This window comes from Mycobacteroides salmoniphilum, from assembly GCF_004924335.1.
In the GTDB taxonomy this organism is placed as follows: Bacteria; Actinomycetota; Actinomycetes; order Mycobacteriales; family Mycobacteriaceae; genus Mycobacterium; species Mycobacterium salmoniphilum.
Genome location: NZ_CP024633.1, coordinates 2502922 through 2618264 on the forward strand (window position 1 = coordinate 2502922; position 115343 = coordinate 2618264).

The following is a 115343-nucleotide window of genomic DNA, read 5'->3' on the forward strand; positions in this document are numbered from 1 at the left end:
CACCGGCCCGCTCGGCCAGGGCCTGGCCTCGGCGGTCGGCATGGCGATGGCCTCCCGCTATGAGCGTGGCCTCTTCGACCCCGACGCCGCGCCCGGCACCAGCCCGTTCGACCACTTCATCTACGTCATCGCCTCCGACGGCGACATCGAGGAGGGTGTGACCTCTGAGGCGTCCTCGCTGGCGGGCACCCAGCAGCTTGGGAACCTCATCGTCATCTGGGACGACAACGAGATCTCCATCGAGCACGACACCAAGATCGCGCTCAGCGAGGACACCGCGGCCCGTTACGAGGCATACGGCTGGCACGTGCAGACCGTTGTCGGCGGCGAAAACGTTGCCGGTATCGAAGAGGCCCTGGCCAACGCACGCGCGGTCACTGACCGTCCGTCGTTCATCGCCCTGCGCACCATCATTGGCTTCCCGGCCCCCACCAAGATGAACACCGGCGGTGTGCACGGCTCAGCCCTGGGCGCCGACGAGGTGGCCGCCACCAAGAAGATCCTGGGATTCGACCCGGACAAGTCGTTCGATGTCGCTCCCGAGGTGATCGAGCACACCCGCGCCCTGGTGCAGCGCGGCAAGCAGGAACATGCCGAGTGGGACAAGGACTTTGACGCCTGGGCCGCCCGCGACCCCGAACGCAAGGCGCTGCTGGACCGGCTGCTGGCCGGGGCCCTGCCCGAGGGCTGGGACACAGACCTTCCGTCCTGGGAGCCTGGATCCAAGGGCGTCGCTACCCGTGCAGCCTCCGGCGACACCCTGTCGGCGCTCGGTGCCACGTTGCCCGAGCTGTGGGGCGGCTCGGCCGACCTGGCGGGCAGCAACAACACCACCATCAAGGGCGCCGACTCGTTCGGCCCCACGTCCATCGCGACCTCCGATTGGAACGCCCAACCCTACGGGCGCACACTGCATTTCGGCATCCGCGAGCATGCCATGGGCTCGATCCTGTCCGGCATCGTGCTACACGGTCCCACCCGCGCCTACGGTGGCACATTCCTGCAGTTCGCCGACTACATGCGCCCCGCGGTGCGCCTGGCCGCGTTGATGAACATCGACCCGATCTACGTGTGGACACACGATTCGATCGGCCTCGGCGAGGACGGCCCCACCCACCAGCCGGTGGAGCACCTGGCCGCCCTGCGCGCCATCCCCAATCTGTCGGTGGTGCGTCCCGGTGACGCCAACGAAACTGCCTATGCCTGGGCCACCGTTCTGGAGCGTCAATCCAGTACCGGCCCAGTCGGTTTGGCGCTGACCCGCCAGGGTGTGCCGATCCTCGAGGGCACCAGCCGCGAGGGTGTGGCCAAGGGCGCCTATGTGCTGGAAGCAGCCGGTGACAATCCAGCGGACACGCCCGACGTGATCCTCATCGGCACCGGCTCGGAGCTGCAGCTTGCCGTCGAAGCCAAGAAGATTCTTGCCGCCAAGGGAATTGCGGCCTCTGTGGTGTCGTTCCCGTGTGTGGAATGGTTCGAGTCCCAGCCCCGGGAATACCGCGACAGCGTGCTGCCGCCATCGGTGCGTGCCCGAGTGGTCGTGGAGGCCGGAATCGCCCAAGGCTGGTACAAGTTCACCGGCGACGCCGGTCAGATCGTCTCGCTGGAGCACTTCGGAGCTTCCGCCGACGACAAGACCTTGTTCCGTGAGTTCGGCTTCACCCCGGATGCAGTGGCTGCGGCCGCCGAAAGGTCCATCGCAGCAGCTCAATAACCCCGAATCTGAAGGGATAGATCGATGACTGATCAGAACGCTAATCTCGCCGAACTGAGCGAAGCCGGAGTTGCCGTCTGGCTCGACGATCTCTCCCGGGACCGACTCACCTCGGGCAATCTCGCCGAGCTGATCGCCACCAGGAGCATCGTCGGGGTCACGACCAACCCGGCGATCTTCCAGGCCGCCCTGTCCAAGGGGCACGCGTACGACGCACAGATCGCCGAACTGGCCGAGCGCGGCGCCGACGTGGACTCGGCAATCCGCACCGCCACCACCGACGACGTGCGCGCTGCGTGCGACGTGTTGGCTCCCCAGTACGAAGCCTCCGAGGGCGTGGACGGTCGAGTCTCCATCGAAGTGGACCCGCGCCTGGCCCACGACACCGACAAAACCATCCTGCAGGCCATCGAGCTGTGGAAAATCGTCGACCGGCCGAACCTGCTGATCAAGATCCCGGCTACCAAGGCCGGTCTGCCCGCGATCACGGCGGTCATCGCCGAGGGCATCTCGGTGAACGTCACCCTGATCTTCTCGGTCCAGCGCCACCGGGAAGTGATGGACGCCTACCTGACCGGCCTGGAGGCCGCCAAGGAAGCGGGCCGCGACCTTTCCAAGATTCATTCGGTGGCATCGTTCTTCGTCTCCAGGGTGGATACCGAAATCGACAAACGCCTCGAGGACATCGGCAATGGTCAGGCGCTGTCCCTGCGCGGCCGGGCCGGGGTGGCCAACGCCCGTCTCGCCTACCAGGCCTACGAGAAGGTTTTCGATCACGGTCACCAGTTCGCCGAGCTCAAGAAGGCCGGCGCACGGGTGCAGCGTCCACTGTGGGCCTCGACCGGAGTCAAGAACCCCGACTACGACGACACGATGTACGTCGTGGACCTGGTGGCTCCACACACCGTCAACACCATGCCCGAGAAGACGCTGGAGGCTGTTGCCGACCACGGTGTGGTCACCGGCAACACCATCCATGGGACCTACGACGGCGCCCACGCGGTCTTCCATGAACTGACCCGCGCCGGGATCGATCTGGATGATGTATTCGAGGTTCTCGAAACCGAAGGCGTCGACAAGTTCGAGGTCGCCTGGAATGAGCTCATCGACGCCACCCAAGCCCAACTCGACGCGGTATCCACCAAGGAGTGAGCGTGGATGACGGTCTTCACACGAAAGGCTCATCCATGACAAACCCGTTGCGAGACAAGCGTGACAAGCGTCTTCCGCGCATCGCGGGACCCTGTTCGCTGGTGATTTTCGGGGTCACCGGCGATCTGGCCCGCAAGAAGTTGATGCCGGCAATCTATGACCTCGCCAACCGCGGCCTGCTACCTCCGTCCTTCGCCTTGGTCGGATTTGCCCGCCGGGACTGGGCCAACGAGGATTTTGGACAGATCGTGCTCGACGCCGTCAAGGAGCACTCGCGCACCCCGTTCCGCCAGCATGTATGGGACCGCCTTGCCGAGGGAATCCGGTTTGTACAGGGCAGTTTCGACGATGACGCGGCCTTCGAGCAGCTTAAGAAGACGCTGCGCACGCTCGATGAAGAACGTGGCACCGGCGGCAATCACGCCTTCTACCTATCGATCCCGCCGAAGGCCTTCCCGGACGTGTGCGAGCAGCTGTCCAAGTCCAGCCTCGCGCAACCGGTGGACGGCGCGTGGCGCCGGGTGGTGATCGAGAAGCCCTTCGGCCACGACCTGCAGAGTGCCCGTGAGCTCAATGCCGTGGTGAACAAGGTATTCCCCGAGGAGTCGGTGTTCCGCATCGACCACTACCTCGGCAAGGAGACGGTGCAGAACATCCTGGCGCTGCGTTTCGCCAATCAGTTGTTTGACCCAATCTGGAACGCCCACTTCGTCGACCATGTCCAGATCACGATGGCCGAGGACATCGGATTGGGCGGCCGTGCAGGGTATTACGACGGCATCGGCGCGGCCCGCGATGTCATCCAGAACCACCTGCTGCAGCTGCTGGCATTCACCGCAATGGAGGAGCCCATCAACTTCTCCCCCGCCGAGCTGCAGGCCGAGAAGATCAAGGTGCTCTCGGCCACCCGGCTCGCCGAGCCGCTTGCCGAGACCACCGCACGCGGCCAATACGGTCCGGGGTGGCAGGGCAGCCAGCAGGTACCCGGCCTGCTGGAGGAGGAGGGCTTCTCCAAGACCTCGGCCACCGAGACATTCGCCGCGATCACCCTGGAGGTCGACAGCCGACGGTGGGCCGGAGTGCCGTTCTACCTACGCACCGGAAAACGCTTGGGCCGCAGAGTTACTGAAATCGCCTTGGTGTTCAAGCGAGCACCGCACCTGCCCTTCGACTCCACGATGACCGAGGAACTAGGCGCCAACGCGCTGGTGATTCGGGTGCAGCCCGACGAAGGCGTCACGCTGCGGTTCGGCTCGAAGGTCCCCGGCAACGCCATGGAGGTACGGGACGTGAATATGGACTTCTCGTACGAGCAGGCGTTCACCGAGGAATCACCGGAGGCCTATGAGCGGTTGATCCTGGATGTGTTGTTGGGAGAACCCTCGCTATTCCCGGTAAACGCCGAAGTCGAATTGTCCTGGCAGATCCTGGATCCGGCGTTGGACTTCTGGGCCTCGGGCGGCAAGCCCGAGACCTACGAGTCCGGGACCTGGGGCCCGCAGTCGGCGTTCGACATGCTGTCCCGTACGGGACGCGATTGGAGGCGGCCGTGATTGTCGATCTGCCCGATACCACCACCAACGACGTCAATAAGAAGCTGGTGGAGCTGCGCGAAACCGGCGGTGCCGTCACGATGGCGCGCGTACTGACCCTGGTTGTCATCACCGATGCCGGCGATGATGTCGAAGAGGTCATCGAGGCCGCCAACGGCGCCAGCCACGAGCATCCTTGCCGCATCATCGTGCTGGAACGCAACCCGCTGGCACCCAAGACCGGTCTGAATGCCCAGATCCGGGTCGGCGGCGATGCCGGGGCCGGCGAGGTTGTCGTGTTGCGGCTGCGCGGTCCGCTCGCCGCGCACGAGCACAGCGTTGTCATCCCGTTCCTGCTGCCCGATACCCCGGTGGTGGCCTGGTGGCCCAACCAGGCTCCGCCCGTCCCCGCTAAAGATCCGCTGGGACGCTTGGCAATTCGGCGGATCACCGATGCGACGACGGCACCAGACCCCCTCAACGCCATCAAGAACCGGCTCGCCGGGTACACCCCGGGCGATACCGACCTGTCGTGGAGCCGGATCACCTACTGGCGGGCTCTGCTGGCCTCGGCGCTGGATCAGCCACCGTACGAGGGCATCAACTCGGCAGTGGTGTCCGGGCTGGCCACCGAGCCCGCACTGGATGTCATCGCGGGTTGGCTCGCCTCACGTATCGAGGGTCCAGTCACCCGGCTGGTCGGCGAGCTCAAGGTGGAACTGCACCGCGACAGCGAGGTCGTCACCCTGAGCCGGCCGCAGACCGGGGCCATCGCAACATTGGCCCGCACCGGACGCCCGTCGGCGTCGCTTCCGTTGCCGCGCAGAGAAACACGAGATTGCCTGGCCGAGGATTTGCGCCGCCTCGACCCCGACGAGATCTATCGCACGGCGCTTGAGGGAATCGCGAAGGTGCAGTACCTATGAGTGAAACAATCATCGAAAAGTACACGGACACCGATGCTTTGGTGACCGCGGCGGGTGACCGGCTGGCGCTCGCGATCGCCGGTGCCCTCACCGAACGCGGTAAGGCCATGATCGTGCTCACCGGTGGCGGCACCGGTATCGCCCTGCTCAAACATCTGCGCGATGTCGCCAGTGATCTCGACTGGGCCAACGTTCACGTGTTCTGGGGCGACGACCGGTATGTTCCGAAAACCGATCCGGAACGCAATGCCTGGCAGGCTTGGGAGGCACTGCTTGAGCATGTCGACTTCCCCATGCGCAACATGCACGCCATGCCCAACAGCGAAAGTGAATACGGCACCGATCTGGATGCGGCCGCGCTCGCTTACGAACAGCTGCTGGCCGCCAACGCCGAGCCCGGCCAGGACTGCCCCGCATTCGACGTTCACCTACTGGGCATGGGCGGCGAGGGTCATATCAACTCGCTGTTCCCGCACACCGAAGCGGTCAAGGAGACGCAGCGGCTGGTCGTGGCGGTGCCCGATTCCCCCAAGCCGCCGCCGCAGCGAATCACGTTGACATTGCCTGCCATTCAGCGTTCACGCGAGGTGTGGCTGATCGTTTCGGGCGAGGGCAAGGCCGAAGCGGTTGCCGCGGCCATCGGCGGAGCCGACCCGATCGACGTACCCGCGGCGGGCGCCATCGGGACCGAGCGCACGGTGTGGCTGCTCGACGAAGCCGCTGCGAGCCAGCTGGACTAGTTCGTCCTCGCGCGGCGTCCCGATCGGTGCGCGTAGTCCCGACGTACACCCTGTGCGCGGCGGTCTACGTCTCGTTGCCCTGTCCCGCGGCGAAGAGCGCGTCCGGATCCACAGATAGTCCGTGCTCTGCCGGTGTCGGTGCCGAGGCCGGCTGTGACTGCCGGACGGCCGGTGCCGGAGCGACGGCAGGTCCGGGCGCAGGCGTCCGCAGGCGATCCACGTTCATCGAGAACTCGGCCACCCCGTCCCTGATCGCGCCCGCATGTTCATCAAGACGGTCGAGGAGCTGAGACAGCGTGCGCCCCATCTTGTTTCCAAGCTCGGAGGCGTCTGCCACAGCAGAGGCGATGGTGGTCGCCACGCTGCCGCCCTGGGTGATGGGTGAGGCGGCTCGAGCTGCCGTGAACTCGGTGATGATGTCATCCACGTACCCTTCCACCCATTGCCCCAGCATGCTTCGGGTGTGTGTGACCAGATCCGCAGCTACATTGATGCGCTGATTGACGTTCGCCGCGACCACGCGCAACTCCTGGAGGGCATCATCGATGAGACCCGTCGCCTCGTTGAATCCTGTTGCCGCCGCACCGCTGTGACCGTCACCGAGCGCACTGAGCACAGCCGACAGCTCCTGCTGCACATTGGTGACGTCGGCAATGCAGTACCGCCAGAAGGTGGCCTCCGCGGAGGCTGCGACCGGGTTACCCCGAAGCGCATCGAGTGGTTCTTCGAGGAACTGCACATGCTCGACCATGAAGCCCAATCCGGCGTCGTGGAGGCGAGTGAGCGGTTTCAGCTCGGCATCAAGGGTGTCCACCGAACCCTTCACCAATCTTCGTCATCGCGGCGACGGTCTGATCCTCCGCTTCGGCAATCTGCCGAGCCTGATCGTGCAGACGCTGTCCCGTCTCCACCATGACGTCACCCAGGGTCCGGACCGCGTCAGACAGCTGGTCGATACTCCCCCGCACCGACATCACGAAATCTGACGACACCGCCCCCAAGTCCTGCTCGCCCAGCCCCTCGCCATGATGATCGAGCAAGAATCGCACCGAGCCCCCGGCGCTCTCCAGGTTCGCCGCCTCGTGCAGCACCACATCGCAATCAAAGTGGAAGGTCCCGCCCGTCTCACTGCTCATGACGACGATCCCAGATGCTCACCCTCCCCAAGGTGCCCCCCGTCCAGGTAGCCCTTGACGTAGTCCATCGCCGGTCCGTCGCCGGTGAGGTCATGCAATGTGCTGTGGATCTGGCTGGCCGCATTGACCTGCGCCGCGGCGATAGTCCTGGTGATGACTGCCGACAGATCCCTCGCATCCATCGACAGCGTCGACTCATCCAGATCCAGGGCCTCGATGCGACCGCCCGACCCGACGGTCGCCGCTACCCCCACATCATCCTTGGCATGGCCCCGGACCAGACCGACGGTCTGTTGCACATACTGGGCGCGCTGCCCAAGCAGCTCCAGGCGATCCTGGTACTCACGAATCCATTGGCGGGGGTCACCACGGCACTCCGACATGACGAGGGGCTCCTTTCCTGGGGTACGGGCGGTGGAACGGGAACGTCCCCTCCGCGTCCCCGGTCCACCGACCGCCGATGGCACTTGTCGACTTCTGTGCCATACATAGAGATAGATGTGCCGAGGGCATGAATCGGTTCCATGATTTTTGAAGAAATTTCTCGGCAAATAAGTAAAATAGCAACCACCTGCGAGAATGTCTCCTGCAGAGACAAAACAGCGGACTACCTGTGTAGTAGTCCGCTGTCTGTGAATCGTTATTAGGCTAGCCGCCGAGCTTGATCTCCAGCCCGACGCCGATGATCGAGATCACCCAAATGGCCGTGACGAAGTACGTGAGCCGGTCCAGGTTCTTCTCCACCACGGTCGAACCGGAGAGGCTTGACTGAACGCCACCACCGAACAGCGTGGACAGACCGCCGCCCTTCGCCCGGTGCAACAGCACCAGCAGGACCACCAACAAGCTCGTGATCACCAGGATGATCTGTAGCGCCAATTCCATGGGGGTAAGCCTACCGGCTCCGTTCTGGCCACCCGCGCAGGGATGACTTGCTACAGCAGGGGCCCACCCGCGGCGATCGCCGACATCTGGGCGAACTGCTCACCATCCAGGGAGGCGCCGCCCACTAGGGCACCGTCGACATCGTCCTGCGCGATGAGTTCGCCGACGTTCTTGGCATTGGCCGAGCCGCCGTACAGGACGCGCACCGAGGTGGCCACCTCCGCGCTAGCGATCTGGGCTAGTTCGGCACGGATAGCGGCACACACCTCCTGCGCGTCTGCCGCGCTGGCCACCCGGCCGGTGCCGATGGCCCACACCGGCTCGTAGGCAATGACAACCTTCTCGACCTGTTCCGCACTGAGCCCGGCCAGCGACCCGCGCAGGGAGTCCACGTTGTACTGAACGTGGTCCCCCGCTTCGCGGATGTCGAGCGCTTCTCCGATGCACACGATCGGCGTCAGGCCGTGCTTGAGCGCCGCGGCCGCCTTGGCGGCGACCAGTGCGTCGTCCTCGGCGTGGTACTGCCGACGCTCGGAGTGCCCGACAACGACGTAGGTCACTCCCAGCTTGGCCAGGAAGGCACCGCTGATCTCACCGGTATAGGCACCCGAGTCATGCACCGACAAGTCCTGGGCACCGTAGGTAAGACGCAGCTTGTCCCCGTCGACCAGGGTCTGCACACTCCGGATATCCGTGAACGGCGGTATGACCGTCACGTCCACCTTGTCGAAGTACTTGTCCGGCAATGAGAAGGCAATCTTCTGTACCAGAGCGATGGCCTCGAAGTGATTGAGGTTCATCTTCCAGTTGCCGGCGATCAACGGCTTACGCGACATTGCGATGAGCCTCTCGGGCGAAGAGCGTCATAATGAGTCTCCTAGTCGTCTAATACGTCGATACCCGGAAGCGCCTTGCCCTCAAGGTATTCCAGGGATGCACCGCCACCGGTGGAGATGTGAGAGAAGCCGTCGTCCGGCAGGTCCAGCGCACGCACCGCGGCCGCCGAATCACCTCCGCCGACGACGCTGAACGCGCCCTTCTCGGTGGCCGCGATGATCGCCTCGGCGACTCCCCGAGTGCCCGCGGCGAAAGCCGGGAACTCGAAGACACCCATGGGACCGTTCCAGAAGATGGTCTTGGCATTCGACAGCACGGCCGTGAATCGCTTCACCGACTCCGGCCCGATATCCAGGCCCATCTTGCCTTCCGGAATGGCATCCGCGGCAACGATTTCCGAGGGCGAATCAGCGGCGAACTCGTCGGCCGCCACGATGTCCATCGGCAGGTGGATCACATCGGCATAGGTATCCAGAAGCCGCTTGCAGGTGTCCACCATCTCCGGCTGCACCAGCGACTTGCCGACCGGCAGCCCCTGCGCGGCCAGGAAGGTGAAGCACATCCCGCCGCCGATCACCAGGCTGTCTGCCTTGGTGGCCAGCGATTCGATGACTGCCAGCTTGTCCGAGACCTTCGACCCGCCGAGCACCACCGCGTACGGACGTTCGGTGGATTCGGACAGCCGCTTGAGCACCTCGACCTCGGCAGCCACCAGACCACCGGCGTAATGCGGCAGCAGGGTCGCCACGTCATAGACGGAGGCCTGCTTGCGGTGCACCACACCGAACCCGTCGGAGACAAACGCACCGTCGGTACCTGTTGGGCCACCTACCAATTCGGCCAGCTCCTGGGCAAGCGCCAGCCGCTGTGCGTCATCCTTGCTGGTCTCACGCGGATCGAACCGGATGTTCTCCAACAGCAGCACGTCGCCGTCGGTGAGGCCTTCGGCACGTGCCAGCGCATCGGTGCCGACGACATCTCCGGCAACCTGCACGTGCTGACCCAGCAGTTCGCTGAGCGCAGCGCCTACCGGAGCCAGAGACAACCCGGGGTCCGGCTTACCGTCCGGGCGGCCCAGGTGTGCGGTGACGATGACCTTGGCCCCGGCACCCGCAAGCGCACGGATGGTCGGGACCGAGGCCACGATCCGGCCGGGGTCTGTGATGTTGAGATTGTCGTCGAGCGGGACGTTCAGGTCCGATCGGACCAGCACGCCCTTGCCCGAAACTCCCTCTGCCAGCAGGTCGTTGAGGGACTTGATCGCCATCGTTACAGCGACTTGCCGACCAAGCCGACCAGGTCGACCAGGCGGTTCGAGTAACCCCACTCGTTGTCGTACCAGGAGACCACCTTGGCCTGGTTGTCGATCACCTTGGTCAGCCCTGCGTCGAAGATCGAGCTGTGCGGGTCGGTGACGATGTCCGAGGACACGATCGGCGCGTCGTAGTACTTCAGGATGCCCTTGAGCTTGCCCTCCGCGGCGGCCTTCATGGCAGCGTTGATATCGGCAGCGCTGGCGGCCTTCGCGAGCTCCACGGTGAGGTCGGTCGCCGAACCCGTGGGGATCGGCACGCGCAGGGCGTAACCGTCGAGCTTGCCCTTGAGCTCGGGCAACACCAGACCGATGGCCTTGGCGGCGCCGGTCGAGGTCGGCACGATGTTCAGCGCGGCGGCGCGGGCGCGACGCAGATCGCTGTGCGGGCCGTCCTGCAGGTTCTGGTCCTGGGTGTAGGCGTGGATGGTTGTCATCAGGCCCTTGACGATGCCGAACTCATCGTTGAGAACCTTGGCCAGCGGTCCGAGGCAGTTCGTGGTGCACGAGGCGTTGGAGATGATGTTCTGGCTGCCGTCGTACTTGTCATCGTTGACGCCCAGCACGATGGTGATGTCCTCGTCGCTGGCGGGCGCGGAGATGATGACCTTCTTGGCGCCGGCGTCCAGGTGGCCCTGCGCCTTCTCACGCTTGGTGAAGATGCCGGTCGATTCGACGACGACATCGACACCCAGGTCACCCCACGGCAGTGCCGCCGGACCTTCGCGGACCTCGAGGGCCTTGATCTTGTGGTCGCCGACAACGATCGTGTCGTCGCCTTCCAGGCTGACGTCATAAGGAAGCCGGCCCAGGATGGAGTCGAATTTCAGCAGGTGGGCCAGGGTGGCGTTATCGGTCAGGTCGTTGACCGCGACAATCTCGATGTCGGTGTTGATCCCTTGAGCCTTCTGCGCGTCCAGTGCCCGAAAGAAGTTCCGGCCGATCCGGCCAAACCCGTTTACGCCTACCCGGACAGTCACGTAGCGCTCCCTCTTGTCTGTTTGATATGTGGTGTACCCGTTATCGGGACTCACATTAGCCCAGGGGGTGCGCCACTTCGTCCCGGCCCAGTCGCGCCAACACGTGGGCGGCGACCGCCAGAACCAGCGGCGCTATTCCCGCGATGATGAACACTGCGGTATTGCCGATCACATGAGCCACCGGCACGACCAACGCAAAGGAAGCCGGCAACCCCACCAGCGAGACGAAGAAGTCCATGCTGGCGGCACGGCCCAGCATCTCCTCGGGCACCCGGCGCTGCATGAGGGTGCCCCAGATGACATTGGCCGCCTGCATGGTTCCGCCGACGATGATCATCGCCACGATGATGGTCCAGAGGTGCCCGGTGAATCCGATGAGCACCAGCGGCAGCGACCCGGCCCCCCACATCAGGATCATCACGGTCAGATACCGGCGCGCCAGGGGCAGTGAGGACACCACGAATGACCCCACCGCACCCGCGATACCGAACAGCGCCAATACCGTGGCATGCGAACCCGGGTCACCGCCGTGATCACGAATGACGAAGGGCAACAGGATTTCAATGGGGCCGACCACCACCAGCACATAGCCGATCGCGAAGAGAAGCGTCGCGAAGAACCAGCCGGTGTGCACCATGTACGTGAAACCGTCGAGGAGATCGGTGGCCGCGCGCCGCAGCGGATGCTCGTCGACGTCCGTCTGCACCGGCTCATGCCGATGCCGAATGAGCGCCAGGCAGCCGACGGCGATCGTGATGAGGACACCCTCGGTCAAGAACACCCCACCGGGCGCCCAGGCGTTGACGATCGTCGCGCCGATCGCGGGCCCCAACGCCAGTTGCACCGTGGGTCGCAGCACCCCCTCGATACCGTTGGCGGCGAGCAATTCGTCATGTGGCAGGAGGCTCGGCAGCAATGCGGTGTACGAGGGGATGTAGAGGCCTTCGGAGATCCCGAACAGCAGCGACGTCACGCCGAGATGCCAGATCTGCAGGCTTCCGGTCAGGGCCAGCAGCGCCGTGACGAACATGATCAAGGCCTGCACGATCAGCGAGCAGCGCATCACCCACAGCTTGGGCAGCCGGTCCGCGGCCACGCCTGCGGGTAACACACTGACCAGCAGACCGATGCTGAACATGGTGCCCGCCACGGCCACCTGTCCCGGACCCATGCCCATCCGGATGACCTGCCACACCAGCGCCACGGTCCACATGCCGTTGCCCAGCAGGGTCACTGCCAGGCCGAGCGTCAGCAGACGGTAATCGCGATGACGGAGGGGGCGCAGCGCACGTGGGAGTCTGGTGATCTGATGGTGTGGCTCCTCGCCCGAAGAGTCCTCGGGGGTTTTTCCAAGGACCCCTTCGGTTTTCAACTGCTTAGCGAAGTCCACTGACCCAGAGTACGAAAGCACTCCGACAATTCGCCATCGGTTTTCGCCCGCCGCGAGGCAACCGGCTAGGCGTCTTCGAGCAGCTCCGGGGTCACCGCGGACTCGGTATCGGGGATGCCGTCGGTCTTGGCCTTGCGGTCGGCCATCGACAGTAGTCGCCGAATACGGCCTGCTACAGCATCTTTGGTCATCACCGGATCGGCGAGGCGGCCCAGTTCTTCAAGCGATGCCTGACGGTGCTCGACACGTAACTTTCCGGCCGCCGCGAGATGGTCCGGCACCGTGTCACCCAGGATTTGCAGCGCACGCTCCACCCGGGCAGCGGCCGCGACCGCCGCGCGCGCGGACCTGCGCAGATTCGCGTCATCGAAATTGGCGAGCCGGTTCGCCGTTGCCCGCACCTCGCGGCGCATCCGACGTTCTTCCCAGGTCAGCCGGGTGTCCTGGGCGCCCATCCGGGTGAGCAGGGCACCGATGGCCTCGCCGTCACGCACCACCACACGATCGCTGCCCCGCACCTCGCGTGCTTTGGCACTCACACCAAGTCGTCGAGCCGCGCCCACCAGCGCCAGCGCCGCCTCGGGACCCGGACAGCTGACCTCCAGCGCCGAAGACCTGCCGGGTTCGGTCAGCGAGCCATGTGCCAGGAAGGCCCCACGCCACGCGGCCTCCGCATCGGCCACGCTGCCGCCGACCACCTGTGCGGGCAACCCGCGCACCGGGCGGCCCCGCAGATCGAGCAGACCTGTTTGTCTCGCCAACGCTTCTCCGTCTTTGGCGACACGGACCACATAGCGCGTTGTCTTGCGGATACCCCCCGCGGACAGCACGTGCACCACGGCGCTGTATCCGTACAGATCGAAGATGTCCTTGCGCAGGCGCCGCGCAATGCTGCCCTGGTCGACCTCCGCCTCGACGACAACTCGCCCGCTGACGATATGCAGTCCGCCGGCAAACCGCAGCAGCGACGCGACCTCAGCGCGGCGGCTACTGACCTGAGTCACCACCAGGCGGCTCAGTTCGTCTTTGACCTCGGCGGTCATCGCCACGGGGCGTCCCCTCTCTGGATTCCATGCTGTGTGCTCCCGCCCCCCGCTGCCAGGCGCACCGTGGATTCGGCATCTGTTCCTGCGGCTGCGGCCGCACTACCCGTCCGTACTCGATCCAAGACCGCCGACAGTTTCGCGGGGTCATGTAAATGTGTACCAGGACGCGAGACATCAGCGAATTGAACCTGCGCATTGAACAGGGCGGCCGCCCTGGTCAAGTGGTCGCGTTCGGTGTCATCTGCAGACGCAGATTCGACGACGATGTCATGCACACCGAACTCGGGAGCGTGTTGCGAGAGTACGTGCAAATGACGCTCCGCGGAAAAGCCGGCCGTCTCCCCCGGCTCCGGGGCAAGGTTCAAGATCAGGGCCTTGCGGGCCCGAGTCTGCTGCAAGGCCGCGAAAAGGTCGGGTACCAGCACATGTGGGATAACGCTCGTGAACCACGACCCGGGCCCCAAAACCACCAGGTCGGCGGCCATTATGGCCTCCACTGCCTGCCGGGTGGCGGGCGGATTGCCCGGGTTCATACGCACCCGACGCACCTTGCCCGGCGTGGTCGCCAGTGCCACCTGTCCCCGGATCACCCGGCTCATCCGCGGGTCGGTCTCCAGGCCGGATACGTCGGCCTCGATCTCCAGCGGAATCGGGCACATCGGCAACACCCGCCCGGTGATGCCGAGCATGCGCCCCATCTCATCCAGCGCGGTGACCGGATCGGCGAGCATGTCGGTAAGCCCGGCCAGAATCAAGTTGCCGATCGGATGCCCAGCCAGCCCACCGCTGCCGCCGAGCCGGTGCTGAATGGCCGTAGCCCACATTCGCCCGCGCGGGCTGTCGGAGGCGAGCGCCGCCAATGCCATGCGCAGATCACCGGGTGGCACAATCCCCAGCTCGGAGCGGATTCGTCCCGACGACCCGCCGTCATCAGAGACCGTGACCACGGCGGTGATGTCGTGGGTAAGCCGTCGCGCCGCCGAAAGCGTCGCGTACAGACCGTGCCCTCCGCCGAGAGCAACGATGCGGGGTTCGCGTCGCGCGAAATGGGAACCCTCCCCCGCACCCGGGAGGTGCACCCACCCGCTCGCCGAAGGCTGATCGGTGCCGGGATTCATTCGCGCCCCAGGTCGCGGTGCAACACGCGCACTGACAGACCTTCATCGGGGGACATAGCTGCGGCCAGCGCCTCGGCTATCGCGACACTGCGATGCTTACCGCCTGTACAGCCGACCGCGATTGTCATGTAGCGCTTTCCCTCTCGCCGGTAACCGTCGATGACGAGGTTCAGCAGCCGATGGTAGGTGTCCAAGAACTCGTCCGCACCAGGTTGGCTTAACACGTACTGACTGACCGCCGGGTGCTGACCGGTGTGCGGTCGCAGTTCATCCACCCAGTGCGGATTCGGTAGAAACCTGACGTCAACGACCATATCGGCATCCATCGGCAGTCCATATTTGAATCCGAAAGATTCCACGGTGACGCTCAGATGCGCCACCGTTTCAGTGCTGAAGGCACGTTCGATCGCAGCACGCAGCGCAGGCACAGGCAGTGACGAGGTGTCGATGACCAGATCCGCCGAGGCCCGGATGGGTGAGAGCAAGATGCGTTCGGCGGTGATGCCCTCGGCGAGCGTCTGACCGCCCTGCAGCGGGTGGCTACGCCGGTTCTGTTCGTAGCGGCGTACCAGGCTTTCGTCGGATGCCTCCAGGAATAGCACGCGTGGGCTGATGCCCCGGGTGGCCAGGTCGGCACGCACCGACTCCAGATCGCCGGTAAAGCCCCGAGACCGCACATCCATCACCACGGCGAGCTGCGTGATGCGTGAACCGGCGGCAAGGCCCAGGTCGACCATGCGCGTGATCAGTTCGGGCGGCAGGTTGTCCGCGACGTACCACCCCAGGTCCTCGAGCACCTTGGCGGTCGTGCCGCGTCCCGCGCCCGATAGGCCCGTGACCAGGACGACGTCGATATCGGCGTTCGCGGTCTCATGAGGGGGGTGAAGTGTCATCGACTCCATTTTCGACCATGACGGGCAACGGCGCGTCGGTTGCCCCGGAAGTCGCACCTGAAGAGTCAGAACCAAGGAGGGCCTCACGTACCGCGAGCGCGGTGGCCGCACCGATACCCGGAACCGCGGTGATCTCCTCGACGCTGGCCTTCTTGAGCTGCGCCACCGAACCGAAATGCGAGACGAGGGCGGCCCGGCGCGCCTCCCCCAGCCCCGGTATGCCGTCGAGCACCGAGGCGGTCATCCGCCGGGACCGCTTGCTGCGATGAAACGTGATGGCGAATCGGTGCGCCTCATCGCGCACGCGCTGCAGTAGGTACAGCGCCTGACTTGTTCGCGGCAGGATTACCGGATCCGCCTCACCCGGCACCCACACCTCTTCGAGCCGCTTGGCCAAACCGATCACCGCGACATCGGTGACACCCAGCTCGCTCAACTCAGCGGCAGCCGCGTTGACCTGGGGCGCACCACCATCGACTACGAAAAGATTGGGCGGATACGCGAATTTCCGTGACCTGCCTTCCGGAGCCGCGACACCGGCGACATCCAACGCCGGAGCCGCGCCCTGGTGAATCTGGGCGTCTTGCACCTGCCGCGCGAATCGTCGACGGGTGATCTCCGCGATGGAGGCGACGTCATCGGAGCGACCGTCGCCGGCGGCCTCTCTGATGCTGTAGTGGCGATAGTCCGACCGACGGGACAGACCGTCCTCGAAAACCACCAGCGAGGCCACTACATCGGTGCCCTGGACATGGCTGATATCGATGCACTCGATACGCAATGGCGCCTGCTCCAGACCGAGCGCGTCCTGAAGCTCCTGCAATGCCGCCGATCTCGTGGTGAGATCCCCTGCGCGCTTGAGCTTGTGTTGCGTTAGCGCCTCTTTCGCGTTGCGCTCCACTGTCTCGGCGAGAGCCTTTTTGTCGCCGCGCTGCGGTACCCGCAACGAGACCCGAGAACCGCGTAGACCGGTTAACCAGGAGGTCATCCCCTCGGCGTCGCGGGGCAGAACGGGCACCAGGACCTCGCGCGGCACCGGCGCCACATCGGCATCCGTATCGGCGACATGGGCGAGGTCGGCCTGATCGCCGTAGAACTGGGTGAGGAACTGCTCGACCAGCCCCTCAAGGTCGGAATCGCCTGGGTCGCCGGTTTTTTCGACAATCCACCCGCGTTGTCCGCGAACCCGTCCGCCGCGCACATGGAAGACCTGCACGGCAGCCTCCAGCTCGTCATCGGCAAACGCCACCACATCGGCGTCGGTGCCGTCGCCGAACACCACGGTCTGCCGCTCCAGCGCACGCTGCAGCGCCGAGATGTTGTCCCGCAGCCGTGCCGCCCGTTCAAAATTCAGTTCCTGGGATGCCTGGTTCATTTCACGTTCCATGTCGCGAGCCAGACGATCCGTCTTACCCGATAAGAAGTCGCAGAAATCAAGAACGATCTCGCGGTGCTCCTCGGCACTTACCCGCCCAACACAGGGCGCCGAACACTTTTCGATGTATCCGAGCAGGCAGGGCCGATCAATCTGTTTGTGCCGCTTGAACACTCCATTGGAGCAGGTGCGCGCGGGGAACACCCGGGTGAGCAGATCGAGGGTTTCCCTGATGGCCCACGCATGCGAGTACGGGCCGAAGTAGCGCACGCCCTTGCGGCGGGGCCCGCGGTAGACGAATAGCCGCGGGTACTCCTCATTGAGGGTGACGGCCAGCACCGGATACGACTTGTCGTCGCGGTAGCGGACGTTGAAGCGCGGATCGAATTCCTTGATCCAGTTGTATTCGAGTTGCAGGGCTTCGACCTCGGTGCCCACCACCGTCCATTCCACGCTGCCCGCGGTGGTGACCATCTGTCGGGTGCGCGGATGCAGACTCGCGATATCGGCGAAGTACGAGGTGAGCCGGCTACGAAGACTCTTGGCCTTGCCCACGTAGATGACCCGTCCGTGCGGATCACGGAATCGGTAGACCCCCGGCTCGACGGGTATCGAGCCGGGAGCCGGTCGATAAGTCGAGGGATCGGGCACATATCCAGGCTAGTCGGGGACTCCGACGCTCGAACTCATCGATAGACGCCCGTCGCTGTTCGACAATCCGCTACCCTCAGGGGGTACCTCAACGTGGGGACGAAGGAGGGACAACCGTGCGTAGATTGCCCGCGGGATTGATACCCGTGTTCGTCGCCGCGGCGACAGGCCTGTCTCTCATCACCGCGATACAGGCCCTAGCCCGTCCGTCGAACGACGCCGATGCCGTGATCAACAGCTTGCAGGCCAGCGGCTATCGCGTAACCGTGACGAGAATCGGCTCGGCGCATCCCGACAACTGCGTCGTCCAGTCCGTCAATCAACAGTCGCCGGTCTCCAATGTGGCCAGCGCGCGCGATATGCGTAACAGGCCGACTTCGGTTCCCGTGTCTACCAAGGTCGCTCACGTCACTCTGGCGTGCTGACAGATAGGACGATGGATGAGAAACAGCGTTGGCTCCCTGGCCATTGCCATGGTGACCATGACCGGAATCGCCCTGTCGCCCGCGATCGCCGCAGCTGATCCCGATACCCCAGTGCCCGCGCCGAACTCTGAAACCGCTTCTCGGACAGCGATACTCCCCGTCTTTGCGCAGGAGGGCATCAAGGTCAGAACCGGAAAACCCGGCGAGCTACTGACGATCACCTTGCCTGATGACGCTCCCCTGCTGCCCGCGGAATGGGGCCCCGACGGCGAGGCTACCTACCACTCCGCCGACACCGATTTCACCGTGACACCTCTTGTCGACGGTGGCGAGTACTTCACCATCGTGAAGAAGAACCCGTCCGAATCGTTCGACTACAACCTGCGCCTTGGACTGCCCGCGGGCACGCATTGGGTGCGGCACGGCACCACACTGCTCATCGAATCCGATGGCGCCGGCCCCGATCAGCCCGCGCTGTTGGTCGGAATGTTCGCATCGCCGAGAGTGACCACCGTCAAGGGCACTGATATCCCGTTGACCGTCCAGCTCGATCCCAACGGCGACGCCGTGCTGTCGGCCCGGAGTCCAGAGCTCGTCAACACGCCGGTCGAAATCGGCTTCTCCTACCACCCGGTGGACATCTCCCCCTAACCGCTAACGTGATGGAACTGTGAGGACTCTGTCGAGACTGCTGGCCTTCCCCTCCATTGCCCTCCTCGCCGCCGCAGGTTGCTCGACCGACCACGCGATGCGTACGGGTGCCGGATCCGAACCATGCAGCATCGTCACCAATGGCATTCCAGTTGCCAAAACCGTGGTCGCGGGCACCACAACCCCACGCGATATCTCGACCAATCCCGAGGTCGCCACTGGTTACCGCACGGGCATGTCGGCGGTCCGCACCGCGAGCTATGCCGTCGCGACTGCTAACCCGCTGGCCACCCAGGCGGCCTGTCGGGTGCTACGCGATGGCGGATCAGCGGCGGACGCGTTGGTTACCGCACAAACCGTGCTCGGACTCGTCGAACCGCAATCCTCCGGAATCGGCGGCGGCGGCTTCCTGGTCTACTACGACGCCCAGACGGGAGCGGTGCAGGCATACGACGGCCGAGAGGTCGCGCCCGCGGCGGCCACGGAGAACTACCTGCGCTGGATCGACGATGCCGACAGAGGCCAGCCCAGGCCCGACGCACGCTCATCGGGCCGTTCGATCGGGGTACCCGGCATCCTGCGCATGCTCCACGACGCCCAATCCGCGCACGGCACCGTTCCATGGCGCGACTTATTCACTCCGGCAGTCCAATTGGCCGACGAGGGCTTCGAGATCAGTCCCCGGCTCGCCGCCGCGATCAGCGACTCGGCGACCAGCCTTGCCCTCGACCAGGAGGCGGGTACGTACTTTCTCAACCCCGATGGATCAGCGAAACCCTCCGGGACGAAGCTCACCAACCCGGCCTATGCCAAAACCCTTGGCGCCGTCGCCACCGACGGGCCGGACGCCTTCTACCGAGGCGCGATCGCCGAAGACATCGTCGCCGCAGCGGCAGACACCTCATCGGGACGCACCCCGAGCCTCATGACGACGGCCGATCTCTCCGGGTACACGGCGAAGAACCGCGAATCCCTCTGCACCACATACCGCGATCACGAAATCTGCGGCATGCCGGCACCGTCCTCGGGTGGCATCGCCGTTGCCGCCACCCTGGGCATGCTCCAAAACTTTCCGATGGCCTCCTACCGACCTACAGGGATCGACCTCGACGGGGGCAGGCCCACAGTCGACGGCGTGCACTACATCGCCGAGGCCGAGCGGCTGGCCTACGCAGATCGCGACAAGTACGTCGCTGACACCGATTTCGTCGCGCTCCCGGGTAACTCACCGAGCACCCTGCTCAACCCGACCTACCTGACCGGGCGTGCCAAACTGATCTCCGGCGAGAAGACGATGGGCACCGCCAAACCCGGCGAATTCAACGTTCCCGCGTCAGCGGCCGTGTCCACTCCCGAACATGGCACCAGCCAGGTGACCGTCGTTGACGCGCACGGCAACGCCGCATCGCTCACCACCACAGTCGAATCTGCGTTCGGCTCCTATCACATGGTCGACGGCTTCATCCTCAACAACCAGCTCACTGACTTCTCTGCCGAGCCCGTGGGTAAGGACGGGCTTCCCATTGCCAACCGGTTACAGCCGGGCAAGCGGCCGCGTAGCTCCATGGCCCCCACCCTCGTTTTTGAACGCACGGAGTCCGGTAAGCGCGGTGCACTGCTGCTCGCGGTCGGGTCGCCGGGCGGCGCGGTCATCATCCAATTTGTGGTGAAAACCCTTGTGGGCATTTTGGACTGGGGCCTGGATCCACAGCAGTCGGTGTCCATGGTGGACTTCGGCGCCAACAACTCACGCAAGACCAATGTCGGTGGCGAGCACCCCAACATCGATGCCCGCGACAACGGTGCCAACGATCTGTTGGTCCAAGGGCTGCGTAGCCGCGGCCACATCGTCGATGTTGCCGACCAGTCCAGTGGCCTGTCGGCGCTGGTGCGGCGAGGGCCGGGGTGGATCGGCGGAGCGGATCCGCGCCGCGAAGGCCTCGTCATGGGCGATACGGGCTAAAGGCCCCAGTCAGCACAGCTCGCTCTGGCCGGCATCGTCGATCGCGCCGGCCCGGGAAGTGTCTTTGAGCGACACGCCGGAACGGCCCAACCGGCGCGCACCGCTGACCAAGCTCGTGGCGATATGCGCGGCCTCCCGGTAACTGAGCCCGTCGGGCGGGTGGATGTTGGAGATGCAATTGCGATCGGCGTCAGTGCAACCCGGCCGCGGTAGGTGCGTGAGGTAGATGCCGAGACTGTCGACGACACTGAGCCCGGGCCGCTCACCGATGATGACAATCAGCGTGCGGTACCGTCCCTGCGCCGCGATGTGGTCGCCCAGCGCCACCCGGGCCTGCGTGGCGATCACGGGGGCGGCCAGTGTGTATGAGCCGCCGAGCTGCAGGGCCAGCTCGCGAACTAGCGCGACACCGTGGCGCATGAGGGCCGTGGGTGACAGGCCATCGGCGAGGACAAATCCGATATCCGTCGCTTCACGCGGCACCCCAGATAAATCGGAGGGCAACCTTCCGAGGTCAGGTCTACGCAAATACTCTGCGCGAGAGCTCACTTGACTGGTGACCACCGTGGGCGTGCCCAGCCCGATTCCGCCGACGTCGGCGGTAAGGCGCTCGGTGTCCAACGGCACGTGGACAGCATCGCGGGCGGCGGCGTGGGCGGCGGCCAAGTCCAGCACATCCCGGGTGTGCAGCGCATTGCCTGTCCGGTCCAGACCGATCCGGGCTTGGGTGTTCACCCGCAGTTCTTTCCAAAACTTTTGGCGGGCAACATCACCGGTTGTCATCGGGCACCCGAGCTGGTCAGTGCGCGCAGCGGCGAGCTCGTCACGTCAAAGGGCGTGAGACGGCCGCCTTCGTCGATCATTCCGATGGCCTGCAACCACTGCTCGAACTCGGGTGCCGGCCGCAAGCCCAGCGTCCGGCGCGCCTGCAGCACATCGTGAAACGACAGACTCTGATAGCCGAGCATGACATCGTCGGCACCGGGAACGGTGATGACAAACGCCACCCCCGCAGCCGCAAGCAGGATCAACAGCGTGTCCATATCATTCTGGTCGGCCTCGGCGTGGTTGGTGTAGCAGACGTCAACGCCCATCGGCAGGCCAAGCAGCTTGCCGCAGAAGTGATCCTCCAATCCAGCGCGGACGATCTGCTTCCCGTCGTAGAGGTACTCCGGCCCGATGAATCCGACGACCGTGTTGACCAGGAACGGTTCCAGGTCGCGGGCCACCGCGTAGGCGCGCGCCTCCAGCGTCTGCTGATCAACAGGTTTGCCGCCGGTGCCCAGATGCGCGCGGGAGCTCAACGCCGACCCCTGCCCGGTTTCGAGGTACATGACGTTGTCCCCGACCGTCCCCCGCCGCAGGGCCCGGGTCGCATCGCGACCTTCGCGCAGCAGCGCGATGTTCACTCCGAAAGCGGAGTTGGCGCCCTCGGTGCCCGCGATCGATTGGAACGTCAAATCCACCGGCGCTCCGCGTTCGATCAATCCGATCGTCGTAGTGATGTGGGAGAGAACGCAGGACTGGGTGGGGATGTCGTAGCGCGATCTGATGGAGTCGAGGAGGTGAAGCAGATCGGCGGTGGCGTGCGGCGAATCGGTCGCCGGGTTGATGCCGATCACGGCGTCACCACATCCCAGAAGTAACCCGTCAAGGACGGCGGCGGCCACACCGCGAGGATCGTCGGTGGGGTGATTCGGCTGTAACCGGGTGGCCAGCGTCCCCTTTCCGCCGACGGTCGTGCGGAAGGCGGCACTCACCTGCATGGCGGCACCGGCCGCCACCAGATCTTGGTTGCGCATGATCTTGCTCACCGCAGCCGCCATCTCGGCGGTTATCCCGGCGCTGACAGCGGCGATCCGCTGGGCACCGTCGTCGCGGGAAGCGCTCTCCAGCAACCAGTCCCGAAAGCCACCGACGGTCAGATGTGCGATGGCAGAGTAGGCCCGGCGATCGTGGCTGTCGATGATCAGCCTCGTGACCTCGTCGGTTTCATAGGGCACCATCGCCTCGTTGAGGAATATATCGAGCGGCAGGTCGGCGAGAACCCATGCCGCAGCGGCCCGTTCGGCATCAGAGTCCGCCGCGCAGCGGGCGAGCTGATCACCCGACCGTAATGGTGTTGCCTTGGCCATCACCTCCACAAGTCCGTCGAAGGTGTAGCTCACCCCCGCGACCTGTTGCCGGTACTTCACGTGAGCTCGCTTTCGGCCTCCGCAAGCATCGCGAACTCCTCATCGGGCGAATTCGCCACCAGGCGATGGCGGCTGTAGAGCGCGAAATACACCATGAACGCCGCGAACACGGCCAGACACAGGCCCGCCGCCACCGGGTTGACCAGGAATGTCGCGATGACCGCCAGCACCGCGACGACCAGGGCGAAGCCGGTGGTGACGACGCCGCCGGGGGTGCGGTACGGGCGCGGCATGTTCGGCTCACGCACCCGCAGCACGATGTGGCTGACCATCATCAACACGTAGCTCAGGGCAGCACCGAAGACCGCCATATTGAGCAGCAGGTCACCGTGCCCCGTCAGCGACAGTGCGAATCCGATGATGCCCGGGACGATGAGTGCCAGCGTCGGGGCCTTGCGGGAGTTGGTCACCGACAGAACCGTCGGCAGATAGCCCGCACGGGAAAGCGCGAACAGCTGACGTGAATACGCGTAGATGATCGAGAAGAAGCTGGCTATGAGCCCCGCCAAACCGATGTAGTTGACCGACTTGGCGGCGGTACCGTGGCCGAGCGCCTCGACGAGCGGATTACCTGAATCCGACATCTGTTCCGCACCGCCGGCGCCGGTGGTCAGCACCAGCGCTATCGCACAGGTCACCAGCAGCACACCGATGGCCGCGATGATCCCGCGCGGCACATTGCGTTCCGGGTTGGCCGTCTCCTCGGCCGCGAGCGGAACGCCCTCGACAGCGAGGAAGAACCAGATCGCGAACGGAATGGCGGCCCAGATTCCCAGGTAGCCATGCGGCAGGACGCTCGAAGCCCCCGCGGCACCTGCGTCCACCGCGATATTGGTCAGATTGTGGATGTCGAAATGGCCTGCCGCGGCGACCGCGAAGATCAGCAGGCCCACCAATGCAATCGCGGTGATGACGAACATCACCTTCAGCGCCTCACCGACGCCCGACAGATGAATGCCGATGAACACGGCATAGGCGACCAGATAGACCCACCATCCGTTGGTGATGCCGAACAGACCCAGCGACTGGACGTATGCGCCGATAAAGGTGGCGATGGCCGCCGGGGCGATCGAGTACTCGATGAGAATTGCTGTGCCCGTGGCAAATCCACCCCACGGGCCGAGTGCGCGGCGCGCGAAGGTGTAGCCGCCGCCCGCCGTCGGCAGTGCCGAAGACAGCTCCGCCATACCCAGCACCAGCGCCAGGTACATGCCGGCGATCACCACGGTGGCGATCGCCAGTCCACCGAACCCGCCTTGGCCCAGACCGAAGTTCCAGCCCGAATAGTCGCCGGACACCACATAACTCACCCCGAGGCCGGCCAGCAGCACCCAGCCCGCGCTCCCCGATCTGAGTTGGCGCTTACGCAGATAATCCGCGCTCTCGATGTGCTCCTCGACGAGGCCATGCTTGGTGGTCGCCATATGTCGTTTCCTTGCTCTCCGCAGATCAATTCAGTGGGATGACGTCGCTTTCAGGTGATATTGCCGACGGCGACGGTCAGAAGAATCCCTGCGCCGTGGAGCTGTAGGACACCAGCAGGTTCTTGGTCTGCTGGTAGTGGTCGAGCATCATCTTGTGGTTCTCGCGGCCGATGCCGGACCGCTTGTATCCGCCGAAGGCGGCGTGCGCGGGATACTGGTGGTAGCAGTTGGTCCACACGCGGCCCGCCTTGATGTCTCGCCCGGCGCGGTAGGCGATGTTGCCGTTGCGGCTCCACACTCCCGCACCCAGGCCGTAGGGGGTGTCGTTGGCGATGGCGATGGCGTCGTCGTAGTCGGCGAACGAAGTCACGGCCAGCACCGGCCCGAAGATCTCCTCCTGGAATATCCGCATCGAGTTGGTCCCGGCGAAGACGGTCGGGGTGACGTAGTAGCCACCCGACAGGTCACCACCGAGTTCCGCGCGCTCGCCGCCGGTAACCAGCCGTGCCCCTTCGGATTTGCCGATGTCGATATAGGACAAGATCTTCTCGAGCTGCTCATGAGAGGCCTGCGCCCCCATCATTGTCTCGGTGTCCAGCGGGTCGCCCTGGCGGATGGCCTTGGTGCGGATGGCGGCCAGTTCCAGGAACTCATCGAAGATGTCGGCCTGTATCACGCTGCGCGAAGGACAGGTGCACACCTCGCCCTGGTTGAACGCGAACATCGTGAACCCTTCCAGGGCCTTGTCCTGGAAGTCGTCACCGGCAGCCATCACGTCAGAGAAGAAGAGGTTGGGGCTCTTACCACCGAGCTCCAGTGTCACCGGGATCAGGTTTTGGCTGGCGTACTGCATGATTAACCGGCCCGTGCTGGTTTCGCCGGTGAACGCAATCTTGGCGATCCGGCTGCTGGAGGCCAACGGCTTTCCCGCCTCTACCCCGAACCCGTTGACGATGTTCACCACACCCGGCGGCAGGAGGTCGCCGATGAGCGAGAACAAGTACAGGATCGAGGCGGGGGTTTGTTCGGCGGGCTTGAGTACCACCGTGTTCCCGGCGGCGATGGCCGGGGCAAGTTTCCAGCTCGCCATCAACAGCGGGAAGTTCCACGGGATGATCTGCCCGACCACACCGAGCGGTTCGTGGAAGTGATAGGCGACGGTGTCCTCGTCGATCTGCGAGAGTGAACCCTCTTGCGCCCGAAGGACACCGGCGAAGTATCGGAAGTGATCGACGGCCAGCGGGATGTCCGCGTTCAGTGTCTCGCGGATGGGCTTGCCGTTGTCCCACGACTCGGCAACGGCGATGGACTCCAGGTTGGATTCCATCCGGTCGGCGATCCTGTTGAGGATGAGCGCCCGATCTGCCGGCGAGGTCTTGGCCCATCCGGCCGCTGCGGCGTGTGCGGCATCGAGTGCCTTCTCGACATCTGCTTCACCGGAGCGCGGGATCTCGCAGAACACCTCCCCCGTCACCGGAGTGCGGTTCTCGAAGTATCGTCCCTGCGCCGGGGGAACCCATTGCCCGCCAATGAAATTCTCGTAGCGGGACGCGAACGTCATCAGCGATCCCTGCGCACCCGGGCGGGCGTAAACAGTCACGGTGGTCTCCTACCTTCAAGACAACAAATGTGTCGGTAATCACTGAAGGTAGGTTTTGGCCCGTTGCAGCACAGTTGCAACTTTTCGTGCGGCGGCAGCAGCGCTCAGGCGAGATCGGAATCCAGCGCGATGAGGTGGCCAAGGGCCTCAGACTGGACGAGCGCGCCCGCACCGTGATGATCGTGCAGCGCCTGCCAGCCCTCACGGTCATCGCGCGCCTCGGGAAGATCGAGCCAGCGGCGCAACAGGTGCAGATCGCCGCCGGCAAGTACGGCGCCACGAAGGCTCGCGCTCAATTCCAGGCGCAATCTCCCGATCGCCGGTGCGGCGGACCGCGGCAATAACTGGCCCGCATAGCAGTCGATGGCCCTGGTGATGTCTCCGGCGCGAAGCGCGGCGAAGACATCACTCATATCGCTTCCGACATGGGTGAGCAGCCGGTAGGGGCGGGACACGATCAGCTCGCCTCCCACGATGCGGCGCAGTCGCGACATCTCCGCGCGGATGGTGACGACGTCGAGATCGTTTTCGTCGAGCAGCATCGCCAGATGGTCGGCGCTCAGACCCTCGGGGTGACGCAGTAGCAGCGCCATGATCTCGGCGTGGCGACCAGACAGCCGGTGGGTGCGCATCCCGTGCTGCCCGTCGCCGGTGTGCAGAATCGGGCGGTCGGCGCCGAGCAAGGTCAACCGCGGTTCCGTGCCGCGGTCCGGCTGGCCCGGTCGCGGGTAGTTCAGGGCGATGAAATGCTCGACGGCAACCGCCGTTGCGCGCACCAGTGCCAGGGTCTGGGCCGAGGCAACCGCCGAACCGCCCGTCAGATCGATGCTTCCCAGGGGTGCTCCGGTCACCGGATCATGTATCGGCACCGCGGTGCACGACCACGACCGGACCAACCTGCAGAAGTGCTCGCTGCCGCGGATCTGCACCTCACGATCCAGCGCGAGGGCGGTACCCGGGGCATTGGTGCCCACTGCCCGCTCACTCCAGTCGGCACCGGGCACGAAGTTCATGCCGGCCGCCTTGCGCCCCGCGCCGGGATCACCTTCCACCCAGAGCAGCGCACCGTCGGCCGCGGTGACTCCCACCAGCACACCCGAGTCGGTGGCGTGGTCTACCAGCAGCCGACGAATGACCGGTAGCGCCCCGGCGAGGGGATGGCTGCTGCGCAGTTCGGTCAGTCGCGTCGCGGCGGCCGCCTCGCCAGGCCCGCGGTCCGGGTCAACCCCGGTGGCCAGGCTCCGCTGCCAACTGTCGGTCACCAGCCGCGGCAGAGGTATCGATTCGAGATACGAACCGTCTACCTGACCCGCCACGAACAGATCGTGCGCGTCACGTACGGAAGCCAACGATGCGCGGACGGCCCCGCGGCGCGTTGCACTTCTCGTAGTCGCCACGGTCTCCAAGCTCTCTGCCCTGGCCATAGTCGCAGGCACGGTCGATATTCACACGATACTTCGACATCGCCGCCGGGAAGGGAAACTGGGTGAGATAGCCGGCCAACCGGGTCACGGAGGCGACGGCCCGACATGCCGGTTAGGCCGTTGACTGCTCCGCGTACTTCGCAACCAGCCCGCGCAGCGCGTCCATCGCGTCTACGGCGCGCTGCTTGTCAACCGTCTGAATGGCCATCAACGGCTCGTACTCGTAGTCATCCAGGTCCAGCCGTGCCCATTGCGCACCGGCCGGAAATGAGACGCCGACTACCTCTGGCCACGGAATAAGCTTGGGGCCCAACACATTGCGCACCTCGATACCTGCCTCACCGGCACGCACCCGAGGGCGGGCGAACATAAGGACCACGCCCGCGATAACGAAGCCCACCAACGCGATTCCGACCTGGTCGGAGGTCTTGAAAATCACCCCGCTATTGGGCGAGATCTTCAGCAACAGGCCCACCGCGACGTGCGCGGCCGCGATGACGAACGCAGCCGCGTATACGAAGTACGGCGACAGGTGCGGTTTCAGGATGAGCTCCCATTCACGGTCGCCCGGCGATTCGGTCACGCCTCGGTCCAGGGCTGACGGAGCCGGCGCAGCGTCAGCGCGGTATCCAGTGCGGCGGCCGCCGCCTGGGCGCCCTTGTCCTCAGACGACCCCGGCAGACCGGCACGGTCGAGGGCCTGCTGCTCGTTGTTCACGGTCAACACCCCGTTGGCGACCGGCGTGCTGGTATCCAGGGAAACACGGGTCAGCCCGGTGGTGACCGCATCGCAGACGTAGGTGAAATGCGGTGTCTGGCCCTGGATCACAACCCCGAGCGCGACAACGGCGTCATGGGTACGAGCGAGGGCCTGCGCCACCACGGGTATCTCGATGGCGCCGAGTACCCGCACCACCGTCGGACGGTCGATACCCGCGTCGACGGTGACACGCTTGGCGCCTTCCAGGAGCGCGGTGCAGATTTGGTCATGCCAGGTGCTGGCCACGATTGCCACGCTAAGCCCCGATGCGTCACCGACTTTCAGTGACGGGATACCGTCGCCGCCGCTCACGCGCCGTCTGCCTCGGGGTGATCATCCAGATCAGCCAGATCGTGCCCCATCCGGTCCCGCTTGGTGCGCAGGTACCGAATGTTCTCCGAGTTGGCACGCACCGGCAGCGGGACCCGCTCGATGATGTGCAGCCCATAACCGTCCAACCCCACACGCTTGGCGGGGTTGTTGGTCAGCAGCCGCATGGACTTCACACCCAAGTCGACCAAAATCTGCGCGCCCAAACCATAGTCGCGCGCGTCGGCGGGCAAGCCGAGCTTGAGATTCGCATCCACGGTGTCCTCACCGGCATCCTGCAGCTGGTAGGCCTGCAGCTTGTGCATCAGTCCGATGCCTCGCCCCTCGTGGCCGCGCATGTACAGCACGATGCCACGGCCCTCCTTTGCCACCATCTCCATCGCGGCGTCCAGCTGCGGACCGCAATCACAACGGCGCGAACCGAATACGTCGCCGGTCAGACATTCGGAGTGCACCCGCACCAGCACATCGTTTCCGTCGCCCTCGGGTCCGGAGATGTCCCCCAGCACCAGCGCCACGTGCTCGACCTCGTCGTAGATGCTGGTGTAACCCACCGCCCGAAACTCGCCGTGCTGAGTGGGGATCCGCGCCTCGGCGATCCGCTCCACATGCTTCTCATGCTTGCGGCGCCACTCAATCAGGTCCGCGATCGAGACCAGCGCGAGGTTGTGCTCGTCGGCGAAGACCCGTAACTCTTCGGTCTGCGCCATCGCGCCCTCGTCCTTCTGGCTGACGATCTCGCAGATCACCGCGGCGGGCCGCAGCCCGGCCAGCTTGGCCAAGTCGACCGACGCCTCGGTGTGGCCGGGGCGCCGCAGCACCCCACCTTCCTTGGCGCGCAACGGAACAACGTGTCCCGGCTTGGTGAAGTCATCGGCGGCGCTCGCCGCATCGGCCAAGAGCCTCATCGTCGCCGCGCGATCGGAAGCCGAAATCCCGGTCCCGATACCATTTTTCGCATCGACGGTGACCGTGTACGCGGTGCCGTGCTTGTCCTGATTCACCGCGTATTGGGGTAGCAGTCCGAGCCGGTCGCAGTCCTCCCCGGCCAGCGGTACACAGAGGTACCCCGACGTGTACCGCACCATAAACGCCACCAATTCCGGCGTGGCCTTCTCCGCGGCGAATATCAGATCGCCTTCGTTCTCCCGATCCTCATCGTCGACGACGACGATGGCCTTACCGGCGGCGATATCGGCGACAGCGCGTTCGATGCTGTCCAACCTGGTCATGGGGACCACTCTCGTTAGGGGCGTGTGGGCAACTCAATTATGAACCACCGGGAATTCAATGATTCGCGCGCTGCTCACTCAGCGGAATTAGGAACTAAGAACGGTGCTCGAGCAGGCGTTCGACGTACTTGGCGATCACATCCACCTCGAGATTCACCGTGGTGCCCACCGCCGCCGATCCGAGCGTCGTCAACCCCAGCGTGGTGGGAATGAGCGATACCTCGAACCAGTCCGGCCCCAGTCCGGACACGGTCAGCGACACCCCGTCCACGGTGATCGAGCCCTTGTGGACCACGTAGCGGGCCACTGCCTCCGGCAGTGAGACACGCACCACTTCCCAATTCTCTGACGGTGCACGGGTGAGCACCTCGCCGGTGCCGTCCACGTGTCCCTGCACGATGTGCCCGCCGAGCCTGCTGTTGACCGCCGCGGCTCGCTCCAGATTGACCTTCGTTCCGGTCACGATCTTGTCCAGGCTCGACCGTGACAGCGTCTCCCCCATGACGTCGGTGGTGAAGACTCCACCGGGGCGCACGTCGACCACCGTGAGGCAGACGCCGTTCACGGCGATCGAATCGCCGTGTTTCGCATCCTCGACAACGAGCGGGCCGAGCACAGTGAGCCGGGCAGAGTCGCCAAGATCTTCTCTACCCAGGATCTCGCCAAGCTCCTCAACGATTCCAGTGAACATGGAACAAGAATAGGGCGCGTACCGCTGAGTTAGGCGTGCGTCCCCGCCTGAGCACAGGCCATCTGGACGTTGTGCGCATCCGTGTTCAGGTCGTTCGCCTTGCCGTTCACACCATCGACCGGGGCACGAACGCCCATGAGAATCATCAGCTTGTTCGCGTTCGTCGCCCACGAGCGCATCGGCTCGGCGATGGCCGGGTCCAGCTCCGGGGTGCTCGCCGCCTCATTGGCGAAAGTTGCGGCCTCGCGGAGCGCACTGCGGCCCGTGCCATTGCTCGATGACACGTAGGCGTCGCTGTAGTTGCCTTCCATGCCGGCCAGGTTCTCGGCGAAGTCGGAATAGTTCGTCGCCGCGTAGTCGAGCGCCGTCGCGAACTTCGAGCACGCCTCAATGGCAGCCGGGGTGGCGCTATCGGAGGTCGGGGCAGGTCCGGACACCACGGCGGGACCGGGCGCCTGCACGGTCTGCTGAGCCGGCTGTTCCACTTGATCTTGGCCATCTGGTTCGGCGTAGGCCACGGGAAGTGTCGCCAATCCCATGCCGAGCGCCAGCAGCGACGGCACCGCCGCCTTCCGACAGAGATGTAATGGCCTCATCGATTCCTCTCCAGATTCTCTGGTGCTGTTCGGCCGTGACCGTACCGGTAATTCAATGCGCCGTCGCGTCATGACAGCACCAATACCTGATAGTGAGTTGCGGAATTGTCACGAGTCTGAATGAACGGTGAACAACTGGCATACGATCAGGAATTCGACTGACCGTTGAAAAGTGTGCTGGATACCCCTACCGGGTAGTCCCAAACCATCTCGCCCAGGCGGCAGCGACACCAGTGGTTTTCGTCACAATCGCCGAGGCAGAAGGCTTTTCACGTTTCAAATCATCGCGGTTGGAACGGTGTGTACCGACGTACGAAATGGATAGACATTGGGCGATAACTGTTGTCCGTCCATTCACCCTTTGGAAACACAGCACCCCCAACATTCGTCGGGACAGCTTCCTCACAGAAGTCACACGGACATCACCAACAATTGAGAGGCGCTACCGCACCATGCTGAAAAGTCTTGTCACTCTGACTGCAGTCTGCGCGCTTGCTGCTTCGGCGCCCCTCGCCTTAGCAGAACCCGGTGATGATCCGGCCCCAGTCCAGCCGGTGGCCGACGCACCGCCGCCCCCTCCCGTCGACACCGGCGCGATGCCCTCGGCAGAGCCGGGTACCTTGCCCACTCCGGACGGCTGGATCCTCGCGGTGGCCGCTAAGGACGAAAGCCTGCTGCCGGTGGCCCCGCTGACCACCGCGCTGTCCTCACGCGAGTACATCGTCGGGGGCACGTTCATCGGTGGGGTGAAGGGTTCGGGTAAGACCAAGCTGGCCGGTGGAACGCTGGAGGCCGGGTACCAGATCGGCTGCGGTATCACCGGTGGTCCCGTGGAGCTGATGGGTGGTGTCAGCCTCCAGCCGTCGATCAGCATGGCGGGTGTGCCCAGCGCCAGCGCCGGCATCGTCGGTCAGATCAAGGTCGGCCTGAAGCCCGGTACGGTGACCATCGTTCCGGTCAACAAGAAGGCCTTCGAGGGCACCACCACGCGCACCACCATTACCGGATTCCGTATCAAGATCGACGGCTGCGTCGGTCAGTCCTTCATCCGGTCATACGCCACCTTCACCAGCTCCACGGAAAACACCGATGACGTGGTCACCTACATGGGTATTACCAAGGCCGTCTGACGTCGATGCCCCACACGCTTACAGCCACCCCCACGCAAAAGACCACGAGAGGCCTCACTCCCATGCTCAAGAGTCTCGTCACCCTGACCGCCGCGTGCGCACTCGCCGCATCGGCGCCGCTCGCTCTGGCGGACCCAGACGACCCGCCACCCGTGCAGCCCGTGGCCGACGCCCCGCCGCCCGCCGACGGCCCGCCGCCCGACAATGGCGTGGTGGGCTCCGAGGACCCGGGCATCGTCAAGACCCCCGACGGCTGGATCCTCACCGTGGGCGCCAAGGATGAGACCCAGTTGCCCATCCCGCCGCTGACGACCGCCACCTCCTCCCGTGAGTACCTCGCCGGTGGCACGTTCACCGGTTCGGCCAAGGGTGGCGGCAGTAGCAAGCTGTCCGGCGGCACCCTGGAGGCCGGCTACCAGATTGGTTGCGGTATCAGCCTGAACACCGTCAAGCTGAATGGCTCGATCGGCCTCAACGCCGGCCTGGGTACGGCCGGTATCACCAGCGTCGGTATGCCCATTCAGGGCCAGATCGAGGTGCACCCCCAGCCCGGTGAGGTCATCAACGTCTCGGTCGACAAGAAGAAGTACAAGGGCAGCGACGTGCGCATCACCCTCAAGGACGTGCACATCAAGATCGACGGCTGCATCGGACAGTCGTTCCTGCGTTCCTACGCGGTGCTGACCAGCTCGTCGAAGGACAACGACGACATCGTCGCCTACTACGGCGTCACGAAGACCGTCTAACCAGACCGTCCGAACCACACTCAGTACAGAGGAGAGACGCAGCCATGAGGAACCCCGATCGTCCGTCCATCGTGAAGATCGGGGTGGCTGCGGCTCTTGCCGCCAGCGCGCTACTCGCCTCGGCGGCCACCGCCACCGGCGATCCCGGGGAACCAGACCCGGCACCCGCACCCGCGGCCGCACCTGCCCCTGCGGGTCCTCCCGGTCCGCCGGAACCACCGCCGGCATCGCAAATCGGCAACCCACTGGCCCTGTCCGGAACCGAGCAGGGTCCCGGCGGCATACCCAACAACATCGCCATCGTGGGTAACCCCAACCTGATTGGCCAGAACCCGGTACCAGCGGCGCCGGCGGCGCCGGGCGTCGAGGCTCCCGTCGTCACGCCGAACACCAGGGCGCTGAACAACCAGTACCTGCTGCCGCAGAACCTCAAGCCCGCAGAGCCCGGCAAGGGCGAGATCTATGGGGTGAACCCCGGCGAAGAGAACGCCGACATCTCGGGCCGCGACTACCTGGGACGGCTCGTGCACGGTGTTCAGGACGGCCAATGGCGAGGCGGCATCGTCGGGCGGGGAACCAAGGAATCGCTCAACCAGCCGTTACCCGGTACGGCCCCACCTCCCGGAACCCGTATCCCCGGCCTCGGTGATGACTCGCAGGGACCGGCCCCGGATCAGTGGCACTGGACCCCGCCCGAGGCGCCCGAGGGCGCTCCCCCCGCACCCGGCACACCTCCCGCGCCGGCGGCGCCGCCCGTACCGGCACCTCCCGCCTAACTATCGCCGAAGCGCCTTGCGCGCCAGATAGTTCCCCAAGAACTGTGCCGCCTGAACCAGCGCGATGATGATGACGGTCGACACGATTGTCACTTGCCAATTGAAACGCTGGTAACCCTGCACAATCGCGAAGTCGCCAAGCCCGCCGCCGCCGACCAACCCTGCCATCGCGGACATGTCGACAATCCCTATCAGCACAAAGGTGTAGCCGAGAATCAAGGGCCCCAACGCTTCCGGCACCAGTAGCGTCAGGATGATACGCAACGGACCGGCGCCGACGGCGCGCGCCGCCTCGATGACCCCGGGGTCGATGGTCACCAGATTCTGTTCCACGATGCGGGCGATCGCGAATGACGCCGCGACGATCATCACGAACACCACCGCCGTGGTGCCGATGGTCGTCCCCACGACCCCGAGCGTGATGGGCCCCAGGGCGGCGATCAGCACCACGAACGGTATGGGCCGGACGATATTGACCACCACATTGAGGAGCGCGTGCAGCACCCGGTTCTGCAGCAGCCCACCGGATCTGGTCGTGTATAACAACACTCCCAATCCCAGGCCGATGAGGCCACCCACCACCAAGGTGATCGACACCATGTAAAGGGTGTCGACGAAGGCCTCGAACAATTGCGGCCGCAGCCGCTCCCAATTCGTCGTCATCGCCTCACCGACTGAATGGTCGTCACTGCCGATAGATCCGAAATAATCTGTGCCACTTGATCATCAGGCCCTTCGAGTTCGAGCGTGAGATTGCCGAAGGAGCGCGATTGCAGCGTAGTGATACCTCCGTACACCACCTCGAAGCGCACCCCGAGCTCGGTGGCACGTGCCAGCGCCGGGCCTATCTGCACACCCTCACTGATCTCGACCGAGATGATGCTCCCCTTGTGCCGCTGGGCTATTCGTGCCACATCTGCCGCACTAGGGGTGTTCTGCAGGACGGTGCCGACGAACCGCTTACCCGCCTCACTCTGCGGTGTGGAGAACACATCGAACACGCTTCCCGCCTCGACAACCTTGCCATCGGCGAGAACCGCGACACGATCGGCGACGGTACGCACCACGTCCATCTCGTGGGTGATCACCACGATGGTCACCCCAAACTCGTCGTTGACCGCGCGCAGCAGCTGCAGCACATCACCGGTGGTCTCGGGGTCCAGGGCACTGGTGGCCTCGTCGGCCAACAGAATCGACGGTGACGTCGCGAGCGCCCGCGCGATGCCGACACGTTGCTTCTGCCCACCGGAGAGCTGATCCGGATAGCTCTTGGCCTTATCCCCCAGTCCGACGAACTCCAGCAATTCGGCGACCCGCGCATTGCGCTTCTCGGCGGTCCATCCGGCCACCCGCAGCGGATACGCGATGTTTCCCGCGACGGTTCGAGACCGGAAGAGATTGAACTGCTGGAAGATCATGCCGATATCGGTGCGCAGACGCCGCAATTCACGCTCCCCCAGCATGCTCACCTCGGCTCCGTCCACGACGACGCGACCAGAGCTGGGTCGCTCCAGCCCGTTGATGAGACGTACCAGCGTGCTCTTGCCGGCCCCCGAGTAACCGATCATGGCGAACACGTCACCCGCGGCGATATCGAGCGACACATCGTCGACCGCGGTCACGGTTTTCTTGCCCACCCGAAAGGTCTTGCTGACGTTCTCGAATCGAATGAGCGGTGTCGCGCCGGTCATTTCCGTCGTCATTTTTCGCTGCGGATCTGCTGCTCGATCCTCGCCAGGATCGATGCGCAGTCGGCGCCGCTCTTTGTGACCGTCAATTGAGTTCCCTTACTCTCCTTGGCATATGCCTCGGTGACGGCCGGGGAATGGAAGACCTCGATAAGTTTCTGGTACGTCGGATTGTCCTTCTCTTCGGCGCGCGCGACGATGACGTTGATGTACGGCTCGGCACCGGGACTCGCTGGATCATCGGCGTAGAGCGCGCTCTTGGGGTCGATGTTCGACTGCGCAAGATACGTGTTGTTGATGACGGCTCCATCGATCGACTTGAGCGACAGCGCCGTCTGTGCCGCGTCCACCAGCGTCACCGTGACCCTGGAAGCGCCCTTGTCGATGTCGGCGACACTCGGCGTCGCCCGCCCGCCCTGGAGAGTGACGAGCCCGGCAGCCTTCAACACGAACAGCGCGCGCGCCTGGTTGGGCGGATCGTTGGGTATCGCGATCTGCCCATCTTGTGGGATGTCCGCAAGGGTCTTGTGCTTCTGCGAATAGAGACCGAGCGGCACGATGTAGGTGGCGCCGACCGGAGCGAGTGTTGCGTTATCGGCGACATTGTATTCAGCCAGAAAACGTAGATGCTGAAACAAATTCACATCAATCTGCTTTTGAGTGAGTGCCACATTCGGCTGGCTGTAGTCGGTGAAATTGGTGGTGACGAGCTTGATTCCCGCCTTCCCTGCCTCATCGACGAATACGTCCCAGGACTCCTTACCGGCCTCTGACGTGCCGATACGAACGACGTTTCCGCCTTGACCATTGCCTCCGGAACACCCGACGCCCCCCATGGCTATCGCGAGTGCGGCGAGAGCAATGGCAATGCGTTTCATGTCTACCTTCCAAAATTCAGCGTGATCACAATGATTGACATTGTGGAATTTCTAAAGGCTCAGCAAATTTCTTAGTGGCCCCAGAACGGCGCCACAGTACCAGAATGAAAAGCGCAATGCGCTCTAGGTGAATACGAAAATGAGCCGACTGGGCCTAGGACGACGCGGGGGCGGGGGCTGCCGCCGCGACAGGCGCGGCGGGCAGTTCGGGACCACCATTGCCCGGTCCGGCAGCAGGAATCTGCGCTACCAGCTGTGACTGCATCTGGGCCGATATCGCCGACCAGGACATGGCCGCAGGCTTTCCGCCCCACCGCAGCGAGTAGATACCCACCAGCAGGGCCTGACCGGGCTGGGTGATGGTGTACACCGGACCGCCCGAATCACCGTGTTGCCCACCGATATCCGCCATGGTGAACCAACCGTTGTTGATCGCGTCGACCTTGCCACACGTCTCGCCGGACACCGATCCCATCAGGCACACCGGCAGTCCCGGCTCGGGTCCGGCGTTCTGCGCCATGCGCAGCGCAAGCCCATTGGGCAGGGTGCTGCTCAATTCCACCCCGGGCGAAAATGAGATGCCCTCGTAGTCCGAGACGACATCTCCCGGGCCGATCGCGCCTCCGGTGGGCAGGTTGCGGCTCATCAGCAGCACCTCGCCGATACGGTTCCCGCCCAGGTCGGTCACCGATCCGGTGGCATTGCAATGGCCCGCCGTCAGGCCGATTCGCGATGCCGGATCGACGTAGCCAAGGGTGCAACGACTGTCTCCCTGGACAATCGACATGCCCGGGAAAGCGACGATCTTGGCAGGAGTTTCAGAGGCTGGATCGGCGGCTGAAAGCGCAGGTGAAGCAACAAGTACGCCGGCTACCGTGGCGACCGCGGACACACCACATGCCAGAGCTCTGCTCACGTTTTTCACAACAACCAGCCCTCGGTTGACAATCCCGCCCTGCAAACGAGCATGGCGCCGGATTGCTGGAGTGTCAATTTCATCGCCAGCAACGCCGCCGTGTCGCGAGCCTCCCCGGGGTCGCGCTCAGCCTCTACGATCGAACGCATGCGCAACCGCATCCGCCTCGCCCTTATCCCTGTCGCAGTCGCCGCCATCACCCTGGCCGGCTGCTCCAAGACCGAGAAGGCCGACGTCAACTTGCCCGAGGCCGCCACACTCCTGAGTGAGTCGGCAGCCACCACCAAGACCCAGACGAGTACACACCTCGTACTCAAGGTCACCGGCGACAAGCCGACCATCAAGCTCTCCGAACTCACCGGCGATCTGACCACCACCCCCGCCCTGGCCGCCAAGGGCACCGCCAAGACCGGCGGACTGGAGCTGCCCTTCGTGGTGGTCGACGGCGAGCTGTTCGCCCAGCTCGGCAGCGCTTACTCCAGCATGGGCCCCGTCAAGGATGTCTACGACGTCGGGATCATTCTGGATCCGAACAAGGGGTTGGCCAACCTCCTGTCCAACTTCACCGGCGCGAAGTCCGAGAAGACCGAGACCGTCGACGGTGTCGATTCTGTTCTGGTGACTGGGACCGTGAACAAGGACGCCATCAACACCTTCGCCGGCTCCAAACTCACCTCGGACATCCCGGGCAAGGCCTGGATCGCGAAGGACGGCACTCACACGCTGAGCAAGATCAGCGTCGATACGTCCCCGGGCAACACCATTGAGATGTCGTTGTCCGATTGGGGCAAGCCGGTCACGGTCGACAAGCCCGCCTCGTGATCGACACAGCCAAGGAGACAACCCTCCCGCTGCGGCATCGCGGCATCGCGATCGGCGCCGGAAGTCTGGCGGTGCTGTTGGGCGCCCTCGACACCTATGTCGTGGTCAGCGTCATCACCGACATCATGCGCGACGTCGGCATCGCATTGAACAACATCCAGCAGGTCACCCCGATCGTCACCGGGTACCTGTTGGGCTACATCGCCGCAATGCCGCTACTCGGGCAGGCCTCCGACCGATTCGGTCGCCGGAGGATCCTGCAGCTGGCACTGGTGGGCTTTGCGATCGGTTCTGTTGTCACCGCGATGTCGACCGATCTCACGATGTTGGTCACGGGCCGGGTCATCCAGGGTGTCGCGAGCGGCGCGCTGCTACCGGTCACCCTGGCCCTGGGTGCCGATCTGTGGGCGGCACGCAACCGTGCGACAGTTCTCGGCGGCATCGGTGCCGCGCAGGAACTGGGCAGCGTGCTGGGCCCGCTGTACGGCGTCTTGTGCGTATGGCTGTTCGGCTCCTGGACCGCCATCTTCTGGGTCAACGTGCCACTGGCGATCATCGCCATCGTGTTGGTTCAGTTCAGTGTTCCCGCGCACCAGCACGACGCGAACCGCCCGAAGGTCGACATCGTCGGAGGCGCACTACTTGCCATCGCACTGGGCCTGCTGGTCGTGGGCTTGTACAGCCCCAACCCCAAGGTCTCCGCGTTACCGGAGTGGGGTCTGCCGGTACTCACCGGGTCCGCGGTCGCATTCCTGGCGTTCTTTCTCTGGGAATCGCGCGCCAAGACCCGGTTGATCAGCCCCGAAGGGGTTCGATTCGGCCCGTTCTTCGCGGCGCTGGCCGCTTCGCTGGCCGCCGGAGCCGCACTCATGGTGACACTCGTGAACATCGAGCTGCTCGGGCAGGGCGTGCTGCAGATGGACAAGGCCAACGCCGTGTTCCTGCTGTCGAGGTTCCTTGTCGCGCTGCCGATCGGCGCGGTGATCGGTGGCTGGCTGGCTACACGATTCGGCGACCGGATCATTGCGGTGGCCGGTCTGCTGATCGCCGCGTTCGGGTATTACCTGATATCGGGCTGGCCGGTGGACGTGTTGGCCGCCCGGCACGATTTCGGGTTCTTCACGCTGCCCCGGCTGGACACGGACCTCGTGGTCGCGGGTGTGGGCCTGGGCCTGGTGATCGGCCCGCTCTCCTCGGCCGCGCTACGCGTGGTGCCCGCGGTGCAACACGGCATTGCGTCTGCGCTGGTGGTGGTGGCCCGGATGACGGGCATGCTGATCGGGATGGCGGCCCTCGGAGGCTGGGGCATTCACCGCTTCTACCAGAATTTCGACGCGCTGGCCGCTCAGGAGCCCAAGCCAGAAGGAAAGCCGAATCTCCTTGTGCTGCAACAACAGCTGTTGGACCGATCCATTCACGCCTACAGTCAGATGTACAGCGAGATGTTCGCGATTACGGCAGTCGTCTGCGTGATTGGTGCGGCCATCGCGATATTCGTTGGTTCACAACGCAACTCGGGGGACGAGGCTCAGTAGCACATCGGGCCCCATGCGCTCGATGTGGTCGTACTCCCAGCGCAGCGCGCGCGACAGGGTGGTGACGCCCACGTCCTCCACGGCGGGGACGTTGCCACCCAAGAGCATCGGGGCGAGGTAGGCCAGGATCCGGTCCACCAGACCGGCGCGCAAAAAGGCCCCGGCCAGCGTCGGTCCACCCTCCAGAAAGACGTCGGTGCGGTCCCCCAGGGCCGCAATCACCTCGGCCGGGTCGTGCGTCCGGATCACCATGGTGTGTGAGTCGTCGTTCAATACCTTGGCGTCCGAGGAGACCTCGCGCATACCGACAACGACGCGTAGTGGCTGGTGCGGGCACAACACGTTCTCGGGAGTGCGTGCGGTGAGCTGCGGGTCGTCGGCGAACACGGTGCCGGTGCCCACCAGAACAGCATCGGCGAACGCTCTGCGCCGATGCACGTCGGCCCGCGACTGCTCGCTGGTGATCCATTGACTGGTGCCGTCATTGGCGGCACTGCGCCCATCGACACTGGCACCGTACTTCCAGGTGACATGGGGGCGCCCGGTGCGTTGTTTGTGCAGCCATTCTCGCAGGGGTCCCGCAGCGACCCTGTCGGCAGCGACGCCGCCAAGGACCTCAACACCCAACGCGCGCAAGCGCTCGGCTCCCCCGGCTGCCTGCGGATTCGGGTCGGCGACGGCGTAGACGACACGTGAAACGCCTGCCACTGCAAGCGCATCCACACATGGCCCGGTTCTCCCCTGGTGATTGCACGGCTCCAGAGTGACGACGGCAGTACCACCTGCCGCGGCATCACCGGCCTGGGCCAGCGCCACCACCTCGGCGTGCTCCTGCCCGGGCGGGCGGGTACCGCCTACCCCGGCGACCACCCCTGATACATCCAGGATCACCGCGCCCACAGGCGGATTCGGATAGGTACTGCCCTTGACCTCCTCCGCGGCCCGGATAGCCAGATCCATGGCGGCATCGAGACCGATCGGGTTGGTCATATCAGCGGGCCAAATGTGTTGCTGCCCTGGCGGCTTGTTCACGCAGCGCCCGCACCGCCGCTTGGGGGTCCTGCGCGCCATACACAGCCGAACCCGCAACGAAACAGTCGACACCCGCCTCGGCGGCTTGCTCGATGGTGTCGGCGTTGATACCGCCGTCAATCTCCACGAGCACGGTCAGCTCGCCGGAGTCGACGAGCTTACGCACCGCACGCACCTTCTCGAGTACGCCCGCAATGAATGACTGTCCGCCAAATCCTGGTTCCACCGACATCACCAACAGCGTGTCAAAGTCCTTGAGCACCTCTAGATATGGATCCAGGGGTGTGCCCGGCTTGATGCTGAGGCCGGCCTTGGCGCCCGCGGCACGAATATCACGGGCAACGGCGACGGGATTATCCGTGGCCTCAGCGTGGAAGGTCACATTATGCGCGCCCGCCTCGGCGTATCCGGGTGCCCAACGATCAGGGTTGTCGATCATCAGGTGGCAATCGATGGGGATATCGGTTGCGGCCAACAGGCTGTCGACAACAGGAAGGCCCAGCGTCAAATTGGGTACGAAGTGCCCGTCCATGACGTCCACATGCAACCAGTCGGCCCCTTCCACGGCCGCCATCTCGTCGGCAAGACGTGCGAAGTCGGCGGACAGGATCGATGGGGCGATCATGGGAGCGCGGTGAGACATGCCGTTCAGCTTATGTGCCGCTTCATGCGTGTTTGCGCAGGAGGGCGGTGAACATCGCGTCGGTGCCGTGCCGGTGCGGCCACAACTGCACCGCATCGGTATCGCCGAGCCTGTCCACACCGGGGAACACCGTCCGGGCATCCTCGGCGGTCACCGGGTGACGCCGCACGGCATCGGAGACCACACCCACTGTTTCCGCCAGGTGCGGCGAACAGGTGCTGTACACGATGATGCCGCCCGGTCGAGTCAATTCGATAGCGCTGGAGAGTAATTCGCGTTGCAACTTGACCAGCGCCGGGATATCGCCCGGTTGGCGCCGCCAGCGAGCCTCCGGGCGGCGGCGCAGCGCACCGAGCCCCGTGCACGGTGCGTCAACCAGCACGCGGTCGAAGGACGCCGGCGGCAGCCCGCTCTCACGCCCATCCGCGGTGAGCACCGTCACCGGCAGGGATTTCGTGGCGGTCGCCACCAACCCGGCCCGGTGTGCAGCGATCTCGACGGCCGTGACATGGGCACCACACTCGGCCGCCAGCGCCCCCAACAAAGCCGTCTTGCCACCCGGCCCGGCACACAGGTCAAGCCATCGTTCGTCGGTACCGTCGAGTGGAGCCAGCGCTGTCGCGCGCGCGACCAGCTGGCTGCCTTCGTCTTGTACCTGCGCCAGGCCGTCGCGGAGGGCCTCCAATCGGCCCGGGTTTCCGCCGGGTAGGTACACCGCGTAGGGCGAGTAGCGGCCGACGGTGCCGCCCACCTCTTCGGCCAGCGTCTCCGCATCCATGTGCCCCGGACGTGCGGCGAGGTGAACGACAGGGCGCTCATCGTCACTGGCGAGCACGTCGCCAAGCTCAGCGGCCGCTGGGCCCAGCGCATCGGAAAACGCCTGAGCAATCCACCGCGGGTGGGCGGTCGCGAAGGCGAGTCGGCCGATCCTGTCGGATTCCGGCGGTGCCAACTCCTGTACCCATTCATGCTCGCTACGACGGGAGATGGTCCGCAGTACCGCGTTTACGAAACCTGCCCTGCCCTGGTCGAATTCGACGGCTACGGCATCAACTGTGGTGGACAGCGCGGCATGGGGTTCCACGCGGGTGCGCAGCAGCTGATAGGCACCCAGCCGCAGCGGATCGAGCAACCCCTCGTCCACCTGGTCGATCGAGCGGCCCGCGGCCGATGCGATCACCGCATCGAGAAGGCCACGGGCCCTCGATGTTCCATAGGTGAGCTCGGTGGCGAAGGCGGCATCGCGCCCGGATATCCCGCGCTCACGCAGCAATGCGGGCAGGGCCAGATTGGCGTACGCGTCGTTACGCGATACCGCGCGCAGCACATCGAGCGCTGCCTGCCGTGCCGGATCAAGCTTGCGGCGCGCGCGCTCGGGCGGACGTGCGTCCTGGTTGGGCCGCCTACGCGGCGGTCGTGTGCTCACAGTGCGCGAACCTCCGCATCCAGTCTGGCGCCGCGCGCCCAGTCGACAGCGTTCATCAGCTTCTTCCCTTGGGGTTGCACCTCGTTGAGTGCGATCGCCGTCGTGCCGGTGCCCACCAGCACGTCACGCTTGCGGACCGCGACCGCTCCTGGCGACAGTTGTTCGGCCTGCTCGTCAAGATCGACTCGCACCGGCCCTACCTTGACCCGTGTCTCGCCGATAGTTGTCCAGGCGCCGGGCTCGGGAGTCATGGCTCGCACATGGCGGTCGATCGCACGGGCTGGAAGCTCCCATCGGATACGCGCCTGTTCCACGGTGATCTTCGGTGCGGTGCTCACCCCGTCAGCCACCTGCGGAACGGCCACCAGTGCCCCTTCTTCGATCCCGTCCATTGTCGATTCAAGAAGGCCCGCACCCGATTCGGCGAGCCTGCTCAGCAATGCACCAGCAGTGTCCCCTGCGGTGATCCGCTCGGTGACCACGCCATAGACGGGTCCACTGTCCAAGGCGGACTCGATAAGAAACGTGGTGGCACCGGTTATCTCGTCACCGGCCGCGATGGATGCTTGTACGGGCGCGGCGCCGCGCCAGGCGGGCAACAGCGAGAAATGCAGATTCACCCAGCCGTGCGCGGGCACGGCGAGCAACTCGGGTTTCAGGAGGGCGCCGTAGGCGACCACCGCGCAGCAGTCCGGAGCGAGTTCAGCGAGCTCACTGACGAATTCGGGGTCGTTCGGGCGCGATGGCGTAAGCACGGCGAGCCCATGCTCGTGGGCCAACTCGGCCACCGGCGACGCTGCGGAGGCTCGTCCCCTGCCCGCGCGGGCGTCGGGCCGGGTCAGTACCGCAACCACCTCATGGCGGGAGGCCAACAGCCTTCGCAGGGACGGCAACGCCGGGGCCGGAGTACCGGCGAACACTATGCGCACCGAGTCAGTCTAGGAAGGATGCGCCGTCCACATCGAATCACCGGTGGGCGGACAGAGCGCGGGGTGGCCCCTTGCGTTCGCCGAGGATACCGATCACGAGTCTGGATACATCCGATACCATAATCTTGATGGCTACCAGAGGACGAGGCCGGCCGAGTGGCGCGCCCTACGATCGCAAGTTGCGAACAGAGGACCTACTCGACGCCGCGGAGCGCGCGATTCGCAACAGCGGGGGCTCCGTGTCCATTGCGGAGGTCGCCAGGGAGGCAGGATTCGCCCGATCCGCTTGCTATGCGATCTTTCCCACCAAGGCGGATCTGCTGCGTGCGTTGAGTCGCCGTCACGCCGATCGGCTGATCACCGGTTCGTGGCGAGACAGCATGGTCGGCGATATACGCGATCAAACCCGGGCATTTGCCGACATCGTTATCGACTGGATCACTGCGGAACCGGAGCTCTACGTCGCGCTCGATCGCGACCTCACTGCGCAGGAGAGGCTCGATCACGGGGTCTTCGACCTCATCGCGCAGGTGACCGAAGAGCATTTGCAGGCCGAGTTCCCCGGCGCACACATGCAGCAGCTGGCGCCCATCTGGTCGCGGCTCGCGGTCGGCGGCGTGCTCATGACCATCAACTGGTGGACAAACACCAGCGATATGAGCCGCGAGGAGCTCCTCGGCTACATCGTCGACACTTTCGCCCACGGTATCGGTGGCGGCCCCGCGCTCACCGCCGCTAATGCCTGACGTTCGCCGGATCAACCCACGTGGAGCGGATCGATCTGGACTCTGACGGGCTCGGCCTCGCGTCGCGCACTCAGCGTTGCCACTCCCCGGCGCAAAGCCGCGGCCATCTCAAGTCCCGCGGTGCGTTCGACCCGAATGAGCATGCGCACCACCTCGACGCCATCGGATATCCCGGCCGGGCGTCGCGCCCCCACCGGTAGATCCACGGGTCCCAGCAGCTCGGCTCCCTCGGGAAGATCGGCACTGTCGACGAGGGCCGCCACCGCCGCGGCGGGCCCGTCGATGGCCGCGATATGTACCTGGGGCGGCAAGCCGACCTCCGCACGCGCCGCCAGTTCGGCGGCGGCATGCGCCACCGGATCCCACCGGATCAGTGCCTGCACCGTCGGCAGGGTCGAATCCGCGACGACAACGACGGTTCCGCCTTCGTCACCTCCGCGCACCAGCGCGGCGGCAGCCATCCACTTACGCAAGGTGTCTTCCGCGGCACGTAGGTCCTGACGGCCGAGCAACGCCCACGCATCCAGGAGCAGTGCCGCGCCATATCCGTTGGGCGTCAGGGGTTCTGCCCCGGGTGTGCACACCACCAGGCTCGGCGGCCCGGTGACGGTGCTGTGCACCTCGCCGCCGCCGGATGTCACCACCGGAACTCCCGGCAATGCCCTGCCGAGCTCCTCGGCCGTCCTGCGCGCGCCCACCACCACCGCACGCACCGCGCCCGAACCACACCGGGTACAGCGCAGGTCGGCGTCGACGCGTCCGCACCAGCGACAGCTGGGGCTCGAGGTGTCACTTGGTCCTTCCAGCGCCAGTGGGCCGGTGCAGTGACGACACCGCGCGACAGTCCGGCAGCGGGTGCAGGCCAACGCCGGCACGTACCCGCGGCGCGGCACCTGTACGAGCACCGAATGCCCGCGCTTCAACGCATCCCGCGCGGCGGCCAGTGCCACCATGGGGAGCCGAGCCGAACGGGCCGCCGGATCGCGTTCCTGCGCATATCCGCTGTCGTCGAGGGCACTGATCCGGGCGGAGGCTTTGCGCACCACCGCACGGGCGGCGACCAGGTCATGAGCCCAGCCGCTCTCCACGAGTGCCTGAGACTCGGCCGTGCGCGCATACCCACCGATCACCGCGGCACACCGCAGCTGATGCGCACGCAGCATCGCCACCTCGCGGGCGTGCGGATAGGGAGAACGGGGCTCGGCGAGGTTGTCATCGCCGTCGTCCCACACCATCACCAGCCCCACATCGGATACGGGCGCGAACACCGCAGCCCGGGTACCGATCACCACCGCCGCGTCTCCACGCAGAACCGCCAGCCAGCGCCGATATCGCTCGGCGGGGCCGAGTTCCGCCGAAAGGGCGATGACGCGTTGTGCACCAATATGTTTCACACATTCAGCCGCCAACGCATCGATATCGCGCTGATCCGGGACGACCGCGAGCACTCCCCTGCCGGTGTTCACCGTGGCCACCGCGGCCTCGGCGAGCCGGGTGCACCAGGCCTCACCGGGCAGTGCCTGCCACACTGCGCGCGCGGCGCGGCCCTGCGAGAGTGCCTCGAGAAATCGTTCGCCACGTTGATAGCGGCCCCAACCCGTGCCATCGACCTGCGCAGCCACGACATCATCGGCCGGCGCCGCGCGGATTTCCTTCTCAACGCGCGCGTGACGAGGCGGCAGCGCCAGGCGCAGCACGTCGGCGCGGGTTCCCGCATATCGGGCCGCCACCGCGTCCACGAGCCTGCGCACTTCCGGCGTCAGTACCCGCGTGGGCGATACGACGCGATCCAGCCACCCGAGCTTGCCGGGGTGATCGGTTTCCGAGCGGCGTTCCAGCACGATCGCGTCGACCAGCCGACCGTGGAATCGCACCCGCACCCGCACTCCGGGCTGGGCATCGTCGGATTGCTCCGCCGACACCAAGTAGTCGAACTCCCGATCCAGATGAGGCACGGTGAGCAGCGGCAGTACCCGAGCAACCGGCTCGTGCTCGGCCACTACCCGCGTCGCAGTCACCTGGTGGTTCTAGCAGACGCCCCCGACTCGCAGGTCAGCACCCGATACAGTGACGACATGACCGATTCTGTCGCTCTTCACGCAAGCGGCTCATCGCACGCCGAACCGAGCATCGACCCGATCATCCTCAAGATCCTGGAAGCTGTTCCGATTCAGCTCGTTTCGCCGGACGGGCCGCAGGCTTCCCGGGACGCCTACCGGGCAATCGCCACCGCGCGCCCGCCGTGGATCGAGGTCGCCAAGGTGGAGGACCGCACCATCCCCGGCCCCGCCGGTGAGATACCGGTACGGATCTACTCCCCGTCCGCGGACGGGGTACACCCGGTGTTCGTGCTGATCCACGGGGGTGGATGGGTGATCGGCGACCTGGATACCCACGATGCGGTCGGCCGGGCGGCGGCCGTACAGGCCGACGCCGTGGTGGTGTCGGTGGACTATCGACTGGCGCCCGAACACCCGTATCCGGCCGCGGTCGAGGACTGCTGGGCCGCGTTGCAATGGGTGCACGAACATGCCGCCGACATAGGTGGCGACCCGGATCGCCTTGCCGTCGGCGGCGATTCCGCCGGCGGAAACCTCTCCGCGGTACTCGCCCAGCTGGCCCGCGATAACGGCATTGCGCTGGCCTTCCAGGTGCTGTGGTACCCGGCCACCACCTTCGACGTGACGCTGCCATCGATGATCGAGAACGCCGAGGCACCCGTCCTGGACGTCAAGGCGGTCGCCGGGCTGAGCAAGTGGTATCTCGGGGACACCAATCCCGCCACCGCGGGCCCGACGCTGGTCCCGGCCCGCGCAGAGAGCTTCGAGGGGCTTGCCCCGGCGTTCATCGGCACCGCCCAGTTCGATCCGCTGCGCGACGACGGCGCCAAGTACGCCGAACTGCTCAGCGGCGCCGGCGTGCCGGTCGAGCTGCACAACGCCCCCACCCTGATCCACGGCTACCTGGGTTACGCCGATATCGTGCCTGCCGCCACCGAAGAGCGGGACCGGTCACTGGCCGCTCTCAGGGCCGCGCTGCACGGCTAGCCTCACGCGGGACATGCTCAGCACGTACATCAGCCCGCCTCCCAACAGCGCCCCGGCCGGCCACGACAAAGCGGTCAGGCTCTGTGACGAGGGCAAGAGAGCGAGAGCGACCGCCGCGGCACCCGAAACGGCCAGCGCGATCAGTGCCGCGGGGTTGAACCCACGGATGTAGTAGTAGGCGCCCTCGGTGGACTCGGAGTACAGGTCGGCAGTGTTGGTGCGCTGGCGACGCAGCAGGTAGTAGTCCACGACGAGGATCCCGAACACCGGCCCCATCAGCGCGCCCACCCCACCGAGGAAGTACACGATGGCAGCCTCATTCCCCCAGATGTTCCAGGGCAGCACGACGACCGACAGGACCGCGGTGATGATGCCCCCGGTGCGAAACGAGATGTACTTCGGTGCGACGTTGGAGATGTCGTAGGACGGTGAGACGAAGTTGAGCACCACGTTGATGCCCACAGTGGCGATCGCGAAGAAAACCGCCGCGACCATCACGATGGCATCCGAATCGATATCGGCGACCAGCTCTACCGGATCGGTCATCGCACTGCCGTACTTCTTCAGCGCAGCAAGCGAAATGACGATCGAGATCACCACAAACGCGGTCTCGTTGAGCGGGATACCCAGGGCATTCCCGCGCAAGATCGCCCCGCGGCTGGGTGCGAACCGGGCGAAGTCCGCGTAGTTGACCAAGGGACCGGCCATAAAGGCGACCATCAGAAACGCCACTCCGGTGAAGGCAAGCACCGTGGCCCCAGGTGTGAGCGGCGCCCCGACGCGGGCACCGAAGTCGATGCTCCAGTCCACACTGGCCAGCATCCATATCGCCAGGGCGATCATCCCGATCCACACGACCGGGCCGGCGACATCGGAGGCCTTGCGGACTATCTCCATGCCGTAGTTGAGGATCAGCAGCTGCACGGTCCACAGCGTCAGGAAGGCGGCCCACCCCAGTGCGTGCAGGCCCAAGAACGTCGGCTCGGTCCACGCCCGCAGCCCGGGATCCAACCGCAAAAGCAGCACGATGACCGCTGTGGACGCCAGGTAGGTCTGGATTCCGTACCAGAGAATCGCGACCAGCCCGCGCAGCAGAGCCGGGACATTGGCACCGAAGACCCCGAATGTGGCACGCGCGAACACCGGGAACGGCACTCCTAGCCGTTGGCCGGCGATCCCGATCAGGTTGCTCCCGAACCAAAGCACGAGCACCCCGGTGAAAAGCGCCAACAGGGTCTGCCAGCCCGTGAGTCCCAGCGCCAACATGCCGACGGCGAAGCCGTAGCTGCCCAGACTGTGCGCCGAGGTCATCCACAGACAGAAGATGTCCCAGGTGCGCCAGGTCGCCTGTGCCGCGGTGGTGGGCGCCAGGTCCGCGTTACTCAGCCGGCCCGCAGCCGCTACCGGCGTGAGCTCCCCCTCTGCCGTCGCCATCAGCTCTTCGCCGTGATGTGTTGTGACAGCGCGGGAATGACCGTTTCCCCGTATACCCGCAGGGTCTCCTCCTTGTTGTCGTGCTGTAGGTACCCCGCGAACTGGTCCACCCCGAGAGCTTTGAGCTCCAACAACTTTGCGATGTGATCTGCCGCGGTGCCGAGTACACAGAAGCGCTCGACGATGTCATCGCTCACGAACTCCGCGTGGGTGTTCCCTGCCCGGCCGTGCTGGTTGTAGTCGTACCCCTCACGTCCGGCGATGTAGTCGGTAAGAGATTGCGGTACGTGACCATGGGAGCCGTACCTGGTCACGATGTCGGCCACGTGATTGCCCACCATGCCACCGAACCATCGGCATTGGTCGCGCATATGCGCCCGGTCCGATCCCACATATATGGGTGCGGCCACGCAGATCCGCACATCCGCCGGATCACGTCCGGCCGCCGCTGCGGCATCCCGCACTGCCCCGATCATCCACCGCGCGATATCGATATCGGCAAGCTGCAAGATGAAACCGTCCGCTACTTCGCCGGCCAGGGCGAGCGCCTTAGGCCCGTAGGCGGCGACCCATACCTCGAGCACGGAGCCGCGGCTCCACGGGAATTGCATAGTGGCACCGCGGTATTCGACCGGCCGCGAATTCGCGAGCTCCCTGATGACGTGGATCGAGTCACGCAGTGTGGCCAGGGTTGTAGGCGCGCCGCCGGTCACCCGGACCGCCGAATCACCGCGGCCGATGCCGCAGATAGTGCGGTTGCCGTACATGTCGTTCAGGGTGGCGTACAGCGACGCGGTGACGGTCCAGTCCCGGGTCGCCGGATTGGTCACCATGGGCCCCACGACAATCCGCTTCGTCTCCTGCAGAATCTGGCTGTAGAGCACGTAGGGCTCCTGCCACAGCACGTGTGAATCGAAGGTCCACAGATGACTGAAGCCATGTGCCTCGGCAAGTTTAGCCAGCTGCACGGTTCGCGCAGCCGGAGGATCACATTGCAGGACAACTCCGAAATCCATCGCAGGCCCTCTCTTTCGACCAGTCTCAGATGAGGTATTGACACAGGTCGCGGCGCAGAAACACACCGTCTCCCTTGCTGCCCAGATACTCGTCGCCGTCAACGATCACCTTCCCGCGGGAGAGCACGGTGTCGACGTGTCCGTCGATCTCGTACCCCTCCCACGCCGAATGGTCCATGTTCATGTGGTGGGTCTTACCCAACCCAATCGAAGTGTGCCCGTGGGGGTCGTAGACGACGATGTCCGCGTCGGCACCCGGCGCGATCACCCCCTTGCGGCCGTAGAGCCCGAACATCCGGGCCGGGGTCGTCGAGGTGATCTCCACCCACCGCTCCACGGTGATCCGGCCGTCCACAACTCCCTGGTAGAGCAGATCCATCCGGTGCTCGATCGAGCCGATCCCGTTGGGAATCTTCGAGAAATCGCCGACGCCCATGTCCTTCTGCCCCTTCATGCAGAACGGGCAATGATCGGTCGACACCATTTGTATGTCGTTGGTGCGCAGCGCGCGCCACATCTCATCCTGGTGATGTTCATGCTTGGACCGCAGCGGTGTCGAGCAGACCCACTTGGCTCCCTCGAAATCCGGCGCACCGAGATTCTCCTCAAGGGACAGGTACAAATACTGCGGGCAGGTCTCCCCGTATACGTTCTGGCCCGCGTCACGCGCGGTGGCCAGCTGGGCGACAGCCTGTTTCGCCGAGACGTGCACGACGTACAGCGGCGCTCCCGTCAGGTTGGACAACATGATGGCGCGGTGCGTCGCCTCCTCCTCAAGCTGCCAGGCCCGCGCGATCCCGTGGTAGTACGGATCCGTCTTTCCCGCCGCGAGCAACTGAGCCACCAAAACGTCAATGGCAGGACCATTCTCGGCGTGCATCATGGTCATCAGCCCGGTGTCGGCACCCACCTGCATGGCGCGCAATATCTGTGCGTCGTTGCTGTAGAAGACCCCGGGGTACGCCATGAACATCTTGTAACTCGTGATGCCCTCGTCGGCCAGGCCGCGCAGGGCCGTCAGCGAGGCATCGTTGACGTCACCCACAATCTGGTGAAAGGAGTAGTCCACCGCGCACCGACCGGCCGCCATCTCGTGCCATGTCTGCAGCGAATCTTGCAGCTGCTCACCGTATTTCTGCACGGCGAAGTCGATGATGGTGGTGGTTCCACCCCAGGCCGCGGCCCGCGTCCCGGTCTCGAAGTCATCCGAGGCCGTGGTGCCACCAAAGGGCATCGACATATGAGTATGCGCATCAATCCCACCCGGGATGACATACTTGCCGACCGCCTCGATCACGGTGTCGACCGCACTGGCCAGATCCACCCCCAGCAGCGTGCTGCCGGGTTGCAGGACGGCCACGATCTTCTCGCCGTCGATCAAGATATCCGCGCCGCCGCGGCCGGTCGCCGTCACCACGGTGCCGCCTCGGATCAGGGTCGTTGTCATCGACAGCCTCCTAGGGAGCGACGATCGGGCCGTAGGTGTCAGGCCGGCGATCCCGGTAGAACTGCCAGTCACCCCGCACCTCACGAACCACCGACAGATCCAGATCCCGTATCACGATCTCCTCGGCACTCTCGGAGGCGATCTCGCCGACGTAGTTGCCGCGCGGATCGACGAAGTAGGAACTGCCGTAGAACGTGACGGCCTGATCCCCGAATTCGCCGTTCTCGGTTCCTATTCGGTTGTTGGCGCCGACGAAGTACTGGTTGGCCGCCGCCGCCGCGGGCTGCTCTAGCTCCCAAAGCCTGTTAGACAGGCCGGGTTTGGTGGCCGACGGGTTGAAGACCAGCTCTGCTCCCGCGAGCCCGTAGTTGCGCCAGCCTTCCGGGAAATGCCGGTCGTAACAGATGTAGACGCCGATCTTCCCGGCCGCGGTGTCGAACACCGGGTACCCGAGGTTCCCGGGCCGAAAGTAGAACTTTTCCCAGAATCGATCGAGGTGCGGAATGTGATGCTTGCGGTATTTCCCGAGGTAGGTACCGTCGGCGTCCACGACCGCCGCGGTGTTGTAAAGGACACCCGGCCGCTCCTCCTCATACACCGGTAACACCATGACCATGCGGTGTTCCCTGGCGAGCGCCGCGAACCGTTCGGTAACCGGTCCAGGCACCGACTCGGCGTATTCGTAGTACTTCTTGTCCTGCACGATGCCGAAGTAGGGACCGTAGAAGAGCTCCTGGAAGCAGATCACCTGAGCGCCCTGAGACGCCGCCTCGGCGACAAAGCGCTCGTGCTTGGCGAGCATGGATTCCTTGTCGCCAGTCCAAGTCGCTTGCGTCAGTGCGGCTCTGATCACCGATGAGCCGCTCGCGCGAAGAGCATCAGACACCGTCATTGGCAGACTCTATGCGCACCTCGCCCGGCGCGCGCGCCAATCCGCACAACACCGGCGCGGATGCCCGGAGGTTGGCCGCTTCTCTCCGGGCCTGATGCGCGCGTGGTAGAACACGTTACAGTTCTGCGGTTCACATCCGGGCGATGCCGCCCGCTCACCGAGGGAAACGTCATGCACTGGTACACCGGCGACACCGTTTACGACACCGTGCTGACGGCAGCCCTCGGCTTCGCGGCATTCGTGATCATCGGCGGCCTCTTCGCCCAGAGTTCGTACGGGCGCTTCTCGACGACAAAACTCGGGCTCAATCTGAATCCGAAGCTCGGTTGGTGGCTGATGGAGATTCCGGCGACCGCGGTGTTTCTCGTCTGCTACCTGACCGGACCTGCCCGCTTCGAGCCGACGTCACTGGTTCTTGCCGGGATATGGATGCTGCACTACGCCAACCGCGGCTGGTACTTCCCTTTGGCCATCCGCCAGGTACCCGGCAAGCGCAGCACGTTCAACGTCTCGGTTGTCGTCATGGGCATGCTCGTGACGTCGATGCATGGGTACCTCAACGGAACGCTCTTCAGCCACGACTTCTTCGGGCAATACGACAGCACTTGGCTGCGGGACCCACGATTCCTGGCGGGCCTGGCAATCTACCTGTGTGGATTCGCGCTGCTGCTCAGCTCCGAGTCGATCGTGCGGAACCTGCGTGACAAGAAGAACCCCGGCGGTACCGAATACCGCATCCCCTTCGGCGCTGGGTTCCGATGTGTCACCAGCCCCGCGTACCTGGGCGAGCTGATCGCCTGGTCCGGGTTCGCCCTCCTCACCTGGGCGCTGCCCGGCGTCGCCATCCTGCTGATCACCGCCGGCAATCTGATCCCCCGCGCGCTGGCCACCCACCGCTGGTATCAGGAGAAGTTCACCGATTACCCGACCGACCGGAAAGCCCTGATTCCCTACCTGATCTGAGTACCGGTACGACAAAAACGCCGAGTGTGAGCGGTTCTGCTCACACTCGGCGTTCTTTGTCGAAAGCTAGATGGCGGCTTTGAGCGCGTCGACCCGGTCGGTCCGCTCCCACGGCAGGTCGACATCCGTGCGCCCGAAGTGGCCGTACGCGGCGGTCTGCGCGTAGATCGGCCGCAGCAGATCCAGATCACGGATGATCGCGCCCGGGCGCAGATCGAACACCTCGTTGATGGCCTTCTCGATCTTGACCTGGTCGATCGTGTTCGTGCCGAAGGTGTCGATGAACAGGCCCACCGGAGCGGCCTTGCCGATCGCGTAAGCGACCTGTACCTCGACCCGGTCCGCGAGCCCGGCGGCCACCACGTTCTTGGCCACCCAGCGCATTGCGTACGCGGCGGAACGGTCCACCTTTGACGGATCCTTGCCGGAGAACGCGCCGCCGCCGTGGCGGGCCCAGCCGCCGTAGGTGTCGACGATGATCTTGCGGCCGGTCAGGCCGGCGTCACCCATCGGGCCACCGAGCACGAACTTGCCCGTCGGGTTCACCAACAGCCGGTAGTCGGAAATGTCCAGCGATTCCTGGTCGAGCTCGTCCAGGACCGTGTTGACGACCTTCTCGCGGATATCCGGGGTCAGCAGGTTGTCCAGATCGATATCGGCGGCGTGCTGTGTGGAGAGCACAACCGTGTCGAGCCGCACGGCCTTGTAGCCGTCGTATTCGATGGTGACCTGGGTCTTGCCGTCAGGACGCAGGTACGGCAGCAGCCCTTCCTTGCGAACCTCGGTCAGCCGACGCGCGAGGCGGTGCGCCAGCGCGATGGGCAGCGGCATCAGCTCGGGGGTGTCGTTGATGGCGTAGCCGAACATCAGACCCTGGTCGCCGGCGCCCTGGGCATCCAGCGGGTCGGCAGCACCCTCGACACGGGCCTCGTGGGCAGTGTCGACACCCTGGGCGATATCGGGCGACTGGGCGCCGATGGCGATGTTCACACCGCAGGAGTGCCCGTCGAAGCCCTTGGACGACGAGTCGTAGCCGATCTCCAGAACGCGATCACGCACGATCTTGGGGATGTCGGCGTACGCGGAGGTGGTGACTTCACCGGCGACGTGGACCTGACCGGTGGTCACCAACGTCTCCACCGCGACCCGGGACTTGGGGTCCTGGGCGAGCAGCGCGTCGAGGATCGAGTCGCTGATGGCATCACAAATCTTGTCCGGATGCCCCTCGGTCACCGATTCACTGGTGAAAAGCCGTCCCGCTGAGCTCACAGCGCAGCCCCTTTCAGATCGTTACGTGTCCTAATCATTATGGCCGACGACGTGAGATCGGGGCCATGCCCGGTTGTCAGCTTCACTGACAAAGCCCGGCGACGGCATCCACAATACGGCTTGCCATCAGAACTTTGGTGCCGTGCTCCAGGACAACTTCGGTGACCTCGCCGCCGCTTTGGACGGACAGCAGCCAACCATCGTTGCTATCCACTTCGAACGCTCGTCCTTCACCAACGGCGTTGACTACCAACAGATCACAGCCCTTGCGCTTCAGCTTGGCGCGCGCGTGATAGAGCACATCGCCGTTGGCATCACCGGTTTCGGCGGCGAATCCGACAATGGCCCGCATCTTGGGCAGCTGCCCGTCGGTGCGCGCCCGGACCACACCGGCGAGCACGTCAGCGTTGCGCAGCAATTCGATGGGCGCATCGACGGGATTCTCACCGTCGGCACCGTGGCTCTTTTTGATCTTGCTGGTCGCAACGTGGGCGGGCCGGAAATCGGCCACAGCGGCAGCCATGATCAGCGCCTCGGCCGCGGGAGCGTGTTTGGTCACCGCGTCCTGCAGTTGTGCGGCGGAGCTGATGTGCACCACGTCGACACCGGCAGGATCCGGCAGCCCGACGGTATGCGCCGCGATGAGCGTGACCTCGGCGCCGCGTTGTGCGGCGACCCGGGCTATCGCGTATCCCTGCTTACCGGAACTACGGTTCCCGATGAAGCGCACGGGATCCAGAGGCTCACGGGTGCCGCCGGCGGTGACCAGGACGCGCACACCGGCCAGATCGTGCGGCAGTGCGTCGGCCCGCGCCAGCAGCAGCTGAGCCAGGGTGGTGATTTCCTCGGCCTCGGGAAGGCGACCGGGACCGGTGTCGGCTCCGGTGAGCCGTCCGGACGCGGGCTCTAGGACAACCGCGCCACGCTCACGCAGTGTCGACACGTTGTGCTGGGTGGCGGCGTGCAGCCACATCTCCGTGTGCATCGCCGGAGCGAAGAGCACCGGACAACGCGCGGTCAGCAGGGTCGCGGTCAGCAGATCGTCGGCGCGACCCGTAGCCGCGCGGGCCAGGAGATCCGCGGTGGCAGGCGCGACCACCACGAGGTCGGCATCCTGCCCCAGCCGCACATGCGGGACCTCCGGAACGTCGTCGAACACGCCGGTTCTGGCCGGCTCGCCCGAGAGCGCCTCAAAGGTTGCGGCACCCACGAACTGCAGGGCCGACTCGGTGGGAATGACGCGGACGCTGTGTCCGGCCTCCGCGAGCTGGCGTACCACGGTGCAGGCCTTGTAGGCGGCAATTCCCCCGCCCACTCCGACGATGATCCGCTTACGGTCGGCCATGACCGGCGTCCTGGCTTCTACTCGCCTTCGGTGTGCTCAAGCAGGTCGCCGTGGATCTCGCGCAGCGCGATCGACAGCGGCTTCTCCTGCAGACCCGGCTCGACCAGCGGCCCCACGTACTCGAGGATGCCGTCGCCCAGCTGGTTGTAGTAGTCGTTGATCTGGCGGGCCCGCTTGGCTGCGTAGATCACGAGCGCGTACTTGCTCGAGGCCCGCGCCAGCAGCTCGTCGATCGGTGGGTTGGTGATACCCAGCGGCGTGTCGAGAGCGGCGTCGTAGCTGTCGGTGCCCGGTTCGACGATGACGTCGGTCTGGGAGGTGCTCACTAAGAAATCTCCTGGATAGGTAGATGGCGCTGAGTATGGCTGGCGCAGTGTTCGCAGTGTCTGTTGATGCGCTGCCGGTTAACGTCCGACCAATAACGATACCAACTGTGCGCAGGCATTTTCCAACTGGTCATTGACGACGATGACATCAAAGTCACTTTGAGCCGCCATTTCGACCTCGGCGGTTTGCAATCGCCGGGCGATCACGGCCTCCGATTCGGTGCCTCGGCCGGTAAGCCGCTGCACCAGCGCGTCCCAGCTCGGCGGGGACAGGAAGACCGTCAGCGCCTGCGGAAGTGCGGCCTTGATGGCGCGGGCCCCGGCCAGATCGACCTCGATGAGGGTCGGACGACCGGCCTCCATCGCCTCGCGGACAGGCGCGGCAGGAGTCCCCGAACGCTGCAATCCGCCATGGATATCGGCCCATTCCAGCAGCGCACCGGTGTCAATCAGCCGCTGGAACTCCTCGGCGGTGACGAAGTGATAGTCGACGCCGTCCACTTCACCGGGCCTCGGGGCCCTGGTAGTGGCGGAGACGCTGAAGAAGAGGCCCTGTACGTCATCGCGTAGGCGACGCACGACGGTGGACTTACCGACGGCTGAGGGGCCGGATAGGACTACTACCCGGCCCCTCATCGAAGCTGTCATCTGGAGAAGATCAGGAAAAGTCGAACCGCTCCAACAACGCCTTGCGCTGACGGTCACCAAGACCACGCAAACGGCGGGTCGGGGCGATCTCCAGTTCGGTCATGATCTCCTGCGCCTTGACCTTGCCGACCTTGGGCAGGGCTTCCAGCAGTGCGGAAACCTTCATCTTGCCCAGGACCTCATCGGTCTCGGCGTCCTTGAGCACCTGCTTGAGATTGGTGCCGCCTTTCTTGAGCTTCTCCTTGAGCTCGGCCCGGGCGCGGCGGGCGGCAGCCGCCTTCGCCAACGCGGCGGCACGCTGCTCGTCAGTCAACTGTGGAAGGGCCACGATTCCTCCGTCTCATACGAAACTCGTCGGTTTTTCTGATCGGCTGGAAAACAACCAGCCAGCGACAGCGACCGTACCCACGCCAACCGACATATGTGAACCCCACCCCCCTCTTCTCGGTGAAAATCGCCTGCTAGAGGGGCCGCGGGCGATCCTGCCGAGCAACCATCGCGTCCACCCGTTCCCACCCGGCATTTCTGCAGGTCGCGATTGAATAGCATTGTTGTGCAATGAGTTTCACACAGAGTTGACAACACCGCCGAATCTTGTACCTGAACCGGAGACAAGCAAACCGTGAGTGCCATGAGGGCAAACTGAAAATCTTGTGTGAATCGCGTGTTGCGCGTGTCGCGACCCATCAACGTCCAGTTGATAGAGACGCAGGTGAAGACGCCGACGACCAGGCGCCCCGTGAAGTTGCTTAGCAAGGCACAGCAGTTGCTGGGTAGGGTGCGCCATATGGGTGACTTCACGCACCCATCACGTGAGCGTGATCGGGTATTGGATGCCGTGAGGCTCGTGTCACTGGCCACCGTCGTGGCCTACCACGTCCTCGCGGGTAGCCCCACCCTCGTCAAGGGCAAACCAGCTATGTCTGCGAATTACCACGTTCACTGGCTATTTTGGCTGATCCCGCTGATGCCGCTGTTCTTCTTCGCGGGTGCCGCAGCAAATCTTCATTCCTGGGAGTCCGGTAAGTCGTGGGGTCAATTTCTGATGAGCCGAACGACGCGGCTCTTCCGTCCGGTGTTCTACTTCCTCGCATTCGTCGCGCTGGTGACCACCTTGCTGCGCGTCACCATGGGCAACTCCAGACAACTCCTGTATCTGGAGATGCGTCATATCGAGCTGCTCTGGTACGTCGGGGCCTATCTGCTGACGCTGGCGTTCATGCCCTGGCTGGCCCGCATCCGCACGGGACGCCGACTCGGCTGGTTCATCGCGGCAATGTGCCTGTTCACGGCCCTGATCGACACCATCAGCGTCATCACAGACACCTGGGTGATGACCGGCTGGATCAACATGATCTTCGTGTGGCTTGTCCCCGCCGCGTTGGGCATCGCGTACCAGCGCGCGCTCATCCCCCGCCGGGTGGCGTTGGCAGCCGCGGCTGTCGCCCTGGGCGCCACCGCGGCACTGGCCATCTTGGGGCCCTATCCCACGGGGCTGATCGCCAACATGCCGCCGACCTTGCTTCTCGCGACGAGCGCGATAGCGGAGTGTCTGGTGGTGATCGCGCTCGCACCGACCATCAATCGCCGGCTACAGGGGGCGCGCACCTGGAGATTCCTCGAGCTGTGCAACAGCGGCAGCATGACGATCTACCTGTGGCACTGGGTGGTCACGTTCCTGTTGTCCTACGGGGTCTACCTGGCCCTTCACATCGGGTTGGTGAGCCCGCGCGATGCCTGGTACTGGCCGGGAAACGTGCTGCGACTGGCCATCGTGTGCGCCATCGTGGCCGTCTTCTTCGTGCCCCTGCGGGCCACAGAACGCCGCACGCTGCCGTGGTGGGACCGCCCCATCCCGCCGATGGGCAAGGGGCGCGATATCGCGGTCGGCGTCCTCGTGCTGATCGGCGCGATACTGACGCTCGTCTATACCCGGATCTATGTCATCAACCCCGGCTGGGGCGGGTTCACACCCATCGGACGATGGGTCGTTGTCGCCTCACTGATACCACTGGCCGCTGCGCGCGTTCTCTGCCGAAAGCCGTTGCCCGGCAGAGTGAATAAATCAGAGGATGAGCTTCCGCTTGTTCACTCCGTAAGCAGGTAGGCGACGCTGTCACGCAGCCTCGACACGGCCGCACGCAGCGCCGCGACGTCAGGGCCCTCACGCAGCACCTCGCGCGAAACCGCCGGCAGCAGCAGCGATCCCGGAGCCCCACCCAAGCCGCGCAGATCCTCGGGCCTACCCCCCTGGGCGCCGAGCCCCGGGACAAGCACGGGGCCGCCGATCGACGACAAATCCGGTGGATCGGTGACGGTTACCCCGACCACCACACCCACAGATCCCGGACCGGCCTCCTGCGCGTTCAACGCGGCTACCTGGTCCACCATCGCCTGCGCGACGGTCACTTCCGCAGTGCGAGCCCGCTGCACTGGAGGTGCTTCCGGATTGGAGGTCGCGGCGAGGACGAAGACGCCACGATCACGTTCACGCGCCAGGTTCAACAACGGAGATAACGACCCGAAGCCCAGGTACGGCGAGGCGGTGACAGCATCGGAACTCAACGGCGAATCACCCAGCCAAGCCTGCGCATATGCCGCCATGGTCGATCCGATGTCTCCGCGCTTGGCGTCAGCCAGCAGCAATACCCCAGCGTCACGCAGTCCCTCGATGACCCGTTCGAGTACCGAATACCCTGCGGCACCATAGGTTTCAAAGAACGCCACCTGCGGTTTGACGATCGCCACGTCGCCGAAGGCCTCCACGCAAATATCGCTGAACCTGGCCAGGCCCGACGCATCGGCATCCAGCCCCCAGGCGCGCAGCAGCTCCGGATGCGGGTCGATGCCCACGCACAATGGGCCGCGGGATGTGGTGGCGGCCTGCAGCCGTGCGCCGAACGTCACCGCAAGCCCGCGTGGAGTTCCTGCAGCGAGCGCACGCCGATATCGCCACGGATACCCGCCTCGATCCCCTGCACCGCGGCCGAAGCGCCCTGCACCGTGGTGATGCACGGGATGTTCATCGACACCGCGGCCGATCGGATCTCGTAACCGTCGACGCGAGGGCCCGAGTTCCCGTACGGGGTGTTGATCACCATCGCGACCTTGCCGGACTTGATGACGTCCACCGCCGACTGCGCCGGACGCCCCTCCCCCGCGCTCTCATAGTGCTTGCGCACCTCTTCGCATGGTATTCCATTGCGGCGCAGCATCTCTGCCGTACCTTCGGTCGCCAGCACCTTGAATCCGAGATCCGCCAGCCGCTTCACCGGGAACACCAGGGACCGCTTGTCGCGGTTGGCCACCGAGACGAAGATCGTGCCCTCCTTGGGCAGCGAACCGTATGCGGCGGTCTGGCTCTTGGCGAAGGCGCTGCCGAAATCGGCGTCGATACCCATGACCTCGCCGGTGGACTTCATTTCGGGTCCCAGCAGCGAATCCACTTGGCTGCCGTCGGCCTTGCGGAATCGGTGGAACGGCAGCACGGCTTCCTTGACCGCGACGGGAGCACCGGGTGGCATGGTCGCGCCGTCGCCGTCGGTAGGCAACAATCCCTCCTCGCGCAGACCGGCGATGGTGGCGCCCAGCATGATCCGCGCGCACGCCTTAGCCAGCGGCACCGCCGTCGCCTTGGAGACGAACGGCACCGTACGGCTCGCACGCGGGTTCGCTTCCAGGACGTACAGCACGTCATCCTTGAGCGCGTACTGCACATTGAGCAGGCCGACCACACCGATTCCGTGTGCGATGGCCTCGGTGGCGGTGCGCACCTTTTCGATATCGCTGCGGCCCAGGGTAACCGGCGGCAGCGCACACGCCGAGTCACCGGAGTGAATGCCGGCCTCCTCGATATGTTCCATGACGCCGCCGAGGTAGACCTCGGTGCCATCGCACAACGCATCGACGTCGATCTCGATGGCGTCCTCGAGGAAGCGGTCCACCAGCACCGGGTGTTCGGGCGAGAGCTGGGTGGCGCGAGTGATGTAACCGTGCAGGGTGTCCTCGTCGTAGACGATCTCCATACCCCGTCCGCCCAGCACGTAGGACGGGCGCACCAGCACCGGGTAGCCGATGTCGGCCGCGATCTTTCTGGCCTGCTCGAACGTCGTCGCGGTGCCGAACCGTGGCGCCGGCAGACCAGCCGCCACCAGCAGGTCCCCAAACACGCCCCGGTCCTCGGCGCGGTCGATGGCCGCCGGGCTGGTGCCCACCACGGGTACTCCAGCATCGGCCAAACGCTTGGCCAGCCCCAGCGGGGTCTGTCCGCCGAGCTGCACGATAACACCGACGACACCCGGTCCACCCCGACCGGATTCGCTTTCCGCGTGGTAGACCTCGAGCACGTCCTCGAAGGTCAGCGGTTCGAAGTACAGGCGGTCTGCGGTGTCATAGTCGGTGGACACCGTCTCCGGGTTGCAGTTGACCATGATGGTCTCAAACCCGGCCTGCGACAACGTGGTTGCCGCGTGCACGCAGCTGTAGTCGAATTCGATGCCCTGACCAATGCGGTTGGGGCCCGAGCCCAGGATGAGCACCTTGGGCCGCTCGGTCTGCGGGGCCACTTCCGATTCCGCCGCCGGATCCAACTCGTAGCTCGAATAGTGATACGGGGTCCTGGCCTCGAACTCGGCGGCGCAGGTGTCTACGGTCTTGTACACCGGCCGGATACCCATCCGGTGCCGCAACGACCGCACTCCGTCCTCCCCCGCAAGTTCCGGTCGCAGCGCGGCGATCTGACGATCCGAGAGCCCGTAGTGCTTGGCGCGGCGCAGCAGTTCCTCGTCGAGGATCGGCGCATCGCGCAGCGCGGCACCGAGTTGGTGAATCTGCGCGATTTCTTCGACGAACCACGGATCGACGCCGGTGATCTCGGCCACCTGCTCGACGGAGACACCGGCGGCCAACGCGTGTTCGATCCCGTAGAGGCGCCCGTCACGTGGCACCCGCAGCTCCTGCAGGAACGTGTCCAGATCTTCGATGGGACCCACATTGTCGGTCCAGAAGCCCGCCGCGGAGGTCTCCAGGGAACGCATGACCTTCCCGAGTGCCTCGGCGAAGTTCCGCCCCAGAGACATCGCCTCACCCACCGATTTCATGGTGGTGGTCAATGTCGCGTCGGCGCCGGGGAACTTCTCGAATGCAAACCGGGGTGCCTTCACCACGACATAGTCCAGAGTCGGCTCGAAACAGGCCGGGGTCTCCTTGGTGATGTCGTTGACGATCTCGTCGAGCGTGTACCCGATCGCGAGCTTGGCCGCGATCTTGGCGATCGGGAATCCGGTTGCCTTGGAGGCCAACGCACTTGAGCGCGATACACGCGGATTCATTTCGATGACGATGAGGCGACCGTCGCGTGGGTTGATGGCGAACTGGATGTTGCAGCCGCCGGTGTCGACACCGACCTCGCGCAGGATCGCGATACCGAGGTCGCGCATCTTCTGATACTCGCGGTCGGTCAGCGTCATCGCGGGAGCGACCGTCACCGAGTCTCCGGTGTGCACACCCATCGGATCTACGTTCTCGATCGAGCACACCACCACCACGTTGTCGCGGCTGTCGCGCATCAGCTCGAGCTCGAATTCCTTCCAGCCGTAGATGGATTCTTCGATCAGCACATTCGCCGAAGGCGACGCCGCAAGTCCCTCGCCCGCCATCCGCTCAACATCCTCAGGCGTGTACGCCATGCCGGAGCCCAGGCCGCCCATGGTGAACGACGGGCGAACCACCACCGGCAGTCCCAGGTCCGAGACGGTGTCGCGGACCTCGTCCATGGTGAAACAGACGCGGGACTTCGCGGACTCGCCACCAACCTTGGCGACGATGTCCTTGAACCGCTGCCGGTCCTCACCGCGCTGGATGGCCTCGAAGTTCGCGCCGATGAGCTCCACGCCGTGCCGGTCCAGTGCACCGTTCTCGTAGAGCGCAACCGCGGTGTTCAACGCGGTCTGACCGCCCAGCGTCGGCAGCAGGGCATCGATCTTGTTGCCCTGCTCTGCCTGTGCGGCGATGACTTTCTCGACAAACTCGGCGGTAATCGGCTCGACATAGGTGTGATCGGCGTACTCCGGGTCGGTCATGATCGTCGCCGGGTTCGAGTTGACGAGACTGACCTGCAGCCCCTCCGAACGCAGCACGCGGCACGCCTGGGTGCCCGAGTAGTCGAACTCGCAGGCCTGGCCGATCACGATGGGCCCGGAGCCAATGACCAGGATGTGGTTGAGATCTGCGCGACGTGGCATCAGCGGTTACCCCGATTCTCAAGTGCCGTAACGAACTGATCGAACAGGTACTCGGCGTCATGCGGTCCGGCCGCTGCCTCAGGGTGGTACTGCACCGAGAAGGCCGACCCGTCGAGTAGCCGGATACCCTCCACCACACCGTCATTGGCGCAGGTGTGACTGACCTCGGCCCGCCCAAACGGCGTGTCGAACTGCTCGCCCGCTTCACCTTCGAGGGCGAAGCCGTGGTTCTGCGCGGTGATCGCCACTCGACCGGTCGAGTGGTCGATGACCGGGATATTGATGCCGCGATGCCCGAAGGTCATCTTGTAGGTGGACCGACCCAGCGCCCGGCCCAGCAGCTGATTACCGAAGCAGATGCCGAACAGCGGGACTTTCTGCTCGAGCACCGCGCGCGTCACCGCCACCACATGGTCGGCGGTCGCCGGATCGCCCGGCCCGTTGGACAGGAACACACCGTCGGGTGCCAGCGCGAGCAGCTCCTCCGGACTGATGGACGAGGGCACCACCTGCACACGAATACCGCGTCGCGTGAAGTTGCGCGGGGTGTTGGTCTTGATGCCCAGGTCCAAAGCCGCGACAGTGAACCGATGGGCGCCATCAGGTTCCACGGTGTAGGTCTCATCGGTGCTTACTTCGCCGGCCAGATCCGCACCCAGCATCGCGGGTTGGCCATTGACGCGCGAGAGCAGGAAGTCGGTAGGCGCGTCGGCAACGGTTCCGCTGAAGATCCCCGCCTTCATCGACCCGCGGGTGCGCAGGTGACGGACGACGGCACGGGTGTCGATTCCGGCGATGCCGACGACGTGCTGCTCCTTGAGGGCATTGTCGAGAGAACCCGTGGCCCGCCAATTCGATACCCGGTTGGATGGATCTCGCACCGCGTACCCGGCAACCCAGATCTTGCCGCCGCGGCTCTCGTTGTCCTCGTCGTTCCACCCGGTGTTGCCGATCTGCGGCGCGGTCGCCACCACGATCTGCCGGTGATAGCTCGGATCGGTCAGGGTTTCCTGGTAACCCGACATAGCCGTGCAGAACACCGCCTCGCCGAGGGTTTCACCCACCGCACCGAACGGCTTACCGGTGAACACCCGCCCGTCTTCGAGAACGAGCACCGCCTTGTCACTCATGACGCCTGCTTCCATTCCTCGTATTCGCTTCGCGGTCGTGCCAAAAATCCGGTGTCGATCTCGACGCCCGAGGGCAGCCGCCACCGAATCGCGAGAATTCCGTCGTGGGTAAGTACCTTGCCCGCCAGCGCCTTTGCCGTGCGAATCTCGGTGATGACATCCGCGGGTATCCAGATGTCTGCGGTTCCGCTGCGCTCCAGCAGGACTCCACTGGTGTATCGAGTCAAGGTGGCGCTCGCCCGGTAGCCCAAGTCGCCCACCGCGATCCGATCTTGCCAGTCCGGTGCGATGGTACTGCCGACGTAGAGACCCTCCGCGGGTTCGATGACGATGTCGCCGCGCTCGGCGGGCACGACGGGCAGCTCGCCGACGGTATCGGCCTGGCGCTGTGCGCGTGCGCGCCAGCCGCGCCACATCAGTCGGAAGAGCAGCACCGACAAGGTGAGTGAAGCGCCCGCCATGATGAGCGCACCGACGAAGTCTCCGTGGTTCACAGCGCCACCTTGCCGTCCCGGGCAGTCACCCGGCCGCGCAGCAGCGTGGCAGTCACGGTGGCAGGCAACGTCATCGATTCGAAGGGGGTGTTGGCCGACTTACTGGCCAGCCCATCGCCGCTGACGGTCCAGGTTGCATCGGGGTCAACGATCGTGAGGTTCGCGGGCTCACCGACCGCCAGCGGACGCCCCTGGTCGGGCAGACCGACGATCTGCGCCGGACGCTCGCTCATCACCCTGGCGATATCGCGCCAGGTCAGCAATCCCGGTTTCACCATGGTCTCGACGACCACGGACAGCGCGGTCTGCAACCCCAGCATGCCGGGCCGCGCCGCGGCGAATTCGCAGCATTTCTCGTGATCGGCATGCGGCGCGTGATCGGTAGCCACACAGTCGATCACGCCGTCGGCGAGGGCCCGACGCAATGCTTCGGCGTCGCTTGACTCCCGCAACGGCGGGTTCACGCGGTACACACCGTCGTACGAGACAAGCAGGCTGTCATCGAGCAGCAGGTGATGCGGAGTCACCTCCGCGGTGATGGAAATCCCTTGCGCCTTTGCCCATGTGAGCAACTCAACGGTGCCCGCGGTCGATGCGTGACAGATATGCACTGGGGCGCCGGTATCGCGGGACAAAATCGCATCCCGCGCGACGATGGATTCCTCAGCGGCGCGGGGCCATCCGGTCAGGCCCAGCTTCGCCGCGTGGGCACCCTCGTGCGCCACGGAGCCGACGGTCAGCCGCGGTTCCTCGGCATGTTGGGCGATGAGCACACCCAGCCCCTTGGCGTACTCCAGCGCACGTCGCATCACCAGCGGATCGTGCACACACTTACCGTCATCGGAGAACATCCGCACCCGGCCCGCGCCACGCGCCATCATCGCCATCTCGGTGAGCTGCTTGCCCTCTAGCCCGACGGTGACGGCGCCCACCGGATGCACGTCGACAAGTCCCACCTGTTGGCCGCGCTGCCACACGTGATCGGTCACCACTGGGCTGTCCGCCACCGGGTTGGTGTTGGCCATCGCGAAGACGGCGGTATAGCCACCCAAAGCCGCCGCCGCCGAACCGGAGTCGATGGTCTCGGTGTCTTCACGGCCCGGCTCGCGCAGGTGCGTGTGCAAGTCGACGAAGCCGGGCAGCAGCACCTGACCGGGCGCTTCGATCGCCGTGTCGACCTCGGTCTCGATGCCCGGCCCAATACCGGCCTCGATGCGGGTGATCTGGCCGTCCTCGACGAGGACGTCTACCTGCTCACCCTCCCCGTACAGCAGTACGCCCTTGATCAAGACACTCATGCGGGCACCGCCTCATCGGAACCCACCAGGAGGTGGAACAGCACGGCCATACGGATATGCACTCCATTCGATACCTGTTGCAGAACAGCGGATTGCGAAGAATCAGCCACAGAGGACGCGATTTCCATACCGCGCAGCATGGGGCCGGGATGCAGCACCACCGCGTGTTCGGGAAGAAGCCGCTGTCGGGCCTCGGACAAGCCGTACAGCACCGAGTACTCGCGCGCCGATGGGAAGAAGCCGCCGGTCATACGTTCGGCCTGCACCCGCAGCATCAGAACCGCGTCCGCCCCGGGCAGCTCGGCATCCAGGTCATGGGTGACCGTCACCGGCCAGGTCTCAATACCCACGGGCAGCAGCGTGGGCGGTGCCACCAGCACCACTTCCGCACCGAATGTACTGAGCAACAAGGCATTCGACCGAGCAACTCGACTGTGCAGGATGTCCCCGACAATCACGATGCGACGCCCCTCGAGGCCGCCCAGCCGCTGGCGGATGGTGAGCGCATCGAGCAGCGCCTGGGTGGGGTGCTCGTGGGTACCGTCGCCTGCATTGATGACCGCCGGGCCGCCCTCACCTTCTGCGGTCCACTGGGCCAGCTGGGCGGCAACTCCCGAAGCCGGGTGGCGCACGATCAGCGCATCGGCACCGATCGCGCGCAAGGTCAAAGCGGTGTCGCGCAGCGACTCGCCCTTGGCCACTGACGAGCCCGATGCGCTGACGTTGATGACGTCCGCGCTCATCCACTTGCCCGCGACCTCAAAGGAAACTCTGGTCCGCGTGGAGTTCTCGTAGAACATCGTGATGATGGTGCGCCCGCGCAGGGTCGGCAGCTTCTTGACCTCGCGCCCCGCCAGGGCCTGCAAGAACCGGTCGGCGTCATCGAGGATGGCGGTGGCCTCGTCGCGGGTCAGGTCGGCCGCGGACAGCAGGTGCTTCACGAGGCCTCTCCCTGCCCGCTGTTGATCACCACGGAGTCGCGACCGTCATGCTCGGTCAGCAGCACTTTGACGTCTTCGGAGCGTGCGGTCGGCACGTTCTTACCCACGTAATCCGCGCGCAGCGGCAGCTCCCGATGCCCACGATCAACCAGCACCGCCAGCTGCACCGCGCGGGGTCGGCCCAGGTCGCGCAGCGCGTCGAGGGCCGAGCGCACGGTGCGTCCGGAGAACAACACGTCGTCTACCAGGACAACCAGCGCACCATCGACTCCGCCCTCGGGAATGGAGGTGCGTTCGAGCGGGCGGTGGGGTTTGTTACGCAGATCGTCACGGTAGAGCGTGATATCCAGGAATCCGGCCGGCACGTCGACACCGGAGAACTCGGTGATGTGTGCGGCCAATCGCTTGGCGAGCGTGGCGCCGCGGGTGGGAATCCCGACCAATACGACGCGAGGTGCGTCACCGGAATCGGAAAGCGCGGTCTTTTCGATGATTTGATGCGCGATACGCGAGATGGTCCTGCCGACATCTGCGGCGGACAACAGTTCGCGTCCCTCTGGTATTACGCCCACGCTTACGCGAGACCTCCTTCTCCGCCTCACTGGACGGATCGTTAAAGGATGTCACTTATCGCCAGGGAGCTTAGCATCCGGGCACCCGACAGCCACGACTGACAGGATGGAGTCATGTCCGAGTCTGACGGCACGTTTGATGCAGCTCTCGCTCCGATTCGCGCCGCGGTCAATGACCGCATTCTGGCCGGAGCGGTCACGCTGGTGTGGCAGGGCGGGCAGCTCAAGCACCTGGGCGCCGTGGGTTATCGCGATGTCGACGCCGGTCTGCAGATGGCCGACAACACCATTTTTCGCATCGCGTCCATGACAAAGCCGGTGATCAGTGCGGCCGCCATGACTCTTGTCGACGACGGCACGATCCGCCTGAACGACCCGATCACCACCTGGCTGCCGGAGTTCGCCCAGATGCGGGTGCTCACAGATCCGGACGGCCCGCTGGATGACACATTCCGGGCGCCGCGCACCATCACTGTCGAGGACCTGTTGACCCATCGCAGTGGGCTGACCTACGACTTCATCGCGACCGGACCGATAGCGAAGGCCTACCAGCCGCTGCACACCGCGGCATTCAGCGAGCCCGACGAGTGGATCGGGGCCATCGCCGCGCTGCCGTTGGTCTACCCGCCCGGTGAACGCTTCCATTACAGCCATTCCACCGATGTGCTCGGCCTACTCATCGCTCGTGCGGCGGGGCTACCGCTCAACGAGCTATTGCGTCAACGAATCCTGGATCCGTTGGGCATGTCCGATACCGATTTCTTCGTTCCCGAGCGCAAGGCGAGCCGATTGGCACGCCTGTACGGCCTCGGAGACGACGACCAGATCGTGGTGGCCGACCGCGGCTATCTCACCTCGATGCCGACGTCAGCACCGGCGCTGTGCCGCGGCGGCGGCGCTCTCGCGAGCACCGCGCACGACTACCTCACCTTCGCGCGGGCGCTCCTCGGCGGTGGACAGGCCGACGGAGTGCGCATCCTCTCCCCCGAATCGACCGCCGCGCTGCGCACCAACCGCCTCACCCCGGCTCAGCGGAAGCTGCCGTCCTTCGGCCTGCCGTACTGGACCGGACGCGGTTTCGGCCTTGGCCTGTCGGTCGTGCTCGATCCGAACGAGGCCGCATTGTTCGGTCCGGGCGGCGCCGGCACCTTCGGCTGGCCGGGGGCATTCGGCACCTGGTGGCACGCCGACCCGAAGGCCGACGCGATCCTGATGTTTCTGCCGCAGTGGCGCATGCCGGACCTGGACCCAAAGGCCGCCCTGGCGCGTACATCCACGCTGCGACTGCAGCTGCTCCATGTTCAGTTCGCGCAGGCGGTCTACGCCGCGCTGTAGCGACGAGGCCTCTGTAGGCATTCTTGAGCCCTCGACAACACCATGGAAGACAACGCAGTTCGACAGCCCACACCAACCCGATACCGAGGTTCACGATGACGATCCTGGCTCCTGAGACCAGCAGCGAACCCAGCGAATCGCTCGATCCGCGTGATCCGTTGCTGCGTCTGAACATGTTCTTCGATGACGGCACGGTGGAGTTGCTGCATGAGCGTGATCGCTCGGGTGTGCTGGCCGCCGCTGGCACGGTCAACGGAGTCAGGACCATCGCCTTTTGCACCGATGGCACCGTCATGGGCGGAGCCATGGGTATCGAGGGCTGCCGGCACATCGTGAACGCCTACGACACCGCCATCGAGGAGCAAAGCCCCATCGTGGGGATCTGGCACTCCGGCGGTGCCCGCCTGGCCGAAGGGGTCTCGGCCCTGCACGCGGTCGGGCTGGTCTTTGAGGCCATGATCCGGGCCTCCGGTTACATCCCGCAGATCTCGATCGTGGTCGGATTCGCCGCTGGCGGTGCCGCCTACGGCCCCGCCCTGACCGACGTCATCATCATGGCCCCCCAAAGCCGCGTGTTCGTCACCGGCCCGGACGTGGTGCGCAGCGTGACCGGCGAAGACGTCGACATGGCCACCCTGGGCGGCCCCGAAGCCCACCACAAAAAATCCGGGGTCTGCCACATCGTGGCCGACGACGAACTGGACTCCTACGCGCGCGGGCGCAAACTGATCGGCTTCTTTTGCCAGCAAGGCGTTTTCGATCGCGGCCGCGCCGAATCCGATCACACCGACCTACGCGCACTGCTGCCCGCATCAGCCAAACGCGCCTACGACGTACACCCCATCGTCAACGCCCTGCTGGACGCCGATGACCCGTTCGAAGAGTTCCAGGGCAAATGGGCCCCCTCCATGGTCATCGGCCTGGGCCGCCTGGCCGGACGCAGCGTCGGAGTCCTGGCCAACAACCCACTGCGCCTGGGCGGCTGCCTGAACTCCGAAAGCGCCGAAAAAGCAGCACGTTTCGTACGCCTATGCAACGCCTTCGGCATCCCCCTGATCGTGCTCGTGGACGTACCCGGCTACCTACCCGGCGTCGGCCAGGAATGGGGCGGAGTCGTGCGCCGCGGCGCCAAACTGCTGCACGCCTTCGGTGAAGCCACCGTGCCGCGCGTCACCCTGGTGACCCGCAAAATCTATGGCGGGGCCTACATCGCCATGAACTCACGCTCACTAGGGGCCACCAAAGTCTTCGCCTGGCCCGACGCCGAAGTCGCCGTCATGGGCGCCAAAGCCGCCGTCGGCATCCTGCACAAAAAACAACTCGCCGCCGCCCCCGCAGACGAACGCGAAGCCCTCCACGAAGAACTCGCCCTCGAACACGAACGCATCGCCGGCGGCGTGGACCGCGCCATCGAAATCGGCGTCGTCGACGAAGAAATCGAACCCTCACAAACCCGCGCCGTCCTCACCCGCGCACTCGCCGAAGCCCCCTCACGACGCGGCCGCCACAAAAACATCCCCCTGTGAGTCACCGTTCCCAACGGCCGGTCATGTGTCCGGCGGCATACTCAGTTGCGCCAGAAGCAATCTAAGCTGCCCACGCTCCTCGTCGGTCAGAGCGACCGTTACTCGATGTTCCGCGCACGTGACTTCTTGGCGTGCCATGTCAAGACGCTGTAACCCTTTCCGGGTGAGGGAGGCGGGCAGTGTCCGGCCCTGTTCGGCGGATATTGGCCGCGTGACGAGACCCTCGTCCTGAAGCTGTTGCAGCACATCGCACATCGCCTGTCTGCTCACGCGTGCCTTACGGGCAAGCTGAGAGTTGGACGATCCAGGGTCCGCGTGCAGAATCTGCATACAGATAAAGGCCGACAGGGACAGGCCGAGGGGTTCCAGCCCCGCAGTCGCGTGTCGCCGCAGGAGCGCCGTGGTGCGGGTGAGTAGATAACCGAGCGGCGCTCCCGGATCGCTGTTATCCGCCGATACCACGGGAGGACTTACTCATCACGATGCCAGGCGGGGCCCGATGGATCCAGACACGTTCTCCCGCTGAGCAAGTGCTTCCCGAACCAGCGTGATGCTTTCCGGCGCCGATGCTTGAATTGCTTGTGGCGCCGGCTTTTCCCGACGAGTCAGCCCGCTGAGTGCCCCCTTGCCCAATTCAATACGAATGTCCGCACGGTACTGGCGAAACGACTGGGCGCAAAGATCCCATCGCACCTGGCGAGTCAACTGCCGGACCAGCCGGTGTTTGAGATCCAGCGGCCCGGTGACGAGTGCGCCGTCAGCGTTCGACAACAGCGGATGCCGGGCTGTCACCACCGCGGCGCTGTCCAATGCCGCACCGAATTCCGCCTCGGCGGCCGCCATGTAGGGAGAATGGAAGGCCCCAGCCACCTGCAGCAATTTCACCTGGGTGTCGGCCGGCGGGTGGGCCCGCAGGTGATCCAGCTCGTCGAGTCGGCCTGCCGCCACCACTTGTCCTGGACCGTTCACATTCGCCACGAACAAGCCCAGCTCCTCCACCGCGCGGGTCACGTCGCACAGGCCACCACCGACCACTGCCGCCATACCTGTGGGTTCGTGGTCACAGGCACGGCGCATTGCCAGACCGCGAAGCCTGGCCAGCCGGACGGCATCGCGCGTAGTGATGGCACCGGCGGCCGCCGCAGCAGCCAGCTCCCCCACTGAATGGCCGGCGAAAATCATCCGGTCCGGCAGCCTCAGCTCGTCGCGAAGGCGCTCGAAAACCAGCAGCGAGGTAGCGACGATGAGCGGCTGAGCTATCGCGGTGTCGGTAATCTCGTCGTTCTCGGCCTCCGAACCATAGTGGCGCAGATCAAGATCAGCGGCTTCCGAGAATTCGTCGATCCGAGCCGACCCGGCAGCATCCAGCCAGGGCGTAATCATGCCTTTGCGTTGAGCACCTTGTCCCGGCATCACCATGGCAAACATGTTCATCCTCCTGTATCCGCTAGACCGAAGTGACGACATCGTCATAAGCGAGGCGAGGCAGCCTCGGGTGCCAGGCATCTGGCCCGGGCTTGCCGATATTCACCACGACCAGGGATTGGTGCACCCCGTCGGGGAAAAACTCTTGGTCAACGGCATCCGCATCGAATCCCGTCATCGGTCCCGCGGCCAGACCGGCGGCGCGGATACCCAGAATGATGTAGCCAACCTGGATCAACGCATTGGTTCTCGCCGACGCGGCACGCGCATCGGCGTCTGCGAAGTAGTCCTTGGCTTCGGGAAGATGCGGGAACTGAGTACGCAACTCATCGTGAAAATTCAAGTCGGCGGCCAAAATTGCCACCAAAGGGGCTGCGAGGGTCTTAGCCTGGTTGGCGCCAATCAAATGCATGGCCAGCCGCGACCGTGCTTCGCCGGAACGCACCAAGACAATGCGAAGCGGCTGCTGATTCATCGATGTCGGACCAAACTTGATCAGCTCGTAGATGGCCTGCATCTGCTCGTCGGAGACCGGCTCATCGGTGAAGGTATTGGCGGTGCGGGCCTCACGGAACAGCAGGTCCTGCGCGGCGGCAGGCAATGCCAGAATTCCCTGAGCCCCCAGCTCCGCTTCAGGTGCTGTTTTCCCTTGCAGCAGTGGGGAATCACTGTCATATCTCACGTGCCGCGACTTTGTCTGTAGCTCGCCCTCGACGCGCACAAGCACATCGTGAACGACACAGCTCGGGTTGGCCTCGGCGGGCTTACCTGGCCTGGTCTTTATCACCAGGCAGTACACGGTTGAACGAATCTCGTCGGTATCGATGTATTCGAGGTCGATCATGGAGAAGTAGTGCCGCTTCTGTACCGGGTCGTGCTTACCCATCTCACGAAAGTCGTATAGATCGTTGATGATTCCGGCTCTCGTGACGCTGGCAGGCAGGGCGGTGGTGTGGTCGAAAATCGCATCCTCGGTAAAGGTGGCCGCATAGCCTTCGATGTCCTGCCCGTCGAGTCGCTGCATCTGCCTGGAGTAGAACTGCTGCACCTCGGTGTAGAGGCTCGTGCTGATGTCAACGGTCGTCACGGTCGGCTCCTTAGTCTTATCCACCTGGCCTGGCACCTTCGGTGTCGCCAGTTTCCCTAGCGAGGCTCGAATATCGGTCAAGGGCACTACACCCGGGCTTGACCGGAGCTATAGCGGTGCCGTGCATAGTCGCTGTCATGACTTCGACAACGACTCGTAAAGTTGCTCTCATCACCGGCGCGACCAGCGGCATGGGTTTGACGATCGCGCAGCATTTGGCGAAACAGGATTTCGCGGTGTTCCTCTGTGCCCGTAGCGAGGAGTCGCTCAGCCAGACCATCAAACAACTAGAGACCGACGGCTATGAGGCCGACGGCGTGACCTGTGATGTCACCTCGCCCGAGCAGATACGCGCTTATGTCGCCGCCGCTGTGGATCGCTTTGGGCCGGTGGACATATTGGTCAACAACGCCGGGCGCAACGGCGGCGGCATTACCAAAGACATCACCGACGAACTGTGGTTCGACGTCATCAACACCAATCTCAACAGCGTTTTCCTGATGACCAAGGCGGCACTCACCACCGGTGGGATGCTCGACCAGGGCTGGGGCCGAATCATCAACATTGCCTCGACCGGCGGCAAGCAGGGTGTCCTGCACGGCGCACCGTACTCGGCGTCCAAGCATGGAATGGTCGGATTCACCAAGGCATTGGGGCTCGAATTGGCGAAGACCGGTGTGACGGTTAACGCCGTATGCCCGGGATTCGTCGAGACGCCGATGGCCGAACGGGTTCGTGAGACCTACGCCACCTTGTGGGGTGTTGACGCCGAGGAAGCCGGCAAGCGGGTCGCCGCTCGCGTACCCATCGGGCGATACGTGGACACCGAAGAGGTAGCGGCGATGGTCGACTACTTGATCAGTCCCGGCGCCAATGCGGTGACCGCTCAGGCCCTCAATGTCTGTGGCGGCCTGGGTAACTACTGAACCCGCCGCCAGGCAAGGATGCGCCGCTGCTGCTTTCCGCCCTCGTGGAGTGCACCGATCAACGTCAGCGTATCGCCATCGAAGTCGTACTGGCGTGTCTGCACGGTGCCGGCCCAGGCAGGGTTGGAGCACACCGAAATCTGGTGCAGCACTAGCGGTCCGTCAACACGCCAGTGCCCGGCGTATCCCATGAACGGGACCGCGCCGGGCACTGGTTGGCCGCGCATCATGCTGACCGACAACGCACCTTCAGCCCCGTAATAGAGCAGACCGATCGGCGATTGACCAAGCGGCCCCTCGCTGGTGGCACCGCTCTCGTCGAGATCGTAATAGGATTCCAGCCGCCACTGCCCCACAAAGTGATCGGGCCGCAAGGGCTCTCCCTCACCGCAGTGCATGAGTGGATCCGCTGCGGGCGTGCGCCGTAACCAGGTCATCAAGCACCGCGGCCAGTTCGTCAGGCTTGGTGATCATGGCATCATGGCCTGTTTCCAGTTCGCGCATTGGTTCCCCGGCCGGTGGATAAGAACGTGGCATCAACTGCTTACGCAGGGACGTCCATGCCTCACCGCCGCCGGAGCAATGAATGTGCGCCCTCGGGACACTCTGCCGCTGCGCCGGATTGCCCAGCCGCAGCACGTCGGTGAAGGTGCGTAAGGACTGCGGGCTCTGCATCGACCGCAGCCAGCTCAGATCGGGCTCGTCGGTCACCCCATAGCAGCCTTCCACCCCGGGAGGCATGCCAGCCACCGGCACACGCCAGCCGTCACCTTCGGCCTGCGCCGCATCCGCGAAGGCCTGCACGTTGACCGGGAGGATATCGGCGACAGCCTCGCCGTCGTGTGCGACGAACGTGTCCAGATACACCAGTAGGGCTATGCGGGAGGGGATCTGGTCGGCGACGGCCGTGATGACAATCCCCGCGTAGCTGTGCCCCACCAATACCACATCGGTCAGGTCCTCGTCCGCGATCAGCCCGGCGATATCACTCACGTGAGCGTCCAGCCCCACCTCCGGGCCCAGCTCAGCGGCCCTGTCGCCCAGCCCGGTCAGCGAGGGTGCATAGACCTCGTGGCCGGCTGCCTCGAGAATCGGGGTCAGCCGATCCCAGCACCACCCTCCATGAAATGCGCCGTGTACCAATACATATGTCGTCATATTTATGCCTCCATGGATTCTGACTGCGCCCCCACCAGCGGCGGGGGTACGGATTCGGGCCGCAGGCCTTGGCCTATGACCCGCGCGATAAGCCGGGGTAGCACGGGAAAAGCGCGGATCAGCCGTATCAGGAGCGGCCGCTCGGCGGGTGGACGGCCGGCGGTCGGATAGAGGTCGGCCAGCAGATGCAACTGGGCCCACTGCACTATCCGCACCGGATACTCACGCCGGCGTTGCACACGAGCCAGCTGAGCTATCGACGGCGTGGCGCCGGCAGCGAGCACCGGGCCCAGTAGGCGTGCCGCGGCAATGGCATCCTGCACGGCGAGATTGATACCGACACCGCCCGCCGGCGACATGGCATGTGCGGCATCACCGATCGCCAGCAGCCCGGGCCGGTACCAGTGCCGCAATCGGTCCACGCGTACATCGAGGAGATGAAAGCTGCTCCAGTCGCGCAGCTCCTCAGCCAGCCTGCCGGCGAATACCGGATAGATCCGTGCGATCGCGGCCCGCAGTGCGTCGATGCCATCACGACGCGTCTGGTCATAGCCCCCCTTGGGGATCATGTACGCGACTTGCCAATAGTGTTCACGGTTGAGGCAGACGATGAAGTACCCCTTGCCACTGCGCACCGCCGGAATCACATCTGCCGCTTCGCGGCTCACCCGGAACCACAACACATCCATCGGTGCCGTGGAGGCGGCAAGATCAAGTGAACCGGTGGTCCGCACCAGTGAACGCCGCCCGTCTGCGGCGATGACCAGTGTGGCGCGTATCTGCAGCACGCCGTCGGGACCGTTGGCCCGCACACCCACCACGCCCTCACCATCGTGGATCAGTTCGGTGGCCTGAACCTGTTGTAAAAGTTGAAATCCCGGGTATCGACGGGCGGCGGAGGCAATGAAGTTCAGTACATCCCATTGCGGCATGAACGCGAGATACCGGTATTTGCCGGGTAGAGCCCGGAAATCGGCGAAGAGAAGCTGACCGGAATCGGTTGCTATCGGCAGTGTTTCAGCCTTGGCATGGGGCAGATCGAGGAACTGGTTGATCAGTCCCAGCTCATCCATCGCCTGCAGAGTCGACGGGTGAACTGTGTCGCCGCGGAAGTCGCGGAGAAAGTCCGCATGCTTCTCCAGGACAGTGACATCCAGACCGAACCGGGCCAGCAGCAGACCGGCCATCAGCCCCGCCGGACCTCCGCCGATCACGCAGACATCGACGGCTACGCCAGGCATTCCGGCACCTGCCCGTCGTTGTAGCTGACCATGTCATCGAACGCCGCAATCACGTCAAGCGGTGCCCCGAGCTCACTGTCTGGTCGTGCCGCACCCTGTTCGGCATACGCGCGGTACAGGTTGCCCACCAGCCGTTCTGAGTCGATCAGCCCCGCGAACTCGCCCAGCTCGGCACGCCGTGCGGCCTCCAGGGGTCCAACGCCGTCGGCAGACCCCTCGGCGGCCAGATGTTGGATCCAGGTGAGATAGGCAATGGTCTGCTCGAACACCGCAGGCCCAGCCAGCGGGCCATGACCGCACACCACGGTTTCAGCACCCAATTGAGCCAGCTCACCGATGACGTGCAACGCCCCCTCGACCGAGCCCATCAGGTTGAAAGGGGTAGCACCCGAGAGCACGATGTCCCCGGCGAACAGGATCTTGTCCTGTGGAAGCCACACCACCGCGTCGTTCGTGGTGTGCGCTGGGCCGAGATGAATCAACTCTGCCGCTCGGTCCCCGATGTGCAAGTGGAGCCGATCGGTGAAGGTGACCGACGGCAACGTGACTCTGACATCACCCCATTCGACCTCGGGCCACAGTTGGGTGAGCGCCAGGCCTGCCTCATCCATCTCTATCCGAGCACGCTCATGGGCAATAATTGTCGCCTGCGGGCCAAACAGGTGATTGCCGAAGTGATGGTCGCCGTGGAAGTGGGTGTTGACCACGGTGCGGCGAGAGCCCGGAGCCAATCCGTCAACCGCCGCCACCAGCCGCCGATTACGGCTTTCCGTGGCCAGGGTGTCGATGACGACCGCACCGTCCGGGCTCACCACGATTCCCGAGTTACTAAGGCACCAGCCCCCGGGTAGCTGCAAATACGCATAGACACCGTCCGCGATCTCGGTGATCCGGTCGGTGCCCCGTGCCGCCAGCCCGGAGGTCAACTGAGGTTATCCGCGAGAGACTCTGCCCAGTAACCGGCGTGGGCGAGGGTGGCTTTGCTATTGGCCCCCAGTGCGTTTCGCAAGTATTGCTGTGCATCGCCGATACCCTGTCCGGCACCCAGCACCGGCGCTATTGCCGCCGGGTTGATGGCGACCATGTGCCGCGAAGTGGCGATGGCACCGTCCGGACCATCCGTGAACTCCCACACCCCACTGTGCCCCAGCAGGAGCGCGGGTGGCAGTTGCTGCTTGTACACAATCTTGTTCGGGCTGAAGCACAGCCGCACCGACCGGGTGGTGTGGCTGCTGCCGTCGCTGGTGACGGTATCCATTTCCATGTCCTGCACACCGTCTACGGTCTCCACCAGGTTGACTCGGCCAACGTGTGGCAGCCGTTTCGGCCACAGGTCACTGCGTTCGACGAATGTGTAGATATCAGCGGCGGTTCCCGGCAGCTGCACGGTGTCCTCGAACACCTGGATGATTTCCCCAGGCAGATAACCGCATTCGGCCACCATCCCCAAGGCGGCAAGTTCCTTTTCACTGTTGTTGTTGACTGCCGTGATGATGGAAGCCTGCGTGGCATCGTCTCCGGCCACAGTGAAGTGATGGTCCAGCACCACCTTGGTGCGCCCGCCGGGTAGGCCGGTAAAGCTCCAACTGCCGCCCATCGAGGTAATCGGAGCAGCACTACGCTCCTGGGCGAACTCGACGAGCTTGGCCTCCGGGTCAAAGCTCCTCCGCGAGACCCAATCCCGCACTGAGCCATTGACTGTTGCCCAAATGTGGAACCGCTCAGCGGTGTCACTGTGTTCGAGCAGGTCCACGTATACGGTCGGGCCGAAAATGACCGGCCACCGGGTCACGTCCGCCACCAGCGAATAGACCGCATCGGCGGGGGCCGCGATCTCTCGCGAGTGCGTCAGGATATGCGTCACCGGGGAAGTCATGCCACACCTGCCAGCTGAGAATTGATGACATCCAGCATCTGCTGCGGCGTGGTCAGGTCAGCCAAGTCCTCTTCGGCAATATGCACCCCGTACTCCCGTTGCAGCCGGGCTGCGGTTTCCATCAGGGCCAACGAGTCGTAACCGAGCTCTTCGAACTCAATCGTCGCACTCTCGGGACTGATCTCGGTGTCGTCCTCGCCACCGGCGCAAGCCACCAGGATCTTATGCAGCTGAGCAAGCGTAACTTCGGCCATTTCTCTTCTCCTTCTGTGATTTTCGTGTTCAGCGACGCACGACGACGGCGGAGTTGAATCCCCACCGGCCCCGCGCGAGTATCAAGGCGGCCGACAATGACGCCTCACGGGGTTGACCCTGCACAAGATCGAGCTGATAACGCTCGGGAACGTCGGTGGTACCGACAGTCGGCGGGACGACGCCGTCCCGCAGAGACAGCAGGGCCGTCGCCACATCCAGCGGGCCACCGGCCGCATAGAGCCTGCCGGTCATCGACTTTGGCGCAGTCACCGGCACGCCCCGAGGTGAGAAGACCGCCGCGATGGCCTCGGCTTCCGCGGCGTCGGCGCCGGTCACACCGGCCGCGTCGGCGAAGACCACATCGATATCGGCCGGTGTCAACCCGGCGTCTGCGATCGCCATCTGTGCCGCACGGGCCAGACCGGTGGGCAGGCCCGACCCGGGGGCCGGGTCGAATGTGGAGGCGTATCCGGCGATTTCCCCGTGGATGTTGGGGGCATTGCGAGCCGCTGCGGAATCTGCGTCTTCGCAGATGAGAATGCAGCCCCCTTCGCCGGGCACGTACCCGTTGGCCTGCTGGTCGAACGGAAGGTAGCCCTGCGCAGGATCGGTTGCCCTTGTGACATTGCCGGTCGAGATGTGCGAAATCCAGCCCCACGGGTCAAGAGCCGAATCCGCTCCACCGGAGACGACAAGTGTGGTGCCACGGCGCACCGTACGGCGCGCATGCCCCAGCGCATCGAGCCCGCCCGCCTGTTCGGCAACCAAAGCACTACTGGGCCCGCGCATTCCGTGCCGAATCGAGATTTGTCCGGTATTAACGGCATAGAACCAGGCAAACGATTCGTACACACTGACGTGCTCCGAACCTTGGGACCACAGTTTCTGGAACTCCCGGTGCGTGAACTCGAAGCCGCCCGAAGCGGTCGAGGTGACCACACCCATCTCATAGTCGGTGAATTCCTCTGGGTCTACCTTGGCATCGCCCAAGGCCCACTCGGCGGCCACGAGGGCGAGCCGGGTAGAGATGTCGGTCTGCGGCAGCAGCCGTCCCGGCAGTAATTCCTTGGCGTTGAAATTAGTGAGCTGCCCCGCCAATGTGCTCGTGTACCCGGAGACGTCAAATCTGTCCAGCGTGGAGATTCCGGCGTGCCCTGATACTGTTGCTTCCCAATAGTTTTCGGTGCCCAGGCCATTTGGGGCCAGGATTCCGATGCCGGTGACCAGTACGCGCGTCATGCCGATGCCCCCAACATCTCAGTCGGCCGGCTCAGCACCATCGCGGTCTGGAATCCCCCGAAGCCACTGCCCACGGTGAGCACGTGTTCGGTGTGATGATCGCGTGCCGTGATGGGGACGTAGTCCAGGTCGCACTCCGGGTCCGCCTCATGCAGATTCGCGGTCGGCGGAACTACCTGGTTCTTGATCGCCAACAGTGACGCGGCGATTTCGACGGACCCAATGGCGCCCAGGGAATGCCCGACCATGGACTTGATCGAACTCACCGGGGTGCGATAGGCGTGCTCACCCAAACTGCGCTTGAACGCCGCTGTTTCGTGGCGGTCGTTCTGTCGGGTACCCGACCCGTGGGCGTTGATGTAGTCGATCTTGGTCGGGTCGAGCCGCGCTTCGTCCAGGGCGATAGTGATGGCTTCGGCCATCTCCCGCCCGTCAATCTTCAGGCCGGTCATGTGGTAGGCGTTGCAACGGGTGGCGTATCCCGATACCTCCGCGTATATCTCGGCGCCGCGGGCGCGCGCATGTTCAAACTCCTCCAGCACGAACATCGCTGCGCCCTCGGCGAGCACAAAACCGTTGCGAGAGCCATCGAAGGGGCGAGAGCCCGTCTCCGGGGTGTCATTACGCGTGCTCGTTGCTTTGATCGCGTCAAAGCATGCCACGACAATCGGCGTGATCGGGGTGTCTGCCGCACCGCTGAGCATCACGTCGGCGCTGCCCTCACGAATCAACGCCACGGCATGTCCCACCGAGTCCAGCCCCGAAGTGCATCCGTTGGAGACCATCGTCACCGGGCCCTGCGCCCCCACTGTCCAGGCGACCTCGGCCGGCATCACGCTGGGAATCATGTAATCGAACATGTGCGGAGACAAGGCCTTCTGGTCCGAAAGCCAGTTCCGCCCGGAATCCGACAGCACCAGATATTCCTGCTCCAAGCTGGTGGCCGCCGCCACTGCGCTGCCTAGGCTTACTCCTAGTCGATAGGGGTCGAGCGTGTTCACATCCAGGCCGCTATCCGCCACTGCCTCACGCGTGCAGACCACTGCGAACTGGGTGGCCCGGTCCATGCGGCGAATCTCCTTGTGCGACAGTCCCTCCTGTTCAGCGTCGAAGTCGGCCTCACCGGCGATTCGGGACCGGTAGGGCGAAGCATCGAAGTAGGAGATGCCCCGGGTCGCGGTCCGTCCAGCGGCCAGCAGTTTCCAAAACTCGTCGGCGCCACGACCACCCGGCGCACGGACACCGATGCCGGTGATGACTACTCTTCGCTCCATCTCCCACCTCTCATGTGTATCGGTATTGCTGTCCGGTACATTGTGAGGAGCCGCCACTCAAAGACCGCTCAAGCAGTTGAATTCGCGATCAAACGGCCAGGCTCGGCATAAAAATGGCAAGAAAAATCCACCAGCATTGCTGGTGGATTTGGCCGTGCTAATTCCTTATCAGGAAACCTGCGATGTCAGCCCGGTGACGGTGTGCGGAATTAGGCCCGTAAGGAACCTGCCATGCTCGGTTCTCATTCTTTCAGCCACAGTATCGTCGGACGAGGCCAGAATATCGCCATGCAATCTCTGCAATTTCACACAGGGCTCCAATCCGAGCCCTGCCGCGAGCGTTTTTCTCGCCAGCTGGAACACCCCGAGCGCCTTGTCCCGCCACCCCGCGAGGCATAGCGCATACATATAATATGCATATAGTCGCTCGTGATACGGAAAGCGGGACACCCACAGTGCCAGATCGATCGCAGCTTCCCGGTATCTTTCGAGACGTAATTGCGCCTCGATACGCAATTCTAGATTGGCCAGAAATATACATTCGACCTGATCCTTCTCGGATGCGAGGAGACGCCCGACTTCGATATCGACAAATGCAGGTCCCGTCCATGTTTTCTCGGCATTGACAAATAAAAGAACAGCCTGATGATCGTTTCCGGACTCTTTAGCGCATCGAGCCGATTCGATAAGACTTTGATATCTACGCAGGTCAAGATTGATATCGTGTGGACTGAACAGGTAGCCCATGTTCTTTGTCTGCAACATCGAAGACGCAACTTGAGCCACACTCATATCAAACTCTTTGGCAATTGTCTTACGGATGCTGAGGATGTATGTCTGCACCACCGTTGTTGCACTCTTAGGTGGCTCGTCGTCCCATAACTCGTCGATGAGAACAGCAGCCGGGACAAAACGCCCGGTCCGTGCCAGCAGCATGGCAAGAACTTGACGTTGTTTCTTCGCCGATGGTGTTGCATCCCGCTCACCAGATGACAAAGAAGTGGTCAGTGACAATGGACCGAGGATATTAGCCTCTGCGCGTACAACCATTCTGCATTACCTCCGCGTGGTACCATTCAGGGGCACGCCAATGTGCTGCTGGCCTACATTTATTGATAGTCTCTCAGTGTCGTCCCAGTTTAACTGGTCACATACACATTCGCTTAGTACGAGAGTTACTGTACGATTAACATCACATGATCTCGGCGATAATATGTGACAGACTTTGTTACATATGACATATTCTCGCCCTACCTGTTGCCAAGTTCCGACCCGCCGTCCGCCGTAATGATCTGGCCAGTCATATAGCTGACTTTTTCGCCGGCTAGAAATATCAGCATCTCCGCAATTTCCAATGGGGTGCCTATTCGGCCAAGCAACGACGATTCGGCCTCCGCGCGACTCAACGGACTCAAGCCTGCGATCAAGTCGGTTTCGATGAGTCCCGGCGCCAGGCCATTGACCAAGATTTCCGGCGCCAGCTCCTTAGCGAGCGCCACGGTGAAGCTATTCAGCGCGGCCTTCGAAGCCGAGTAGGCCATGCCCCGTGCGGTGGCCATCGACAAGTTGCCCCGCATCGAGGAGACGTTGACGATCCTTCCACTGCCATCGCGGGGCATATGCGGCGCCACGGTTTGGCAAAAGTTAAACACGCCAATCAGATTCGCAGTCAGGTGCCGATCCCAGTCTTGCCTCGTCAGCTCGACGAACGCGCGTGGCGCCGCAACCCCGGCACAGTTGATCAGCGAGTCGATGCGGCCATGGGTTCGAACAACTTCCTGAACCGCCCCGCGGACATCGTCGTGATCGCCGACGTCGGCGACGACATGCAGTGCGTCCATTTCGGCTGCCTGCTGGCCAAGCGCGGCAGAAACGGTACGTCCGTGCAGAACTACCTCGGCGCCAGCCTCCTTGGCAAGGCGCGCCGTCGCCAACCCGATCCCTCTCGAGGAGCCGGTGATGAGAACAATCCGACCCCGCATAACACCCCGTCCTTGCGCTTCCCTATTTCCTCCGCAGTTCGTCGCGTCCAATGTCCCTTCGATACCTCAAGAACCGCTCAAGCACGTCCATCCGCCGACAGAGGTGGGTGAGTGCCATTGACATGTGGTCAGCGGGTCTGGCGGGACAATGCCCTCGCAAACTCGATGAGCCTGTTCATCTGTGCCACACCTTGGTTCGAATACTTTGAGAAACGGAAGTCCTCGACGCTGTGGCGATGCTCTTCTAACGATGTCTTCACACTCCGGTACGTCGTAGACGTGTAGACCGTCACGTGGACCGCGGTGAGGACCCGTGATCCATCCGCCTCCACGTCATATTCGGTAACCAGCGACTGATCGCTGATTTCCGAGAGCGGGAAGGTGCGCATCGTCACCGACAGTGTCGGGTGTGGAGCGCGCCCCTCATGCCCCGCACAGTGGCCGTCCTTACCGAACCACAGGATCATGCGGCCACCTTCGACTAATGCGACTTCGCACCAATGCATCTCGCCCCAGTCGTGCGTCTCGGTACCTCGGCTCAGCACGAACGCAGACACCCGCTCGAAGTCGACGACACCACGCAGCTGGCCGATCACCAAGTCTGCGTTCGGGGTGAACGCCTCAACGGCGCTCTCCAGCCGCGGCAGGGTCGCCCAATCTGCACCGGGATCAAACATGCTGAGCCACCGCCCGTCCGAATTGCAGGAGCCGTTCCATCTGTGCGAGCCCACCGTCGACGATCGACTTGGCGAAGTAAAAATCGTCGACCACCCATTCCGTCTCCGAAATTGAGACGGCACGCGTCTTGTCCGGTATCGCCGTGGATAGCCAGAGTTCGACGGCCAACAACGAGCGCACGCCGTCAATGTCCTGGTAGGTGGTCCGCAGCTCTTGCCCCGTGATGGCGGACAACGGGACCGTGCGAACGGTCGAGGTGAATTCCACGGAGTCGAACCGTCCGGACTTGTCCTCGCCATGCCACATCAGGAGACGATGACCGTCGACAAGTGCCACCTCCTGCCAGAGCCCTCGGGAATCTTCGGTGGGTTCACGATCCAGCGTGAAGACCCGAACATCCGACAGGTTGACGACGGCAGTCAATTCATCAAGGGCTACATCGGGATCGCGAAGCGCGATGGCAGCTGCCTCGACCAGCCCCGGATAGGGCGCCCAATCGTGATAGTCCGGCGTGCCGATTCCGCGCAGAGAGGCATCGACGGCACCGACGATGGCACGCCACTGGCTCGCATCGCCGTCCTCCCAGAGGTCCGCCAGTTCACTGCCGGTGCCGGTCACTCGCGTGATCGCCGCACTCGCCAGTAGTCCGAGTGCATGGGCCTGGGTTTGCTTGATACTGACGTTGGCAACCTGCTCCAACCAGGGCACCACCAACGGATCCACCGTGTCTGAACATAAAAGAGCAACCACAGCAGCGGCGGCGACAGCGGATGCACCCGCTGGCGCCTCGACATACTCGCCGATCGCCAGTCGTAGGTGTCGAGCCAGTTCCAGCTCGATATCGTCGCTCTCCATCAGGCTGCTCAGAAAATCTGCGGCATCGTCGTTGTCAAACGGCCCTTCACCCCACGTACCCATACAGCTAATCGTGGCAGAACACCGAACATCATGCATTCCAAGCCGGGATACCAGCCCTTATCGGCCAACCTTTTAGTTGCTCAACTCGCCATCCACGACAGGCGTTAGGCTCGACCCGTCACCGAGAGAATTGAGACCGCGATGACCGAACCATCGGGCACCGAGCAGTCATTCAACGAGGCCAACATCGCCGAGTTCCGCGCCAACGGCGGCCAGGTCGGCGGCCAGTTCGAGGGGTTTCCGCTCCTGCTCCTGACCAGCACCGGAGCCAAATCGGGCGTCGAACGCGTAAATCCGTTGGCGTACTTCGATATCGACGGCAAGGCCTACATCGTGGGCTCGTCGGCGGGCCGGCCGACCAATCCCGCCTGGGTGGCGAACCTGCGCGCCAACCCCAGTGTCGAGGTGGAGATTGGCGCCAATCCGAAGTCCAGCGCCACGGCCATCGAACTCCCCCGCACCGAACGCGATCAGGTATTTGAGATCGTGAAGCAGCGCGCTCCCGGATTCGCCGAGTACGAGACATTGACCGACCGGGTGATTCCGGTGTTCGAGATTCGGCTCAACTAGCCCGCCGGCATCGAGAACCAGGCACCGGCGAGCCAAGCAGCGCCGTGAACTGTGATGCGGGGCACACCCGCTGACGGATGTGGCAAGAACGACGAGCGATATGACCCGTTCCTCATGTTACCGTCTGTTCAATTCGGGTGAAGAATGTCACTCGAGGTCGCTTTTTCAGTGTTGAAAGGCGGTTTTCATGACATCGATTCATGAGCCACAAGACATCACGATTCGTGCCCGAAACGTCTCGTTCGATTTGAGCGACACCCCGCTGCACTGGATTCCGAACGAGCCTGCCGCGTCCAACACGCTCAGCGTCCTGCACATCATGGTCCCCGAAGGGGAGCGATGGTTCTGCGAGGCATTTGCCGAAGCGTTGCCGTACGTCAAGGACGAGAAGCTCGCACATGACATGCGGGGCTTCATTGGCCAGGAGGCCATGCACGCCGAGGTCCATGACAAGGCAGTCGGCGACTTCCTTGAGGCGCGCGGCATCAACACCGCGCCGTACCTGCGCCATGCCGAGTACTTGTTCCGTAAGGTGCTGGCGCCCAGGCAAACACGGTCGATGCGGGTGCGCTACAACGATCTGATCCAGCGCCTGTGGTTGATCGCCGCCATCGAGCATTACACGGCGGTGCTCGGCGATTTCGCCCTGAATGCCACCTGGACCGAACACGGTGCCGACCCGACGATGACCGACATCCTGCGGTGGCACGGCGCGGAGGAAATGGAACATCGCAGCGTGGCTCACGATGTGGCGAACTACTTCCATGCCAGCTACTTCCAGCGATGTCGGGCCATGATCTTGTCGATCATCGGACTATCCGTGTTGGTCCATCGCGGTGCGCTGTTGATCCTTCGCGAGGATCCGTCCATCAACTACTCCTATCCCCGGGTCTGGATCGAGTACTTCAGGGCCGCACGACGTGGGTTGTTACCCAAGCTCGGCTTCTTGGTCACCTCAACACTCAGCTATTTCCGGCCCAACTTCCATCCCGAGGAGGTTGGCTCCACCGCTCAGGCGGTCGCCTACCTGGCGGCCTCACCCGGCGCGAGAAGCACCGCACTATGACCACAGGCACCACGGCGACACGCCCCGGCGGGTCGTACTTCCTTCCTGCGGACACTGAAATCGCGAAGACTCCCCCGGATCTGCGCGGAAGATACTCGCGCGATCCCCTGCTGGTAGTCGGTGGCACCGCGGCCAAGGCATGGCTCAGTCTGTTCGCGCGGCTGGCCAGGACCGAAGAAACCCGTGAGGTCAACCGGATACGCACGCTGAAAGTCATCCGGCGAGAGGTCGTCGCCCACGACGAGAACGTCGTCGCACTGACCCTGTCCGCCGCGGACGGCGGACAGCTGGAGCCGTGGACGGCGGGCGCACATCTGGACTTGCTGTTGGAGTCCGGCCGCATGCGGGAGTACTCGCTCTGCGGTGACCCCGCCACCCGCGACAGCTACCGAATCGCCGTGCGCCGGGTGCCCGACGGCGGTGGAGGCTCGATCGAGGTGCACGACACGCTGCATACCGGATCCCTGATACGGATCAAAGGGCCGAGAAACGGACTGCCTATGGCCGTGCCCGGCCACGGGTCGCCTGCGCGTCGTCTTAGGTTCGTGGCCGGAGGAATCGGCATCACCCCGATACTGCCGATGCTGATGACCGCCGAGCGACTCGGGCTGGATTGGTCGATGGTCTACACCGGGCGCAGCCGTGACTCGATCCCGTTCCTGGACGAACTCGGGATCTTCGGGGACAAGATCACCGTGCGCACTGACGACGAACACGGACTGCCCACTGCTGCCGATCTACTCGGCGATATTCCGGGCGCTACCGCCGTCTACTGCTGTGGCCCCGTACCAATGCTCGAACTTCTGCGCTCCGCGTTGATCGACCGCGACGACGTGGAACTGCACTATGAAAGGTTCTCGGCCCCGCCGGTAGTGGATGGGGCGGCATTCACCGTCGTGCTGGCCCGCAGCGGCGAACGGATCGCGGTCTCCCCCAACGAGAGTGCGCTGGCGGCCATTCTGCGGCGCGATCCGAACGCGGCGTACTCCTGTAAACAAGGCTTCTGCGGAACCTGCGAGGTGAAGGTCGTTTCAGGCGCCGTCGACCACCGCGATACGTTGCTCACCGCCTCCGAACGGGGCGCAGGAGCCATGCTGACTTGTGTATCCCGCTGCGCCGACCGCTCGGGCAACGGAGAGCTCACCATCGACCTCTGAGGGTCATGGCGAACTACTGCGCACTCCCCCGGATGTGCGGGGTCACCAGCATCAGCTGACCCAGCACGCCATTCACAAACGCCGGAGACTCATCGGTGGAGAGCTGCTTGGCCAGCTCGACCGCCTCGTCGACCGCGACCACCTCGGGTACGTCCTCGGCGTGCAGCAGCTCCCACACGGCGACCCGCATGATCGCGCGATCCACCGCGGGCAACCGGGCCAACGTCCAACCCTGCAAGTGCGAGGCGATCAGCTCGTCGATGTGGACGGCGTGCTCGGTGACACCGTGGGCAACAGTGACCGTGTAGGGGTTCAGCGGTTCCACGTCCGACTTGGACTCCGCCAAGGCGCGACGCTCGTCGGCCACCGCGGCGGCCGTCATATCCCGCGCCTCGGCCTCGAACAGCAGGTCCACTGCCCGCTTGCGCGCCTTGCGACGGCCTCCCTTGGCAGCGGGCCGGCCGGTCGAGCCGGATTCAGCCATTCACACGGCCGAGGTAGCTGGCGTCACGCGAATCGACCTTGAGGCGGTCACCGGTGTTGATGAACAGCGGAACCTGGATCTCGGCGCCGGTTTCCATCGTGGCCGGCTTGGTGCCCGCACTCGATCGATCGCCCTGCAGGCCCGGCTCGGTGTGGGTGACCACGAGCTCGACGGTCACCGGCAGCTCGATGTACAGCGGGGCGCCCTCGTTGAAGGCGACCTGCACGGTCATGCCCTCCAGCAGGAAGCGCGAGGCGCCGCCGACCAGCTCCGGGGAAAGGTGGTGCTGCTCGAAATCCTGGCTGTCCATGAACACGAACGAATCGCCGTCGCGGTACAGATAGGTGTTGTCGCGGCGGTCGACGGTCGCGGTCTCGACCTTGACGCCCGCGTTGAAGGTCTTGTCGACGACCTTGCCCGACAGCACGTTCTTGAGCTTGGTGCGCACGAACGCCGGTCCCTTACCGGGCTTCACATGCTGGAACTCGGTGATCTGCCACAGCTGACCATCGATGTTGAGCACCAGGCCGTTCTTGAAATCGGCGGTTGAAGCCACAGTCGTCTGTCTCCTTGCGTAACTGTTCAGTACTACTCAATTAATGACGGTGAGTTCCTTGGGGAACCGGGTCAACAGCTCCGGCCCGTCGGGCCGCACCACGAGCGTGTCCTCGATCCGGACTCCGCCCCGGTCGGGCAGGTAGACCCCTGGCTCGACTGTCACCGCCGAGCCAGCAAGCAGTGTACCGGTGGCGCCGGCACCGATACCCGGTGCTTCGTGGATCTGCAACCCCACCCCGTGCCCGAGGCCGTGGCCGAAGTTCTGTCCGTATCCCGCGGCGGCGATGACATCGCGGGCCGCGGCGTCCACGCCTTTCAGCGATGCCCCGGGCGCCAGCGCCGCGCGCCCCGCCGCCTGCGCGGCCAGCACCAGTTCGTAGATCTCCCGCTGCCAGGGTGACACCGAACCCAGCACCAGGGTCCTGGTCATGTCGGAGTGATACCCGGCAACCAGCGCTCCGAAGTCGATCTTCACGAAGTCGCCAGCTGCCAGCACCGCGTCGGTGGGCCGGTGATGCGGTATCGCCGAGTGTGGCCCGGCGGCGACGATCGTCTCGAAAGACGTGCCGTCCGCCCCGTGTTCACACATGAGGTTCTCCAGATCACGCGCCACGTCACGCTCGGTGCGCCCGGGCCGGATTCCGCCGGTCTCGATCAACGCGGACAATGCGGTGTCAGCTGCGGCACAAGCTCTTTCGAGGAGAAGCACCTCGGACTCGTCCTTCACCTCCCGTAATTTCTCCACCCGATTCGGCGCCCGGACCAGCTCGATATCCCCGGCCGCCGTCGTCAGCTTGTCGTATCCGTCGACGGTCACCACATGGCTTTCAAAGCCCGCGCGCCCCGTCTCGGCCTGCGCGACCAGGGCCGCGCCGTACCCGCGCTCGATCAGGGCACGCAGATCCGGAACCTGTGCGGCGGCCTGGGTGCGGTACCGGCCGTCGGTGCACAGCACGGTCGCCTTCTCATCCGGCCCGTCTCCTGCGGCCACCCATAGCGCCGCCGCCGAGCCGGTGAAACCCGTCAGATAGCGAATGTTGACCAGATCAGTGACCAGAAGAGCATCGAGTCCGTCTGTACGCAGCCCCTCCCGGAGCCGTTCCCTGCGGTCGGTATGGCTGAGGACGGTCGTCATAAGTGTCGACGCTACCGCGATACGCTGGGCCCATGCCCGACGGTGGAACACGTTCTATGACGACCCAATGGCTCACCCGTGGCGCCGTCTTCGCCGTCCTCATGGTGCTGATCCGTGTGGTGCAGGGACTGGCGATCAGTGTGTGGGAGACCCACAGCACCGTGATCAACATTGTGCTGGTGCTGGTATTCGTCGCGTCGGTGATGGCCTGGGCGATCACCGACGGCCGCGGTGACGCCCGGCGCAACCCCGATCCGGATCGCCGAGACGACCTGGCCATGTGGTGGCTGCTGGGCGGCATCTTCGCCGGAGTCGTCAGTGGCCTCGTGGTGTGGCTGATCAGTCTGTTCAACGACGGGATCTACGCGGCGAGCATCCTGGCCGAACTCACTACCACCGCCGCGTTCGTGTCGCTGCTGGTCTTCGCACCCGCCATGGTCGGCGTCTTTGTGGGCCGACTGCTCGTGGATCGCAAGGAAAAAGAGCACGCGGCGCTACAGCAGTCCGATACCGATGTGTTCCAGGCGGTTCAGGAAGAAGCGGACGTCACGAAGTAGCGCAGGGCCAGCAGATATCCCTGGACGCCGAGCCCGACGATCACCCCAGTGGCCAGCGCACTGAGGTAGGACTTGTGCCGGAACTCTTCGCGGGCATGCACATTCGAAATATGCACCTCGATCAGTCCGGCTGTCAGCTCGGCGCATGCGTCCCGCAGTGCCACCGAGGTGTGGGTAAACGCACCGGCGTTGAGGATCACCGGATCCTTGGCGTCGGCGGCATTGTGAACCCAACCGAGTAGTTCCGCCTCGCTGTCGGTCTGCCGCACCTGAACGTCCACGCCCAATGAGCCTGCTTCGGACTCGATGAGCGACACCAGCTGCTCGTAGGTGACGCTGCCGTAGACGGCGGCCTCTCGTTTACCGAGACGGCCCAGGTTGGGGCCGTTGAGAATCTGGATCGTCACAACATCACTGCCTCTCCGGAGCTCGGACTGGCCACCACCGAGTAGGCGGCGGCCAGCAGTGACGGATCGGGACCTTCCAGCCGTCCCGGCTTCGCCAACCCGTCCAGCACCACGAACCGCAGTATGCCCGAGCGGGTCTTCTTATCGCCCTGCATGGATTCGACGAGTTGTCCCAGCGCGTCGGCGTCGTAACGTGTGGGCAGCCCGAGGGCCGAGAGCACCCGCGCATGGCGATCGGCGGTCTCGTCATCTAGACGTCCGGCCAACCGCCCCAGTTCCGCGGCGAATACCAAACCGACCGACACCGCGGCGCCGTGGCGCCACCGGTACCGCTCGCGCCGCTCGATGGCGTGCCCGAGGGTATGGCCGTAGTTGAGGATCTCGCGCAGCTCGGCCTCCTTCTCGTCGGCCGCGACCACCTTCGCCTTGACCGCGATGGAGCGTTCGATGAGCTCGCGCAGCACGGGCTTGGAGGGGTCGATCGCGGCCTGTGGGTCGGCCTCGATGAGGTCGAGGATCACCGGGTCCGCGATGAAGCCTGCCTTCACCACTTCGGCCATCCCGGCCACGATCTCGTTACGCGGCAACGAGTCGAGGGTCGCCAGGTCCACCAGCACTGCCCCCGGCTGGTGGAAAGCGCCGACAAGGTTCTTGCCCGCCTCGGTGTTGATACCCGTCTTTCCACCCACCGCGGCATCGACCATGGCGAGCAGTGTGGTGGGTACGTGCACCACCTTCACCCCGCGCAGCCAGGTGGCCGCGGCGAAGCCCGCGGTATCGGTGGCGGCTCCTCCCCCAAGGCTGACGACAGCGTCTTTGCGTCCAATGCCGATCCGGCCCAGCACCTCCCAGATGAAGCCGAGCACGGCCAGGTCCTTACCGGCCTCAGCATCGGGAATCTCAACCCGATGCGCATCAATTCCGGTGTCGACCAGCGTCTTCCGAATTTCCTCGGCAGTGACGGCGAGGGTGGGCTGATGCAGGATCGCCACCTTGTCGGAGCCCTTGAGCGCGCCCACCAACTCACCCAGCAGACCCGTCCCCACGATTACCGGGTAGGGCGGATTCACCTCGACGGTGATCGTCGTCGGCTCGGCGCTAGTCATTGTCGGCTCACTCCTTGGTTTCGGTTCCGGAAGGGTCGGTACGGGCGGGGGCGGTGACGCCCGAGGTACGGCGTCGCGAGCGGGGACGTCGACGGGGACGTCGCCGCCGTGATGAGACGGGTGCGTCTGGATTATCCAACCGGGAGACGATCATCCGCACGACGGCGCCGGGGTTTCGCCGGTCGGTGTTGACCTTGATGGTGGCGACCTCGCGGTACAGCGGCACTCGCTGTGACATCAGGGCGTGATACTTCTCGGCGCGATCCGGTCCGGCGAGCAGCGGACGCACCACGCTCCCTCCGGTGCGCCGAATGCCCTCCGCGGCACTGATTTCGAGATACACCACGGTGTGTCCGGCGAGCGCTTCCCGGACTCCTGGAGTGAGCACGGCGCCGCCGCCGAGCGAAACCACTCCATCTTGCTGATCGAGCGCCTGCCGAATCACCGATTCCTCGATACGCCGGAATTCCGGTTCGCCGTCGGCGGCGAAGATATCGGCGATGGTGCGACCGGCCGCTGTCTCGATGCCGTTGTCGGTGTCATAGATATTGACGTCCAACGCTTTTGCCAGCCGACGGCCAATGGTGGACTTACCCGATCCGGGCAGCCCGACAAGGACGGCTTTGGGGCTCATCCCGCTGTGTTAGCCGCTCTTCGCGCAAGCTGCTCATCGGAAGATTCCCGGCGTGGTTCACGCCGCGCCACCGCAGCCAGGTACGCGCCGACATTGGTCTTCGTCTCGGACAGCGAGTCGCCACCGAATTTCTCCAGCGCGGCACGTGCCACCACCAGCGCGACCATCGCCTCGGCGACCACCCCAGCGGCCGGCACTGCGCACACGTCGGAACGCTGGTGAATCGCGACGGCTTCGTCGCCGGTGGACATGTCGACGGTGGCCAACGCCCGCGGGACGGTGGAGATGGGCTTCATGGCCGCCCGCACCCGCAGCGGCTGGCCGTTCGTCATGCCACCTTCGAGGCCTCCGGCACGATTGGTGGAGCGCAGGATGCCTTCGGGGCCCGGGTAGATCTCGTCGTGCGCGGCGCTGCCGCGTCGGCGGGCGGTGGTGAAACCGTCGCCGATCTCAACACCCTTGATGGCCTGGATCCCCATGATGGCCGCGGCCAGCTGGCTGTCCAGGCGGTCATGCCCACTGATGAACGAGCCAAGCCCGACAGGCAGACCCGCGACCACGACTTCCACCACCCCACCGAGGGTGTCGCCGTCCTTCTTGGCGGCCTCGATCTCGCCGATCATCGAAGCCTCGGCCTGTGCGTCGAACGCCCGTACCGGGCTGGCGTCGATGGCGGCGAGATCCGCGGCGCCCGGAACCGGCCCGTCGTACGGCTCGGAGTCGCCGATGGAGATGACATGCGAGATGACATCCACGCCCAGGGCCTGCTTGAGGAAGGCCTTGGCAATGGTGCCCACCGCCACCCGGGCCGCGGTCTCGCGCGCACTGGCCCGCTCGAGCACCGGGCGGGCATCGTCGAATCCGTACTTGAGCATGCCGGCGTAGTCCGCGTGTCCGGGACGCGGTCGTGTCAGTGGCGCGTTGCGCGCGATGTTCTCCAGTTCGGCGGGGTCCACGGGGTCCGGAGACATCACAGTCTCCCACTTGGGCCATTCGGTGTTGCCGATCTCGATGGCCACCGGTCCGCCCAAGGTCAGACCGTGTCGCACGCCGCCGACCATGGTGACCTGATCGGCCTCAAAGGCCATGCGCGCGCCTCGGCCGTAGCCCAGGCGGCGACGCGCCAGCTGCCTGCCAATGTCCTCCGATGTCAGTTCGACACCAGCGACCATGCCTTCCAGGACCGCGATCAACGCGCGTCCATGCGATTCACCTGCCGTGATCCAGCGCAACACGTGAGCCATTGTCCCATGCGGGCACATCGGTCTTCCAAATCGATCGGGACAGTGGGTGATTCTTTGTCAGATGCCGGGTGCCAGGGTGAACAGCCCGACGGCCAACGCGGTCGCCAGACACATCGACGGTCCGTGTGGAACCGACACTCCCCGACGTCCGCCGGCGAGGAGCAGCACGCCGATCAGGCCGGTGAACAGCGGCGCACCGATCGCCGCCACAAACCACGCGTCCAATCCACATGCCCCCGCCAGACCGCCGGTTCCGAAGGCGAGCTTCACGTCCCCGGCCCCCATCGCACGCGGCGACAGCAGGTGCGCCACCAGATACACGCCGGTCAGCGCCGCCGCACCCACCACCATCGGCGGACTGCGGTCGAATACCGCCACCGCGACAACCACCGCGGCCGCGGCCAGCGTGAGCCAGTTCGGCAGCCTGCGGTACCTGATGTCGAAATACGACAGCGCCGCCATCCAGCACAGCACCGCCGCCCCCACCCCGTAAATCATGTGGGGAATGTAGCGCCGCGAGGCTAGATTTGGAGTAGTGACGAGGACATTGTGGAGCCCGCAGGAATACAGCCGATTCGGCGACGAACGCAGTCGCCCGTTCTACGAGCTTCTTTCTCGAATACCGGCGCCGGCTCCGCGTAGCGTCGTTGACTTAGGTTGCGCCAGTGGAATCTTGACCGTCGACTTGGCCCGCCGCTGGCCCAACGCTTCGGTGCTGGGGCTGGATTCCTCCGCCGAGCTCCTGGCCACCGCACCCGCCGACCTGCCCGCCAATCTGCGTCTGGAACAAGGCGATATCGCGGACTTCCGGGCAGACGGAGTAGACGTGCTGTTCACCAATGCGGCCTTGCAATGGCTTCCGCAGCACCGCGAGCTCATTGCCGGGTGGGCACAGCAGCTCAATCCGGGCGGCTGGCTGGCATTTCAGGTTCCGGGAAACTTCGGCGCGCCCTCGCATGCGCTGATGCGCCAGGTGGCCGAATCGCCCCGCTGGGCATCGCGATTGGGCGGCGTGCTGCGCGGAACCGAGAGCACCGACGGGGCTGAAGGTTATGCGCGCCTGGCGCTTTCCGCCGGCCTGGTGCCCGATGCCTGGGAAACGACGTACGTGCACCTGCTCGCGGGCGAGGATGCGGTGCTGCGATGGGTGCATGGCACCGGGTTGCGGCCTGTCGTGTCGGCGCTCTCGGCCGACGAATTCGCCGAGTTCGAGGCGGAATACTCCGCACTGCTGCGCCAGGTCTATCCACGTTTCGGCGATGTGACACCGTTCGGATTCCGCCGAATCTTCTGTGTGGCGTCCAAGCCGGAAGTGGGTCGATAGAATCGGGCGGTGCCGGATACCAATGCCAAGGAACGCTCGCTGACCGGGCATGAGGCACGTTGGGAGCGGCATAACTCCGCCCGTCAGACCCGCATCGTGGAATCTGCCGTCGCGCTGCTCGATGAGACGCCGCCCGGCACCGAGATTCCCGTGCAGTCGATCGCCAAGCGGGCAGAGCTGGCCAAGTCAGTGGTGTACCGGCAGTTCGAGGGACGCGAGGACCTCGATCGTCGGATTCGCTCGTATCTGATGGAGGACTTCGACACGACAATCTCGTCGCAGCTCGACGTCACCAAGGGCTCCATCAATGACATTGCCACCAGAACCATTCGGGCGGTACTGGATTGGATGACCGACTACCCGCATCGCTATGAGTTCATGGGCTCCGGTACCACCGACGAGGATCCTGCCGTCGATGCGGTCAGCACGGTCAAGGTGCGCATGGAGCAGCGTGTCCGCGGGGTCTTGATCCCGATCACCGAACTACTCGGAATCGACTACAGCCCCTTCGAATCGGTCACTTATGCGGTCGTGACGATGGTCGAAGGAACCCTCTCCCGATGGTTACGGGACACCGACCCCGTGCGCAATCGCACCGAGATCGTCGACGACCTCGCGAACTACGTCTGGTACGTGTTGGACGGGGCCGGCCGTTCGATGGGCGTGTCCTTGGATCCGCAGACCGAGCTGATGGCCGCGATCGCCGAACTGTCAGGCGCCAACCGCTAGCGGCGTGCCCGTGTGTGAACGGTCGGGCTCGCTGCGGTAGCGCGACGGGCGGCCGTCGATGTGCATCAGCTTCCACAGCGGGCGCACCCACCACGGCCGCATCCCGATGTCCTCGGTGAGCTTGCGCATATCCCCGAAATACTCGGAAAGGGTGTGACGGGCGTGCTCGCTACGCCAGAAGGCCTGTTTGAAAACCTCACGCGGAATGCCGAACTCGGCGGCGAAGGACCGCGGTGGAATCATGATCTCGTTCGCCAGTAACTTCATGACGACCGGGAACAAGAGAGTGCAGAGAACGCGTTTGCGAGCGCTCATCAGCGGCATGTGCACGCGCAGGAATTCACCCGCGAAGGAGATGTGCCGCGCCTCTTCGGCCACATGGATTTCCATGGTGCGCCGGACGGCCGGCGGCAGGTCGACGTCCTTGCGGATCAACGACTTCTGGTAATGGTCGATGGGCTCCTCGCCGCCGAGGATGCCGATGAACAGCACCACATGGGCCCAGCCGCCCGCCACGCCGATGATCGGCGACAGCCTGCGGAACCACTTGCGCATGCCCGGGACGTCCTCACCGATGCGGTTGACGAGCTCCTGGAACATCTGGATGTGGTTGCACTCCTCGGTCATCTCGTGGAGGCAGTAGCGGAACTCCGGCGAGCCGTTCGGCAGCTTCATGAGGTACTGCATCATGCCGCGGATCAGGATGCTCTCGAAGGCAAGCCCCACCTTGACGCTATTGGCCAGTCGCCAACGGCCGATCTCGATTTGGCGGTCGAGCGGCAGATCCCGGTACCACTGCGTGGCGCCGAGGGTGTCCAGCTCCGGGTGTAGCACCCAGCGGGGATCGTTGCGATCGATTTGGTAGTCGGGCGCATCCCAGTCGATGTCCAGGAAGGGATCGAAGTGCAGACGCACCGAGCCTTCGGACAGCGTATGCAGGGTCTGCAGGTACTCCGCGTCGAAATCGCTCGGCCCGGGGACGGTGTAAAGCGGCATTGCTTCCTCCTCGAATTACCTACCAATTTACTGGGACGTAGCATCCCATGCAATACCTGATGGGACCAAAAGTCCCATGAATTTGATTCCCGCAGGTCCTAACGTCATCTGCGGGTCCGAATCTTGCGACGGCCCATGGCCGAAAAGGGCCGAGTACCGACTGCTCAGCGCAGGGCGGCGGCCATCGCCGCCCGCGGCGCAGGCTGCCCGGTAAACAGCTCCACCTGGGTAAACGCCTGGTTGAGCAGCATCTCCAAGCCGCCGACCACCGCTGCTCCCCGGCGTTGCGCCGCGGCAGCCAGCTCGGTGGGCCACGGGTGGTAGATAACGTCAAGAATCGCGGGCGCCGCTGCCAGAGACTCCGCATAGACCGTTGCGGCTTCCGCGGGCACGGTGCTCACCAACACTCCGGATGACGCGCACACCGACGACAGTGCCCCGTCATCGAATCCGGTCACCGATGCGGGCACACCCACCCGCTCTGCCAATTCGAGAGCACCCTGCGCCCGGCCGGCATCTCGAGCCACCACCGTCAGGGCCCGCACACCCATTGCCGCGAGCGCGACGATCGCCGGCCGCGCGGTGCCTCCGGCGCCGACGATCACCGCCGTGTGCCCCGAGACATCAATCCCGGCGCCACGCAACGCCCCGGATACTCCATCGACATCCGTGTTGTCGGCATGCCAACCGTCATCCGCGCGAACCAGCGTGTTGGCAGCGCCGATCAGCCGCGCGCGCTCGGTGCAGCTCGAGGCCGATTCCAGGGCGGCGAACTTGCCGGGCATGGTCACCGAGAAACCCACCCATTCGGGCCCGGCTCCGCCCACCACATCGGGCAGCTGCTCGGCCGTGCATTCGATGCGTTCGTAGGTCCAATCGGTCAGACCCAGCGCGCGATAGGCCGCCAGATGCAGATCGGGTGAGCGGGAATGCCCGATCGGTGATCCGAGGACCGCGGCACGGCGAACGTCAGCCGTGCTCATGCTCGTCGCCCGAGAGGCTCATCGCGCACTGTCCAGGATGCCGTTCTTCTTGGCCAGCTCGATATTCGCCAGGTGCTCGTTGTAGTCCGCGGTGAACAACGTGGTGCCCTCGGCGTCGATCGTGACGAAGTACAGCCAATCCCCCGGCTCCGGATGCTCGGCCGCCTGCAACGCCTCGGGGCTCGGCGAAGAGATCGGGGTGGCCGGGAGCCCCTGGGACACATAGGTATTCCAGAGCGTCTTGCGCTCGCGGTCGTCATCGGTGGTCGCGACTTCTTGGCGATCCAACGGATAGTTCACCGTGGAGTCGAATTCCAGCTTCTGATGCTTGGCCAGCCGGTTGTAGACCACCCGCGCCACCTTCGCGAAATCGCGAGGCTTGGCCTCCCGCTGCAGCAGTGACGCCACCACCAACACCTCGTAGGGCGACAATCCGGCCGCCTCGGCCTGCAAGAGCCCCAGCTGCTGGTACTGCGCGGTGCTTTCCCGGATCAGGGAGGCCAGAATCTGCTCCGGCTCAGCCATCGGGTCGAAGTCCCACCGCCCCGCGGCAATCAACCCCTCGATGCGGCGATGGTCGTCGCGCACCGCGTTGACCCCGTTGGACGCCCACTCCGGGACCGCCAGCTCGGACTGCGACGCCGTCGTGGCGGCCTGGCGCAAGTCCGAGGCGGCCACACAGTGCTTGTCCCCGTCCAGATCTACGCAGGAGGCACGCGCGATGAGAGTGAAGATGCCCTCGGTGACCGCACCATTGGCCACCGCGGAGACATCGTCGAGTTGACGCCCCTCGGGTATGACGAGCAGACCGACTCGGTTCTCTTGCTCGGCCAGACGTGCGACGGCGTCCTTACCAGGAATCTTGGTGCGCAGCTTGTAGAAGCCGGGCTGAATCGCCGCGATGGCCTGATTGCCTTGCGCGGCATCGGTGAACGCACTCGGTGTGGCCACCACACCCTCATCCTTCAGGCGCTGCCCGATGACCTTAGTGGTGTCACCGGGGTGCACCTCGAACACGAAATCCTTGACACCAGAGCCCGAATAGTCGGTCACGGGGGCGTCCGCACCGAACAGGCTGTCCCATAAGGTGGCGCCGCCGACCACGGCCCCGACCGTGATGATGATGACCAATGCAAGACCCGCCAGTCCGGCATTGCGCCGGCGCCGGGCTGCCGCCCTGCGCCGTGCCCGTTCGCGACGGGTCTCCCGGGGGCGAGGACCCACCGCGACCGGTACGGCCCGGCGGCCGCTTCCCCAGTCGTCGTCGGGCTCCTGGCGATCGTCCCAGTCGCGCCAGTCGCTCAACGCGTGCCCCCTTCATTGCCGCACCGGCGCCGCTGCTCAAGCCAATCCTGCAGAATGGCCACCGCGGCCGCCTGGTCGATGATGCCGCGCTGCTGACGAGACCGTACTCCTGCCTCACGCAGAGAACGCTGGGCGGTAGTAGTAGTGAAACGCTCGTCTACTAGGCGCACCGGTACCGGGGTGATTCGCTCGCCCAGCTCACGGGCGAACCCCGCCGCGTCGCGCGCAGATGCCCCCGTTCCTTCACGCAGGTTGCGCGGCAGGCCGACAACGACCTCGACCACGCTCATCTCCTCCACCAACTCCACAATGCGGCGAAAATCGCTGTCTTCCTTTACATCCCGCGGAACCGTCTCCACCGGAGTGGCGAGAATTCCGTCGGGGTCGCTCGAGGCGATGCCGATTCTGACGGTACCCACATCCACGCCGAGACGACGTCCCCGGCCCGGGTCGTCGGGGCCGGGACGATCCGGGGTGAGAGCTTCGCTATCAGGCACTCGATTCAGGCCCGGCGGATCTGTTCACGCAGCGCCTGCAGCGCCGCGTCAATGCCGGAGGGGTCCTTACCCGATCCCTGTGCCGTGTCGGACTTACCGCCGCCTCGGCCGTCCACTGCCGATCCGATGGCGCCCACGAGGTCGTTGGCACGCAGCCCCGCATCTTGAGCGGCCTGATTGACCGACACCACGAAGGGCACCGAGCCGTCTCCGGCCGCGATCAGGGCCACCACCGCGGGGTCACCGCCGAGCCGGCCCCGGATGTCGCCGATCAGGCTGCGCAGGTCGCCCGCACCGGTGCCATCGGGCAGCCGGTGCGCTACCACGGTAACGGTGCCGATACGTTCGGCGTTGCCGACCAATGTTGCGATGGAGGCCTTCACGGAGGCCAAACGCGTTTGCTCCAGCTCCTTTTCGGCCACCTTGAGCCGCTCCACCAGGGTGGCAACCCGGCCCGGAACCTCCTCGGAGGGCACCTTCAGCGTCGAGGACAGCGCCGCCATCAGGGCCCGCTCCTTCGAGAGGTACCGAAACGCGTCGAGCCCGACGTACGCCTCCACGCGGCGGACCCCGGAGCCCACCGAGGACTCTCCCAGCAGCGTCACGGGTCCGATTTGGGAGGAGCTCGCCACGTGCGTCCCGCCGCACAGTTCCAGTGAGAACGGTCCGCCGATATCGACCACACGCACCCGGTCGCCGTAGTTCTCGCCGAAGAGCGCCATCGCGCCCATCGACTTGGCCTGGTCCAGGTTGGTGACGAAGGTGTTGACGGGGTAGTTGGCCTCGACTGCCTTGTTGGCGACGTCCTCCACCTCTTGTCGCTGGGCCTCCGAGAGCGCGCCCTGCCAGCTGAAGTCGAAACGCAGATATCCGGGTCGGTTCAGCGAACCTGCCTGAACAGCATTGGGTCCCAGCACTTGCCGCAGTGCGGCGTGCACCATGTGCGTGCCCGAGTGGCCCTGGGTGGCGCCGTGCCGCCACTGCCGATCCACCGAGGCCACCACCTGGTCACCCTCGACGAACTCGCCGGATTCCACCGTGACCTTGTGCACGAAAAGAGTTTTGGCGATTTTCTGGACATCGGAGACTTTAGCCTGCGATGTCGCGTTGGTCCCGTCTCCGTGAATGGATCCGATGTCGGCGATCTGGCCACCCGATTCGGCGTACAGCGGCGTGCGGTCCAGCACGATCTCAGCTTCGGAACCCGCCGAGGCGACCGGCACCCGGGCGCCATCCACGAAGATGCCCAAAATAGTTGCCTGGGAATCTAATTCATCAAATCCGGTGAATTCGGTGGGGCCCCCGTCGACGAGTTCGCGGTACGCCGACAGGTCGGCGTGGGCGTGCTTACGGGCGGCGGCGTCGGCCTTGGCGCGCTGCCGCTGCTCGTTCATCAGATCCCGGAAGCCGTTCTCGTCCACGGAAAGCCCCGCCTCGGCCGCCATTTCGAGGGTGAGCTCGATGGGGAATCCATAGGTGTCGTGCAAGGTGAACGCATCGCTACCCGAAAGCGTGCTTCTTCCGGCCGTTTTCGTCTTGTCTGCGGCATCCTCGAACAGCTTCGAACCGGAAGTCAGGGTGCGGTTGAAGGCGGTCTCCTCGGCAACGGCGATTCGGCTGATGCGTTCGAAGTCGGTCACCAACTCGGGGTACGACGGGCCCATCTCGTCACGCACCACAGTCATCAGCTCGCCCATCATGGGGTTTTCGACGCCAAGCAACTTGATGGAGCGGATGATCCGGCGTAGCAGGCGGCGCAGCACATAGCCGCGGCCTTCATTACCGGGGCTGACCCCGTCACCGATGATGATCGCCGCCGTTCGAGCGTGATCGCCGACGACGCGGTAACGCACATCGTCCTCGTGGCTGCCTTGCCCGTACCCGCGCGGAGCAACTGCTGCCACGCAGTCGATGACAGGTCGCACCAGGTCGGTTTCATAGACGTTGTCGACACCCTGCAGCAGACACGCGATGCGCTCGACACCCATACCGGTGTCGATGTTCTGGCGCGGCAGCGGCCCGAGGATCTCGAAGTCCGTCTTGGAGGTGCCCTCGCCGCGCTCGTTCTGCATGAACACGAGATTCCAGATCTCGATGTAGCGGTCCTCGTTGGCCTCCGGGCCACCCTCGATGCCGTAGTCAGGACCACGGTCGTAATAGATCTCTGAACACGGGCCGCACGGGCCGGGAATACCCATGGACCAGTAGTTGTCGGCCATACCGCGGCGCTGAATCCGATCCAGCGGCAACCCGGCGATTTCCTGCCACAGCCCGATGGCCTCATCGTCATCGAGATAGACGGTGGCCCAGAGCTTCTCCGGCTCGAAACCGTACCCACCCTCGGAGACCGGATTGGTCAAAAGTGTCCAGGCCAGCTCAATCGCCTCGCGCTTGAAGTAGTCGCCGAAGGAGAAGTTGCCGGCCATCTGAAAGAACGTGTTGTGCCGGGTGGTGATGCCCACCTCGTCGATGTCCGGCGTGCGAATGCACTTCTGGACGCTGGTGGCCGTGTTGTACGGCGGAGTGCGCTGCCCCAGGAAGAAGGGCACGAACTGGACCATGCCGGCATTGACGAACAGCAGGTTGGGGTCCTCGAGAATCACCGAGGCACTCGGTACCTCGGTGTGACCGGCCTTCACGAAGTGGTCCAGGAATCGCTTCCGGATCTCGTGTGTCTGCATGTCGTCCTTGCGTGTAGCTGGGGGAATCTGACCGGACCACCCTACCGGTGCGCCTACCTACCGCCGGTATACGCCAAGGTCAGGAGGTACCGCCACCGAGTATCTGCTCCGTCACAATTCACCGAGCTAACCGGAAAGAGACACTCAACACACATGAACGGGTGCCGACTCCGATCGCAGCAAGCGCGGCCCGTAGCCGGCTAAGGCGCGCCGCGGATCGAGCTGTCGACGGCACCGCCGATGGGCGCGGTCGCAAGGCCCGTGAACGGTCCCAGGAAGGGGCTCAGCAGGATGCCGGCTCCGGCCTCTGCGGCATTACCGGCGGCGCCCGCTCCGACGTCGCGGCCGTACTGCTCCACCCACGGGTCAACCTGCGCGGGAGGCGGCGGGCCTGGATCTTCGAGGACTGGCTCGGGTCCCGGTTCGGGTTCCGGATCTGCCCACGCCACGGCGGGCGCTGCCATCACCGCGAGCGATGCCAGTAGTCCACCCGCAGCCACACGCATACGTAACGCCATGTCGTCCAGTATGCCGAGATGTCAGGATCTCTTCAGTCCACGCCGAATGATGGCGCGCAGTTTGTCCAGCCTCGATCCGATGTCGCGTTCGTTGCCGTGATCGGTGGGCTGGTAGTAGTCGGCGCCCACCAGCTCATCGGGCGGATATTGCTGCGCCACCACACCGTCGCGGTCGTTGTGTGGGTACACATATCCGACGGCGTTGCCCAGCTTTGCGGCGCCGCTGTAATGACCGTCACGCAGATGCGGCGGCACCAGCCCGGCCTTCCCCGCGCGGATGTCACCCATCGCCGCTCCCAGTGCCGCGGGAACCGCTCCCGACTTGGGTGCGGTCGCCAGGTGGATGGTGGCGTGGGTCAGGGTCAGCTGCGCCTCCGGCATCCCGATCAGTTGCACCGTCTGGGCCGCCGCCACCGCTACGGGTAACGCGGTGGGATCCGCCATGCCGACATCCTCACTGGCCAGAATCATCAACCGCCGGGCGATGAAGCGTGGATCCTCCCCCGCGATCAGCATGCGCGCCAGATAGTGCAGCGCGGCGTCCACATCGGACCCCCGGATCGACTTGATGAAGGCGCTCACCACGTCGTAATGCTGGTCACCGTCGCGGTCGTAGCGCACTGCGGCGCGATCCACCGACTGCTCGACCACTTCCACGGATATGACCGAACCCGCTCCTTCAGCAGTTTCGGCGGCGACTTCCAGCGCGGTCAGTGCTCGCCGTGCGTCGCCCGCGGCCAGCTGCGCCAGCAGGCTCAACGCCTCGGGGTCCACGGTCACCACACCACCGAGGCCGCGCTCATCGGCGATCGCCCGCTCGAGTACCTCGCGAATATCGTTGTCGCCCAACGGTTGCAACTGAAGGATCAACGAGCGTGAGAGCAGCGGAGCCACGACGGAAAAGGAGGGATTCTCGGTGGTGGCAGCCACCAGCAGCACCACCCGGTTCTCGACCGCCGCAAGCAGTGCATCCTGCTGAGTCTTGGAGAACCGGTGCACCTCGTCGATGAAGAGCACCGTCTGGCGGCCGTGGACGGCGGCGCGGCGCGCATCGTCGATGACGGCCCGCACCTCTTTCACACCGGCGGACAGCGCCGACAACGCCTCGAACCGGCGCCCGGTGGCCCCCGAGATCAAGGATGCAAGCGTTGTTTTCCCTGTACCCGGCGGTCCGTAGAGGATGACCGAGGCCGCTCCGGAGCCATCGACCAGGCGACGCAACGGGGAGCCCTGTTTGAGCAGGTGCCCCTGCCCCACCACTTCATCGAGTGTCGCGGGACGCATCCGGACCGCGAGGGGCGCATTGGGCGCCACCCTCGCGTCCACGGGGGCCGCGTCGAATCCGCCCCCGGGCACGTCGAACAGGCTGTCTGACACGTCTCAGGCTTACCACGTCGGGCCGACGGGTTCAGCCCGCCGGTTGCGTGACGAAATCGATCAGTTCCTCAACGCGGCCGATCAGGGCCGGCTCCAGGTCCGTCCAGGTGCGCACCTTGCCGCGGATCCGGCGCCAGGCCTCGGCAATCTCGGTCTGACTGCCATGAGGCCAACCAAGCGCCTGACAGATGCCGTGCTTCCATTCGATATCCCGTGGCACGGTAGGCCAGGCGTGCAGGCCGATCCGCTCGGGTTTGACCGCCTGCCAGATATCGACGAACGGATGCCCCACCACGAGGGTGTGCTCGCCGTAGGGGCCCTTTTGCACCGTTTCGGCGATGCGTGATTCCTTCGACCCCTTCACCAGGTGGTCAACCAGCACCCCGAGCCGGCGCCCCGGACCGGGCTGGAATTCCTTCACGATGGCGGCCAGGTCATCAATCCCGCCCAGGTACTCGACGACCACACCTTCGACGCGCAGGTCGTGCCCCCACACCTGCTCGACGAGCTCGGCATCGTGACGGCCCTCGACGTAGATTCGGCTGGCCAACGCCGTGCGCGCCTTAAGCCCCTGTACCGCAACCGATCCCGACGCACTCCTGGACGGTTTGGTGGGTGTGTGCCGCAGCGGCTCCTTGAGGATCACCGGCTTGCCGTCGATGAGATATCCCGGACCCACCGGGAATCCGCGGACGCGCCCGTGCCGGTCCTCCAGATCCATCCGGCCGTACTCGATCCGCACGACGGCGCCCACGAACCCCGTCTGGGCGTCCTCTACTACCAGGCCCTTGATCGCCGCGACCTCGGTGGATTGCGGACGCCGCGGGGCATGCGGGTTGTTGGACAGGATGTCGGTGCCATAGCGATCAGCCACCCGGCGATCGTAGGAATGCGGGCGCGCCACATCCGGCTACGACGCGCCCGCGTGACTAGACCGTGATCGGGGCCGCGTGCGGACGTTGTGGCCTGAGGGATTCCAACCGCACACGCGTGAGCAAGCAGCATCGCGTGTGTCACTCACCGCCATACAGCCAAAGCTAGTCTTCAGTGGGTATCGCCCGTATTGCTACGAGATAGCGCGAGTTGACCATGCGTTGGTTTTGGGATCACTGCCAGGCGTTAGAGCTTGTTGTCCTAGCCCTTGCTGCACCTGCGGTTCTGTACCGGGGCTGGCGATGGTGGACGGATCGACCGTCACTACCTTTGGCTGCGGGTGCAATTTTTGCCGTGTCCATATGGCCGTGGGCGTTGTGCGATATCGAGCCAATATGGCGCAGGTTACCGCCGCAAATACAAGCCTTTCACGCAGCCGGGGGAATTGGCGTCCTAGCGTCGGCCAGCGCATGGGTACTGGTTGTCGAGGCATGCGGTATGGCCGATCACGTGTCACGCCGCAGGAAGATCCAGAGACTTGTTGTGGGAGCGGCAGTCACGTTGGCCACCATTGCGGCGCTTACCAACTCAGTGGTATCAACCCCGGGTGGAGGCGATTTCTTCACCTATCTGACGGAGCCGCGCCGCGACTCATTGGGCCTGTTTGCAGCCACCCTTATCGGCCATATCTTTGCCGCAGGAGTATTAGCCCACCTTGCTTTGCTCACAGTGCGGCGTATGGATCGCACGCCAGCTGGGCGAGGGTTGAGACTGCTCGGAGCTGCTGGTGGTGCGGTGGCGATGGCGGTCATAACTCGCGGCGTCTGTGCTGAACTGTTCCAGTGGTACAGGTATCGACCGCCACCGTGGTGCGGTCTGACTGTGCAGACGAGCGCCATCACGGCAGGCGCTGTGCTCGCCATTTCGGCTTTGACGTGGCCGCCCCTGGCTCTCCGCCACCAAGCGCGCCGCACGCTACGTCAGTTGCGGCCTCTGCGTGACGGACTGATCGAACTGTTTCCCGGTTTGGCTCCGCCACAGCCATTCGGTACGAGGCTGACAGATCTAGTGCCGGAGTGGATTGGCCAAATTCAGGATGGCCTGAGCCTGATGGCGCAGTGCCGGAATCTCCCTTTGGAGAATGCTGCCCCACCGCAGGATCGCATGAAACATGTTCAGGCGGCTGCCGATTGGATAGGGGGCCAATCCCCATTGGGGATGAGTGTCTCGTGGCTTCAAGCACCACCACCATTAACGAATGCCGAGTGGATCCGGGTCCTAGCTAATGCATTCCACCTCGGCCGATCGACGCCCGCCTGAAGCCGTTAAGTGATCACGGCATACGAACCAACCGACAATAGAATAGCTACGCCAAACCATGCCGAGTTCAGCAGAGCGAATCGTCAATTCGGTACCGCGACAGCATCTCCGCGTCCGCGCTCGCGCGTTCCAGACGGCGCAAAAGTAAACTTGCGAACCGCTCAGCCGCGATCTCATCACGAGTCCACCCATGGGTCTCACCACACGATCGCTGCAATATGAAAGCCACCAGGTCAGGCGAAGCCGCCTCCACACGCGCTGTCGCGTAGTCAGTGATCACTTGACCTCGGTGTCCGAGGACCATGTGGCCAAGTTCATGAGCGATAGTCCGTTCTCGCGATAGCCCGTCCGGCCGGACCTTCAACACGTCACAGTCCGGAAACGACAACCACTGCCCAAAGACCCCTACAGGCAGCAGCTCGTCCTGAACCGTGATCGGTCTCCCGCGCCGTAGCCCCCACATCTCGACCAGGGATAGCACGGACGACACCACATCGGGTGCCGCAGCAAATACCTCATCTAATGCCGTTCTGATCTCGGCAGACCTCGGCTGGCGACCAGACATTCTGAAACGTCGCACGCCAAGCCGCCACCGACTACCCATTCGCAGAAAGTAGCAACCCGCAACGTGCCCGGCAAGGCCGAAGGGGGCGTCAGCGCGCGGAGCTTTTGAGATACAGCGCCGGACCCTAGCTGCCCGAGACTGTCTCGCCGCGCAGTGCCGCGATGATGTCCGCCGCATGGGCGGCCACGTCGATGTCACCCACGCGCTCGGCGGCGGCGTGTAGCGCCATCCAGCGCCCGAGAAGCGCGGGATGGCTGGGCGCGGGGTTGCCCAGGGCCACCGTGTCATCGTCCAGGTCGAGGTCGATGGTGAAGTACTCGTGGGTGGCGAGCCACACCCACATCAGTCGTGCATCCAGGATGCGTCGCGCAAGTGTCTCGTCATCGGCCAGTGCCGGGGCGATCGACACCACATCGGAGCGCCACGCTTCGGTCATCGCATCATCGAGCTCGGCGACTTCCTCGCGTTCGGTGGCGCCGAGGAACTCCGGGTAGACGGTGAGGGCGTGCGCGATGTCCAGCACGATGTCGCGGAATCCGCCCCACTCGTAGTCAAGGATGCGGACACCGTGCTCGGTGACAAGGATGTTGTCGGGGGCAACCTCGGAAGGGCTAAAGGCTCGAACACCGCCCTTCTCGAAGAGACCAGCTGTTTGCTGTAGGCGCGGAATCAGCGTCGGCGGCGCCTCGAGAGAGTACTCACTCCTCAGGATCTGCCGCAGCGGGGCGATGGTGTCCGCTCCACCGAGGCGCTGCTGCGATGGATCGACATCAGCCTTCTTGACATCGAGGCGTCGGAGCAGCGCAGCAAAGTCGCCTTCGCGTCCCACCGTGGCGACATGCATCCGCCCCAAGGCTTGCGCCCATGCCATCAACGCGTGGTTTATCGCAGCACGATTGCGCTCTGCGAGCAGCTCGGACATCGTGGGCGCCGAACCCAGATCGGTAAGCACGATGAGCCGTTCGGCGATCGAGTAAGCAACCAGTTCCGGGCCGGGCCGATGCTTGGCGGTCAGGGAGTTTGCGAACTGATACGACACGACCTCGCGCAGCACGGCGGCATTGGATCCCCCCTCGGGGACCTGCTTGATCACCATGGACTTCGGCAACGCGAATGGGTTCTGCACCGCACGCACCCGAATAACGATCGCAGGCCCGCTGCCACCGAGATCTTCGGGTTCAGCCAACGTCACGGTTGCCCCCGCGCGCCTGGAGAGCAACTCCTCCGCTGTGGCGATAACCTGCGCGACGGGGTCTGCCAATAATGTCGTCATTACCGCCTCACCTTACCCCGTCTTTATAAGACTGTGGGGCGGCACACACTCATCTCAAAATTCACATCCATGCATTTGCCAGTAGGGGTCGCAGACGTTGCCCTTGCGCGTTCTGACCGATCGGTCTAATTTGAGACCATGCGGTCTGCAGATACGTTGACGTTCACAGAACGGGCCCGACGAGCACAGATAGTGGCGGGCGCCATCGAGGTACTCGCCGGCGCGGGGTATCCACAGACATCGCTGGCGAAAATTGCCGAGCACGTCGGAGTGGCCAAGAGTGCGGTGCTGTATCACTTCACGTCGAAGACCGAGGTCATCGAATCCGTCATGCTCGAGGTCTTCACTCGCGCGGCCACCGCCATCGTGCCCGCAGTGCACGCAGAGACCACCGCGATCGCACGTCTCACGGCCTATATCAGAGCCAACATTGAGTTCGTCGTGAGTAATCGGGTGGCCGCGCTCGCCCTACTGGAGATCATCACCGGTTACCGCAGCCAGGATGGTCTGCGGTTCGACCAGGCAGCAGCAGGCACAGCGCCCCCCGCCGAGTTCGCCGCTATGGATCCTGAGGCGATTTTCACCGACGGAGTCGCGACCGGTGAGTTCTCATCGGTGTCACCCCGATTCATGAAGAACGCCTTGCGGGCGGCGCTCGATGGCGCCGTGTGGGAGCTGGGACGCGACCCGGACTATGACGCCATCGGATACGGAGAACAGCTCGTCGACATGTTCACCAAAGCAGTCGGGGCAGCGCCATGACAACGATCGTGATCTCCGCATATGGCACCCGTGGGGACGTGGCTCCGCTGACCGGACTGGGAAAACGACTGCGCGACAACCTGTCTGCGCACGTGGTCATTGCCGCGCAAGAGCCCTACGCGCACCTGGTGCGTGCATCCGGTCTGGAATTCCGGCCGTTACCCGGCGATACCGAGGCGGCAACCCGAGAATCCGAGCATGGTCAGGCACTCGTGGACGGCACCCGGCTGCGCCCCTCAGGGGCGGCTCTCGCCGAGATGCGGGCCGGACTTGCGGGAGTCGGCGAGGCCATGGCCGAAACGGCACACGATGCCGATGTTCTGCTGGCCGAGGGCCCCGTGGGCACCCTGCTCGGATATCACGTTGCCGAAGCGCTCGACGTACCCAGCGCAGGCCTCTGTCTTCAACCGGCCTGCCCCACTGCCGATTTTGCGCCGCCGCCACTGACCGTCCGCTCGTTTGGCACGTGGGGTAACCGGTTGGTGTGGCGCCTTGCCCAGTCCGGAGAACGGATCTACGCGCCACTCATCGACGATCTGCGCCACCACCTCGGACTGGCGCCCGCATCACTGCGCCGGTATCACAGCGTCCGGGCCAGACGTTGGCCCATCGTGCACGGCTACAGCCGTCACGTTGTCGCACGCCCGCTCGATTGGCGACCGCACTGGCATCAGACCGGCTACTGGTGGCCCGATCATGACGAAAACTGGCTACCTCCACAGGAACTGAGCGAGTTTCTCGACAACGGTCACGCTCCCGTCTTCGTCGGTTTCGGCAGCACCGCCACCGCCAGAGGACAAGAGCTGTCGGAGGCCATCGCCGCCGCGATTCGTATGGCCGGGGTGCGGGCCGTGGTGCAACGCGGGTGGGCCGGGCTCGCCGGCCTGGGCGATGACGTCATCACCGTCGACGATGTTCCGCACTCCTGGCTGTTTCCGCGGATGGCCGCCGTCGCACACCACTGCGGCGCCGGAACAGCAGCGGCCGCGCTGCGAGCCGGGATCCCCAGCGTTCCCGTCCCGGGCATCATGGACCAACCCTTCTGGGCCCACCGATTGAGGCACATCGGCGCCGCCTGCGCACCGCTACCGCGCACGTCGCTGCGGGCCGACGAGCTCTCGGCATCGATCACAGAGGTGATCGCCGAGTCACGGTATCGCCAAGAAACCCAACGTCTCTCACGACTCATTCGTGACGAGGACGGTATCGGGGCGGCGGTGGACATCATCGCCGCAATGTTGGATGCCACGACGACGAAAGGTGCACATCATGGCCACTGAGCTCCTCATGGGCAACGCATTGCTGGCCGGAGCCATCACGCTGGCGGGCGGCGCGATTGGCGCGGGAATCGGTGACGGCATGGCGGGAGCACAGCTCATCGCCGGAGTAGCCCGCCAGCCTGAATCTCAGAACCGTTTGTTTACACCATTTTTCATAACCGTCAGCCTGGTGGAGGCCACCTTCTTCATCAATGTGGCCTTCATGGCCCTGTTCGTGTTCGCCACCCCGGGCGGGTAGTCACCCGGCCGCGGGATCCCCGACGGCCGTGACGATCTCATGGATCAAGCGCATCTTCTCCAGCACCGGACCGGGCAACACGAACGGATACAGATCGTCGTGCCCCATGGAGCGGTTGACCATGTTCAGCGACCACGCCAAGGGCAACCACATCTCGATGATGGCGTCGAATCCGCTGGGGCCCAGCACCCTGCGATCGAAGGTGCCGCCCGCGGGCGCCAGCGCGAAGGCAGCGGCGGTGTCCAACGTGTCGCGGACATGCAGGTAATGCGCGAAGGTCTCCGCCCAGTCCTCGGCGGGATGCATGGTGGCGTAGGAGGAAACGAAACTCGCCTCCCAACCCTCGGGCACACCCTGCTGATAGTGCCGATCAAGCGCCGCCTGGTAGTCGGCATTCGGATCGCCGAACAACACGCGGAACCTGTCCGCATAGTCCGCAGAGGTTTCGACGAGCCGGTAATAGAAGTAGTGCCCGATCTCGTGACGGAAATGCCCGAGCAGTGTGCGATACGGCTCATCCATCGAGATGCGAAGCTGCTCACGGTGCACGTCATCGCCCTCGGCGAGATCCAGCGTGATCACCCCGTTGTGATGTCCCGTCATCACCTGTTGCTCTTCACTGGACAGCAGATCGAAGGCCAGTCCGAACTCGGTGTCGACATCTCGCCCCGTCACCGGTAATCGCAGCTCCGCGAGCTCGGCGATGAGCCGGCGCTTCGCCTTCTCGGCCTCGGCGAACGCCGGCAAAGCCGTGCCGTCAGAATCGCTGGGCCGGGTGCGCGTCAGCACGCAGGACGCGCACAACGTATCCGTACCGGTGCCATCTACCAGCCAATTGCATTCGGCCACATGTAGGTTCGCGCACAAGTGATGATTGTCCGAGTCAACGAACCCCGGCCCGTCGTCCTGGGCGATGACCAACAGGGCCTTGTCCTGGAGCGAGAACCCGACATGACTGCCGCAGGCCAGGCACACAGAGTTTTCGAACGCCAGATGCTGGCCACACTGCGGACAGATGAAGTCACGCATGAGCGGGGCTCTCCTCGCACGGTGCGACGTCCACCGACACCTTGATCGTGCTGCTGTCGGAATCGGTATAGATGATGCCGCGCAAGGGCGGTACGTCGGCGTAATCGCGACCCCACGCGACGGTGACATACCGCTCGTCGGCAACCGTGTCGTTCGTCGGGTCGAACGCGACCCATCCATCGGGCGGTACCCACACCGCCGCCCACGCATGGGTGGCATCCGCGCCGACCAGGCGAGGCTGCCCGGGTGGCGGATTCGTTGCGAGGTAACCGGATACATAGCGCGCCGCGAGCCCCTGTGTGCGCAGCGCCGTGGCCGCCATGCGGGCGAAGTCCTGACAAACGCCCTCCCCCGCGGCCAGCACTTCGCTGACCTTGGTGGAGATCGTGGTGGACCCCGACCGGTACTGGAAGTCACGATAGATCCGGCCCATCAGGTCTATGACGGCCTCCCCGAGCGGGCGCCCGGCGGTGAAACTCACCGCGGCATAGGCGCGTACATCGTCGGTGATCTCGGGGGGTACCAAGTCCAGCACGAACTCGGCGGCGAATGCGCCGGCCCCGGTCGATTCCCCGAATGCGGGGCGGGCCAGCTCCCACGCCTGCTCCCACCCCGCCGCGGGGGGCCGCGGGGTGCTGACATCGACGACCGAGCGGGCGGTCACGCTGAGCTCCCGGTGCGGCGTGGTGACGTGGAAGTACGAGCTGAGGTTCCCGTACACGTCCCTGCCGGTGGAACTGTCCGAGGGCTCCGGTTCGACGATCAGTTCGTTGGATTCACAACGCTGCCAATCGGTGTCACGCGGTGTGAGGTAGCCGCGTCCATACGAACTGGTGACGTCGTCGGAGTATTTGTACAGGGTGCGGTGCGTCACCTGGTACCGGATCACGGATGAGCCGCCTTCGTCAAAACCATCGTTCACGGCAATCTCCGCCCCGGGTCGGGGCCCCACAGCGGCTGCATACCTGTCGGCATGGACAGGTGCGTCTTGGTGACCACGGAGGACAATTCGCGCAACGCCTGATGAACGTTGTCGAGGGTTTCTGCGAGCGTGTCGCGCTGCGCGTCTTCACCCGCGGCGTCCAGATCGGCAGGATCGATCCGCCGCAGCTGTGTCACCAAGTCCTCCACCAACCGCTCCGGACGTGAGGTTCCCGAGGCGCTCGGCAACGACTTGAGGTCGGTGCGTAACGACTCCACTTGATACAGAAGCGATCTCGGATTGACGGCATCAAACAGCAGCAGGTCGGCAACGGCCTCCAGGCTGATCTTGCCCCGGGTACGGCGGCGGTACATCACCGACGACTCGCACGCCACCAACGTGGACTCGGTGACGGACTGCTCGGCCGCGCGGCCGCGGACCGTCGTGAGCGTGGAACGCAGCAAGGCCGTCAGGCCGAGACCGCGCTCGATGCGCTTGCCGATATCCATGATCGTCCAGCCGATATCGTGCACCGTCGACTCCGCCGCCAGACCCGACAGCGCGAGAAGCCCTGCCAATACCTGAGTTTGGGTAGCAGCGAGCACCGTGTCATCGGCACGGGTGGGACTGGCGCCGGACCGTGCGCAATCGTCATATTCGGCCCCTGCTGTCGCGATCGCCCGATCCATGCCGCCGAGCACCATCCAGGTGTCATTGGACATCTGATCTCGAACCGCGCGGGCGGCCAGACCGAGTCGCTCCACCGATTGCGCCAGCGACCCGACCCGCTCTTTGTCCACCGTCAATGACCACAACTGGGTTCCCAGATCCTCGGAGCCGGTGTCGGTACCGGTGATGTCACCGAGCGCCTTCAACAGCACCGGGACACATTCACTGGCCTCCATGAACTGCCGATACCGGTACTCGTGGAACCGTTCCCGGGTGACGGACAACAACCGGACCAGATTCTCCGCACGCTCTCCATACCGCCCCAGCCAGAACAGATCGGACAACACGCGCGGTGAGCTGACCGCGTCGGCGCCCGCCAATCGTCCGGCGGGCAGATCCAGCGATGCCACCGTCAGGGCGCGTTCGGTCTGATCGCGATCCGGCTGTTGAACCCAAATATCTTTGGCAGCAATACTGTTGAGTGTCGACCCCGAATATCCGGAAGCGCCGACGTATCCGAGACCGCCGATCATCGGCGCGTACCCGCCGCGCTGCGCCACCGTGAACAGTCGCATACCGATCGGCGACGCGGTGAGGGCGCCGGAGCGCAGATATGTGGGGGCCACCGACAGCTCGGGAAGCTCCTGACCGATCCAGCACCAGGGTGCCGCCTCGATGCGTTTCCGCAATGTCTCCAGCGTCTGCGCCGACTGCAACGGTCCGGTGTAAACCTCTTCCCCCACTGTGGATTTGACCAGCAGCGAGCCCAGGTTCGCCAGTAGGTGCGAACGCTCCGCATCGATCCCACCCCACCAGATTTGCCCTCCGGACAAGGCGAGCGGCTCGTCGAGCAGCCGCTGCGACAGCTCTGGCAGGAAACGAGCCAGGCCGGGATTTTCCAATACCCCGCTGCCCAGCGAGTTGACGACGGTCACTGCGCCCCGGCGAAGCACTTCGACCAAGCCGACAACGCCCAGTCGTGAGTCGGCCCGCAGATCCAGCGGATCGGAGTAGCCGGCGTCGACGCGGCGCAGCACCACGTCCACCCGGCGCAGGGTGCCCAGTGATCGCATCCACAGCTTGCCGTCGCGCACCACCAGATCCGCGGACTCGACCAGCGGAAAACCCAGTACAGACGCGAGGTAGGCCTGATCGAAGGATGTCTCCGAGTGGATACCGGGACTGAGCACGACCACCGACGGATCCTCGACCGACTCCGGAGCGACATCGATGAGCGCCAGGCGCAGTGTTTGCGCGAACGATGAGGTTGGCCTCGGCGCCATCTTCTCGTAGAGATCCGGGGCGGCATGAGCGACGACGCGGCGGTCCGCCATCGCGTACCCGGCGCCCGATGGCGCCTGCGTCCAGTCCGCATTCACCCGAAAGTCGCCCGCGCCGGTGCGGCCGACATCGCAGCCGAGCAGGAACAGCTGATGCCTGCCGGGCAAGGCCATACCGTGGGCCGCGCGCACATACCCGGGATGTGCGAAGAGCATCTGCGGCGGCAGGGCACCGGAGCTGATCAACTCCTGCGGCCCATACAGGTCGCTGAGGATGGCATCCAGCAGCGTGGCCCGCTGCGTCAGACCAACCTCCAGGGTGTCCCAGTCGGCGGAGTCCAGGAGCAGCGGGAGCCCGTCCAGACGCCACGGCACGGGATGGGTGGGGGCATCGGGCGCCGGCACAGATACCGAGACGCGTCCGGGGTCCATGTAGGTGATGCCGTCGCTGTCGACGAGGGTGCGGACGCGATCGAGCAGGCGGTCCAAACCGGGACGGCCACGCTGTGTGATCGCGTCGGCCAGATCGGTCCAGGCCGGGCGGACGCTGCCATCAGGCGCCAGGAACTCGTCGTAACCCGCCTGGCTACCCCGCCGTCCAACCTCGAACAGCGCTCCCTGGGCGCGAACGCTGCGGTACTGCGAGATCAGCGGGTTATCGGCCACAGAGAAGTCGGGTCCGACGGGAGCCCCCGAAGCAGGTGCTGCCACCGGTCGTACCTTCCTTCCCGTTCGCTGCCGTTCGTACGCCCTATCGACCGTCTACCTGCGCCCCACCGTTCTCGCACGGCGCAGATCAAGGATGCCGGGCGCCACGGCATCGGTAGACATGCGGGCTTGTTTCTCGCGCAAGTCTGACAAATCGACGCGACCGGTGGTGTAACCGGTGGCATCGAAGCGCCTCCCACGGCGTGCCTCGGCGGCCACCGCGTTGACGGGCGGGTCGTCATAGGACCGGCCACCCGGGTGCGACACGTGGTACGTACAGCCGCCGCGAGACAACGCGTTGGCCGTGTCAATGAGCTCGAAGCGCAGCGGGTCATCGACGGTGATGCTCGGATGCAGCGCACTGGGCGGCTGCCAGGCCCGGTACCGGACGCCGGCCACCTGAACGTCCGGGTTGGCGGTCGAGAGCAGCGGGATGGGCTCACCATTACAGGTGACGACGTACCGGGACCGATCGGCGCCGATGACCCGTACTTGCACACGTTCGATCGAGGAATCCACGTATCGTGCGGCACCTCCAGCGGTTGCCTCCTCCCCCAGCACCCGCCACGGTTCGATGGCCCCGCGCAGTTCGATCTCGATACCGTCGAATACCGCGGTGCCAATCCGCGGGAACCGGAACTCGGTGAACGGATCGAGCCAGCTGGTTTCGAAGGCGATGCCATGCGCGCGCAGCTCGGCAGCAACCTGAGCAATGTCATGAATAATGAAGTGCGGCAACAGGTAACGGCCATGCAGGTTTGCGCCATGGCGGATCAGTGGAGTGCGCAGAGGTTGCTCCCAGAACCTGGCCACCAGTGCGCGCACCAGCAGCGACTGGACCATGGCCATCTGGAAATGCGGCGGCATC

Annotated in this window: 112 protein-coding genes and 1 pseudogene (2 of these 113 only partly in view); 29 read left to right on the forward strand and 84 right to left on the reverse strand. The window is 64.6% G+C overall.

Features of this window, described 5'->3' with window-relative positions; genetic code table 11:
• The 5 genes in view from tkt to pgl are tightly spaced (at most 35 nt apart) and all read left to right on the forward strand, a layout consistent with a single transcriptional unit that may run on beyond the window.
• Positions 1–1714: the 3' portion of a transketolase gene (gene tkt, locus DSM43276_RS12360; RefSeq protein WP_078329850.1), read on the forward strand. 404 nt of this gene lie to the left of the window's left edge; the window shows 1714 of its 2118 coding nt (coding positions 405–2118); its start codon lies beyond the left edge, outside the window; its stop codon occupies positions 1712–1714.
• Between the two features lie 24 nt (positions 1715–1738).
• Entirely contained in the window at positions 1739–2866 is a 1128-nt protein-coding gene (gene tal / locus DSM43276_RS12365) for a transaldolase (RefSeq protein WP_078329849.1), read from the forward strand.
• A gap of 35 nt (positions 2867–2901) precedes the next feature.
• Positions 2902–4419, forward strand: a complete 1518-nt coding sequence (zwf, locus tag DSM43276_RS12370) for a glucose-6-phosphate dehydrogenase (RefSeq protein ID WP_078329848.1) — start codon at positions 2902–2904, stop codon at positions 4417–4419.
• A complete protein-coding gene (gene opcA, locus DSM43276_RS12375) occupies positions 4416–5324 on the forward strand; it encodes a glucose-6-phosphate dehydrogenase assembly protein OpcA (protein WP_078329988.1) in 909 nt (302 codons plus the stop codon). The genes zwf and opcA overlap by 4 nt, the downstream gene beginning before the upstream one ends.
• Positions 5321–6064 carry a 6-phosphogluconolactonase gene (gene pgl, locus DSM43276_RS12380; protein ID WP_078329847.1) on the forward strand — a complete coding sequence of 248 codons (744 nt, stop codon included), beginning with the start codon at positions 5321–5323 and terminating at the stop codon, positions 6062–6064. Before opcA ends, pgl begins: the two co-directional genes overlap by 4 nt.
• Positions 6065–6128: 64 nt before the next feature.
• Here the strand turns inward: pgl and DSM43276_RS12385 are convergent, their stop codons facing one another.
• From DSM43276_RS12385 to uvrC, 12 genes are all read right to left on the reverse strand, one after another.
• Entirely contained in the window at positions 6129–6878 is a 750-nt protein-coding gene (locus DSM43276_RS12385) for a hypothetical protein (protein ID WP_078329846.1), read from the reverse strand.
• Complete coding sequence (locus DSM43276_RS12390) at positions 6865–7200, reverse strand: hypothetical protein (RefSeq protein WP_078329845.1); 336 nt, start codon at positions 7198–7200, stop codon at positions 6865–6867. The genes DSM43276_RS12385 and DSM43276_RS12390 overlap by 14 nt, the downstream gene beginning before the upstream one ends.
• Positions 7197–7583, reverse strand: a complete 387-nt coding sequence (locus DSM43276_RS12395; protein ID WP_078329844.1) for a hypothetical protein — start codon at positions 7581–7583, stop codon at positions 7197–7199. The genes DSM43276_RS12390 and DSM43276_RS12395 overlap by 4 nt, the downstream gene beginning before the upstream one ends.
• Positions 7584–7848: 265 nt before the next feature.
• The gene (gene secG / locus DSM43276_RS12400) at positions 7849–8085 is read right to left on the reverse strand and encodes a preprotein translocase subunit SecG (RefSeq protein WP_030093493.1); all 237 of its coding nucleotides are present in this window, start codon (positions 8083–8085) and stop codon (positions 7849–7851) included.
• Between the two features lie 50 nt (positions 8086–8135).
• Entirely contained in the window at positions 8136–8921 is a 786-nt protein-coding gene (tpiA, locus tag DSM43276_RS12405; RefSeq protein WP_078329843.1) for a triose-phosphate isomerase, read from the reverse strand.
• Positions 8922–8962: 41 nt separating this feature from the next.
• The gene (locus tag DSM43276_RS12410) at positions 8963–10189 is read right to left on the reverse strand and encodes a phosphoglycerate kinase (RefSeq protein WP_078329842.1); all 1227 of its coding nucleotides are present in this window, start codon (positions 10187–10189) and stop codon (positions 8963–8965) included.
• A gap of 2 nt (positions 10190–10191) precedes the next feature.
• Positions 10192–11214: a type I glyceraldehyde-3-phosphate dehydrogenase gene (gene gap, locus DSM43276_RS12415; RefSeq protein ID WP_057965938.1), complete on the reverse strand. Its 1023-nt coding sequence runs from the start codon at positions 11212–11214 to the stop codon at positions 10192–10194.
• Positions 11215–11269: 55 nt separating this feature from the next.
• A complete protein-coding gene (locus tag DSM43276_RS12420; protein WP_234803048.1) occupies positions 11270–12499 on the reverse strand; it encodes an MFS transporter in 1230 nt (409 codons plus the stop codon).
• Between the two features lie 170 nt (positions 12500–12669).
• Positions 12670–13647: a DNA-binding protein WhiA gene (gene whiA, locus DSM43276_RS12425; RefSeq protein WP_099051807.1), complete on the reverse strand. Its 978-nt coding sequence runs from the start codon at positions 13645–13647 to the stop codon at positions 12670–12672.
• Positions 13644–14768, reverse strand: a complete 1125-nt coding sequence (locus DSM43276_RS12430) for a gluconeogenesis factor YvcK family protein (protein ID WP_234803041.1) — start codon at positions 14766–14768, stop codon at positions 13644–13646. Before DSM43276_RS12430 ends, whiA begins: the two co-directional genes overlap by 4 nt.
• Positions 14765–15670 (reverse strand): RNase adapter RapZ, encoded by a 906-nt coding sequence (gene rapZ / locus DSM43276_RS12435; protein WP_078329840.1) that lies wholly within the window; start codon positions 15668–15670, stop codon positions 14765–14767. Before rapZ ends, DSM43276_RS12430 begins: the two co-directional genes overlap by 4 nt.
• The gene (uvrC, locus tag DSM43276_RS12440; protein WP_078329839.1) at positions 15639–17687 is read right to left on the reverse strand and encodes an excinuclease ABC subunit UvrC; all 2049 of its coding nucleotides are present in this window, start codon (positions 17685–17687) and stop codon (positions 15639–15641) included. Before uvrC ends, rapZ begins: the two co-directional genes overlap by 32 nt.
• Positions 17688–17827: 140 nt before the next feature.
• Here uvrC and DSM43276_RS12445 point away from each other — a divergent pair, with 140 nt between their 5' ends.
• The 3 genes from DSM43276_RS12445 to DSM43276_RS12455 are packed head-to-tail and all read left to right on the forward strand — an operon-like array spanning position 17828 to position 20726.
• A complete protein-coding gene (locus DSM43276_RS12445) occupies positions 17828–18112 on the forward strand; it encodes a hypothetical protein (RefSeq protein ID WP_078288229.1) in 285 nt (94 codons plus the stop codon).
• A gap of 15 nt (positions 18113–18127) precedes the next feature.
• Entirely contained in the window at positions 18128–18763 is a 636-nt protein-coding gene (locus tag DSM43276_RS12450; protein WP_078329838.1) for a hypothetical protein, read from the forward strand.
• Positions 18764–18782: 19 nt separating this feature from the next.
• Complete coding sequence (locus DSM43276_RS12455; protein ID WP_109556120.1) at positions 18783–20726, forward strand: gamma-glutamyltransferase family protein; 1944 nt, start codon at positions 18783–18785, stop codon at positions 20724–20726.
• Between the two features lie 9 nt (positions 20727–20735).
• On the opposite strand, the gene eutC is transcribed toward DSM43276_RS12455, so the two are convergent.
• From eutC to DSM43276_RS12510, 10 genes are all read right to left on the reverse strand, one after another.
• Positions 20736–21509: an ethanolamine ammonia-lyase subunit EutC gene (gene eutC, locus DSM43276_RS12460; protein WP_078329836.1), complete on the reverse strand. Its 774-nt coding sequence runs from the start codon at positions 21507–21509 to the stop codon at positions 20736–20738.
• Complete coding sequence (locus tag DSM43276_RS12465; RefSeq protein ID WP_078329835.1) at positions 21506–22921, reverse strand: ethanolamine ammonia-lyase subunit EutB; 1416 nt, start codon at positions 22919–22921, stop codon at positions 21506–21508. Before DSM43276_RS12465 ends, eutC begins: the two co-directional genes overlap by 4 nt.
• Positions 22918–24345, reverse strand: a complete 1428-nt coding sequence (eat, locus tag DSM43276_RS12470) for an ethanolamine permease (RefSeq protein ID WP_078329834.1) — start codon at positions 24343–24345, stop codon at positions 22918–22920. Before eat ends, DSM43276_RS12465 begins: the two co-directional genes overlap by 4 nt.
• Before the next feature lie 76 nt (positions 24346–24421).
• Positions 24422–25945 (reverse strand): acetaldehyde dehydrogenase ExaC, encoded by a 1524-nt coding sequence (gene exaC / locus DSM43276_RS12475; RefSeq protein ID WP_078329833.1) that lies wholly within the window; start codon positions 25943–25945, stop codon positions 24422–24424.
• 104 nt (positions 25946–26049) lie between these two features.
• Positions 26050–27342 carry a helix-turn-helix domain-containing protein gene (locus DSM43276_RS12480; RefSeq protein WP_078329986.1) on the reverse strand — a complete coding sequence of 431 codons (1293 nt, stop codon included), beginning with the start codon at positions 27340–27342 and terminating at the stop codon, positions 26050–26052.
• Positions 27343–27481: 139 nt separating this feature from the next.
• Entirely contained in the window at positions 27482–27952 is a 471-nt protein-coding gene (locus tag DSM43276_RS12490) for a PH domain-containing protein (protein ID WP_078329832.1), read from the reverse strand.
• Positions 27949–28440, reverse strand: a complete 492-nt coding sequence (gene ribH, locus DSM43276_RS12495) for a 6,7-dimethyl-8-ribityllumazine synthase (protein WP_078327090.1) — start codon at positions 28438–28440, stop codon at positions 27949–27951. Before ribH ends, DSM43276_RS12490 begins: the two co-directional genes overlap by 4 nt.
• The gene (locus DSM43276_RS12500; RefSeq protein WP_078329831.1) at positions 28437–29690 is read right to left on the reverse strand and encodes a bifunctional 3,4-dihydroxy-2-butanone-4-phosphate synthase/GTP cyclohydrolase II; all 1254 of its coding nucleotides are present in this window, start codon (positions 29688–29690) and stop codon (positions 28437–28439) included. The genes ribH and DSM43276_RS12500 overlap by 4 nt, the downstream gene beginning before the upstream one ends.
• Positions 29691–29784: 94 nt before the next feature.
• Positions 29785–30381 (reverse strand): riboflavin synthase, encoded by a 597-nt coding sequence (locus tag DSM43276_RS12505; RefSeq protein WP_078329830.1) that lies wholly within the window; start codon positions 30379–30381, stop codon positions 29785–29787.
• Between the two features lie 29 nt (positions 30382–30410).
• Positions 30411–30944, reverse strand: coding sequence for a hypothetical protein (locus tag DSM43276_RS12510; protein WP_234803040.1), 534 nt, complete (start codon positions 30942–30944; stop codon positions 30411–30413).
• Positions 30945–31429: 485 nt separating this feature from the next.
• Here DSM43276_RS12510 and DSM43276_RS12515 point away from each other — a divergent pair, with 485 nt between their 5' ends.
• From DSM43276_RS12515 to DSM43276_RS12525, 3 genes are all read left to right on the forward strand, one after another.
• The gene (locus DSM43276_RS12515; protein WP_078329828.1) at positions 31430–32107 is read left to right on the forward strand and encodes an MspA family porin; all 678 of its coding nucleotides are present in this window, start codon (positions 31430–31432) and stop codon (positions 32105–32107) included.
• Positions 32108–32169: 62 nt separating this feature from the next.
• A complete protein-coding gene (locus DSM43276_RS12520; RefSeq protein ID WP_078329827.1) occupies positions 32170–32853 on the forward strand; it encodes an MspA family porin in 684 nt (227 codons plus the stop codon).
• A 44-nt stretch (positions 32854–32897) separates the two neighbouring features.
• Complete coding sequence (locus DSM43276_RS12525) at positions 32898–33629, forward strand: hypothetical protein (RefSeq protein ID WP_078329826.1); 732 nt, start codon at positions 32898–32900, stop codon at positions 33627–33629.
• Here DSM43276_RS12525 and DSM43276_RS12530 read toward each other — a convergent pair whose 3' ends face one another.
• The 4 genes from DSM43276_RS12530 to DSM43276_RS12545 form a co-directional block, all read right to left on the reverse strand.
• Positions 33630–34292, reverse strand: a complete 663-nt coding sequence (locus DSM43276_RS12530) for a methionine ABC transporter permease (protein ID WP_078329825.1) — start codon at positions 34290–34292, stop codon at positions 33630–33632.
• A complete protein-coding gene (locus tag DSM43276_RS12535; RefSeq protein WP_078329824.1) occupies positions 34289–35320 on the reverse strand; it encodes a methionine ABC transporter ATP-binding protein in 1032 nt (343 codons plus the stop codon). The genes DSM43276_RS12530 and DSM43276_RS12535 overlap by 4 nt, the downstream gene beginning before the upstream one ends.
• An 8-nt stretch (positions 35321–35328) precedes the next feature.
• Entirely contained in the window at positions 35329–36195 is an 867-nt protein-coding gene (locus DSM43276_RS12540) for a MetQ/NlpA family ABC transporter substrate-binding protein (RefSeq protein WP_078329823.1), read from the reverse strand.
• Between the two features lie 154 nt (positions 36196–36349).
• Positions 36350–37087 (reverse strand): Rv1815 family serine proteinase, encoded by a 738-nt coding sequence (locus tag DSM43276_RS12545; protein WP_078329822.1) that lies wholly within the window; start codon positions 37085–37087, stop codon positions 36350–36352.
• A 171-nt stretch (positions 37088–37258) separates the two neighbouring features.
• Between DSM43276_RS12545 and DSM43276_RS12550 the strand changes: the two genes are divergently transcribed.
• Positions 37259–37933, forward strand: coding sequence for an LppX_LprAFG lipoprotein (locus DSM43276_RS12550; protein WP_078329821.1), 675 nt, complete (start codon positions 37259–37261; stop codon positions 37931–37933).
• Positions 37930–39468, forward strand: coding sequence for an MFS transporter (locus tag DSM43276_RS12555; protein WP_078329820.1), 1539 nt, complete (start codon positions 37930–37932; stop codon positions 39466–39468). Before DSM43276_RS12550 ends, DSM43276_RS12555 begins: the two co-directional genes overlap by 4 nt.
• On the opposite strand, the gene ribD is transcribed toward DSM43276_RS12555, so the two are convergent.
• The 4 genes from ribD to fmt are packed head-to-tail and all read right to left on the reverse strand — an operon-like array spanning position 39436 to position 43498.
• On the reverse strand, positions 39436–40458 hold the full coding sequence (ribD, locus tag DSM43276_RS12560; RefSeq protein WP_078329819.1) for a bifunctional diaminohydroxyphosphoribosylaminopyrimidine deaminase/5-amino-6-(5-phosphoribosylamino)uracil reductase RibD: 1023 nt from the start codon (positions 40456–40458) through the stop codon (positions 39436–39438). The two genes, DSM43276_RS12555 and ribD, sit on opposite strands and share 33 nt — an antisense overlap.
• 1 nt (position 40459) lies before the next feature.
• Positions 40460–41143, reverse strand: a complete 684-nt coding sequence (gene rpe, locus DSM43276_RS12565) for a ribulose-phosphate 3-epimerase (RefSeq protein WP_109556118.1) — start codon at positions 41141–41143, stop codon at positions 40460–40462.
• Positions 41144–41165: 22 nt separating this feature from the next.
• Complete coding sequence (locus DSM43276_RS12570; RefSeq protein WP_078329817.1) at positions 41166–42569, reverse strand: RsmB/NOP family class I SAM-dependent RNA methyltransferase; 1404 nt, start codon at positions 42567–42569, stop codon at positions 41166–41168.
• Positions 42566–43498 carry a methionyl-tRNA formyltransferase gene (gene fmt / locus DSM43276_RS12575; protein WP_078329816.1) on the reverse strand — a complete coding sequence of 311 codons (933 nt, stop codon included), beginning with the start codon at positions 43496–43498 and terminating at the stop codon, positions 42566–42568. The genes DSM43276_RS12570 and fmt overlap by 4 nt, the downstream gene beginning before the upstream one ends.
• A gap of 179 nt (positions 43499–43677) precedes the next feature.
• On the opposite strand from fmt, the gene DSM43276_RS12580 reads away from it, so the two are divergent.
• Positions 43678–44244 (forward strand): TetR/AcrR family transcriptional regulator, encoded by a 567-nt coding sequence (locus tag DSM43276_RS12580; protein ID WP_078329985.1) that lies wholly within the window; start codon positions 43678–43680, stop codon positions 44242–44244.
• Between the two features lie 11 nt (positions 44245–44255).
• Here the strand turns inward: DSM43276_RS12580 and DSM43276_RS12585 are convergent, their stop codons facing one another.
• Positions 44256–46262 carry a primosomal protein N' gene (locus tag DSM43276_RS12585; RefSeq protein WP_109556116.1) on the reverse strand — a complete coding sequence of 669 codons (2007 nt, stop codon included), beginning with the start codon at positions 46260–46262 and terminating at the stop codon, positions 44256–44258.
• Between the two features lie 57 nt (positions 46263–46319).
• Between DSM43276_RS12585 and DSM43276_RS12590 the strand changes: the two genes are divergently transcribed.
• On the forward strand, positions 46320–47291 hold the full coding sequence (locus DSM43276_RS12590; protein WP_078329983.1) for an alpha/beta hydrolase: 972 nt from the start codon (positions 46320–46322) through the stop codon (positions 47289–47291).
• Here DSM43276_RS12590 and DSM43276_RS12595 read toward each other — a convergent pair.
• Genes DSM43276_RS12595 through DSM43276_RS12610 form a run of 4 tightly spaced genes read right to left on the reverse strand, consistent with a single transcriptional unit; the run spans position 47256 to position 52041 of the window.
• A complete protein-coding gene (locus tag DSM43276_RS12595; RefSeq protein WP_078329815.1) occupies positions 47256–48725 on the reverse strand; it encodes an NCS1 family nucleobase:cation symporter-1 in 1470 nt (489 codons plus the stop codon). The two genes, DSM43276_RS12590 and DSM43276_RS12595, sit on opposite strands and share 36 nt — an antisense overlap.
• Positions 48725–49741: a TIGR03842 family LLM class F420-dependent oxidoreductase gene (locus tag DSM43276_RS12600; protein WP_078329814.1), complete on the reverse strand. Its 1017-nt coding sequence runs from the start codon at positions 49739–49741 to the stop codon at positions 48725–48727. The genes DSM43276_RS12595 and DSM43276_RS12600 overlap by 1 nt, the downstream gene beginning before the upstream one ends.
• Before the next feature lie 25 nt (positions 49742–49766).
• Positions 49767–51188 carry a dihydropyrimidinase gene (gene hydA / locus DSM43276_RS12605; RefSeq protein ID WP_078329813.1) on the reverse strand — a complete coding sequence of 474 codons (1422 nt, stop codon included), beginning with the start codon at positions 51186–51188 and terminating at the stop codon, positions 49767–49769.
• Between the two features lie 10 nt (positions 51189–51198).
• On the reverse strand, positions 51199–52041 hold the full coding sequence (locus DSM43276_RS12610) for a nitrilase-related carbon-nitrogen hydrolase (protein ID WP_211196770.1): 843 nt from the start codon (positions 52039–52041) through the stop codon (positions 51199–51201).
• A 210-nt stretch (positions 52042–52251) separates the two neighbouring features.
• Here DSM43276_RS12610 and DSM43276_RS12615 point away from each other — a divergent pair, with 210 nt between their 5' ends.
• Positions 52252–53043: a phosphatidylethanolamine N-methyltransferase family domain-containing protein gene (locus DSM43276_RS12615; protein ID WP_078329811.1), complete on the forward strand. Its 792-nt coding sequence runs from the start codon at positions 52252–52254 to the stop codon at positions 53041–53043.
• Positions 53044–53109: 66 nt separating this feature from the next.
• Here DSM43276_RS12615 and metK read toward each other — a convergent pair whose 3' ends face one another.
• From metK to mihF, 5 genes are all read right to left on the reverse strand, one after another.
• Positions 53110–54312, reverse strand: a complete 1203-nt coding sequence (gene metK / locus DSM43276_RS12620; RefSeq protein ID WP_078311878.1) for a methionine adenosyltransferase — start codon at positions 54310–54312, stop codon at positions 53110–53112.
• 82 nt (positions 54313–54394) lie between these two features.
• Positions 54395–55657, reverse strand: coding sequence for a bifunctional phosphopantothenoylcysteine decarboxylase/phosphopantothenate--cysteine ligase CoaBC (coaBC, locus tag DSM43276_RS12625; RefSeq protein ID WP_078329810.1), 1263 nt, complete (start codon positions 55655–55657; stop codon positions 54395–54397).
• A 17-nt stretch (positions 55658–55674) separates the two neighbouring features.
• Entirely contained in the window at positions 55675–55983 is a 309-nt protein-coding gene (gene rpoZ / locus DSM43276_RS12630; RefSeq protein ID WP_005057694.1) for a DNA-directed RNA polymerase subunit omega, read from the reverse strand.
• Positions 55984–56061: 78 nt separating this feature from the next.
• A complete protein-coding gene (gmk, locus tag DSM43276_RS12635) occupies positions 56062–56631 on the reverse strand; it encodes a guanylate kinase (protein WP_078329809.1) in 570 nt (189 codons plus the stop codon).
• 10 nt (positions 56632–56641) lie between these two features.
• Positions 56642–56959, reverse strand: a complete 318-nt coding sequence (gene mihF, locus DSM43276_RS12640; protein WP_030093544.1) for an integration host factor, actinobacterial type — start codon at positions 56957–56959, stop codon at positions 56642–56644.
• A gap of 459 nt (positions 56960–57418) precedes the next feature.
• Here mihF and DSM43276_RS12645 point away from each other — a divergent pair, with 459 nt between their 5' ends.
• Complete coding sequence (locus DSM43276_RS12645) at positions 57419–58738, forward strand: acyltransferase family protein (RefSeq protein ID WP_078329982.1); 1320 nt, start codon at positions 57419–57421, stop codon at positions 58736–58738.
• Here the strand turns inward: DSM43276_RS12645 and pyrF are convergent.
• Genes pyrF through pyrR form a run of 7 tightly spaced genes read right to left on the reverse strand, consistent with a single transcriptional unit; the run spans position 58720 to position 67281 of the window.
• Positions 58720–59538 carry an orotidine-5'-phosphate decarboxylase gene (gene pyrF / locus DSM43276_RS12650; protein WP_078329808.1) on the reverse strand — a complete coding sequence of 273 codons (819 nt, stop codon included), beginning with the start codon at positions 59536–59538 and terminating at the stop codon, positions 58720–58722. The genes DSM43276_RS12645 and pyrF overlap by 19 nt on opposite strands.
• Positions 59535–62873 carry a carbamoyl-phosphate synthase large subunit gene (gene carB, locus DSM43276_RS12655; protein ID WP_078329807.1) on the reverse strand — a complete coding sequence of 1113 codons (3339 nt, stop codon included), beginning with the start codon at positions 62871–62873 and terminating at the stop codon, positions 59535–59537. The genes pyrF and carB overlap by 4 nt, the downstream gene beginning before the upstream one ends.
• Complete coding sequence (carA, locus tag DSM43276_RS12660) at positions 62873–64018, reverse strand: glutamine-hydrolyzing carbamoyl-phosphate synthase small subunit (RefSeq protein ID WP_412458667.1); 1146 nt, start codon at positions 64016–64018, stop codon at positions 62873–62875. Before carA ends, carB begins: the two co-directional genes overlap by 1 nt.
• Positions 64000–64497: a PH-like domain-containing protein gene (locus DSM43276_RS12665; RefSeq protein WP_078329805.1), complete on the reverse strand. Its 498-nt coding sequence runs from the start codon at positions 64495–64497 to the stop codon at positions 64000–64002. Before DSM43276_RS12665 ends, carA begins: the two co-directional genes overlap by 19 nt.
• The gene (locus tag DSM43276_RS12670) at positions 64494–65795 is read right to left on the reverse strand and encodes a dihydroorotase (RefSeq protein WP_078329804.1); all 1302 of its coding nucleotides are present in this window, start codon (positions 65793–65795) and stop codon (positions 64494–64496) included. The genes DSM43276_RS12665 and DSM43276_RS12670 overlap by 4 nt, the downstream gene beginning before the upstream one ends.
• A complete protein-coding gene (locus DSM43276_RS12675) occupies positions 65792–66736 on the reverse strand; it encodes an aspartate carbamoyltransferase catalytic subunit (RefSeq protein WP_078329803.1) in 945 nt (314 codons plus the stop codon). Before DSM43276_RS12675 ends, DSM43276_RS12670 begins: the two co-directional genes overlap by 4 nt.
• Entirely contained in the window at positions 66733–67281 is a 549-nt protein-coding gene (gene pyrR, locus DSM43276_RS12680; RefSeq protein WP_078329981.1) for a bifunctional pyr operon transcriptional regulator/uracil phosphoribosyltransferase PyrR, read from the reverse strand. Before pyrR ends, DSM43276_RS12675 begins: the two co-directional genes overlap by 4 nt.
• A gap of 141 nt (positions 67282–67422) precedes the next feature.
• Here pyrR and DSM43276_RS12685 point away from each other — a divergent pair, with 141 nt between their 5' ends.
• Both DSM43276_RS12685 and DSM43276_RS12690 read left to right on the forward strand, forming a co-directional pair.
• A complete protein-coding gene (locus DSM43276_RS12685) occupies positions 67423–68643 on the forward strand; it encodes a serine hydrolase domain-containing protein (protein WP_078329802.1) in 1221 nt (406 codons plus the stop codon).
• Between the two features lie 95 nt (positions 68644–68738).
• Positions 68739–70169, forward strand: a complete 1431-nt coding sequence (locus DSM43276_RS12690) for an acyl-CoA carboxylase subunit beta (RefSeq protein WP_136629060.1) — start codon at positions 68739–68741, stop codon at positions 70167–70169.
• A 21-nt stretch (positions 70170–70190) separates the two neighbouring features.
• Here the strand turns inward: DSM43276_RS12690 and DSM43276_RS12695 are convergent, their stop codons facing one another.
• The 4 genes and pseudogenes from DSM43276_RS12695 to DSM43276_RS23830 form a co-directional block, all read right to left on the reverse strand.
• Positions 70191–70631, reverse strand: a complete 441-nt coding sequence (locus tag DSM43276_RS12695) for a MarR family winged helix-turn-helix transcriptional regulator (RefSeq protein WP_078331081.1) — start codon at positions 70629–70631, stop codon at positions 70191–70193.
• A gap of 15 nt (positions 70632–70646) precedes the next feature.
• Positions 70647–71597, reverse strand: coding sequence for an ACP S-malonyltransferase (locus DSM43276_RS12700; protein ID WP_157896064.1), 951 nt, complete (start codon positions 71595–71597; stop codon positions 70647–70649).
• A gap of 19 nt (positions 71598–71616) precedes the next feature.
• A complete protein-coding gene (locus DSM43276_RS23825; RefSeq protein WP_234803105.1) occupies positions 71617–72219 on the reverse strand; it encodes a malonic semialdehyde reductase in 603 nt (200 codons plus the stop codon).
• Positions 72220–72288: 69 nt separating this feature from the next.
• A pseudogene (locus DSM43276_RS23830) lies at positions 72289–72768 on the reverse strand (nuclear transport factor 2 family protein); the annotation flags it as partial.
• 50 nt (positions 72769–72818) lie between these two features.
• Between DSM43276_RS23830 and DSM43276_RS12710 the strand changes: the two are divergent.
• Complete coding sequence (locus DSM43276_RS12710; protein ID WP_078331078.1) at positions 72819–73607, forward strand: SDR family NAD(P)-dependent oxidoreductase; 789 nt, start codon at positions 72819–72821, stop codon at positions 73605–73607.
• On the opposite strand, the gene DSM43276_RS12715 is transcribed toward DSM43276_RS12710, so the two are convergent.
• From DSM43276_RS12715 to DSM43276_RS12770, 12 genes are all read right to left on the reverse strand, one after another.
• Entirely contained in the window at positions 73601–73981 is a 381-nt protein-coding gene (locus DSM43276_RS12715) for a lipocalin-like domain-containing protein (protein WP_211196724.1), read from the reverse strand. The genes DSM43276_RS12710 and DSM43276_RS12715 overlap by 7 nt on opposite strands.
• Positions 73982–73991: 10 nt before the next feature.
• On the reverse strand, positions 73992–74765 hold the full coding sequence (locus DSM43276_RS12720) for an alpha/beta fold hydrolase (protein ID WP_078331076.1): 774 nt from the start codon (positions 74763–74765) through the stop codon (positions 73992–73994).
• Positions 74766–74767: 2 nt separating this feature from the next.
• Positions 74768–76006 (reverse strand): FAD-dependent oxidoreductase, encoded by a 1239-nt coding sequence (locus tag DSM43276_RS12725; RefSeq protein ID WP_078331075.1) that lies wholly within the window; start codon positions 76004–76006, stop codon positions 74768–74770.
• On the reverse strand, positions 75994–76932 hold the full coding sequence (locus tag DSM43276_RS12730; RefSeq protein WP_211196725.1) for an MBL fold metallo-hydrolase: 939 nt from the start codon (positions 76930–76932) through the stop codon (positions 75994–75996). The genes DSM43276_RS12725 and DSM43276_RS12730 overlap by 13 nt, the downstream gene beginning before the upstream one ends.
• The gene (locus tag DSM43276_RS12735) at positions 76929–77882 is read right to left on the reverse strand and encodes an aromatase/cyclase (RefSeq protein ID WP_078331074.1); all 954 of its coding nucleotides are present in this window, start codon (positions 77880–77882) and stop codon (positions 76929–76931) included. Before DSM43276_RS12735 ends, DSM43276_RS12730 begins: the two co-directional genes overlap by 4 nt.
• Positions 77879–78136 carry an acyl carrier protein gene (locus DSM43276_RS12740; RefSeq protein WP_078331073.1) on the reverse strand — a complete coding sequence of 86 codons (258 nt, stop codon included), beginning with the start codon at positions 78134–78136 and terminating at the stop codon, positions 77879–77881. The genes DSM43276_RS12735 and DSM43276_RS12740 overlap by 4 nt, the downstream gene beginning before the upstream one ends.
• A 28-nt stretch (positions 78137–78164) precedes the next feature.
• Positions 78165–79376 (reverse strand): ketosynthase chain-length factor, encoded by a 1212-nt coding sequence (locus DSM43276_RS12745; RefSeq protein ID WP_078331072.1) that lies wholly within the window; start codon positions 79374–79376, stop codon positions 78165–78167.
• Entirely contained in the window at positions 79373–80650 is a 1278-nt protein-coding gene (locus DSM43276_RS12750; RefSeq protein ID WP_078331071.1) for a beta-ketoacyl-[acyl-carrier-protein] synthase family protein, read from the reverse strand. The genes DSM43276_RS12745 and DSM43276_RS12750 overlap by 4 nt, the downstream gene beginning before the upstream one ends.
• Before the next feature lie 168 nt (positions 80651–80818).
• On the reverse strand, positions 80819–81664 hold the full coding sequence (locus tag DSM43276_RS12755; protein WP_169053057.1) for an AfsR/SARP family transcriptional regulator: 846 nt from the start codon (positions 81662–81664) through the stop codon (positions 80819–80821).
• 236 nt (positions 81665–81900) lie between these two features.
• Positions 81901–82632 carry an SDR family NAD(P)-dependent oxidoreductase gene (locus DSM43276_RS12760; protein ID WP_078331069.1) on the reverse strand — a complete coding sequence of 244 codons (732 nt, stop codon included), beginning with the start codon at positions 82630–82632 and terminating at the stop codon, positions 81901–81903.
• 128 nt (positions 82633–82760) lie between these two features.
• Entirely contained in the window at positions 82761–83309 is a 549-nt protein-coding gene (locus tag DSM43276_RS12765) for a hypothetical protein (RefSeq protein ID WP_078331068.1), read from the reverse strand.
• Positions 83302–84228 (reverse strand): DUF4259 domain-containing protein, encoded by a 927-nt coding sequence (locus DSM43276_RS12770; RefSeq protein WP_109556262.1) that lies wholly within the window; start codon positions 84226–84228, stop codon positions 83302–83304. The genes DSM43276_RS12765 and DSM43276_RS12770 overlap by 8 nt, the downstream gene beginning before the upstream one ends.
• A 141-nt stretch (positions 84229–84369) precedes the next feature.
• Here DSM43276_RS12770 and DSM43276_RS12775 point away from each other — a divergent pair, with 141 nt between their 5' ends.
• The 3 genes from DSM43276_RS12775 (at position 84370) to DSM43276_RS12785 (ending at position 87021) form a co-directional block, all read left to right on the forward strand.
• Positions 84370–84798 (forward strand): nitroreductase family deazaflavin-dependent oxidoreductase, encoded by a 429-nt coding sequence (locus DSM43276_RS12775; RefSeq protein WP_078331066.1) that lies wholly within the window; start codon positions 84370–84372, stop codon positions 84796–84798.
• A gap of 187 nt (positions 84799–84985) precedes the next feature.
• Positions 84986–85864 (forward strand): metal-dependent hydrolase, encoded by an 879-nt coding sequence (locus tag DSM43276_RS12780; RefSeq protein WP_078331065.1) that lies wholly within the window; start codon positions 84986–84988, stop codon positions 85862–85864.
• Positions 85861–87021 carry a PDR/VanB family oxidoreductase gene (locus tag DSM43276_RS12785; RefSeq protein ID WP_078331064.1) on the forward strand — a complete coding sequence of 387 codons (1161 nt, stop codon included), beginning with the start codon at positions 85861–85863 and terminating at the stop codon, positions 87019–87021. Before DSM43276_RS12780 ends, DSM43276_RS12785 begins: the two co-directional genes overlap by 4 nt.
• Before the next feature lie 13 nt (positions 87022–87034).
• Here the strand turns inward: DSM43276_RS12785 and nusB are convergent, their stop codons facing one another.
• Genes nusB through DSM43276_RS12800 form a run of 3 tightly spaced genes read right to left on the reverse strand, consistent with a single transcriptional unit; the run spans position 87035 to position 89198 of the window.
• A complete protein-coding gene (gene nusB, locus DSM43276_RS12790) occupies positions 87035–87505 on the reverse strand; it encodes a transcription antitermination factor NusB (RefSeq protein ID WP_078331063.1) in 471 nt (156 codons plus the stop codon).
• Positions 87498–88061 carry an elongation factor P gene (gene efp, locus DSM43276_RS12795; RefSeq protein ID WP_078331062.1) on the reverse strand — a complete coding sequence of 188 codons (564 nt, stop codon included), beginning with the start codon at positions 88059–88061 and terminating at the stop codon, positions 87498–87500. Before efp ends, nusB begins: the two co-directional genes overlap by 8 nt.
• A 36-nt stretch (positions 88062–88097) precedes the next feature.
• The gene (locus tag DSM43276_RS12800) at positions 88098–89198 is read right to left on the reverse strand and encodes a M24 family metallopeptidase (protein ID WP_078331061.1); all 1101 of its coding nucleotides are present in this window, start codon (positions 89196–89198) and stop codon (positions 88098–88100) included.
• A 56-nt stretch (positions 89199–89254) separates the two neighbouring features.
• On the opposite strand from DSM43276_RS12800, the gene DSM43276_RS12805 reads away from it, so the two are divergent.
• Positions 89255–89755: a B-4DMT family transporter gene (locus DSM43276_RS12805; protein ID WP_109556265.1), complete on the forward strand. Its 501-nt coding sequence runs from the start codon at positions 89255–89257 to the stop codon at positions 89753–89755.
• Here DSM43276_RS12805 and aroQ read toward each other — a convergent pair.
• The 5 genes from aroQ to DSM43276_RS12830 form a co-directional block, all read right to left on the reverse strand.
• Positions 89728–90162, reverse strand: a complete 435-nt coding sequence (gene aroQ / locus DSM43276_RS12810; protein ID WP_078331060.1) for a type II 3-dehydroquinate dehydratase — start codon at positions 90160–90162, stop codon at positions 89728–89730. The two genes, DSM43276_RS12805 and aroQ, sit on opposite strands and share 28 nt — an antisense overlap.
• Positions 90159–91268 (reverse strand): 3-dehydroquinate synthase, encoded by a 1110-nt coding sequence (aroB, locus tag DSM43276_RS12815; RefSeq protein WP_078331059.1) that lies wholly within the window; start codon positions 91266–91268, stop codon positions 90159–90161. The genes aroQ and aroB overlap by 4 nt, the downstream gene beginning before the upstream one ends.
• A 7-nt stretch (positions 91269–91275) precedes the next feature.
• The gene (locus tag DSM43276_RS12820) at positions 91276–91902 is read right to left on the reverse strand and encodes a shikimate kinase (protein ID WP_078327397.1); all 627 of its coding nucleotides are present in this window, start codon (positions 91900–91902) and stop codon (positions 91276–91278) included.
• Positions 91899–93137 (reverse strand): chorismate synthase, encoded by a 1239-nt coding sequence (gene aroC / locus DSM43276_RS12825; protein ID WP_078331092.1) that lies wholly within the window; start codon positions 93135–93137, stop codon positions 91899–91901. Before aroC ends, DSM43276_RS12820 begins: the two co-directional genes overlap by 4 nt.
• Positions 93138–93203: 66 nt before the next feature.
• Positions 93204–93644 carry a prepilin peptidase gene (locus DSM43276_RS12830; RefSeq protein ID WP_078331058.1) on the reverse strand — a complete coding sequence of 147 codons (441 nt, stop codon included), beginning with the start codon at positions 93642–93644 and terminating at the stop codon, positions 93204–93206.
• Between the two features lie 37 nt (positions 93645–93681).
• Between DSM43276_RS12830 and DSM43276_RS12835 the strand changes: the two genes are divergently transcribed.
• Both DSM43276_RS12835 and DSM43276_RS12840 read left to right on the forward strand, forming a co-directional pair.
• Complete coding sequence (locus DSM43276_RS12835) at positions 93682–94470, forward strand: methyltransferase domain-containing protein (protein ID WP_078331057.1); 789 nt, start codon at positions 93682–93684, stop codon at positions 94468–94470.
• Positions 94471–94479: 9 nt separating this feature from the next.
• Positions 94480–95199 carry a TetR/AcrR family transcriptional regulator gene (locus DSM43276_RS12840; protein WP_078331056.1) on the forward strand — a complete coding sequence of 240 codons (720 nt, stop codon included), beginning with the start codon at positions 94480–94482 and terminating at the stop codon, positions 95197–95199.
• Here DSM43276_RS12840 and DSM43276_RS12845 read toward each other — a convergent pair.
• The 9 genes from DSM43276_RS12845 to DSM43276_RS12890 all read right to left on the reverse strand — a co-directional run bounded on the left by DSM43276_RS12845 (position 95182) and on the right by DSM43276_RS12890 (position 107587).
• On the reverse strand, positions 95182–96195 hold the full coding sequence (locus DSM43276_RS12845) for an AurF N-oxygenase family protein (protein ID WP_078331055.1): 1014 nt from the start codon (positions 96193–96195) through the stop codon (positions 95182–95184). The genes DSM43276_RS12840 and DSM43276_RS12845 overlap by 18 nt on opposite strands.
• A 164-nt stretch (positions 96196–96359) precedes the next feature.
• The gene (locus tag DSM43276_RS12850) at positions 96360–97178 is read right to left on the reverse strand and encodes a shikimate dehydrogenase (RefSeq protein ID WP_078331054.1); all 819 of its coding nucleotides are present in this window, start codon (positions 97176–97178) and stop codon (positions 96360–96362) included.
• An 18-nt stretch (positions 97179–97196) separates the two neighbouring features.
• Positions 97197–98483 (reverse strand): endolytic transglycosylase MltG, encoded by a 1287-nt coding sequence (gene mltG / locus DSM43276_RS12855; RefSeq protein ID WP_078331053.1) that lies wholly within the window; start codon positions 98481–98483, stop codon positions 97197–97199.
• The gene (gene ruvX, locus DSM43276_RS12860) at positions 98480–98980 is read right to left on the reverse strand and encodes a Holliday junction resolvase RuvX (RefSeq protein WP_078331052.1); all 501 of its coding nucleotides are present in this window, start codon (positions 98978–98980) and stop codon (positions 98480–98482) included. Before ruvX ends, mltG begins: the two co-directional genes overlap by 4 nt.
• Before the next feature lie 5 nt (positions 98981–98985).
• Complete coding sequence (gene alaS / locus DSM43276_RS12865; protein WP_078331051.1) at positions 98986–101661, reverse strand: alanine--tRNA ligase; 2676 nt, start codon at positions 101659–101661, stop codon at positions 98986–98988.
• A 200-nt stretch (positions 101662–101861) separates the two neighbouring features.
• Positions 101862–102179: a hypothetical protein gene (locus tag DSM43276_RS12870; protein ID WP_078331050.1), complete on the reverse strand. Its 318-nt coding sequence runs from the start codon at positions 102177–102179 to the stop codon at positions 101862–101864.
• 21 nt (positions 102180–102200) lie between these two features.
• Positions 102201–103556, reverse strand: coding sequence for a replication-associated recombination protein A (locus tag DSM43276_RS12875; RefSeq protein WP_078327387.1), 1356 nt, complete (start codon positions 103554–103556; stop codon positions 102201–102203).
• Positions 103557–103587: 31 nt separating this feature from the next.
• Entirely contained in the window at positions 103588–104430 is an 843-nt protein-coding gene (locus DSM43276_RS12880) for a DUF3097 domain-containing protein (protein ID WP_078331049.1), read from the reverse strand.
• A 2008-nt stretch (positions 104431–106438) separates the two neighbouring features.
• Positions 106439–107587, reverse strand: coding sequence for a kinase (locus DSM43276_RS12890; RefSeq protein WP_078331048.1), 1149 nt, complete (start codon positions 107585–107587; stop codon positions 106439–106441).
• A gap of 138 nt (positions 107588–107725) precedes the next feature.
• Between DSM43276_RS12890 and DSM43276_RS12895 the strand changes: the two genes are divergently transcribed.
• From DSM43276_RS12895 to DSM43276_RS12905, 3 genes are read left to right on the forward strand one after another with little or no spacing between them, the layout of a single operon-like run.
• Positions 107726–108349 carry a TetR/AcrR family transcriptional regulator gene (locus tag DSM43276_RS12895; protein WP_078331047.1) on the forward strand — a complete coding sequence of 208 codons (624 nt, stop codon included), beginning with the start codon at positions 107726–107728 and terminating at the stop codon, positions 108347–108349.
• Positions 108346–109629 carry a glycosyltransferase gene (locus DSM43276_RS12900; protein ID WP_078331046.1) on the forward strand — a complete coding sequence of 428 codons (1284 nt, stop codon included), beginning with the start codon at positions 108346–108348 and terminating at the stop codon, positions 109627–109629. The genes DSM43276_RS12895 and DSM43276_RS12900 overlap by 4 nt, the downstream gene beginning before the upstream one ends.
• A complete protein-coding gene (locus DSM43276_RS12905; RefSeq protein WP_070939513.1) occupies positions 109619–109867 on the forward strand; it encodes a F0F1 ATP synthase subunit C in 249 nt (82 codons plus the stop codon). Before DSM43276_RS12900 ends, DSM43276_RS12905 begins: the two co-directional genes overlap by 11 nt.
• On the opposite strand, the gene DSM43276_RS12910 is transcribed toward DSM43276_RS12905, so the two are convergent.
• The 4 genes from DSM43276_RS12910 to DSM43276_RS12925 all read right to left on the reverse strand — a co-directional run.
• Positions 109868–110896 carry a zinc-binding metallopeptidase family protein gene (locus DSM43276_RS12910; protein WP_078331045.1) on the reverse strand — a complete coding sequence of 343 codons (1029 nt, stop codon included), beginning with the start codon at positions 110894–110896 and terminating at the stop codon, positions 109868–109870.
• Entirely contained in the window at positions 110889–111818 is a 930-nt protein-coding gene (locus DSM43276_RS12915) for a transglutaminase family protein (RefSeq protein WP_078331044.1), read from the reverse strand. The genes DSM43276_RS12910 and DSM43276_RS12915 overlap by 8 nt, the downstream gene beginning before the upstream one ends.
• Positions 111815–114418 (reverse strand): circularly permuted type 2 ATP-grasp protein, encoded by a 2604-nt coding sequence (locus DSM43276_RS12920; RefSeq protein ID WP_078331090.1) that lies wholly within the window; start codon positions 114416–114418, stop codon positions 111815–111817. Before DSM43276_RS12920 ends, DSM43276_RS12915 begins: the two co-directional genes overlap by 4 nt.
• Positions 114419–114529: 111 nt before the next feature.
• On the reverse strand, positions 114530–115343 hold the final stretch of the coding sequence (locus DSM43276_RS12925; RefSeq protein WP_078331043.1) for a transglutaminase family protein. The gene runs 2516 nt beyond the window's last position; 814 of the gene's 3330 nt are visible here — the last part of the coding sequence; the start codon falls outside the window, past its right edge; the stop codon is at positions 114530–114532.

Excerpts from the sequence above, each read along its gene's own strand:
- tal (WP_078329849.1), top strand. The coding sequence starts at position 1,739 with ATGACTGATCAGAACGCTAATCTCGCCGAACTGAGCGAAGCCGGAGTT.
- zwf (WP_078329848.1), top strand. The coding sequence starts at position 2,902 with ATGACAAACCCGTTGCGAGACAAGCGTGACAAGCGTCTTCCGCGCATC.
- pgl (WP_078329847.1), top strand. The coding sequence starts at position 5,321 with ATGAGTGAAACAATCATCGAAAAGTACACGGACACCGATGCTTTGGTG.
- DSM43276_RS12390 (WP_078329845.1), bottom strand. The coding sequence starts at position 7,200 with ATGAGCAGTGAGACGGGCGGGACCTTCCACTTTGATTGCGATGTGGTG.
- DSM43276_RS12395 (WP_078329844.1), bottom strand. The coding sequence starts at position 7,583 with ATGTCGGAGTGCCGTGGTGACCCCCGCCAATGGATTCGTGAGTACCAG.
- secG (WP_030093493.1), bottom strand. The coding sequence starts at position 8,085 with ATGGAATTGGCGCTACAGATCATCCTGGTGATCACGAGCTTGTTGGTG.
- tpiA (WP_078329843.1), bottom strand. The coding sequence starts at position 8,921 with ATGTCGCGTAAGCCGTTGATCGCCGGCAACTGGAAGATGAACCTCAAT.
- DSM43276_RS12410 (WP_078329842.1), bottom strand. The coding sequence starts at position 10,189 with ATGGCGATCAAGTCCCTCAACGACCTGCTGGCAGAGGGAGTTTCGGGC.
- whiA (WP_099051807.1), bottom strand. The coding sequence starts at position 13,647 with ATGACCGCCGAGGTCAAAGACGAACTGAGCCGCCTGGTGGTGACTCAG.
- DSM43276_RS12430 (WP_234803041.1), bottom strand. The coding sequence starts at position 14,768 with ATGAATCCCGGCACCGATCAGCCTTCGGCGAGCGGGTGGGTGCACCTC.
- rapZ (WP_078329840.1), bottom strand. The coding sequence starts at position 15,670 with ATGGAGTCGATGACACTTCACCCCCCTCATGAGACCGCGAACGCCGAT.
- DSM43276_RS12450 (WP_078329838.1), top strand. The coding sequence starts at position 18,128 with ATGAGAAACAGCGTTGGCTCCCTGGCCATTGCCATGGTGACCATGACC.
- eutC (WP_078329836.1), bottom strand. The coding sequence starts at position 21,509 with ATGACAACCGGTGATGTTGCCCGCCAAAAGTTTTGGAAAGAACTGCGG.
- eat (WP_078329834.1), bottom strand. The coding sequence starts at position 24,345 with ATGGCGACCACCAAGCATGGCCTCGTCGAGGAGCACATCGAGAGCGCG.
- DSM43276_RS12500 (WP_078329831.1), bottom strand. The coding sequence starts at position 29,690 with ATGACCAGGTTGGACAGCATCGAACGCGCTGTCGCCGATATCGCCGCC.
- DSM43276_RS12505 (WP_078329830.1), bottom strand. The coding sequence starts at position 30,381 with ATGTTCACTGGAATCGTTGAGGAGCTTGGCGAGATCCTGGGTAGAGAA.
- DSM43276_RS12515 (WP_078329828.1), top strand. The coding sequence starts at position 31,430 with ATGCTGAAAAGTCTTGTCACTCTGACTGCAGTCTGCGCGCTTGCTGCT.
- DSM43276_RS12520 (WP_078329827.1), top strand. The coding sequence starts at position 32,170 with ATGCTCAAGAGTCTCGTCACCCTGACCGCCGCGTGCGCACTCGCCGCA.
- DSM43276_RS12525 (WP_078329826.1), top strand. The coding sequence starts at position 32,898 with ATGAGGAACCCCGATCGTCCGTCCATCGTGAAGATCGGGGTGGCTGCG.
- DSM43276_RS12530 (WP_078329825.1), bottom strand. The coding sequence starts at position 34,292 with ATGACGACGAATTGGGAGCGGCTGCGGCCGCAATTGTTCGAGGCCTTC.
- DSM43276_RS12535 (WP_078329824.1), bottom strand. The coding sequence starts at position 35,320 with ATGACCGGCGCGACACCGCTCATTCGATTCGAGAACGTCAGCAAGACC.
- DSM43276_RS12540 (WP_078329823.1), bottom strand. The coding sequence starts at position 36,195 with ATGAAACGCATTGCCATTGCTCTCGCCGCACTCGCGATAGCCATGGGG.
- DSM43276_RS12550 (WP_078329821.1), top strand. The coding sequence starts at position 37,259 with ATGCGCAACCGCATCCGCCTCGCCCTTATCCCTGTCGCAGTCGCCGCC.
- ribD (WP_078329819.1), bottom strand. The coding sequence starts at position 40,458 with ATGACCAACCCGATCGGTCTCGATGCCGCCATGGATCTGGCTATCCGG.
- rpe (WP_109556118.1), bottom strand. The coding sequence starts at position 41,143 with ATGTCTCACCGCGCTCCCATGATCGCCCCATCGATCCTGTCCGCCGAC.
- DSM43276_RS12590 (WP_078329983.1), top strand. The coding sequence starts at position 46,320 with ATGACCGATTCTGTCGCTCTTCACGCAAGCGGCTCATCGCACGCCGAA.
- DSM43276_RS12595 (WP_078329815.1), bottom strand. The coding sequence starts at position 48,725 with ATGGCGACGGCAGAGGGGGAGCTCACGCCGGTAGCGGCTGCGGGCCGG.
- DSM43276_RS12600 (WP_078329814.1), bottom strand. The coding sequence starts at position 49,741 with ATGGATTTCGGAGTTGTCCTGCAATGTGATCCTCCGGCTGCGCGAACC.
- hydA (WP_078329813.1), bottom strand. The coding sequence starts at position 51,188 with ATGACAACGACCCTGATCCGAGGCGGCACCGTGGTGACGGCGACCGGC.
- DSM43276_RS12615 (WP_078329811.1), top strand. The coding sequence starts at position 52,252 with ATGCACTGGTACACCGGCGACACCGTTTACGACACCGTGCTGACGGCA.
- coaBC (WP_078329810.1), bottom strand. The coding sequence starts at position 55,657 with ATGGCCGACCGTAAGCGGATCATCGTCGGAGTGGGCGGGGGAATTGCC.
- gmk (WP_078329809.1), bottom strand. The coding sequence starts at position 56,631 with ATGACAGCTTCGATGAGGGGCCGGGTAGTAGTCCTATCCGGCCCCTCA.
- DSM43276_RS12645 (WP_078329982.1), top strand. The coding sequence starts at position 57,419 with ATGGGTGACTTCACGCACCCATCACGTGAGCGTGATCGGGTATTGGAT.
- carB (WP_078329807.1), bottom strand. The coding sequence starts at position 62,873 with ATGCCACGTCGCGCAGATCTCAACCACATCCTGGTCATTGGCTCCGGG.
- carA (WP_412458667.1), bottom strand. The coding sequence starts at position 64,018 with ATGGAAGCAGGCGTCATGAGTGACAAGGCGGTGCTCGTTCTCGAAGAC.
- DSM43276_RS12670 (WP_078329804.1), bottom strand. The coding sequence starts at position 65,795 with ATGAGTGTCTTGATCAAGGGCGTACTGCTGTACGGGGAGGGTGAGCAG.
- DSM43276_RS12685 (WP_078329802.1), top strand. The coding sequence starts at position 67,423 with ATGTCCGAGTCTGACGGCACGTTTGATGCAGCTCTCGCTCCGATTCGC.
- DSM43276_RS12690 (WP_136629060.1), top strand. The coding sequence starts at position 68,739 with ATGACGATCCTGGCTCCTGAGACCAGCAGCGAACCCAGCGAATCGCTC.
- DSM43276_RS12700 (WP_157896064.1), bottom strand. The coding sequence starts at position 71,597 with ATGTTTGCCATGGTGATGCCGGGACAAGGTGCTCAACGCAAAGGCATG.
- DSM43276_RS12710 (WP_078331078.1), top strand. The coding sequence starts at position 72,819 with ATGACTTCGACAACGACTCGTAAAGTTGCTCTCATCACCGGCGCGACC.
- DSM43276_RS12720 (WP_078331076.1), bottom strand. The coding sequence starts at position 74,765 with ATGACGACATATGTATTGGTACACGGCGCATTTCATGGAGGGTGGTGC.
- DSM43276_RS12725 (WP_078331075.1), bottom strand. The coding sequence starts at position 76,006 with ATGCCTGGCGTAGCCGTCGATGTCTGCGTGATCGGCGGAGGTCCGGCG.
- DSM43276_RS12735 (WP_078331074.1), bottom strand. The coding sequence starts at position 77,882 with ATGACTTCCCCGGTGACGCATATCCTGACGCACTCGCGAGAGATCGCG.
- DSM43276_RS12740 (WP_078331073.1), bottom strand. The coding sequence starts at position 78,136 with ATGGCCGAAGTTACGCTTGCTCAGCTGCATAAGATCCTGGTGGCTTGC.
- DSM43276_RS12745 (WP_078331072.1), bottom strand. The coding sequence starts at position 79,376 with ATGACGCGCGTACTGGTCACCGGCATCGGAATCCTGGCCCCAAATGGC.
- DSM43276_RS12750 (WP_078331071.1), bottom strand. The coding sequence starts at position 80,650 with ATGGAGCGAAGAGTAGTCATCACCGGCATCGGTGTCCGTGCGCCGGGT.
- DSM43276_RS12760 (WP_078331069.1), bottom strand. The coding sequence starts at position 82,632 with ATGCGGGGTCGGATTGTTCTCATCACCGGCTCCTCGAGAGGGATCGGG.
- DSM43276_RS12765 (WP_078331068.1), bottom strand. The coding sequence starts at position 83,309 with ATGTTTGATCCCGGTGCAGATTGGGCGACCCTGCCGCGGCTGGAGAGC.
- DSM43276_RS12770 (WP_109556262.1), bottom strand. The coding sequence starts at position 84,228 with ATGGGTACGTGGGGTGAAGGGCCGTTTGACAACGACGATGCCGCAGAT.
- DSM43276_RS12775 (WP_078331066.1), top strand. The coding sequence starts at position 84,370 with ATGACCGAACCATCGGGCACCGAGCAGTCATTCAACGAGGCCAACATC.
- DSM43276_RS12780 (WP_078331065.1), top strand. The coding sequence starts at position 84,986 with ATGACATCGATTCATGAGCCACAAGACATCACGATTCGTGCCCGAAAC.
- DSM43276_RS12785 (WP_078331064.1), top strand. The coding sequence starts at position 85,861 with ATGACCACAGGCACCACGGCGACACGCCCCGGCGGGTCGTACTTCCTT.
- nusB (WP_078331063.1), bottom strand. The coding sequence starts at position 87,505 with ATGGCTGAATCCGGCTCGACCGGCCGGCCCGCTGCCAAGGGAGGCCGT.
- DSM43276_RS12800 (WP_078331061.1), bottom strand. The coding sequence starts at position 89,198 with ATGACGACCGTCCTCAGCCATACCGACCGCAGGGAACGGCTCCGGGAG.
- DSM43276_RS12805 (WP_109556265.1), top strand. The coding sequence starts at position 89,255 with ATGACGACCCAATGGCTCACCCGTGGCGCCGTCTTCGCCGTCCTCATG.
- aroB (WP_078331059.1), bottom strand. The coding sequence starts at position 91,268 with ATGACTAGCGCCGAGCCGACGACGATCACCGTCGAGGTGAATCCGCCC.
- DSM43276_RS12820 (WP_078327397.1), bottom strand. The coding sequence starts at position 91,902 with ATGAGCCCCAAAGCCGTCCTTGTCGGGCTGCCCGGATCGGGTAAGTCC.
- DSM43276_RS12830 (WP_078331058.1), bottom strand. The coding sequence starts at position 93,644 with ATGATTTACGGGGTGGGGGCGGCGGTGCTGTGCTGGATGGCGGCGCTG.
- DSM43276_RS12845 (WP_078331055.1), bottom strand. The coding sequence starts at position 96,195 with ATGCCGCTTTACACCGTCCCCGGGCCGAGCGATTTCGACGCGGAGTAC.
- DSM43276_RS12850 (WP_078331054.1), bottom strand. The coding sequence starts at position 97,178 with ATGAGCACGGCTGACGTTCGCCGTGCCGCGGTCCTCGGATCACCGATC.
- alaS (WP_078331051.1), bottom strand. The coding sequence starts at position 101,661 with ATGCAGACACACGAGATCCGGAAGCGATTCCTGGACCACTTCGTGAAG.
- DSM43276_RS12870 (WP_078331050.1), bottom strand. The coding sequence starts at position 102,179 with ATGGCGTTACGTATGCGTGTGGCTGCGGGTGGACTACTGGCATCGCTC.
- DSM43276_RS12890 (WP_078331048.1), bottom strand. The coding sequence starts at position 107,587 with ATGACGACATTATTGGCAGACCCCGTCGCGCAGGTTATCGCCACAGCG.
- DSM43276_RS12895 (WP_078331047.1), top strand. The coding sequence starts at position 107,726 with ATGCGGTCTGCAGATACGTTGACGTTCACAGAACGGGCCCGACGAGCA.
- DSM43276_RS12900 (WP_078331046.1), top strand. The coding sequence starts at position 108,346 with ATGACAACGATCGTGATCTCCGCATATGGCACCCGTGGGGACGTGGCT.
- DSM43276_RS12905 (WP_070939513.1), top strand. The coding sequence starts at position 109,619 with ATGGCCACTGAGCTCCTCATGGGCAACGCATTGCTGGCCGGAGCCATC.
- DSM43276_RS12910 (WP_078331045.1), bottom strand. The coding sequence starts at position 110,896 with ATGCGTGACTTCATCTGTCCGCAGTGTGGCCAGCATCTGGCGTTCGAA.